This is a genomic window from Melissospora conviva, assembly GCF_049523535.1.
Taxonomy (GTDB): domain Bacteria; phylum Actinomycetota; class Actinomycetes; order Mycobacteriales; family Micromonosporaceae; genus Melissospora; species Melissospora conviva.
On the sequence record NZ_JBLLDT010000001.1, the window covers coordinates 415,622 to 525,081 of the forward strand.

The window sequence follows — 109,460 nt, forward strand, 5'->3', positions numbered from 1 at the left end:
GGTCAGGCGGTCGCGGCGGCGCGGGCCGGTCAGGCGGTCGCGGCGGCGCGGGCCGGTCAGGCGGTCGCGGCGGCGCGGGCCGGTCAGGCGGTCGCGGCGGCGCGGGCGCGCTGACGGCGGCCGTACCAGGCGATCCCGACGACGACGCCGACGCCGACACCGAGGGCGGCGGCGGCCACCGGAACTGCGGGCCGGTCGCGCAGCCGGCGGCCGAGCGGAATGGGGTGGCGGAACTCCAGCACCGGCCAGCCGTTCTCGGTGGCGAGCTTGCGCAGCCCGCGGTCCGGGTTGACCGCCGTCGGGTGGCCGACGCACTCCAGCAGCGGCCGGTCGGTGATCGAGTCGGAGTAGGCGTACGAGTCGGCCAGGTCGTAGCCGCGCGCGGTGGCGAGCTCGGCGACACCCTCGACCTTCGCCGCTCCGGCGGCGTAGAACTCGATCTCCCCGCTGTAGCGGCCCTGGTCGTCCACGGCCATCCGGGTGGCGATGACGCCGGAGACGCCGAGCAGTTCGCCGATGGGGCGGACCATCTCCTCGCCGGAGGCGGAGACGAGCACGACGTCGCGGCCGGCGGCGCGGTGCTCCTCGATGAGGGCGGCCGCCTCGGCGTAGACGTACGGGTTGATCAGCTCGTGCAGTGTCTCGGCGACGATCTGCCGGACCTGCTCCACCGGCCAGCCCTTGCAGAGCGCGGCGAGGTAGTCCCGCGTCTTGGTCATGGTCTGTTCGTCCGTGCCGCCCAGCCGGAACATCAGCTGCGCGTACGCGGACTTGACCACGTCCCGGCGGGTGATCAGGCCATCACGGTAGAACGGCCGACCGAACGCCAAGGCGCTCGACTTGGCGATGACGGTCTTGTCCAGATCGAAAAAAGCGGCGCTTCGGCCCACGGTCGGGAAGTGTAGTCGGCCGATGCCCGGTCGGCGCGCAGCCTGCCCCGTGACGTGCCTTTCGCGGCATTTGGGCAGCTAGATGAGGGCCGGCGCGTCCCAGTGCGGTTACTCTCCGCTGCGGATCTTTCGCAGCTGGTGAAGTTCTGCCTCTCGACTGCCGCCGACAGCTGCGGCATGCTGTGCGTACGACACGGCACTGCCGTGACGCCTCGGTCTCGGCAGCCGCCCGACCCCCTCGTGGCTGCCGGGTGCGGTTCGGTTCACCCCCCCCGGAGCCGAACCCCGGCGACCCCCGTCCCCGTGACGGGGGTCGCTGTCGTTGCCGGCCGCATCGCCCGGCCATAACAGATCGAATCCCGCGTACGGGCGCTGTCCACAGCCCGCCGTCCCGTCCACAGCGGAGCAGATCGCCCCGTCCCCGAACGGCTTACCGGCGGCACGGTCAGGCGGTCACAGGTGCCGATCCCCTTGGAGGCCGCGATGCCGCCCCGTACCTCAGTCGCGCCGGATCCGCCGCTGCCGCTGGTGCTGACCGGTGACGGCGAGCTCCTCGACGAGCTGCTGCGCCTGGCTGCCGCCGGCGGCAGCCAGGTCGAGGTCGCCGCCGACCCGGCCGCCGCCCGGCCCCGCTGGAAAGCCGCCCCACTGGTGATCGTCGGCACCGACCAGGGCCAGGCGTGCCTGCGGGCGCGACTGCCCCGCCGGTCACGGGTCGTCCTGGTCGGGCTCGCCGGCACCGCCGACCCCGGCTGGGATGTCGCGGCGCTGATCGGCGCCGAACACGTCGCGGTCCTGCCCACCGCCGAACCGTGGTTGATCGACCGCTTCGCCGAGACCCTCGTCGAGGACCCCCGGCCCGGCAGCGTCGTGGCGGTGCTCGGCGGCCGGGGCGGGGCCGGCGCCAGCGTGCTCGCCGGCGGCCTCGCGATCACCGCCACCCGCTCGCGGCTGCGCACCCTGCTCGTCGACGGCGATCCCCTCGGCGGCGGTCTCGACCTGGTCCTCGGCTGGGAGCAGCTCGACGGGCTGCGCTGGCCCGCCCTCACCGGCGCGAACGGGCGGATCGACACCTCGTCGCTGGTGGCGGCCCTGCCGGGACACGGCGACCTGGTGATGCTCTCGTGGGATCGGGGCGACCCGCTCGGGCTGCCGGCCGAGGCGATGGCCGCCACCCTGGAGGCCGGCCGCCGAGGCCGGGACCTGGTGGTGGTGGACCTGCCGCGGCAGCTCGACGACGCCGCCCAGATCGCCCTGCAGGCCGCCGACCAGACCTACCTGGTGGTCCCCGCCGAGCTGCGGGCCGTCGCCGCGGCGGCCCGGGTCGCCGCCACCGTCACCCCGCACTGCCCCCGGCTGTCGCTGGTCGTGCGCGGCCCGGCGCCCGGCGGCCTCAAAGCCGCCGAGGTGGCGAAGGCGCTCGACCTGCCGCTGGCCGGGACGCTGCGCCCCGAACCGGGCCTGTGCCGGGCGCTTGAACGCGGCGAAGCCCCCACCGCCGACGGCCGCGGACCACTCGCCACGCTCTGCCGCCGGCTGATCTCCGAGACCCGCGACGCCGTCCTGGCCGGTGCCGCGTGACCGGGCGCGGCGTGCCGGCACGCGGCAGACATGAGCTTGCCGTCCGGGTCCGCGAACGGTTCGCCGCCGAAGGCGCTCCGGTCACCGCCGCGGCCGTCGTCTCCGCGGTACGCGCCGACCCGGCCACCGCGGTACTCGGCGACACCGCGCTGCTGCGCACCGCCGACCGGGTCCGCGACGACCTGCTCGGGGTGGGCCCGCTGGCGCCGCTGCTGACCGATCCCTCTGTCAGCGACGTGCTGGTCAACGGCGCACGGGTCTGGGTCGACCGAGGGGACGGGCTGCGTCAGGTCGCACTCGACCTCGGCGGCCCCGACGACGTACGCCGTCTCGCCCAGCGCCTCGCCGCCGCCAGCGGCCGCCGGCTCGACGACGGCTGCCCGTACGTCGACGCGCAGCTGCCCGACGGCACCCGGCTGCACGCGGTGCTGCCGCCGGTGGCGACCGCCGGTCCCTACCTCTCCCTGCGGACCTTCCGTCAACGTCCCTTCACGCTGGCGGAGCTGGTCGGCTCCGGCATGGTGGCGCCATCGGTGGCGCCGCTGCTGTCGGCGGTGGTGGCGGCCCGGCTGGCCTACCTGGTCACCGGCGGCACCGGCTCGGGCAAGACGACCCTGCTCAACACGCTGCTCGGCCTGGTCCCGCGTACCGAGCGGATCATCCTGGTCGAGGACGCCGCCGAGCTGCGCCCGGCCCACCCGCACGTGCTGGGTCTGCAGGCCCGGACCTCCAACGTGGAGCAGGCCGGCACGATCGGGCTCAGCGACCTGGTCCGGCAGGCGCTGCGGATGCGTCCCGACCGGCTCGTCGTCGGGGAGTGCCGCGGCGCAGAGGTGGTGGATCTGCTCGCCGCCCTGAACACCGGTCACGAGGGCGGCGCGGGCACCCTGCACGCCAACACCCCGGCCGACGTGCCGGCCCGGCTGGAGGCGCTCGGTCTCCTCGGTGGCCTGCCCCGCCCGGCGCTGCACGCCCAGATCACCGCCGCGTTGCAGGTCGTCCTCCAGGTCCGGCGCTCTCCCGCCGGACGACGACTCGAATCGGTCTGCCTGCTGCTGCCGCAGGGCACCGAACGGCTGGTAACCGTCGTTCCCGCCTGGACCCGCGAGCGCGGCGCCGGACCGGCCGCGGGTGCCCTGATCCGGCTGCTCGACCAGCGCGACGTGCCGGTGCCCGACGTCCTGCACGGCGACACCGCACCCCCGCCGGTACCGCCGCCGGCCGGCCACCACACCGAGCCCACACGAGAGCCGGCGCCCGGCCATCACACCGAGTCCGTACGGCAGCCGGCTCCCGGCCACCAGGCCGAGCCCGCGCGGGAGCCGCTGCCCGACCGGTTCGCCGCGCCGGGGCCACGGCACTCCCGGGCCGCGAGGGAGCGCCGGTGACCGGCGGCTGGAGCGCGGCGGCCTGCCTGGCGCTCGCGGCGCTGGCCGTCGGCTGGCCGCGCCGGCTACCGGGCACCCGCCGCCGCCTGCTGATGCGCACCGGCCGTACCGCGCCCACGATCGACCTGCGGGCGGTCGCCGCGCACCTACGGGAGCGGCTGCTGCGACAGCCGCGTCGCAGCGCCGCGCTCGCCGGCCTGGTTGCCGCGCTGGTCGGTCTCCTGCTCTCCGGGTTGGTGGCCGCGGTCGCCGCGGCGGCCTATGGTGCGCTGGCCACCCGGGCGCTGCTCAGCCGCCGGGCCGCAGGGGAGGAGCGCGAACGCCGCCGTCGGCAGCTCGACGATCTCTGTGCCCTCGCCGCGGACCTGCGCGCCGGCCTGCCCGGCACCGGGCCGTTCGCGGAATCCGGGTCGCCGCCCGCCGATCGCCTCGCCGGGTTGACCCGGTCGGCGGTCCGGCTCGCCGAGCGCACCGGCGCGCCCCTGGCCGAGCTGGTCGAGCGGATCGAGGCCGACGCCCGCGCGGCCGACCGGGGCGCGGCGGCGGCAGCGGCCCAGGCTGCCGGAGCCCGCGCCACCGCCGGGCTGCTCGCTGTGCTGCCCGTCGGTGGGATCGCCCTCGGCTACACCATCGGTGCCGACCCGCTGCACGTCCTGCTGCACACCCCGCTCGGGGCTGCCTGCGCCCTCGGAGCGGTCCTGCTGCAACTCGCCGGGCTGGCCTGGACCGCCCGGCTCAGTAGCGCGCGGGCCTGGGCCGGGTGATGGCCTCGCTGCTGGCCGCCGGTTGCCTGCTCGCCGCCGCACTGGTGGCCGGACTCCGGCCCCGCCCCCGTCGCCTGGCCCGGCTGCGCCGAAGCGGCCCACCACCACAGTCGCGCCTGCGACGCGATCCGATCCGGGGCGCGGCGGTCCTCGCCGGGCTGGCGGCGGCGATCACCGTCGGCGGCTGGGCCGCGCCGCTGGCCGGTCTCGCCGTCGCCGTCACCGCCGACCGGGCCCTGCGCCGGCTCGAACCACCGGCGGTACGCCGGCGGCGGCAACGCGAGAGCGCCGACCTTCCGCTCGCCGCGGACCTGCTCGCCGCAGCGCTGCGCGGCGGCACCCCCGTGGACCGGGCCGTGGAGGCCGTCGCCGAGGCGCTCGGCGGCCCGCTGGCCGAGCGGCTCACCCGGGTCGGCCGCACGCTGCGCCTCGGTGGCGACCCACCCGAGGCCTGGGCGCACCTGGCGCCGGTCGAGGGGGCGCAGCGGCTGATCGTCGCCGCGGTCCGCTCCTCGGCCAGCGGTGCGGCCCTCGCCGGCGGGCTGACCCGGCTCGCCGACGACCTGCGGGCCGACCGCGCGCTCGCCGCCGAAGCCTCGGCCCGGCGCGCGGGCGTGCTCATCGTGCTGCCGCTCGGGCTCTGCTTCCTGCCCGCCTTCATTCTCGCCGGCCTCGTGCCGGTGGTCGTCGCCGTCCTCGGCGACGTGCTCTGAGCCGACCCGCTCCGAGCCGCTCCGAACCCGTCCGCCGCCGGGACCGCCTGGCGGCACCGCAGAAAGGAAGAGGTCATGCGCAAACTCCTCGCACACCTGCGCGCCCGGCTCCGTGGAGACGCCGGCATGAACACCGCCGAGTACGCCGTCGGCACCCTGGCCGCCGTCGCGTTCGCCGGCATCCTGCTCAAGGTGCTGACCTCCGGCAGTGTCCAGAAGGCACTGACCTCGGTGATCGACCGGGCGCTCTCGTGAGGCGGCGCCGGCGGGCCGGCCACGACCGGCGATCGGGTATCGCGGCCACCACCGGTGACCGCGGCTCCTTCACCGCCGAACTCGCGGCCGGCCTGCCGGCGCTGATGCTGCTCCTGCTCGCCGGGCTCACCGCCGTCGGCGCGGTCACCACCAAAGCCCAGTGCCAGGACGCCGCCCGCGACGCCGCACTCGCCACCGCCCGAGGCGCGGACGGCACCTCGGCAGGCCGGCGCAACGCGCCCGCCGGTGCAGCGATCACCGTCAACCTAGACGGCGAATACGCGCACGCGACCGTGCGTGCCCCCGTCCGGGTCCTCGGCGCCCGCCTGCCTGCCCTGACCGTCGAGGCCGATGCCACCGCCGCGGTCGAACCGGGCGAACCAGGGGCATCGCCATGACGGCATCACGGGGATCAGGTCAAGGCAGTGATCAGGGCGTATCAACGACCGGGAGGTCACGGCGGCGGCGACTGCGGACGAGGTCGGGCACGGACCGGGGCAGCGCATCGCTGTGGCTGCTGGCCCTCGGGCTGGCACTCTTCGCCGCCTCCGGCGCGGGGGCGGCGGTCGGCGCGGCGCAGGTGGCGAGTCAACGCGCACAGATCGCAGCCGACCTCGGCGCCCTGGCGGGGGCCGCCAGGGCTGTCGAGGGCGCTGAGGCCGCCTGCGCCCGCGCGGCCGAGCTTGCCGCCCGCAACGACGGGCAGATCACCGGATGTGTGCTGGAGGGCTTCACACTCCAGATCACCGTTGAGGTCGCGGCGACCGGCCTGCCCGGCTGGGAACGCAGCGCCAAAGCCTCAGCCCGAGCCGGACCGATACAAGGCTGAGTCGGATCCTCCTGGTCGAGGGTGAAATTTGGCGCTTCAACCCTTCTTGGCAGCGGACACGTCGACGCAGACGATGCCCTTGTTGCCGTCCTGGTCAGCGATCACGGTGAGCGAGGGCGCGTTGCTGTCATCGACGACGGTCCCGCCCGCGGCGAGGGCGGCGGCGATCCGTTGCTCGGCCACCTCGGGCGCCACATAGACCTCGATGTGGAACCGCTGACGCGGGGTCTCGTGCTCGTCGGCGTCCCCGAACCAGAGGTTCGGTACCCGTCCCGTGGCGTCCCTGATCTCGTCGCCGGGAGACCCGCGTCCCTGGGACTCGGCGCTCCCGGTCAAAAGGGCGGCCCACACTGGTGCGATGGTCGCGGAGCGCGCCGTGTCGAGGCCGAGCTCGATGTCGCTGACCGAGGCCGGGTCGGCTGCGACCTTGTGGTCGGCGGCGACCTCGGTGATCCGGCGAGCGAGGTCGACGTCCTGCTGGGTCACCCATGCGACGACATGCTCGGTGCCCTCGTCGTCGCGGAAGACAGCGTCGTCGCTGATCAACTTGAAGTCGACGTATCCGTTGCCGATCGACACGCGCGGGTGGTGTCCGACCGCGTCGCCGGCCTCGCCCACCGCGGCGACGAATCGTGCGCCGGTGCCGAAGTCGTCGACCAGGTAGCGGGCATGCAGTCCCTGGGCCAGCTTGCGCCAATCAGCCAGGTTGGCCTCGGCGATCTGTTCGCCCTTCAGCATGTCCATGGACAGGACTCTATGGCCGATTCGGCCCGCAGCGCCAGCGTAAGGCGGCGGCTCCCCACGCTGGGGAAGCGGAAGTAGTTGGCGATTCAGGCGTCTACGCCGCGATGGCGGGCAGGTCCGGGAGGGGCAGGCTGCCCTGCCCGCCCCCGGACCTATCGCGTCAGCGGCTCTGCAGCGCGTCCAGGCCGACGGCCATCGCCATCACCACGCGCCGGTCCAGACCGGGGTGGTTGATGTTGACGACGTAGCGGTCGCGCAGGCCCCACTTCTTCTCCACCGAGAAGGCGACCTGGCCGTCCAGCACGAAATCGAAGTGGTACGGCAGCCAGGAGAGCGAGTTGACGAAACGGCGCAGCAGCGCGATCGGGAAGCTGCGCTCCTGGCCCGTCATCGGCCCCACGCCGGGCTGCTCGACGATCCACGTCGAACGCAGCAGCGACGCCTTGAAATCCTTGCGGAACAGGCCGATCGGCGCACCGTTGGCGTCGGTCACGTCGTACGTCGCGCCCAGGTCCATGACCTGCCGGGCCTTGAAGCCCAGCACCGGCACCTGCTTGGTGTCATCGGTGTAGAGCGTCACCTGCTCCTTGAAAGCCATCCGCTTCTGCTGCGCGAACGCGAGCATCGGCCCTTCCGAGCCGTCCGGCGCGGCCGCGTGCACCTGGTACTGGTTGACCATCAGGCGGAGCCGCTGACGGATGAGCAACTGCCGCTGTGCCTGCAAGAACTGAAGGTCCATCTGACTTCCCCTGTCGAGCCGACGCGACCAACTCCGGCCGCACGGCGGAGTGTGGCACACCGATGCGATACCGGCAGACCGCACAAACGCGGCCCACACCGCGCTCACCCGCCGGGCTCACCCGCTCGGCACCGTCCACAAACGAACCCGGCCGATCCGGCTCACCCACCCTGACCAGGACGGCACCGCAGGCAGCGCGGCTCAGGACTGCGGGGACGGCTCCGGGGGCAGATTCGCCAGCACCACGTCGAGCACGCGTACGGCATCGTTCTTGGCCAGTGGATTGTTGCCGTTGCCGCACTTGGGCGACTGCACACAGGACGGACAGCCCGCTTCGCAGCCGCAGGCCGAAATCGCCTCCCGGGTGGCCCGCAGCCACTGCGCCGCCACCGCGTACGCCCGCTCGGCGAAACCCGCACCGCCAGGGTGTCCGTCGTAGACGAAGACCGTCGGCGCACCGGTGTCGGGGTGCACGGCGGTGGAGAGCCCGCCGATGTCCCAGCGGTCACAGGTCGCGACCAGCGGCAGCAGGCCGATCGCCGCGTGCTCGGCGGCGTGCAGCGCCCCCGGCACCTCGGCCGGCTCCACCCCGGCCGCCGCCAGCGCCTGCGGTGAGACGGTGAACCAGACCGCCATCGTGCGCAGCTCGCGGGCCGGCAGGTCCAGTGGCCGGGTGTCGATCACCTCGCCGGTGGCGATGCGCCGCCGCTGGTAGGAGACCACCTGGCTGGTGACGTCCACCTCGCCGAGGAACATGCCGACCGGCCCGGCGTCGGTGTAGGAGCGCACCGAGAGCACCGTCAGAGAGGTGACGTCGCGGGCGTGGGTCGACCAGTCCGGTTCGGCCGGGTGCACCAGCGCGCAGCCGTCGGCCAGGTCCAGGGAGTCCACCACGTACGAGACGCCCTGGTGCAGGTGGACCGCGCCGGGATGCACCAGGAAGTGCGCGGAGCCGCCGTCGACCGTGCCGAGCAGCCGCCCGGTGGCCGCCTCGACGACGCAGACCGGGGCGCCGTCCTGGCCGCGCAGATCCACCTCCGGGCGGCGCGGATCACGCCAGTACCAGCCGGTGGGGCGTGCGCGCAGGGCGCCGGCGGCGACCAGTTCGTCGACCGCCGCCCGGGCGCCCGGCCCGAAGAGCTCCAGGTCGGCGGGGGTCAGCGGCGCCTCGGCCGCCGCGCAGGCCAGCTGCGGCCCCAGGACGTACGGGTTGCCCGGGTCCAGGACCGTCGCCTCGACCGGCCGGCCGAAGAGCGCCTCCGGGTGGTGCACCAGATAGGTGTCGAGCGGGTCGTCGCGGGCCACCAGCACCGCCAGCGCCTCCTGCCCCGAACGGCCCGCCCGGCCGGCCTGCTGCCAGAGCGAGGCCCGGGTGCCGGGATAGCCGCAGATCAGCACCGCGTCCAGCCCGACCAGGTCTACGCCGAGCTCCAGCGCGTTGGTCGAGGCCAGCCCGAGCAGCTCCCCGTCGAGCAGCGCCCGTTCCAGCGCCCGTCGCTCCTCGGGCAGGTAGCCGCCCCGGTACGCCGCGACCCGCCGCCCCAGCCCCGGCACCGCCTCGTCCAGTGACCGGCGGGCGCTGGTGGCGACCACCTCGGCGCCGCGGCGGGACCGGACGAACGCCAGGGTGCGTACCCCGGCGGTGATCGAGTCGGCGAGCAGGTCGGCGGTCTCGCGCAGGGCGGAGCGGCGGGTCGGCGTGAGGTCGGCGGGATTGTCGGTGTCGGGCGGCAGCAGCGGCGGTTCCCAGAGCGCGAAGGTCACCCCGCCGCGCGGGGAGGTGTCCTCGGTGACGGCTGCCACCGGATGACCGGTGAGGCGTTCGGCGGTCGCGGCCGGATCGCCGGAGGTCGCCGAGGCGAGCACGAAGACCGGTCCGGTCCGGCGGTGCGGGCCGGACGGCTGGCTGGGCACGCGGGCCGGGCGGGCGTACCGCTCGCACTGGCGGCGCAGCCGCCGCAGCACGTGCGCCACGTGCGAGCCGAATACCCCCCGGTACGTGTGGCACTCGTCGACGATGACGAAGGAGAGCCGGCGCAGGAAGGCGGTCCACTGCGCGTTGCCGGGCAGGATGCCGTGGTGCAGCATGTCCGGGTTGGTGAGCACGAACCGGGAGTGGCGCCGGATCCAGTCCCGTTCGGCGCGGGGGGTGTCCCCGTCGTAGCAGGCGGGGCGGATGCCCTCCAGCTCCAGCTCGGCGAGCGCCCGCGCCTGGTCGGCGGCGAGCGCCTTGGTCGGTGCGAGGTAGAGCACGGTGGCGCGCGGGTCGGCCAGCAGGGTGGCCAGGGCCGGCAGCAGGTAGGCCATCGACTTGCCGGAGGCGGTGCCGGTGGCGATCACCACGTGCCGTCCGGAGAAGGCCAGCTCGGCCGCTTCGGCCTGGTGCTTCCACGGGGCCTCGACGCCGCGCCGGCCCAGGGCGGCGCGCAGCTCGGCGGGCACCCAGCCCGGCCAGTCGGTGGTGATCCCGGCGCGGGCCGGCACCCGTTCGATGTGGGTGATGGGGTCTTCGGAGCTGCGCCGGCGCATCATCGCCAGCAGCCGGTCACCGCTGCCGGCGACCTCCGGCGGATCAGCGCCGGGGCCGCTCGATACGGTGACGGAGGAGCTCACGTACTGCACTCTTGCACTTTCCCTGGGCTATCTGACAGTCGACCTGGGGTATGAGGAGGGTCGCAGCCGAACCCGGCACGGTGTTCGGGTAGGTGGTTAGATGCCCAGAAGCGTTTCCGGGCTGGTGAGGAGAACTGATGGAGCTGTCGCTGGCGACCCGCACGGCCGAGGACCATACGGTGCTTGCTGTCGGTGGCGAGGTGGACGTCTACACCGCGCCCCGCCTGCGGGAACGGCTGATCGAGCTGATCGACGCGGGGGCCCGCAAGGTGATCGTCGACCTCGGTGGGGTCGACTTCCTCGACTCCACGGGTCTGGGTGTGCTGGTGGGGGCGCTCAAGCGGCTCCGTGCGGTCAGCGGCACCTTCGCGCTGGTCTGTGACAAGGAGCCCCTGCTCAAGATCTTCCGGATCACCGCGCTGGACCAGGTCTTCCCGCTGTACCGAAGCGTCGACGAGGCGATCGCCGCCGACTCCGGCTCGGGAGCATGATGCCCACGGTTCGGCTTGCCTTCTCGCCGGCTCCGGTGCACGTGCGTACCGCCCGTCTGGTCGGCGTGGCGGTGGCCCGCCGGGCCGGGGTGGCCGAGGATCTGCTCGACGAGGTGCGCCTGGCCATCGGTGAGGCCTGCACCCGTGCTGTCACCCTGCACCGCCAGTACGGCCTCAGCGACCTGGTCGAGGTGGAGATGACCGACGCGCCCGGCTACGCGGTGCGGGTGATCGACCGGGCGCCGATCGAGGCCGGCCTGGGCCTGACGACGTTGCCGCCGGACGAGCTGGCCGATGAGGCGCTCACCGACGAGGCGCTCACCACCGGCGTGGGTTTCGCGCTGCTCGCCGGTTTCGTCGAGAACCTTCAGGTCCGCCCGGTGGACGAGGGGATCGGCACCGAGGTCCGGATGGACTGGCCGGTCCGCCGCTGAACCGACCGGCCGGCCCGCCGTTGACGCCGCCCGTCCGCTGCCGAAGTGGCCCTGCCGGTCCGCAGCGGACCGGTGGCGTGCCTTGTCTTTGCAGGTCCCGGCCCATGATCGACTCTGCTCTATATCACAATCTTCGCGTTGACGCAGCGACGAGGATCATTGAGGCGCGCCTTCCCGACAGTGTGACCTCCGCCACGTTCTGCCGCTAAAGTACCCGGGGTTATCAGCGAGTTTCGGACCGTGATCATCTTTGTAAAAAGATCACGGCCCGGGGTGACGCTCGCGATCCGCCTTGCTCAGCCGGCCGGTCCCCGTGACCGGCCGGCGCGAACCTCGGTACAGGAGGACATGGAATGCCCGGGACTCTCGCCGCTGACGGCGGTGCACTGTCCCTTACCGGAGCGAACCTGTCGTACGTCATCATCGCCGCGGTCATCGCGTTGGTGGCGCTCGGCTTCGCAGCCGCCTTGACCAGGACGGTACTGGCGGCCGGTAAGGGCACCAAGAAGATGCAGGAGATCTCCGGTGCGGTCCAGGAAGGCGCCTCGGCCTATCTGATGCGCCAGTTCCGGACCCTCGGGATCTTCGTGGTGATCGCCGTGATCGTGCTCTTCCTGCTGCCGGTCCACGAGACCGACAGCAACGAGACACTGGTCAAACTCGGCCGGTCGATCTTCTTCATCGTCGGCGCCGGGTTCAGCGCCTTCATCGGTGGCGCCGGCATGGCCCTGGCCACCCGGGCGAACGTTCGCGTCGCCGCCGCGGCGCGCGAGCGGGAGGGCGGCCGGGAGACCGCCATGAAGATCGCCTTCCGGACCGGCGGCGTGGTCGGGTTCCTCACCGTCGGCCTGGGCCTGTTCGGCGCGGCGCTGGTCGTCATCCTCTTCCGCGGCGACGCCCCCACCGTCCTGGAGGGCTTCGGCTTCGGCGCGGCCCTGCTGGCGATGTTCATGCGGGTCGGCGGCGGGATCTTCACCAAGGCCGCCGACGTCGGCGCCGACCTGGTCGGCAAGGTCGAGAAGGGCATCCCCGAGGACGACCCCCGCAACGCCGCGACCATCGCCGACAACGTCGGCGACAACGTCGGCGACTGCGCCGGCATGGCCGCCGACCTCTTCGAGTCGTACGCCGTGACCCTGGTCGCCGCGCTGATCCTGGGCCGGGCCGCGTTCGGCGAGGACGGGCTGGTCTTCCCGCTCATCGTCTCCGGCATCGGCGTGATCGTGGCGATCGTCGGCGTCTTCATCACCCGGCTGCGGGCCAGTGACCGCAACGGCCTGACCGCCATCAACCGCGCCTTCTACACCTCCGCCGTGCTCTCGGCGGTGCTGGTGGCGATCGCCAGCTGGGCGTACCTGCCGGGCGACTTCGCCGGCTTCACCGATGGACTGACCGGAGTCGACGCCGACCCGCGGCTGGTCGCCATCGGCGCGGTGGTCATCGGCATCGTGCTGGCCGGCGCCATCCAGGCGCTGACCGGGTACTTCACCGAGACCCAGCGCCGCCCCGTGCAGCTGATCGGCAAGAGCTCCGAGACCGGGGCCGCGACCGTGGTCCTGGCCGGCATCAGCGTCGGCCTGGAATCGGCCGTCTACTCGGCGCTGCTGATCGCCGCCGGCGTCTTCGGCGCCTTCCTGCTCGGCGGCGGATCGATCACCCTTTCGCTCTTCGCGGTGGCGCTGGCCGGTGTCGGCCTGCTCACCACCGTCGGCGTGATCGTGGCGATGGACACCTTCGGGCCGATCTCCGACAACGCCCAGGGCATCGCCGAGATGTCCGGTGACATCGACGAGAACGGCGCGCGCATCCTGACCGAGCTCGACGCCGTCGGCAACACCACCAAGGCGATCACCAAGGGCATCGCGATCGCCACGGCGGTGCTCGCCGCGACCGCGCTCTTCGGCTCGTACACCGACACGCTGCGCACCGCGTACGCCAACGCGGGCGTCGGTGACGTCGGCAACGAGATCCTCAACGCGCTCAACGTCGCCGACCCGCGCAACCTGGTCGGCCTGATCATCGGTGCGGCGGTCGTCTTCTTCTTCTCCGGCCTGGCGATCAACGCCGTCTCCCGGTCGGCCGGCGCGGTGGTAATGGAGGTGCGGCGGCAGTTCCGGGAGTTCCCCGGGATCATGGATTACAGCCAGCGCCCGGAGTACGGCAAGGTCGTGGACATCTGCACCCGCGACGCCCAGCGGGAACTGATCACACCCGGTCTGCTCGCCGTCCTGGCGCCCATCGCGGTCGGCTTCGGTCTCGGCCCGGGCGCGCTCGCGGCGTACCTGGCGGGGGCGATCGGCACCGGCACCCTGATGGCGGTCTTCCTCGCCAACTCCGGCGGCGCGTGGGACAACGCCAAGAAGCTCGTCGAGGACGGCGCCCACGGCGGCAAGGGCTCCGAGGCGCACGCGGCCACGGTCATCGGCGACACCGTCGGCGACCCGTTCAAGGACACCGCCGGCCCGGCCATCAACCCGCTGATCAAGGTGATGAACCTGGTGTCGCTGCTGATCGCCCCGGCCGTGGTCGCCGCCTACATCGGCACGGACAGCAACACCGCGATGCGGGTGGCGATCGCGCTCGGTGCGGTAGCGGTGATCGCCGGTGCGGTGATCTTCAGCAAGCGCCGCTCCGAGACGCTCGCCCAGGACAACGATCCGGACGCCGGACCGGGCAGCCGGGAGGGCAGCGCGCAGTCGCTGGTCGTCTGATCCGCGTGCTCACCCCGGCCGGCACGCGACGTGCCGGCCGGGGGAGCCCGCGACGGCGGGATGTCGCTTCCCCGCACAGGCCGTACGCTGCTCGCATGTGTACCCGCCAGTGGGCCGCCGCCCGGAAACTCACGGTGGTCCTGGCCACGCTGGTCCTGCTGATGGCCGGCTGCGGCGCCGACCCCAGCGCCCGGGTCTGGGCGGCGTCGGTCTGCAAGGCGCTGACCCCGTGGCGGACCACCATCGCCACCCTGACCAGCAGCACCGAGCAGCAGATGCGGGCCCAGACCACCCCCGCGCAGGCCCAGGAGAACCTGGTACGCCTCTTCGCCGGCGCCGAGCAGGCCAGTGAGACCGCCCGCAGCCGGGTCGCCGACGCAGGCGTTCCGGACGTGGAGCAGGGCGAGGAGATCTCCGCGGCCTTCGTGGCGGCCCTCGCCGGCATGCGCGACGCGTACGGCAAGGCCCGCCGCACCATCGACGAGCTGGACACCGGCGACGACGAGGCCTTCTACGCGGGCGTCGACACCGCGGTCCAGGTCCTCAACGCCGAGTACGACGCCAGCGGCCTGGACACCGGCGGACTCAACTCCGAGGAGCTCCAGGAGGCCTTCGACGAGGTCCCGGAGTGTCGCTGAGCGCGGCTGATCCCGCGCCGCGGCCGGCCGCCACGCCGGTGCGGCAGCTCTCGCTCTTCGGCGCCGAGGCGGCCGACCCGGCCGTCGGTGACCTCGCCGGGCTGCTCGCCGGGCCGGGCCGGATCACCCGGATGGGCGGCACCGCCCGGATCAGCGTGCCGGTCGCCGACGCCTGGCGGGTGCACGTGCTCGTCGCCGAACTGACCCGGCGGGCGCTGCCGGCGGCCTGGGAGCCCGGGTACACGGTCCGCACCGCCTACACCAGTGTCCTGACGCCGCTCGCCGCCGCGTGGCTGCGGGCCGGTGTGCAGACACCACCGGCCCGGCTGCACCTCGACGGCCGCCGGCTGCGGCTCTGGTTAGCCGCCGCCGGACGTCCCGACGAGGGCGGCTACCTGCTCGGCCTCGACCCGGGCGCCCCGCACTCCTGGCCGCTGGTGGGCGCCGCGCTCGCCGCCGCCGGCCTGCCCGCCACACTCACCGCGCCCGCCACACTCACCGCGCCTACCGAGCCGCCTGCCGAGTCCGGTCCGCCCGTTGCGTTCGCGCCGCTCACCGCGCCCGCCGCGCCGGCGTACCGGATCTCCGGGCGGCGGCGGCTGGCGCGGCTCGCCGAGCTGACCGGCGAGGCGCCGCCGGCCGTGCCCGCAGGGATCTGGCCCGGAAACTGAGGTTGTCGATCCCGGCCGGTTTGAGAAGTGTCCGATCGGAGACAGGTGAGACAGGCTCGGGACGGCGAAAAGCGCCCGCCGCGAGCCTTTGGCATCCATCGATACGCGCAGTGCGCCGCGTACCCGGTGGCTCGCGGTGTACGGTGACGCCGTGCCGGCATGACCACCGGGTGTGGCGTCGGCGCTACCGACGAACGTGTGACGCCGGGCTGATCAACTGCCCGGGAATCCCGGAGTTCGGGCAGCGCGTTACGTTGGAGATCGCAGCGCCGGGGGAGGCGGACGTGGCCCAGTGCCACCGCTCCGACCGCCTCGCCGGCCACCACCGAACCGAGCGGGGAGAGACGTGCCGAGCAACACCAAGAGCACCCGTCTGGTCATCGTCGAGTCACCGGCGAAGGCCAAGACGATCTCGGGGTACCTCGGCCCGGGATACGTCGTCGAGGCCAGCTTCGGGCATGTGCGCGACCTGCCCCGCAAGGCCGACGACGTCCCCGCCAAGTACAAGAAGGAGCCGTGGGCGCGGCTCGGCGTCGACGTCGACAACGGCTTCACGCCGTTCTACGTCATCTCTCCGGACCGCAAGCAGCAGATCAACAAGCTGATCAAGCTGGCCAAGGAGGTGGACGAGGTCTTCCTCGCCACCGATGAGGACCGCGAGGGCGAGGCGATCGCCTGGCACCTGCTGGAGACCCTCAAGCCCAAGGTGCCGGTCCGGCGGATGGTCTTCCACGAGATCACCAAGCCGGCCATCCAGGCGGCGGTCGCCAACCCGCGCGAGATCGACCGGGACCTGGTCGACGCCCAGGAGGCCCGCCGCATCCTCGACCGCCTCTACGGCTACGAGGTCTCCCCGGTGCTGTGGAAGAAGGTCCGCACCGGGCTCTCCGCCGGCCGGGTGCAGTCGGTCGCCACCCGGGTCGTGGTCGAGCGGGAACGGCTGCGGATGGCGTTCCGCAGCGCCGACTACTGGGACATCCAGGCCAGCCTCGCCATCGCCGGCAAGGCCGAGGGGCCGCGCAGCTTCCACGCCACCCTGGTCGCGCTCGGCGGCGACCGGATCGCCACCGGCAAGGACTTCGACCCCAACACCGGACGCGTCAAGCCCGGCGCCTCGGTGGTGCACCTCGATGGTGACGGCGCCCGCGGGCTCGCCGCCCGCCTCGACGGGCAGCCCTTCACCGTCACCCGGGTGGAGGAGAAGCCGTACCGGCGCCGGCCGTACGCGCCGTTCATCACCTCCACGCTCCAGCAGGAGGCGGCCCGCAAGCTGCGCCTCTCCTCGCAGCAGACGATGCGCGTGGCGCAGCGGCTCTACGAGAACGGCTACATCACCTATATGCGTACCGACTCGGTGAACCTCTCCGAGACGGCCATCGCCGCGGCCCGCCGCCAGATCGCCGAGCTCTACGGCGAGCGTTCGGTGCCACCGGAGCCGCGCCGCTACACCGGCAAGGTCAAGAACGCGCAGGAGGCGCACGAGGCGATCCGCCCCGCCGGCGACAACTTCCGCACCCCGGGTGAGGTCGCGAACGAGCTCTCCGGCGAGGAGTTCCGCCTCTACGAGCTGATCTGGCGGCGCACCATCGCCTCGCAGATGACCGACGCGGTCGGTTCCAGCGTCTCGGTGCGCATCCGCGCCGTCTCCACCGCCGGGGAGGAGGCCGACTTCGGCGCCACCGGCAAGACCATCACCGACCCGGGCTTCCTGCGGGCGTACGTGGAGTCCTCGGACGACGAGAACGCCGAGGCCGAGGATGCCGAGCGGCGGCTGCCGAACCTGGTCCGCGACCAGGCGCTGACCGCCGACGAGCTGACCGCCCAGGAGCACAGCACCCAGCCGCCGAGCCGCTACACCGAGGCTTCGCTGGTCAAGACGCTGGAGGAGCTGGGCATCGGCCGCCCCTCCACCTACGCGTCGATCATGCAGACCATCCAGGACCGCGGGTACGTCACCAAGCGCGGCCAGGCCCTGATCCCCTCCTTCCTGGCGTTCGCCGTGGTGGGGCTGATGGAGCGGCACTACCCGCGGCTGATCGACTACAACTTCACCGCCTCGATGGAGAACGAGCTGGACGAGATCGCCTCCGGCGACCACGCCTCGATCGACTTCCTGACGGCCTTCTACTTCGGCGCGTCCACCGGCGCCGGCGACCAGGACATCGCCCGTTCGGGTGGGCTGCGCAAAATGGTCACCGAGAACCTCGGCGACATCGACGCGCGCAGCATCAACTCGATCCCGCTCTTCACCGAGGACGACGGCCGCGAGGTGGTGGTCCGGGTCGGCCGTTACGGCCCGTACCTTCAGCGCGGCGCCGACCACGTCGAGGGCGAGGAGGGCCCGGCGGGTGACCGGGCGCCGATCCCCGAAGGGCTGGCCCCCGACGAGCTGACCCCGGAGAAGGTGCACGAGCTCTTCCTCGGCGGTGGCGGCGAGCGCAAGCTCGGCGAGGACCCGGCGACGGGCGAGCCGATCCTGCTCAAGTCCGGCCGCTACGGCCCGTACGTCGCAAGCGGTGAGCGCAAGTCGTCGCTGCTGCGTTCCCAGTCGCCGGAGACGCTCTCCTTCGAGGAGGCGCTGCGCCTGCTGACCCTGCCCCGGCTGGTCGGCACGGACCCCGACGGCAACGAGATCCTCGCCAACAACGGCCGCTACGGCCCGTACGTCAAGCGTGGCGACGACTTCCGCTCCCTGGAGTCGGAAGAGAAGATGTTCACCGTCTCGCTGGAGGAGGCGCTGGCGCTGCTGGCCGCGCCGAAGACCCGCCAGCGCCGGGCGGCGGCCCCGCCGCTGCGGGAGATGGGCGTCGACCCGCTGACCGAGAAGCCGCTGGTCATCAAGGACGGCCGCTTCGGCCCGTACGTCACCGACGGCGAGACGAACGCGTCGCTGCGCCGCAGCCAGACGCCGGAGGCGCTGACGCTGGAGGAGGCCTCCGAGATGCTCGCCGAGAAGCGGGCGAAGGGGCCGGCCCCGAAGAAGAAGGTCGCCAAGAAGACCGCCGCGAAGAAGACGACGGCGAAGAAGACGACCGCGAAGAAGACCACGGCGAAGAAGACCGCGGCCACCGCCGACTCCGATGCGGACACCCCACCGCGCAAGGCGGCGGCGAAGAAGGCCGCCCCGAAGAAGGCCGCTGCCGCGAAGGCGACCCCCGCCGCGGAGTGATCAGCCAACACCGACGCCGCTGACCGGCCCTCCGCCGGCAGCGGCGTCGCTGTCTGTCCGGACCCGGACCGCGCCACCCGGCCGCCGCTGACGCTGACCGGCGCGGAAACCCTGATCCGGCTCAGGCTCCGAGTACCTGCTCGGTGTAGTCGTTGGCGAAGACCCGCTGCGGGTCGAGGGTGTCGCGGACCCGCAGGAAGTCGTCGAAGCGCGGGTAGACCGCGCTCAGCGACGCCGCGTCGCGGTAGTGCAGTTTGCCCCAGTGCGGCCGTCCTTCGAGTCCGGCGGCGACCTTCTCGAAAGCCCGGAAGTACGGCTCGTACGGCGCCCCGGCGTACTGGTGGATCGCCACGTACGCCGATTCGCGTCCGTGGCCGTGGGAGAGCCAGATGTCGTCGGCGGCGGCGAAGCGCACCTCGACGGGGAAGAGCACCTTGAACGGCAGCCCGTCGATGATGCGCCGCAGCGCGGACAGCGCCTCGCCGAGCGCGGCGCGGGGCAGGGCGTACTCCATTTCCACGAAGCGCACCCGGCGTGCGGTGCAGAAGACCCGGTCGGAGCGGGCGGTGTAGCTGCGCTCGGTCAGCGCCCGGGCGGAGATCCGGCTGATCGACGGCGCCAGCGCGGGTACCTGCCGGCCGAGGCGGCAGGCGCCGGCGAAGACGGTGTTGGAGAGGAAGTCGTCGTCGAGCCAGCCGCGCAGCCGGTGCAGGGGTTTGTCGCTGACCGGTACCCGGTTGTTGGTCTTGACCTGGGCCCGGTCGGTGTAGGGGAACCAGTAGAACTCGAAGTGGTCGTTGCCGGTGATCAGGTCGGAGAGCCCGGCCAGCACCTCGGGCAGCGCGGCGGGGCGTTCGTGGGCGCGCAGCACGAAGGCCTCGTCGCAGCGCAGGGTCACCGCGACGACGACGCCGACGGCACCGAGCCCGACCCGGGCGGCGGCGAAGACCTCGGGGTGTTCGTCGGCCGAGCAGGTGATCACCTCGCCGGTGCCGGTGACCAGGGTGATCGCCTCGACGAAGGTGGCGAGGCAGCCGTACCGGGCGCCGGTGCCGTGGGTGCCGGTGGCGAGTGCGCCGGAGATGGTCTGGGCGTCGATGTCGCCGAGGTTGGGCAGGGCGAGCCCGGCGGTGGCGAGCAGTTCGTTGAGCGCGCGCAGGGTCATGCCCGCGGGCACGGTGACCAGGCGGGCGTCCCGGTCGACGCGGCTCGGGGTGGCCAGCGCGTTCAGTTCCATCCGCAGCTGGTCGGTGCGGGCGATGCCGGTGAAGGAGTGTCCACTGCCGACGGGTTTGACGCGGGTGCCGGCGGCGGCGGCCTCGGTGACGGCGGCGACGACCTGCGGCACGCTGATCGGACGCGACACCGACGAGCGGGCGCGCTGATTGCCGGCCCAGTTCTGCCAGACATTGTCGGTTGTCGTGATTCCGGCCATCCGCGTTCTCCCTCGAATCTGAACAGTATTCATATCAGGATCCGTTGTTGCAGGTAAATACCACAATCGGTGGTTAATCGTTGAGAACGGTGACGGCGCGAACCCGCGACGTGCAGATATGTTGATCCGTCGAAGGGGGTGGCGACCGCATGTCCACATCAACCGCCACGACCGGGCCACTGCGCCGGGTCCCGGTCCAGGGTAGAAGCGTCGCACGGGTCCAGCGCATGTTGGACGCCTGCGCCGAACTCGTGGACGAGGTCGGGTACGAAGGGCTGACCACCACACTGCTCGCCGAGCGCGCCGAAGTCGCGATCGGATCCGTGTACCAGTTCTTTCCGGACAAGCGGGCAATTGTCCAGGCGTTGACGCTGCGCACGATGGAGGCGTATCTCCAGCGGCTCAACGAGCGCTTCGCCGGTGACGATCTGACGAACTGGTGGGACGGGGTCGACGCCGCGATCGACGAGTACATCACCATGCACCGAACGGTCCCCGGTTTTCGTACGCTGCACTTCGGCGACGTGGTGGACCTGTACCTGCTCGACGAGAACCGGGACAACAACGGCGTCATCGCCGACCAGCTCGCCCGGGTCCTGGTCGACCGGTTCGGCATCGCCGACGTGCCGCAGCTGCGGTTCACCCTCGAGATCGCCGTCGAGGCCGCAGACGCGCTCATCCGGCTCGCCTTCCACCGCAAGCCCACCGGCGACGACCGGGTCCTGGCCGAGGCGAAGGCCCTGGTCCGGGAGTACCTGCACCGCCAGGTCGGGATCCTGGCGAACGCAGGCTGACCCGGCGCCGCCGCGACGGCCGGCGGCGTCAGAGAAACACCTTGCCCTCGCCCCGGTAGGTCGGCGCCGTGCCGGCCGTCCGGTCCTCGTCGACCAGGTGCAGCTCGTTGGCGTGCTCGCAGAGCTCGCCGGCCTTGGCATGGCGGAACCAGACCCGGTCGCCGATTCGCAGCGAATCGGCGACCGCGCCGGTCAGCGGGGTCTGCACCTCGCCGGCTCCCTCGGTGCCGAGCAGCTTCAGCCCCGCCGGCAGCCACGGCATCGGCAGCCGGCTCGACTCGGCGGGACCGGAGGCGATCCAGCCGCCGCCGAGGACCGTGGCGATCCCCGGCGCCGGCCGTCGCACCACCGGACAGGCGAAGAAGGCAGCCGGGCTGGGCCGCCAGGCCCGGTAGCCGTCGAAGAGCGTCGGCCCGTAGAGCCCGGACCCGGCTGTCACCTCGGTGACTGCCGGGTCGGCGCTGGTCGCCGCGAGGCTGCCGGTGCCGCCGCCGTTGACGAACTCCAGCTCGGCGTGCTCGCGGACCGCGGCCACCGCCGCCCCGCGCCGGGCCAGCAGTTCCCGGTACGACCGGCGCTGCATCAGCCGCAGCGCCGCCCCGCGCAGCGCCTGCCCCGGCGGCGCGTCACCCAGTCCGGCGATCTGCGCCTCGTACGCCATCACCCCCACCAGCGTGAAACCCGGCCGTCCGGCGATGCGGGCGGCGAGCGCCCCGGCCGCGGCGGCGGTGTGCACCGGCGAGCGGCGGACCCCGACGTGCACCCGGGCGCCCAGCGGCCGCCAGGAGGCGTCCAGGTCCAGGCAGATCCGCAGTGGCGGCCGGTGGGCGGGCGCGACGACCGCGTCGACGAGGTCGAGCTGCGCCGGGTCGTCGACCATCAGGGTGACCGCCGCGGCCAGCCGCGGGTCACCGGCCAGCTCGGCCAGGGCCTGCCGGTCGGCTGTCGGATACGCGACCACGGCGTCGTCGGTCACGCCGCAGCTCACCAGCCAGTTCGCCTCGGCGAGGGTGAAGGCGAGCACACCGGCCCACTGCGGGCGGGCCAGCACCCGGCTGAGCAGCTCCCGGCAGCGCACCGACTTGCTCGCCACGCGTACCGGCTTGCCGCCGGCCAGCTCGCCGAGCGCGGCGGCGTTGGCGTCGAAGGCGGCGAGGTCGACCGCCGCGAAGGGCGGGTCGAGCGTCGCGGTCGCCCGGTCGAGCCGGCCGCGGAGATCATCTCGTGTGGTGGGCACCTGGGTACGCTAACGCCGCGCGCCCTCCCCGGGGAACAGCTGCACCCTCGGCCGACTGCCCGTTGCGTCACCGTCGGCACCCCGTGTCCGTTCCGGCCCGCCCGGGTACGCCAGGCGTGGCCACCGCTGCGCCGGCGCGCTGTGGTCTCGCCGACCCGGGGCGCACGTCGAGGGCCGGGTCACGAGGGCTCGCCGACTAGAGTGGGCACCCGGAATCCCCGGTGACGGGCCGGCACGGAGGTAAGCGCCATCGAGACCAATCAGAGCGAGTCGGCCGGGCAGGTGACCGGCGAGGCCGCCCCCGTCTCCCCGAGCGGATACGCCGCGATCCGGGCAGTGCTGCGCATCCGGCCGTTCCGCCGGCTCTGGCTCGTGCTCAGCGCCGCCTCCTTCGGCGACTGGCTCGGCCTGCTCGCCACGTCGATCTTCGCCGCTTCGCTGGTGGAGGGGAGCACCGCGCAGGGCGCCGCGTTCGGTGGCACCATCGCCATCCGGCTGCTGCCCGCGCTGCTCCTCGGCCCCGTCGCGGGGGTGCTCGCCGACCGCTTCGACCGGCGGCACGCCATGGTCATCTGCGACCTGCTGCGGTTCGTGCTCTTCGCGAGCATCCCCATGGTGGCGATCTTCGGCGCCAGTGGCGCGGTCGCCGTCGCCTGGGCGGCGATCGCGACCTTCCTGATCGAGACGATCACCATGATCTGGATCCCGGCCAAGGAGGCCGCGGTCCCGAACCTGATTCCGCGTTCCCGGCTGGAGACCGCCAACCAGCTCAGCCTGATCACCACGTACGGCATCACGCCGATCGCCGCGGCCGGCGGACTGGCGATCCTCACTGTCGTGGTCGACACCCTCTCCGGCCCGACCCCGTCGACCTGGGCCAACCCGGCGATGCTGGCGCTCTTCCTCAACGCGCTCTCCCGGCTGGCGACCGCCCTGGTCGTCTGGTTCGGGATCAAGGAGATCAGCGGACGGGTGGTCCGCGGCGACCACCAGGAACAGAGCATGGTCCGCCTCTTCGTCGACGGCTGGCGCTTCATCGGCCGTACGCCGCTGGTGCGCGGGCTGGTGCTCGGCATCTTCGGCGCCTTCGCCGCCGGCGGTGTCGTCGTCGGCGTGGCGAAGTTCTTCGCACTCTCCCTCGGCGCCGGCGAGGCCGCCTTCTACATGCTCTTCGGCGCTGTCTTCCTCGGCCTGGCCATCGGTGTCGGCGTCGGACCGGCGCTGGTACGCGAGCTGTCCCGGCGCCGCTGGTTCGGCATGAGCATCGTGCTGGCCGCCGCGTCGGTGATGGGGCTCTCCGCCGCCCCCCACCTGGCGTTGGCGATCTTCGGGGCGATCCTGGTCGGCGCGGGCGCCGGCATGGCCTTCCTGGCCGGCACCACGCTGCTCGGCGGCGAGGTCGCCGACGACGTACGGGGCCGGGTCTTCGCGGTGGTGCAGATCGGCGCCCGGCTGGTGCTGATGCTCGCCATCTCGCTGAGCAGCCTGCTGGTCGGCATCGGCGGCTCCCGGGAGCTGCGCATCGCCGACCTGGGCATCTCGGTCTCCTCCACCCGGCTGCTGCTGCTGGTCGCCGGCGCGGCGGGCATCGTCGCCGGCATCAGCGCCTTCCGGCAGATGGACGACAAGCCGGGCGTGCCGGTGCTGGCCGACCTCTGGGGTTCCATGCGGGGCCGGCCGCTCGCCGCAGCCGAGCCCTTCGCCTCCGCCGGGCTCTTCGTCGTCTTCGAGGGCGGAGTGGGCGCCGGCAAGTCGACCCACGTGCAGGCGCTCGCCGACGCGCTGCGGCAGGACGGCCGCGAGGTCGTCATCACCGGCGACCCCGGCGCGGTCCCCGAGACCGAGGCCGAGGGCATCCTCTCCGAGGTGGCGCCGGCGCCGGTCACCCCGCGCGCCGACGTCCTGCTGCACGCCGCACGCCGCGCCCAGCACGTGGCGACGGTTGTCCGGCCCGCCCTGCGACGCGGCGCGGTGGTGCTCAGCGACTGCTACGTCGACTCGTCGCTGGCGTACGAGCAGGCCGCCCGGCGGCTTCCGGTCGATCAGCTCTCGTGGCTGTCGGCCTGGGCCACCGGTGGTCTCAAGCCGGACCTGGTGGTGCTGCTGGACGTCAACCCGGCCGTGGCGCTGGCCCGGCTGAGCCCGGAGCGCGCCGACGAGGTGGAGGAGTCGCCGGAGTTCGCCGAGCGGCTGCGCTTCGCCTACCTGGATCTGGCCGCCGAGGACCCCGCCCGCTACCTGGTGCTCGACGCCGCGCGTCCGGCCGAGGAGACCTTCGACTCGATCCTGGCCCGCATCGAGCCGATGGTCCGCGACCCCGCCAGCGTCGTACGCCCGGAGCCGGCCCGGCAGCCCGACGTGAGCGTCGAGCCGGAGTTGTCGGACGCGGAGCTGATCGGCGCGGCGAACGGTGAGCCGGAACGGCGGCCCTGATGTCCGAGGTCTTCGCCGATCTCGTCGGCCAGGACGACGCGGTGGAGGTCCTGCGCCGGGCGGCGGAGTCCGCGCGGCGGCTGCTCGCCGCCGGGGACGCTCCGGCCGGCGAGGGGGGCGGAATGACCCACGCCTGGATCTTCACCGGTCCGCCCGGCTCGGGCCGGTCGGTGGCGGCCCGGGCGTTCGCCGCGGCGCTGCAGTGCGCGCGCGGAACGGGCTGCGGTGACTGCCCCGCCTGCCGGACCACCCTCGGCGGCACCCACGCCGATGTCCGGCTGGTCGTCCCCGAAGGGCTCTCGATCAGTGTCGGCGAGATGCGCGCGCTGGTGCTGCGGGCGGCGAGCACCCCGTCGGGCGGACGCTGGCAGGTGGTGATCATCGAGGATGCGGACCGGCTCACCGAGGCGGCCGGCAACGCGCTGCTGAAGGCGATCGAGGAGCCGGCCCCGCGGACGGTCTTCATGCTCTGCACGCCCTCGACCCACCCGGACGACATCTCGGTCACCATCCGCTCCCGCTGCCGGGTGGTGTCGCTGCGGCAGCCCTCCGCCGAGGCGGTGGCGACGGTGCTGACGCGCCGCGACGGCATCGACCCGCAGACGGCGGCCTGGGCGGCGGCCGCCTCCCAGGGACACGTCGGGCGGGCCCGGCGGCTGGCCCGCGACCCGCAGGCGCGCGCCCGCCGGGACGCGGTGCTCGCGCTGCCCCGGAAACTGACCGGTGTCGGCGCGGCCTTCGACGCCGCGGCGGCGCTGATCGAGGCGGCCGAGGCGGAGGCAGCGGCGTCGGTGCTGGAGTCGGACGCGGCCGAGAAGGCGGCGTTGCAGACCGCGCTCGGCGGCGGCGGGACCGGGCGCGGTGCGGCCGGGGCGCTGCGCGGCGCCGCCGGGCAGATCAAGGACCTGGAGAAGCGGCAGAAGTCGCGGGCCACCCGGGCCCAGCGCGACGCCCTGGACCGGGCGCTGGTGGACCTGGCCGCCTTCTACCGTGACGTGCTCGCGTCCGCGATGGGCGCCCCGGTCGCCCCGGTGCACGCCGACACCGCCGAGCTCGCCGCCGGCGCCGCCCGCAAGTGGGGCCCCGAGGGGACGCTGCGGCGGCTGGAGGCGATCCTGGAGTGCCGGACGGCGATCAACGCCAACGTCAAGCCCCGCATCGCTGTCGAGTCGATGATGCTCGCCCTCTGGAAGGGCTGAGCCCGGGAATCGAATGGCCCCGATCGATTCGATCTTGGACCAGGGGTTTTCTTCTCCGCTGCCGGGCCGGTACGGTTCCCGTGCCGACCGAGATGCCGCAGCGCGACGGCGGCGGCACGATACGTGACTGGCGCGCGGGAGGAGCCTGCGATGGGGCGGGGAGAGCTCGACGAAGCCTGGATCGAGGAGGCGATCCGTCGATACCGGCGGATCGAATCGCTCCAGGCCGAGTTCGATCAGGCCGTCTCCACCGTGGAGGTGACCGTCAGTTCGCCCGACGGGCTCGTCGAGGTGGTCGTCACCGCCGACGGCACGATCACCGACGTCCGCTTCTGCCGACCACTGCAGGGGCGCGGCCCCCGGGAGATCGCCGCGTCGGTGCAGGCGGCCGTCACCGCCGCCGCCGACGCCGCCCGCTGGGCACGGGAAAAGCTGCACACCGAAACGTTCGAGACCTATCGGCCGTTGGCAGAGGCATGATGGAGAGTCTGCACCGGCTCGCCGCCCGGCTGGACCGGGCCGCGGCCACCGTCGCCGCCATCTCGTACGCCGTTCCCGGCGCCGACCCGCCGCATCCGGCGTTCGGCGCGGACGCCAACGGCCGTGCGGGTGAACTGGGGCGGGCCCTGCACCGCCAGTGGCGCCAGGCCAGCGACGCCCGGGCCCGCGAGGCCGCCGAGGCCGCCGCCCGGCTCGCCGCCACCGCCGACGCGGTACGCGCCGCCGCCGGGAACTACGCCGACATCGACGAACTGGCCCTGCACCGCCAGCGCCGGGAGACCTGATGGACGAACTCGACCGGCTCGCCGCGCCGGTGCGCGACCTGCTCGGCCGCGTCGACGTGCTGATCGCCGCCGCCGGCGCCCCGGACCACCACCCGCTCTGGCCGGCGCTGCGCCGGATGCGGATGCTCCCCGGGGACGCGTACGCCGCCTTCGCCGCGCTGCGCCCGGAGCCGCTGATCGCCGCCGCAGACGAGGTGCGGCGGTTGACCCGCGGCTACGACCAGGCGGGCCTCGAAATCGCCGACGGCGGCTGGGACGGCGCCGCCGGCAACACCTTCGCGGGCGTACGCACCGCGCTCGCCACCCACCTCGACGGCGGTCCGGAGAGTCTGGTGGGGCGGATGGAGGCAACCGCCGGGTACGCCGGCGCGCTCGCCGACTGGGTGCAGAGCAGCCGCGGCACGCTGGCGCGTACCTGTGTGGAGCTGCTCGGCTCGGCGGAGGCGGTCACCGTCTGCGGCGCCGACCCGGCGGTGGCCGACCGGGGCGTGGCGCTCGCCGCGGCCGAGATCGGCGCACGGGTGCTCGGCGCGCTCAACGTGGCGTACGACGGGGCGGAGACGCTGCTGCGGCAGTGGGGCCCGCACCTGGCCGAGTCGTTCTACCGGCCGCCGGTGGAGATGCCGGTCGACTGGGAAGCGACCACGAGGGTCCAACCGTGAGCCGGCGGCACCCGCCGGCGGTGAGGTGACCAGATGGGGATGCTCTGCGCCGTCAGCTTCAACCGGTACGGCCGGCTCTACTACTTCGACCCCGGTGAGCTGCGCCCCGGCGTCGGCGACCGGGTACTGGTGCCCACCGACGAGGGCCCCGAGGTCGCCGAGTGTGTCTGGGCGGCGCAGTGGGTCACCGAGGAGACCGGCGGGTTCCCACGGCTCGTCGGGCTCGCCGGCGACGAGGACCTGCACCGCGACGAGCGGCGCCGCCGGCGCAAAGCCGACGCGAAGGTGGCGGCGAAGCGGCTGATCCGGGCGCACGAGCTGCCGATGAAGGTCGTCGGCGTCGACCAGGTCCACGCCGCCGCCGGCAGCGACGAGCGGATCACCGTCTACTTCACCGCCCCGCACCGGGTCGACTTCCGGGCCCTGGTACGCGACCTCGGCGCGACCCTGCGCTGCCGGGTGGAGCTGCGCCAGCTCTCCGAACGCGACTCGGCGCGCGTGCAGGGCGGCATCGGCTCCTGCGGACGCGACCTCTGCTGCGCCACCTTCCTCACCGACTTCGAGCCGGTGACCGTACGGATGGCCAAGGACCAGGAGCTGCCACCGAACCCGATGCGGATCTCCGGGGCGTGCGGGCGGCTGATGTGCTGCCTGAAGTACGAGCACCCGCTCTACGCCGGCGCCGCCGAGACGTACCCGCGCAACGGGGAACGCGTGAACACCCCCGACGGGGAGGCGCGGGTCGTGTCCCGGCACCCGCCGAGCGAGACGGTGACGGTGCGCCGCCTGTCCGACGGTGAGGTCAGCCGCTGTTCGCTCGCCGACGTCTGCGGCTCCCGGCGGGCGTACCGCGGCCGGGGCGGCGCGACCGCGGACCCGGAGAGCGCGACGGCGGACCCGGACGTCAGCGCAGGGTGATCGGCGGCTCGGCGAGGCGTACGGGCAGGGGTTGTTCCGGCACCAGCCACGGGTCGGACGGGGCGCCGTCGGGGCGGGCCAGCCAGCGGCGGGAGATCCGGTCCACGGCGATCGGGTAGACCGTCAGCGAGCCGTCGGGGTCGATGCGCAGCCGCAGGAAGCCCTTGGCGTCCTCGATGCCCTGTCCGGCGAAGAGCTCGTTGAGGTTCACCCCGAAGGCGCTGGCGACCAGCAGGTACGCCGCGGCCAGCTCGGCGGAGAGCAGCCCGGCGACCGGGGTGTAGAAGAGCACGGCGACAACCGCCGGCAGCGGCCACACCCAGGAATCCAGGGGCAGTTGCAGCCAGAGCCAGGTGCCGGCCGCGCCGAGCGCCAACTGGGCCGTCCCGTGCGCGACGCCGAGAATCCAGTGCCGGGAGTGCCGTTTGCCGCTCGCGGTCGGCGGCTGCGCGAAGCCGATCGCCGCGGCCAGCATCAGCAGCGCCATCGCCACCAGCGGCACACTGAAGAGCCGCTGCGCGGTGGCGTCGGCCCGGTTCGTCACCGCCCCGGCGGCGGCGAGCATGAAGAGCACCTGCAAGGTGCCGAGCAGCCAGGTGAAGCCCGGGTTGCGCAGCGGCAGCCGCCCGAAGATCCCGAGGCCGTACCGGCGGGAAGTCGCCTTGTCCGGGTAGCGGGCGGCCAGGTCGTACGCCTCGGTGGGGCTGGACCGGCGGGCGAGCGTGTCACGCGGCGGCACCTCGAGTCGCTCCGGGAGCTGGTGGGTGGGGTAGAGGTACGCCCCGCCGCCGCCGAACGTGATCAGCTCCCGCTGCGCGCCGCTGTAGCGGCTGTAGTGGTGCAGATCCCCAGAGATCATCAGCCGCACCTGCGCGCCGGTCGGGGCGAGCACCGTACGGATGAAGTAGTCGATCGAGTCGTACGCCTCGGGGTGGTCGACGGACTTCACCCAGGACGGCTCCGGCACCACGAGGATCACCCGCGACTGCGGGCCGAGACCCGCCGCGACCTGCTCGAAGTAGGTCAGCTGCGGATCGTCGAGGTACGAACCGGACTGGTCGTCGAGCCCCAGCAGCCACCAGTCCGCCGGCAGCGACACCGCGAAGTACGAGCGGGTCTGCCCGGTCCGCCAGCCACCGAAGCTGCGCTCGCGGGTCCGCACGAACATCCGCAGGAAAGCGGTCAGCCCGTCGTACCAGTCGTGGTTGCCGGGGACCGCGAAGAGCGTCGGCTCGCACCCGTCGGGCGGCGGATGCGGCAGCGCCGCCTGGTACGGCCCCTTGCAGCGGTCCTCGTACGCCTGCTGCCCGGCGACCGGATAGACCTGGTCACCCCCCATCACCAGGGTCTGCGCCCGCGGCAGCCGGTGCCCGTCGACCTCCAGCTCCGCCCGCCCCAGCAGATACGCCACCGAGTACGTCGCGTCGAACCCGTCCCCCAGGTCGGCGACATAGTCCAGCCAGAGCCCACCGTCCGGCCCCACCTGCTGCGGTACGTCCGCGCGCAGCGAGTTCTGCAACTCCCGTTTGTCCAGGTACGCCCCGAAGAGCATGGCGAGCAGCGTACGGATCCCGGTGCTGATCAGCAGACCCGGATTGAGCCAGCGCACCGCCTTGCGCGGCGTGAAGCCCAGCTCGTGCGGGCTGGTGTCGCGCGGGCGCGTACGGCGGCGGGGGGTGTCGGTGGCCGGGCGGGGCGGGTCAACGGTCACCGGCCGGAGCATAGCCGTCGATCACCGCGGGCGGGTGGTGGCGCATGCTCGCCGCGGGCCTGTGCCCGGTGCCGGGGCCGGGCGTGGGCGCCGTCCCCGTCGGCGGGATACCCGGGAGCTTGGCGAGGGCGCGGTGTCGTACACTGAGCGGCGTTGCCGCCTTAGCTCAGTCGGCTAGAGCGACGCACTCGTAATGCGTAGGTCGACGGTTCGATTCCGTCAGGCGGCTCGGTACAGAAGCCCAGGTCAACGACCTGGGCTTCACCGTTTTCCGAGATCGACAACGCCGCCGCCGGACGTGCCAGTCCGCAAATAGTCCGCATCCCGCGCCGCTACCGCTTCGTCCAGGAGGTCGGCGACGGAGTCCAGGTCGTCACCGAAGAGGCCCGCGTACACGTCCAGCGTCATCGACGCCGAGGCGTGCCGAGCATCCGCTGTACGGCCTTGACGTTGGCACCCGCCGCCACGGCGAGGCTCGCTGCGGTGTGCCGGAGGTCGTGCGGGGTGAGGCCGGCCTCGACGCACCCGAGTGGCGGTGGGACGCAGTGGGAAGCTTGCTCGTGCTGGGTGCCCTCGGCACGGGTATCGCCTACGTCCTGAACTACCGGATCATCCAGGACGAAGGACCAACCGCCGCGTCGGTCGTCACGTACCTACTGCCGATCGTCGCCGTGATCCTCGGATGGGCCGTCCTGAACGAAGCGGTCACCGTGGCGATCATTGCCGGTGTCGTCCTGGTCCTCAGCGGCATCATCCTCAGCAAGCGAACCAGGCGGGACAGGCGACCGCACGAAGTTGCCGAACAGTCCTCTTAAGAATCAAGGCGGCCCGCATGCGGGCCGCGCCGGACGCGCTCGGCCTGCTGGCGGAGCAAGCGCCGGCATCGGCCGGCGCGCCGGCAGGATTAAGGGCATGCCTCCGGCGGGGGCCAGACGACTCCGAGATGGAGTTGCCGAACGGTTGCGGTTCGTGGGTGGTGGGATGGCAGGCAGGAGACTGTCTGCTGCGCGAGCCCGGCTTACGCTCCATCACCCCGTGACCTTCGCTTGTCCGCATCCTGGATCGCGTGTCGGACGGCCAGGCGGATCACCCAGTAGGAGACGACCAGCGCCAGCAAGGGGGAGAGAACAACCACGATCGAAGCATCCATGATCATGGACGATAGACAGCCATTGCCGCTGCCGCTACAGCCGTTCGTACAGCCAGGACCACCGGCTCACGCCTACGCCACCCGACAACGACGGCCGGGCTGACCAGGTGCGCAGCCACCCGACCAGCCTTCCGCGATCTTCTTCTAATCCCGAGACCGCCAACTTGCCGTGCATCTAGTCCGCATGAGGTCGACGGGCGGTGGGGGAGTGGTGAGAGATGCCGAGAGGCGTTTCCGCTGGTAGAAGCGCACATGCGCAGGTCGCCGGATCGCCCATCTTGATCTCGTAATCGTAGGTCGACGGTTCGATTCCGTCAGGCGGCTCCATGGAAAGAGCTGGCCTGGGGTCACTTGGCGGTGAGCTTGTCGACGTCTGGGGCGTAGACGGTCATCCAGTGCGGGTGTAGCCGGTAGAAGACCACTTCGTTGTCCCAATCGAAGGCGTCGTCGCCGTCGCCGTAGAAGTCCTTCAAGTAGTTGAGCAGGTCTGGCCAGTCCGCGGCAGCCTCACTGTCCTGAGGGTTGAGGATCTCGACCGTACCGTGCGTGAAAACGCCCAAGTCCTCGCCACGCATGTGCGCGACGCTGGCGGCCGGCCGGGCGGCGAGGTGGCGGGCCTTGGCGGCGCTGGGCGCCGTCCCGAAATGCCATCTGCCGTGTAGAAAATGCCCGTCCACGCCGCTGATCCGCGGCTCGCCCTTCGCCGTTACGGTGGAAAGGGCAAGGGTGCACATGCCGGTGAGTACCTGGGTGAGCTGCTCCGCGGTCAGGGTGCGCTCATTGATGATTGAGCGAAGATGCGAGGTGGAGCGGGACAGAGAGGAGTCCAGGAGACTCTGGAGCTCTTTGAGATCTTCCGGCGTTTCGCGCATCGAGGTCCTTGTCTATTCGTAAGGTCGGTTCACGTCCACCACCGACGCCGACCGGTGAAACCATGTTCGATCAAAAACCTGACACCTTGTGTCGTACTTCTTTTCTCAGCAGCGATTAATCACGCGGGGCGTCATCCCATACAAGGCGGCAGCACAGTCGCAGCTCAACGCCCTGGGTCGGGCGGACGGCAGCTACCCTGAGCCGATGATCGAGCAAGATCGGCAACGCGTTCCCATGCCCGTCGTCGCCGCCGCCATGATCGCCACCTTGGCAGTCGTGCTCGCGGCGTCGCTGATATTTGCCAGCATCGAGGGGATCGTTGTCGGGTTGCTGGTCGTTGCTCTCTTCCTGGCGTTGGCTTACGGCCTGTGGCGTGGCAGCAGGCACGCTCTGTTCTGGACCACCGTGATCGTCAACATCATCTTTGTGATCGGTGTCCTCGGGCTCCGGTTTGATCCGTGGGGCGCACTGCCGCAGACCGTTGGCGCGTTACTCGTCTTCGGCCTGGTGCGGTGGCCCGCATCGTCCCGGCGGTGGTTTCGCGACCTGCCGGCGGCAAAGGGTCAAGAGGGCGCCGGGCTGCTCCCGGAAGCGCGCCGGGCGGGATGATGCCCAAGCAGGCTCCGCTGGCGGCCATCAGCCCGGGCGAACATGAAATCCCGTCGGAAGATCGCCCACTCGCCGGTCCAGTCCGCAAGGTCGTGTACCCACCTGTCGGGGTGCTGCCGGGCTTTCGCCGACCACTTCGCGGCGTTGCGTACGGCGAAGTCGTCCAGCACGTCAGGGCCGGTCGCTTCCCACACGGGAAACTGCGACAGCCACTCCTCCGCCTGCCCGCCGGTGTGGCCGCTGCCGATCAGCCACTGGACGAGTAGCGCCAGCTCAACCCACGGGGCCGCCCTCGTCGCCCACGCCCAGTCGACGATCCGTAAACCGTCCGCGGTCACGATCATGTTGGTCGGGTTGAGGTCGCTGTGGACCAGCACCGTGCCGTCCATCGCCGGATGCGACCAGCCAAGTCGGGCCGCTGGGGTGAACCACGGCTCGCCCAGGGCAGAGGTCTCCTGAAGCCCTTTCAGTGCCGCCGTCAACAGGTCGAGGTCGGCCGCGCCGGGTGAGAGGTCGGGGTGGGGGCCGTTCAGCAGTTCGGCCCCCATCACCAGCCAGCCGGTTGTCTCGAAATGCCACCGGACCACGGGCGCGGTGTCGGTGACCTTGGCCGCAGCAAGCGTTGCCGCCAGCTCGTAGCGCAGTGACTGGGCACCCGTGGACGCGGCCTTCACGAAAGCCGCGGCGTCGGGCCCGGTGACTGTCGCGGCGATCTCCGCGTGGTTACCGGACGGTGCCGGTACTACGGCGAAAGGTCGGCCGACGCGGTCCGCGATTCCGTCGACCACGGCGTCCGGCAGGGCAGTCCAGTCACTCCGCATCGGCACACCTCTCCTGTCACTCCCTGCCAGGCTGCGGCGGGTTCGGCGGCTGCTGCGGCGAGTGTGGCGCCGGTGATATCCATGGGGCCGATGTCCTCGGCCTGGTCGGCGGTCGGCCAGTGGGAACTCATCGTCTCCCAGATTTTGCGCCCGTACAGCGCGGTGCCTGTCGCCCCCGTCCAGCGAGGCTGGACAGTCATCGACTGCCCGAGCAGGACATTCGCTCTCAGGGGGCGGCGAAGCTATCGCGCTGCCGGTATCGTCCGCGGTCACGCTCTTGAAATTTACGGAAGCGGGTACCGGTGTCGTCCGAGGTCTTGTTCTTCTCCGGGGCTGCGGTTGTGCTGTTGGCGGTTGCCGTGATGCTTGGCCGGATGCTGGCCAAGCGGCGTCGTTGGAGACTTCTGCCCCTGGTGGTAACCCTTGCCGCGTCGGTGCTGGTGCTGACGGTGATCACGGGTCCGCTCGGCGTACGGTCGCTGGCGGTTCTGCTTGCCGCTTCGCTCTGGGGGGCCGTCCTGCTGGCCACCGTCTTCCTGGTACGGCGCTCCCACTCACGCCTTGCCATCATGGTCGGCGGGATAGGCGCAGTCATCGCGATGCAAGCGGCGATGGTCGCGTTCGTGGTGACGAGGTTCAGCGCGACGGAGGCCCCCCGGGAGTACGCGCTGCTGTGGCTGCCCGCCGCAATGACTGGCGCGGTAAGGAATCTGGGCGAGCCGGGCAGCGGAGTCGAAACACCGCTGTGGGTTCGAATCTCCCAGGACGCCGGCCCGTTGCCGTTGTCGGTGGTCTTGTTGTCGGGTTTTGCCGTGGCCTATGCGGCACGTCGGCGCTCCGTCGCCCGCGCTGCCGGCGTTCAGGGCTGACCTGAGGTTCCGGGCCACCGGCAGGTGAGCGGTCCGCATCCTTCGCCATCTGGTCCGGCTTCGCAGCGCCTCCGCCGGCGTGCGGGATGGGTGGTAGCTGTTACCGGTGGTCGGTTCGTTCCTCGCCGGTCGTGTCGGCGAGGGACGTCGGTTTGATCACTCTCAGTGGTGGGAGCCGCGGTCGATGATTGCTGCCTCGATGCGCAGCCCTATCCCGGTCAGGACGAGGAAGCCCGCGAACAGATGCGGTCCCATATGGTCGGAGTCCGACATCATGGAGAGCAGGGATATCAGGACGCCGGCGGTCAGTAGCACGGTGCCGGACAGACGCCGGTTGCCCACCTGTTTCGCTTGGAGTTGATCCACGGCGGAACCGTACCAACGCCGTGACCAGCAAACCACCCCTCGCGTACCGCCCCTGGCCAGCGCAGCAAGTCCGGGTTGGACCGGCTGCAACTGTCTTCGCATTGATGCAGGTTGACCTCTCCGTGGCGCAGGTGTGAGGGTGGCCGGATGGGGACTGTCATCCGCAACATCACGTTCGACTGCGCTGACCCGTACGAGTTGGCGCACTTCTGGGCCAGGGTTTTCGACTGCGTGGTCGACCCGCAGTTCACGCCGGAGGACGAGGAAGTGGCGATCGACCCGCCGGGCAACACGATGTGGTTCCAGCGGGTGCCGGAGCCAAAGAGCGTCAAGAACCGGGTGCACGTCTGCCTGCAGCCTGAGGTGCTGCGTGATCAGGAGATCGAGCGGATTCGCGCCCTGGGTGCGTCCGTCGTCGAAGATCGGCGCAACCCGGATGGCACTGGCTGGATGGTGCTGGCCGACCCGGAGGGCAACGAGTTCTGCGTGCTGCGCAGCGCCGCCGAACGCCAGGCAATCGAATAGCACTCTTGTGATGCGGAGTCGGGCTGCCCGGTCGATGCTGCCGATTCAGTCATTCATCTCGGCTAGCCGGCAGCGGCCGGGTCGTGGGCGTCCATGAACTCGGTCAGGCAGGCGGAGATCCGTTCGGGCTGCTCGAACGGCAGGGAATGCGTGCCCTCACAAGCCTCGATCTGGATGTCGGGGACGTGTGCCCGGGCGTAGTCCACGGCTGCCTCCGCGTTGGTCACCGTGCTCTGCCGGGCCATCGCGGAGCCTGCCACCGCTGCCAGGCCCAGCACGCCGGCGGTCAAGGCCCACCGGCGGAGCAAGCGCCTGCGTACGTTTGTGCGGTCCGGCTCGCCCTCGCTCATGGTTGCCCCGATCCGCTCACTCACTTCCCGACCGGCCAAAGGTGTGCTTCGAGAGTAATCGCGGTCAATGCCGGACGCGCCGGCGAAACGACGGGCCAGGAGGACGGCACGTTGAGGATGTTCTCGTCAAGCCGTTCGTGATCGAGTCGCCTCCTGGCGCCACGGGTCTTTGCTGGTAGGGCCCACGATCGCGGGCACGTCGCCCGCACCGGGCAGCCTGTCGTGCGGGAGCCGCGGTTGGTCGGCTACTGATGGCCGACGTCGGCACCTGGCCTGGTTTCGCTCGCGGCGACCGCAGAGTCGGTGCCCGAGCCGCCCGTACGCCGCAGCCTCACGTACGCGATCACGCCGACCACCAGGAGGGCCAGCCAGAACGGCATCAGCAGCGGCGCGAGTTCCTGCCAGATGGGCCACACCGTCTCGGTGAGCCCGGCGAGGCGCATGCCCTGCCAGGTGAGGGCGACGCCCGGCAGCAGGCCGACCGTCACCAGCGCGCGCACCAGCACCGGTACGGGCCGGCGCCACCGCCCCACCAGGCCGAACAGTGCCGCACCGGCGGCGGCGCCCAGGAGGGTGCCAATGAGCGTGGCGGCGAGGAACTTGTCCGGTGCGGCCGACATGATGTTCAGCCTCGACCCGCTCGCCTCGTGGGTGAGCGTGGCGACCACGCCGTCCGACTCGGCTCGCCGGCCGTCGCACGTATCGTCCGTTAGGACGTCGAGGTCCTGCCAGCCGAGCGACGTGGCGTTGCGCTGGAACTCGTCAGAGAGCGCGCACTCCGGGCCGTTGCCGTACTGGAAGGTGACACGCGCCGATCCGTAATCGTCCGGGGCCAGGAAGACGCCGTACCGGTAGGCGCGCGCGACCACCACGCTGCCGGTCGGCTCGGCCCCGGGGAACAGCTCCGCCGCCATGGCCTGCGCCCGGTCTTCGCTGAGCGGTACGGCGCCGCGACCGCCATACCAGGAGCCGAGGCTCAGGCCGGCCGTGCCAAAGAGCAGCGCGCCGAGCAGCAGCACCGCAATGCTCCGCAGCCGATTGCGCACCGCGCCTCCCTCGTCATGTTGCAGCAGCGTAACCGTCAAGATCTGAATCCGGTGCCCCCAGTACGCACATGTTCTGCGACGACAGCAGGTGGAGGATGCGCTCCTCAAGCCGATCGCGATCGAGTCGGCGTGTCGGCGTCGGCCCGCCCAGCCACGGGTTCGTCAGCGGCATGCATCGTCCTCGATCATGCGCGCACCCTATCCAGGCGCGCGGCTGCCACGTACGGTCGGGCCATGTTGGAGTCGCAGCGGGAGGCCGTGCCGGGCAACGACGGTGGCGAGCTCGATACCGCTCTCGCGTTCCTGACCTTCGCGCGATCCTGCGTGCTGAAGAAGGTTGCCGGTCTGGGTGAGGAGCAGTTGCGGCGGCGGCTGGTCGTCTCCGACACCACGCTGCTTGGGCTGGTGCAGCACCTGACCGACGCGGAGCGGTACTGGTTCGGCTACACCTTCGCCGGCGACGCGCGCTACGCGGATCTCGACTTCGACATGGTGGTCGCGCCGGAGCGGTCAGCCGAGGAGGTCATCGCCGACTACCGGGCGGCGATCGCCGAGAGCGACGCCCATCTCCTTGCCGCCGCCGGCCCCGACGCGCTCACCGCCCAGCCGGTCGCCGACGAGCCGCGTACGTTGCGCTGGGTGCTCGCCCACATGACCGGCGAGACCGTCCGGCATGCCGGTCACGCCGACATCCTGCGGGAACTGGTCGACGGCGCCACCGGCCGGTGAACCGCCCTCATTGACAGCCACGGCTCTCCGGCCCTCGATGCCGGACACTAGTTGACAAGTCTGCGCCCGCTCTTCGCCCAGCGCCGGGCGGGCGTCCAGGAGCGGCTGGCGCACCTGGAGCGGATGCGTGCCGAATCCATCGCCGACGATCGGGGGGCACGGCTGCGGCTCTCCACGCTCGACAACGGCGTCGCGCACCTGCGTACCGAACTCGCCTGGCTCGACGCTGTCGAAAAGGAGTTCACGTGAGCGCCTTCGCCGAGGTGCATCCACCCGCGACTACCCCGGCGGGTGGTCCGCTGGTGCTGCTGCACGGCGGCAACGTCGCGAACTGGATGTGGGAGCCGCAGCTGCCCGCCTTCGCGGACCGGCTGGTGCTCACCCCCGATATGCCGGGCTTCGGCGAGCGTACGGGTGAGGGGTGGCGGGGCCTCGACGCGATGGCCGACGACGTGGTGGCGCGGGTGACCGACCACGGGGTCGACGGTCCCTTCGATCTCGCCGGGCTTTCGCTGGGTGCCCTGGTGGCGCTGCGGGTGCTGGCGCGCCACCCCGACCGGGTGCGCTCGGCGTTCGTCACCGGAGCGCCGGTCGAACCCGCAGGTGCCGGGGTGCGTCTGATCTGCCGGCTGCAACTGGCCTTCTGGCAGGCGCCCTGGTTCTGGCGGGCGCAAGCCGCAGCGTTCGGAATCCCGCAGGACTCACGCTCGCGTTACATCGCGCACGGGCTCTCCGTACGCGCCGAAACCGCGTCCGCGATGAATGCGGAGGTGCTCGCGGGTGGGATTCCGGCGAACCTGAACCGCTACCGCGGCCCGCTGCTCGTGATCGCCGGGGAGAAGGACCAAGCGCTGGTGCGCAACTCCCTGCGGCTCATCGCGTCCGCCGCACCGCAGGCGCAACTGCGGCTCGCGCCGGGCCTGCATCACATCTGGAGTGCCGAGGATCCCGACCTGTTCAACGAGGTCCTGCGCTCCTGGCTGCACGGGACAACGGATCCGCGCCTGCTGCGGCTCGCCGGCGCCTGAACGCAGTCGGCCCCGATGGAGCCGGCGGCTCACAGCGTCAGCTTGTAGCCGATGTGGGTGGGTTCGAAGCCGAGGGACTCGTAGAACCGATGCGCGTCGGCGCGGGTGCGGTCGGTGGTGAGCTGCACCAGCCCGCAACCGCAGCGGCGGGCCTCGTCGATCGCCCAGCGGAACAGCTCCGTACCGAGTCCGCTGCCCCGCTCGGAGCCGGCGACCCGTACGGCCTCGACCAGCGCGCGGATGGTGGCGCGGCGGGACAGGCCGGGCAGGATCGTCAGTTGCAGGGTGCCGACGACGCGGCCGTTGCGTTCGGCGACGACGAGCTTCTGGTGCGGGTCGGCGTCGATCACGGCGAACGCCGCCAGGTACGGCGCCAGGTCGTCCGGGGACTCCCGGGTCGCGCCGAGCACGTCGTCGGCGAGCATCGCCACGATCGCGGAAACGTCGCCCGCGGTGGCCGGTCGGATCGTCAGGTCTGACATTCGTACCTCCCCGGACACCCTGCCATGACGACTTCTGGCCGGGGCGCACCCGTTTTCACAGAGATAGTCGAACCGATTGACTTTCGATAGGTTCCTCCTGATAGTCGATATATGTTGACTGAGCGTCGAGCGGTAGCCGCTCTCCGTGTCTTTCTCGTGGTGCTCTTCGGCGTACTGGTGGTGCTCCAGACCATGTCGCTGCCGGGGCAGTTCGCGCACATGGCCAAGGAGTCGCCGGAGCAGGCGTACCTGCGGTGGCCGGCGACGGCCGTGGCGGTTTTCCTGGTGCTCTGCGTCCAGGTGGTGATCGTCTCCACCTGGAAGCTGCTCACCCGGGTCCGCCAGGACAGCATCTTCAGCGAGGAGTCGCTGCGCTGGGTGGACGTGATCGTCTGGGCGATCGGCGCCGCCTGGCTGGTGCTGCTCGGCGTCTTTCTCTACGTCGGCTTCACCGCAGGCGACCCCGGTCTGCCGCTGCTGCTCTTCCTGCTGGTCGTCGGGGTGAGCGTGCTCGGGCTGCTGATGGTGGTCATGCGCGCGCTGCTGCGGCAGGCCACCACGCTGCGTACCGACATGGAAGCGGTGATCTGATGCCGATCGTCGTCCGCATCGACGTGCAGCTGGCCAAGCGCAAGATGAGCGTCGGCGAGTTCGCCGAACGGGTCGGCCTCACCCCGGCCAACGTCGCCGTCCTCAAGAACGGCCGCGCCAAGGCCGTCCGCTTCAGCACCCTGGAGGCGATGTGCCGGGTCCTCGACTGCCAACCCGGCGACCTCCTCGAATACGTCGAGGAATGAAGGAGCCTCCGACGGCATGTGCATGTCGGCGTGCGCCGAAACGCCGTCAGCGCTCCCGCCATTGTGGCCATTCGGGGAGGCTCTCCGAGGTGAGCGCGTCGAGCACGATCTGCTCCACCTCGGCGGGCGTCAGTGGAGCGTCACCCGCTGCCGGCATGCCATCTGGCGTCGGCATGCCGAGCGGAGTGCCCGCGTACGTGAACCGGGTCGGCTCGAAGACCATGACACCAGTCGGGGGAGTTCCGGCGCTCATCACGCAGACCGATCCCCAAGGTCGGTTGACGGTCACCGACTGACGACCTTCCTGGTGCATCTCGCGAATCCACCGCCTGACCGTTTCGCGGTCGTACACGGTGGTGGTGTCTTTGGTGGTGACCGTACGGCGAAGCCACCCCTGACGTCTGCGCACCGTGCGCTCCGCGAAGTCGACCGGCTCCGGGTTGTACTCGTCCACTTCTTCTCCCCACGACGGTCTGCTGGGCAAGAACCTAGGCGGACCACGCAACTCTGGCCGGCTCCGTAGAGCGTCCTTCGGCGATGAACTGGGTCATGGCGCTCGCGCGTACCGAACCTTGGCGTCGTCGGACGGGATGAGTGCCTACCGGTGGCTGCTGTGCTGTGTCGGCTTTGCGGCCTCCACCGGTCGGGTCCTGGCGTTCGTCGCCTGCACCACCCCGGCCGCGAGGAGCAGCACAGCGGCGGTGAGGCAGAGCAGCCGTACGACGGTGGCCCACGGCAGGTCGTGGCCCGGCAGGAACGGGGTCACGACGTACCCGATGAGTCCCACGGTGCCGACGACGGACCAGAACACCGCGGGGCGGGTGGGGACCGCCGGTGGGGCGCCGTGCCAGGCGCGCAGGAGCCGGCGTCGCCCGATCACCAGGGCGACCGTGAGCGTCGCCAGCGCGCCGACGGCACTGCTGGGAATGTCGGACACCGTCCACCAGGGGACGGCGTGGATCCGGTCCCAGTCGACGCCGAAAACGGTGCGCAACCACCCGTTGGTGTGGGTGAGGAAATCCCAGCCGAGGTGGCTGGCGGCCCCGAGCAGCGCGGACCCTCCGGTGACGTACCAGCGGTGGCGCACGGTGCCGAGCACCCCGTAATCGCGTAGCGCGAGCGGACCGAGGTGGGGCAGGTGAGCGGCGACGGTGGCGACCGTGCCGCGGATCAGCCACGCGCCGAACAGGGCCACCGGCAGACACCACCACAGCAGCGCGGGGAGGTTGTGACTGTTCCAGTCCGGGCCGACCCCGAGGAAGATGTAGCGGATGTCCGGGGCGACCGTCCCGGTCGTCAGCGCGACACCGTCGAACCATCGCGGACGCCAGAGCTTGAGGGGAAGTACGACCCCTGCGTGCGAGGGAAAGGTGGCCGGCATCAGCACGCTCCTGTGCTTTTCACGTGTTCTCCCCACGCCGGTCCACCGGACAAGCACCTAGGTTGAGGTAACAAGCCCCCAAGGTCAACCAGGTACACCAGTTCGTCGGATTCGGCACGGGCCCCAGTCAGTACAGTTGAGGTATCGGCGCGTCATCCGTCGGATCAGGCGTCAACCCCGGGAGGGGTCATGGCCGTTATCGAGATCGACAAGCTGGTCAAGACGTTCGGCGCCTTCCGGGCGCTCGACGGGCTCGACCTGCGGGTGGAGGCCGGTCAGGTGCACGGCTTCCTCGGCCCGAACGGCTCGGGGAAGTCCACCACCATCCGGATCCTGCTCGGCCTGCTGCGCCGCGACTCAGGCGACGTGCGGGTCTTCGGCGCCGACCCGTGGCGCGACGCCGTACGCCTGCACCGGCGGCTCGCGTACGTGCCGGGGGACGTCAACCTCTGGCCGAACCTCACCGGCGGGGAGTCGATCGACCTGCTCGGCCGGTTGCGTGGCGGCCTCAACCCGCGCCGCCGCGACGAGCTGCTGGAGCTCTTCGGTCTCGATCCGACCCGCCAGTTCCGCACCTACTCCAAGGGCAACCGGCAGAAGGTCGCCGTGGTCGCCGCCTTCGCCTCCGATGTCGAGCTCTACATCCTCGACGAGCCGACCTCCGGCTTCGACCCGCTAGTCAAGGCCGCGTTCGAGGAGGAGGTGCGGCGGATCAGGGCCGCGGGCGGCACGGTGCTCCTCTCCAGCCACGTGCTCGCCGAGGTCGAGGCGCTCTGCGACCGGGTCAGCATCATCCGCGACGGGCACACCGTCGTCACCGGCAGCCTCACCGAGCTGCGCCACCTCACCCGTACGACGATCGGGGTCGAGACCGCCCGACCGCTGACCGGGCTGGAGGCGCTGCCCGGTGTACACGCCGTACGGGAGGTCGAGGGGCGGACCCGCCTGGAGGTCGAACCGGACCACTTCGACGCGCTGCTCGCGCACCTGGCCGGGTTCGGCGTCCACGCGCTGACCAGCGCACCCCCCACCCTGGAGGAGCTGTTCCTGCGCTACTACGGCAACCAGGTCGGCTCGCGCGACCGGGACGGCTCCGGCCCGAGTGGCCTGGACGGCTCAGCCGACGCGGTGGAACTGCGATGAACGCCTTCGCCGGCACCGGGATGCTGACCCGGATCGTGCTGCGCCGTGACCGCGTCCGGCTCGGGCTCTGGCTGCTCGGTGTGCCGCTGCTCGGGTACGCGCTGGCCGTCAGCGTCTTCGGCATCTACCCCGACGAGGCGGCCCGGCGCGGGTACGCCGTGACGTCGGCGTCGAGCCTGGTGGCCCGGGCCTTCAACGGCCCGATCGGCGGAGCCGAGATGGGCGCGGTGGTGGTCGCCGAGACGTACGCGACGGCGGCGGTGATCGTCGCCCTGCTGAGCACCTTCGCGGTCGTACGCCACACCCGCCAGAACGAGGAAACCGGCAGGGCGGAGCTGCTCGGTTCCTCAGTGGTCGGCCGGTACGCGCTGCTCACCTCCGCGCTGCTGGTCGTCGTCGGGGTGAACGTCGTGGCCACGGTGCTGCTCGCGGTCGCCCTGATCGCCACCGGCCTGCCGGTCACCGGCTGCATCGCCGCCGCGGCGGCGATCGGCGGGGTCGGGCTCGCCTTCACCGCAGTGGCGGCCGTAACCGCCCAGCTCACCGTCACCTCCCGTGGCGCCAACGCGCTCGCCGCCGCCGCCGTCGGGATCGCCTTCCTCGTCCGCGCCGCCGGGGACGTCTTCGGCGACGCCTCCCCGGACGGCACCCGGCTGGAGAGCGCCTGGCCGTCCTGGGTATCCCCGCTCGGCTGGGGAAACCAGGTACGGGCCTTCGCCGGCGAACGGTGGTGGACCCTCGCCCTGCCGGTGGTGCTGCTGGTCGTCGCGGCGGGATGCGCGTACGCGCTGGCACAGCGGCGGGACGTCGGCGCGGGGCTGATTGCCAGCCGGCGCGGACCGGGCCAGGCCGCCGGCTGGCTGCGCGGCCCGGCCGGGCTGGCCTGGCGGATGCAGCGCGGCACCCTGCTCGGCTGGACGGTCGGGACGGCCGTGTTCGGTTTCTGCCTGGGCGTGGCCGCCGACGAGTTCCAGGCCATGATCTCCGACAACCCGGCCGCCGCCGACGTCATCGCCGCGATGGGCGGCGGTGGCCGGCTGGTCGACACCTACCTCGCCGCCGTGCTGGGGCTCTTCGCGCTGGCCTTCGGGGCGTACGTGGTGCAGGCCCTGCTGCGGATCCGCGCCGACGAGTCCGAGGGCGTCCTCGAAGCGGTGCTCGCCACCGCGGTCGGTCGCAGCCGCTGGCTCGGCACCCACCTCGCCGCCGCGGCGCTCGGGGCGCTGGCGCTGCTGCTGGTCGCCGGGGCCACCACCGGCCTCGGCTACGGGGTTGTCGCCGGGGACATACCGGGTCGGGTGCTCGCCCTGGCCGGGGCCGCCACGGTCTGGCTTCCGGCGCTGCTCGTGGTGGCCGGGGTGGTGATCGCGCTCTTCGGGCTGCTGCCGCGCTGGTCGGTCGGGCTGTCCTGGGCGGCGCTGCTGACGTTCCTGCTGCTCGGGCAGATCGGCACCCTACTGGAACTGCCGCAGCTCGCGCTCGACGTCTCGCCTTTCACCCACGTCCCGGCGGTGCCCGCCGCCGATGCGGACCTGGTGCCGCTGATCTTCCTGCTGGCGGTGGCGGGACTGCTGCTCTCTGCCGGCGCGGCGGCCTTCCGCCACCGCGACGTGCCGAACTGACCGTACGGCCGCAGCCTTCAGCCTTCCCGCCACTGCGGCCACCCGGGCAGGTGATCCGCGGTGAGTGCCTCGATCATGAGTTGCTCCACCTGGGCCGGGGTCAGCGGGGCGACATCCGGCACGACCATGCCCGCCGGGCTGCCCGCGTAGAGCAGCCGCGTACCGCTCTCCACCATGACGCCCGCCGGTGGGCGTCCCATGCTGATCGCGAAGACCGATCCCCAGGGCCGGTTGACGGTGACCGTCTGACTCGTTCCCTCGTGCATGTGCCGTATCCAGCGGGCGACCGTCTCGTGGTCGTCCAGACTGATGATGTCGTGGGTCATGACGGTCCTGCGGAGGATGCCCCGGCGCCGGCTCGCCACCCGTTGCGCGATGTGCTGCGCTGCCGGCCCGGTCTCCGGAACCGGGGCGCCGAAGGCGCCGAAGCGGTCGCTCATCTCCCCACCCTGCCAGAACCTGATCACCGTTGAAAAGGTCGCGCAGGCCGTCATCGGGCGTCGGCGAACGCCTCGATGCGGTCGAGGTCCGCAGGTTGCAGGCCGCGGTTCGGTCTGGGGGGCGATCAGCAGCGCGCGTCCGTCGCGGGTCAGTTCGTCGCGGAGCGGGCCGGGCTCCGGCAGTACCTCGTCGTCGGTCCAGATCAGCCTGCGGCCCTCGGCCAGTACGGCGCGGGCCGCGGCGAGCTTCAGCGGCCTGCAGGCCGGCCCGCGCGGCATGGGGTTCGCCGAGATCGCCCGCCCCAGCGGGGGCAGCCGCCACAGGCCGTTGCGACCGGCTTGCACCAGTTGTGGGCCGGCGGGCCTCCGGAGCCGACCATGCCCACTACGCTGGCCGGGATCAGCCGCCGGGGGAAGGGCCACACATGATCGTCAAGCGCTCGGCCGGGTGCCGCCGGTGAGTCGCGCCGGTCACCGGGCACGGCTCCTGGCCGGTGTACGCCGACGGCGCCGTCCCCTGATCATTCTGGGCGTCGTGGCGCTCCTGCTCAGCAGCATTCCCTGGCTCTGGACGACGACCTCCGCCCGCGGTCACCTCTACGACGAGGCCGCCGCCCCCAGCGCCGACGTCGTCATCGTCCTCGGCACCCGGGTCGGCAAGGACGGCCGGCCCTCCGTACGGCTCGCGGGCCGGCTGGAGACGGCTGCCGCGCTGGTCAACAGCGGCCGGGCGCGGGTGGTGCTGGTCTCCGGGGACGGCGGCGGGCGTTCCGGCGACGAGATCGCGGCGATGACCGCGTACCTGACCGGGGAACTGGGGGTCGATCCGCGACGGGTGGTGGCCGACCCGTACGGGCTCGACACCTACGACACCTGCGCGCGGGCCCGGGACGTCTACGGCGTGACCCGGGCGCTGATCGTGACGCAGTCCTACCACCTGGCGCGGGCGGTGACGCTCTGCCGCCACCTCGGCGTCGACACCGACGGCGTACGCGCCCGCTGCGACGACTGCAGTGCCCTGCTGCTGACCCACCAGAGCCTGCGCGACTACCTGGCCAGCGGTAAGGCCGCCTGGGACGCGCTGCGCCGCCGGCCCCCGGAGGTGGTCTCGCCGGCGAGCCCGGCGGTACACGACGCCCTCAACGAAAGCTGATCGCAAGAACCCCTCGTGCACCTGGCCGGCGTCGAATCTTTTCGACTCCAGGCGGCTGACACTCAGGAGCAGCGATGACCCCACCATCCGACCGCCTCGTCGAAATCATTGATCGGACCGAGGCTCTCCTTTTCAGCTTCGACGGCCCGATCTGCCGCCTCTTCACGGACAGCTCCGCGCCGCGTGTCACGGCGCACGTTCGTCAACTGATCGCCGACCAGGGCGTCGAGGTTCCGGACGATCTGCGCGACCAGGACGACCCGGTGGAACTCTTCCGGGCAGTCGCCGCTCACGCCCCCCAGATCGCCGATTCGGTCGGTACGGCCCTTGCTGAGGCGGAGGTGCAGCGGGCGCAGATTGCCGAGACCACCCTCGGCCTCTTCGATGTTGTCCGCGAGTGTCAGGCGAGCGGGCGCACCCTCGCGATCGTCAGCAACACCTCCAGCGCGGCGATCGGCACCTACCTGGCACGCCGTGATCGCACCCGGCACTTCGCCGCCGTGATCGGCCGGGATGAACGGCCGGAGTTGTCGAAACCGAGCCCGGTGCCGGTCGTACGGGCGTTGCGGTCGCTGGATGTCGGACCCGGTGCTGCTGTTCTGGTCGGTGATTCCCCGGCCGACGTCGAAGCCGCCCACGCCGCCGGCATCGCCTGTATCGGATTCGCCGACGAGCCTGGCAGCGCCGAACGACTGCTCGCTGCCGGCGCCGACGCGATCGTCACTGACCTGACCGATTTCGCGAAGGTCCTCTCGGCCACCCGCAAACCCCGAACCCGGTTGCGGTGGATCAAGTGGGACGACGATCGGCTCATCGTCGTGCCGGCGTCCGTTCTCACCAGGTGGGGCGGAATGTCGGCGCATGCGGGTGGGGGGCCAGAGTGGCGCAGCCGGGGCGACTACGGGCGAGCCTGCCAGGTCGACGGCGTCGGGGTTTTGGAGGTCGGTGACGGGCAGGCGCTCGTCCTCGGCGACGAGCCCGTGTCGATGACGTTTCTGCCGGATCAGCGGCTCTTCGTCGGGTGGGGAGGGGGTTCGGAGGACGACGCCATCCGGCTCATCCCCGAAGCCGTCGCGGCAGCAGACTGGGAGGACGCGGGCACGTGGACGACCAGCGGCCCGGCCTGGATGTTCAACTGTGCCTTCGCGGGCGAGGAAATGGAGCAGGACGCGCACCTCGCCGTCGAGTTGGCGGCCGGCACCTACCTGATCCGTACCGCCTATGTCGAGACCGGAAAGAGAGAAGACCTGACGCTGGTGCACCTGGTCGAACGGCCACCGGCGACACCGAAAACCCCTGTCCCGACCTGCGGTTGACGGCTACCTTGGCGGCATCGACGCCAGCTGAGGAGCCCGTACGTGGATCTGCCGCGCATCTTCACCATCCGCGAGTCGCGTCACCGCATCCACAACCCGATCGACGAGCCGAAGCTCGACCTGCTCGGCCGGGTGATTCCGCTGGATGCCGGCACCAGCCTCCTCGACCTGGCCTGCGGCAGCGGTGAGATGCTCTGCCGCTGGGCCCGCGACCACGGCGTCATCGGCACCGGGGTGGACCTCAGCAGCGTCTTCACCGCCTCCGCCCGGGACCGCGCCGCCGAGTTCGGGGTGACCGACCGGGTCACCTTCGTGCAGGCCGACGCCGCCGGGTACGTCGCCGACACCCCCGTCGACATCACCGCCTGCATCGGCGCCACCTGGATCGGCGGCGGCCTCGACGGCACCATCGAACTACTCGAGCGCAGCCTGCGCCCCGGCGGCCTGCTGCTGGTCGGCGAACCCTTCTGGCGCAGGGACCCGCCCGACCAGGAGACGATCGAGGCCTGCCACGCGACGACGAAAGCTGACTTCCGCGACCTGCCCGGCCTGGTCGCCCACTTCGGGGAGCTGGGCTGGGACCTGGTGCAGATGGTCCTCGCCGACCAGGACAGCTGGGACCGGTACGTCGCCGCCCAGTGGTTCAACATCCGCGAATGGCTCGACGTCAACCCCGGCGACGAGATGGCCGGCCAGATGCGCGACGAGCTGCACACCGCCCCGGTGACGTATGTCCGCTACGAGCGGGAGTACCTGGGCTGGGGAGTCTTCGTCCTGAAGAAGCGCTGACCCGCGTCTCGATCCGGTCTTTTTCGCGTGACGGATCGACCAGTCCTGTTGACCCGGCCGAGGCGTCTTCGCTTCCGTGTCTTTAGTGACCGACGACGGGATCGGAGCGCGGCGATGCAACCTCCCACGTACCCGGTGATGCCGGCGCCCGCACCGGCGCCGCCGCCGGATCGGAAACCCGGGTGGGGTACGGCCGTGGTACTGGGCGTCGCCGTCGCCGTCGTCGTCGCGCTGGTCGCGGCGGTCCTGGTCACCTGGCGCGCGGTGGCGCCGGTGAAGGAGCCCGTGCAGGAGCCCGCCGCGATCCCGGCGACCAGGAGCGCTGAGGTCTTCGTCGACCTCCCGTCGGAGCTCAGCCCACCGGCCCGGGTGGTGGATCTGCCGGCCGACCGCGGTGTGGGCTGGGGCGCCCTGATCTACCACCGGGATGTCACTTCCGGCGTCGACCTCGATGCGGGCACGTCCGAGGAGGTCGACGTCTTCCTGGTGACCGGCTCGGGCGAGCAGTTCCGGGTGGGGCGCACCAGCGCGGGCGGGGAGTCGCTCGACCTGTCGCTTTCGCCGGACGGGCGCTGGCTGGCCAGCAGACCGGACGGCCAGTGGCGGGTACGCGACCTCTCCGGCACGGCCGAGCACGGGTTGCCTGCCGGCGCCGAGTTCGTGTTCTGGTCCACCCACGCCGGGTCGTTGCTGCTGATGCAGAAGCAGTCGGGCAGCCACAGCTACGCGGTCATGACGCTGCCGGACGGCGTGGTGCGGCCGCTCGGTGTCCCGGTGCGCCAACTCGTGCTTCCGGTCGCCCTCGTCGACGGACGCGAGCTGGCGCTGGTGGAGTCGGCGCCGTACACCGGCGGGGAGCCGTCGCCGGCGTTCACCCTCGCTCTCCTCGACGTGGTGACCGGCGGCATGCGGTCTCTGCGCCTGTTCGCCGAAGGCGAGTTGCGCTCCGGTGAGGTGCCGGGCCCCGTCGTGCCGCTCATTCAGGCGGGCGGCGACCCCGCCACCATCTGGATCCAGGTCGGCCGCCCGGAAGGGCTGGCTCTGCAGCCGCCCCTGTCGATCCTGGGAGTCGAGGTGGGGTCGGGCGCTCGCACCGGCCGAATCGAGCTGCCGCTGTCGGAGGGAAGCTTCCTGACGGTGCTCGTCGACGGTGTCGTCCTGAAGGGACAGAGCGACGGTGGCACGGAGCTGAAGGTGCTCGACTTGAGGACCGGTACGCGCCGCACCGTGACCACCATCCAGGGCACGGTCGTCCTGGTCGTCCCCGGGACCCGCTACTGACCGCCGGGACGTCGTCGCGCTCCACAGTGGCTGCGCCGGGCCCCGGAATCGGCCATGATGCCCCCATGTCCACCGAAGACATCTATCTGGCCGGTGAGCCCTCGGCCGGGACACGCGGCGAGGATCCGGCCGGCTGGCTCGTCGCCGTACAGGAGCGGTCGTTCCGCCGGGCCTCGGCGGCGACGGTGGCCGCCTATCCGGCGGCGGCCCGGATGACCGGTGCCGAGCTGGTGGCGTACCTCTCCTCCGGGCGGCACGCGGTGCTCGCCACCACCCGGCCGGACGGCCGCCCACATGCGGTCCCCTCCGGCCTCCTCCTCCACGACCGGGCGGTGTGGCTGCCGCTCGGCGGTGGCGCCGTACGCAGGAGGAACGTGGCCGCGAATCCGTGGGCGTCGGTGGTGATGGCCGAGGGGACCGGCGCCGCTCACCGCCTGGTGATCTGCGAAGGCCCCGCCGGGCTGGTGGAGCGGCCCGACGAAGGGCTCCTGGCGGCGGCACGGCGTCAGCCCCGCGACATGTCCTGGGCGACCTGGTGGATCCGCATGACCCCGGAGAAGGTCTTCAGTTACGACGGCGGGAAGGACGGGTGACCGGCGAGGTTTCCGGTCGCCATCCGACGTGCCTGGCGGGGTGAAAAGGTCAGGCGTGCTGGGCGATCTGGATGAGGTTGCCGCAGGTGTCGTCGAGCACCGCCGTGGTCACCGGGCCCATTTCGATCGGTTCCTGGGTGAAGCGTACGCCGAGCGCGCTGAGCCGCTCGTGCTCCTTGCGTACGTCGGCGACGGCGAAGGAGGTGCACGGGATCCCGTCGGCGACCAGGGCGGTCTTGAACGGCTGCACGGCTGGGTGGCCGTCGGGCTCGAGGAGCAGCTCCACGCCGTCGGGGTCGTCGGGGGAGGCCACGGTGATCCAGCGCGGGCCGTCCGGGGCGAGCGGCATGTCGTTCTTCTTCACGAAGCCGAGCACGTCGGTGTAGAAGGCCAGGGCCTTGGCCTGGTCGTCGACGAAGACGCTGGTCAGGATGATCTTCATTGTTCCTCCTGGGTTCCGGGTTTGAGCCATCGGTCGGTGAGGTGCTCAAGGGGTGCGGTGTTCAGGTGGTGGAACTTGTAGCGGCCGTCGCGCCGGCTCTGGACCAGGCCGGCGTTTTCGAGGAGCTCCAGGTGCTGGGAGATCGCCTGGCGGGACGAGTGGAGCTGGTGCTTCATGATCAGCCGGTTGCAGAGCTCGAAGAGGGTCTGGCCGTCGTGGTCGGCCAGCTCGTCGAGGATCGCGCGCCGGGTCGGATCGGCGAGCGCCTTGAAGACGTCTGCCACCGCCGCAGTATAGGCAAGTAAACTCTTGCCTATCAATCCCGCCGCGCCCGGGACAACCGCATCGCGGGGGTGAATCGGACTCCGTCGGCGGGGACGCCTTCCTGCTCCTGGCCGTCGGCGTCGCGGTAGTGCCAGGTGAAGCGCAGGCCACGGGCGGTACTGATGTCGGGACCGTCCATGAGCTGAAAGTGCAGGTGCGGCTCGGTGGAGTTGCCCGAGTTGCCGCACTCGGCCAGCGGCTGCCCGGCCGTCACCCGGTCGCCGACTGTCACCTTCAGCGAGTCGCGTCGCAGGTGGGCGAAGACGGCGTGCACGCCGTCGCCGAGATCGAGGACGAGGTGGTTGCCGAGCAGGTGCCGGGGCAGGCCGAGGGAGCGTACGAAGCCCTCCGCCACCAGGTAGAGCACCCCGGGCAGCGACGTACGGGAGAGGTGATCGCGCGCTCCGTCATGGACGGCCACGACCCGCGCGTCGGCCGGCGCGCGCAGCGGCGCCCCGAACGCGGGGTACGCCTCCGGGCGGCGAGCCGGTGGCCAGAACCAGACGGGTTCGGGTGCGCCGGGACCGACAAGGTCGATCGCGTACGTCTGCGCGAGGCGGTGGGTGTGGCTCGGCACCTTGGTAGCGGGCCCGTTGAGGGCTTTCCAGGAACCCTGCGCGGGTACGTCCACCGCCACCGGCGGCCGCTCCTCGCGGGGTGGGCGCTGCGCCCGGGTGCCGAGTTGCAGCAGCAGGACGCTGGTGACCACCAGGGCGACGCCGACGAACCAGAGCGGTCCGAGGCCGCGCCAGTTGACAAGGATGCAGGCAGCGCCCGCGACGAGCAGCGCTCCGTGGTACCGGGCAAGGGACTTGACCATGAATCGCCTCCTGAGAGTATCGACGGCGACGGATCAGGGCCGGTAGAGGCGCTCCAGGTACGCCGGGCCGTAGTGCCGCTCCAGGTCGGCCAGGGGTATGTCGGCGGCGTCGGTGAGTTTGGCGAGCTGCGCCCGTGACGGCAGAACGTCCGGCTGCCAGGTCTGCGGATCCCAGAGCTGCGAACGCATGAACGCCTTCGCGCAGTGGCTGAAGATCTCGTCGATCTCCACCACGAGCGCGAACTGCGGCCGGTGTCCCTTGACGACCATCTCCTCGAAGAAGGGCGCGTCGCGGACCAGCCGGGCCCGGCCGTTGATCCGCAGCGTGTCGGTGCGCCCCGGAATCAGATAGATCAGCCCGACGTGCGGGTTGTCGAGGATGTTGTGGAATCCGTCGGCGCGACGGTTGCCGGGGCGCTCCGGGATGGCGATGGTGCGCTCGTCGAGCACCACGGTGAAACCCGCCGGGTCGCCCTTCGGGGAGACGTCGCAGTTGCCGTCGGCGTCAGCGGTGGCGACCAGGCAGAACGGCGAGGCGGCCAGCCACTGCCGGTCCACCTCGTGCAGCGTACGGCGGGCCTTGTTCGCCACCCGTGGGGTCGGCGGGCCGAGCAGCGCGCGCAACTCGTCGTGGGAGGTGATCGTCGTCGGCTCGTCCACCACGGTCACGGTCGGTCCCCTTCGATTGGCCGGCCTCGATTCTAGGCAGCAATCCGGCCGTCTCATCGTCGACAATGACGCATCTCTCCCGCCCGGGCCGGTGTCCCGCCCCGGTGTCCCGTGCGGTGCCGGTCCCGCCTCCGGCCGCCGTGACCAGGGCCGACGCCCGTGAGCAGGGTGAACGGTACGCTGACGGGCGCCGCAGGACCTCGGAGGAAAACAGCATGAGCCAGTCCCGGATCATCCCGCCCTCACCGGACGTACGCGCGCAGGCCGCCGCCCGGCTGGCGGCGCTCGCCACCCCGCCCGGTGCGCTGGGGCGCCTCGGTGAGGTCGGGGTCTGGCTCGCCGCAACCCAGGGGCAGGTGCCGCCGGCGCCGGTGGAGCGGATCCGGCTGGTCATCTTCGCCGGGGACCACGGGGTAGCCGCGCACGGCGTCTCGGCGTTCCCGCCGGCCATCACCGGCGCGATGGTCCGGACCTTCCTGGCCGGCAAGGCCGGGGTCTCGGCGCTCGCCGCCACGCACGGCGTCACCGTACGGGTCCTCGACCTCGGCGTCGACGAGGACTTCACCGACCTCCCCGCCGATGTCCGCGCTGCCCTGACCGCGCACAAGGTGCGGCGCTCCAGCGGCGCGATCCACCTGACCGACGCGCTAACCGCCGAGGAGACCGCCGCGGCGCTCGCCGTCGGCGAGACCGTCGCCCGCGAGGAGATCGCCGCCGGGGCGCAGCTGCTGATCAGCGGCGACATGGGCATCGGCAACACCACCCCGGCCGCCGCGCTGGTCGCCGCCGGGCTCGGCCTGCCCGCCGCCGAGGTCGTCGGCCGGGGCACCGGCGTCGACGACGCCGGGCTGGCCCACAAGACGGCGGTGATCGACGCCGCGCTCTCCCGCGCCGGGGCCCGCACCGACGACCCGGTGCAGACGCTCGCCGCACTCGGCAGCGCCGACCTGGCCGCCACCACCGGCTACCTGCTCACCGCGGCGCGGGCCGGCGTGCCGGTGCTGCTCGACGGCCTGATGAGCGTCGCCTGCGCGCTCACCGCCGACCGGATCGCCCCCGGTGCCGCCGCCTGGTACGCCGCCGGGCACCGCTCCACCGAACCCGCCCAGTCGATGGCGCTGGCGAAGCTCGGCCTCGAACCACTGCTCGACCTGGGTCTGCGCCTCGGCGAGGGCAGCGGCGCGGTCGCCGCCGTGCCGGTGCTGCGCAGCGCGGGGGCGCTCCTGCGCGACGTCGCTCTCCTCGCCGACCTCGGCGCCTGACGGCGGTGCTGCCGGACCCGTGGCGGCTCGCGGCCGGCACGCTCACCGCGATCCCAGTCCCCCCGCCGGGCCGCGTCGACCGTAGGGTCGCACGCCGGGCGATGCTCCTCGCGCCGCTGGCGGTGCTGCCGCTGGGGGCGCTCGTCGCGGCCGTCGGGATCGCCGGGTATTACCTGACGCTGCCGCCGGCCGTGGTGGCGGTGCTGGCGATCGGCGCGCTCGCGGCCGGCAGCCGGGCCTTCCACCTCGACGGCCTCTCCGACACCGTCGACGGGCTGACCGCCTCCTACGACCGGGAACGCTCGCTGGCGGTGATGAAGACCGGCACCGCCGGCCCCGCCGGGGTGGTCGCGCTGATCGTGGTGCTCGGCCTCCAGGCAACCGCCCTGACCGCGCTCTTCGATTCGGTACGCGGCGTCGTCCTCGCCGCCGCGGCGGTCTGCGTCTCCCGCTGCGCGCTGGCGCTCTGCTGCGCCCGCGGCCTGCGCCCCGCCCGTCCCGACGGCCTGGGTGTGACGTACGCGCAGACAGTGCCCCGCATCGCCGCCGCCGCGCTCTGGATGGCCGCCGCGGTACTGCTCGCGGCGCTCGGCTGGTGGGCGGGGCTTGACTGGTGGCGGGGAGCGCTCGCCGTGGGCTGCGCCGTGCTGGTGCTGCTTGCGCTGCTGGCCCGCACCAATCGTCGCTTCGGCGGTGTGACCGGGGACGTCTTCGGCGCCGCGGTGGAGATCGCGCTGGCCACGCTCCTCATCGCGCTCGTCTGACCGGCCGCGGCGCGCGTCAGAGCACGAGGACGCGGCCGGCGATAACCAGGTGCACCTCGTCGCAGGCGCCGGCCAGCCGCTGGTTGACAGTGCCGAGCAGGTCCCGGAAGAGCCGCCCCGACCGGTGCGCGGGGACCACCCCGAGCCCGACCTCGTTGGTCACCAGGACAACGTCGGGCACCTGCGCCAGGGCGGTGACCGCCGCGTCCAGCAGGTCGTCGACGACGGCGCCGACCTCGTCGGCGGGACGCTCCCAGAGGCCGCGCTCGTCGAGCACTCCGGTCAGCCAGGTCCCCAGACAGTCGACCAGCACCGGGCCGCCGGCCGCCGCGAAGACGGCCGGCAGATCACGGGTCTCCAGAGTCGTCCAACTCGCCGGGCGGCGGTCGCGGTGCGCGGCCAGCCGCAGCGCCCAGTCCGGGTCGGGATCCTCGGCGGCGCTCGGGCCGGCCGCGACGTAGGTGACCTGCTCCCGCCCGGCGAGCAGCGATTCGGCATGCCGGGACTTGCCCGACCGCACCCCACCGGTGACCAGCACCCTCACGACACCCTCCCCACGCGGGCGGTGTGCCGGCGGGTCGTGGGCAGCGCAGCGGTGTGCCGGCACATCGCGGGCAGCGCGGCGGCCATCAGTTCAGCTTCCAGCTGTGGCGTACGTGGCAGTCGTCGTTGTCCCACCACTGCAGGTCGACCCGCTCGGCGCGGCACCGCGCGGGGACGAGACCGCCGACGGCCGCGCGTACGGTCACGGGGTCGACGGTGGGCGAGCGGCGGTCCAGGGTGAGGTGCGGGACGGGCTGGGGGAACGCGCCGCCGTAGGGCGGGCACTGCGGGAAGGCCGCCACCAGCCGTGCGGTCAGCTGAGCGAAGGGCTCCACCGGCTCCGGCCGCAGATAGATCAACCCGTCGGGGAACTCGCCGAACTCCGCGAGCGTGAAGTCGAACGCCGGGACCGCGTCGAGGACCTGCGCGACCCGCTCCAGTTCCGCCTCGGTGGGCGCCGGCAGCCACGGCCCGAGCAGGGTGATGTGGGAGTTGACGAACGCCGGATCAGCCGAGAGGAACGACGCGTCGTAGAAGGCGGTCCGCTCGCGTACGAAAGGGTCGAGGGCGGGCACCGGCACGACCAGCACACTGTGCCCCATCAGCCGACCTCGGCCATCGCGCTGCCCACCGGTTTCCGTGCCCTGCATGTCGCCGTCAGCCTACGGCAGGGCTGGTGCCCCGCCGCAGGCCGCGCCGGGTTCAGCGGGTGCCGACGGCCAGTTCGGTGTTCACCTGGCGCACCTGCGCCGGCAGCGTGAACAGGTCGATGAGCACGCCGATCAGCAGGCCGCCGAAGGTGAAGAGGTAGAGCAGCCCGCGGCCGGTCTTGCCCAGGTAGAACTGGTGGACACCGAGGACGCCGAGAAAGAGCCAGAGCAGGTAGGCGACGCCGGTCGACTTCTGGTTCGCGGGAATCGGCTGCGACACGTCGTACTCCTGGGGGTGTGCGGCGGCGGTGGGGCCGCCGTCTTCGTTGCTGGTGCCGGCCTGGGGTGGCCGTCCAGCAGGACGGTAGCGAACGCGATCAACAACACGGCCGGCCGCCGACGGGCACGGGGAGCGGCCGGCACCCGGCGGCACGGAGCGGCCGGCGCCCCGGCGGCACTTTTGCGGAATACGCCCCTTCGGTGGCAGCTGCGGTGTTTGCCGGGCAGGGCAATGGGTACGGCGCTGCCAGTTGAACCGGCCGGCGCGCTGACGCCGCAGGTCAGGCGGCGAGAACCGGCGATGGGAGATCGCGATGGAGAGTCGAGTCAAACTGCTGGGCCACCCCGTGCATCCGATGCTGGTGATGTTCCCCGTGGCGCTGCTCATCACCGGCACCGCCTTCGACCTGGTCGACGCCTTCGGCGGTTCGGCGGTCTTCGGCGAGATCGCCTTCTGGAACATCACCATCGGCATCATCGTCGGCCTGGTCGCCGCCGCGGTCGGCTCGTTGGATCTCGCGTCGATCCCGCGGCGTACCCGGGCCAAGCGGGTCGGCCTGCTGCACGCCTCGATCAACGTCGCGGTGCTGCTGCTCTTCGCCGCGGTCTGGGCGCTGCGCGTCGCCGAGGATGGCTACAGCGCGGGCGGGGCGCTCGTCGCCATCGAGGTGGTGGCGCTCGCGGGCCTCGGGGTCAGCGGCTGGCTCGGCGGTGAACTCGTCGACCGGCTCGGCGTCGGCGTGGACAACAACGCCAACGTCGACGCGCCGAGTTCCCTGCGCGGGCCGGTGCCGGCGGCCACCGAACGCGAAGGGCGGCCGCTGGACCGCGACCGCGGCCGGCGCACCGGCGGGGCAGCGGGGAACATCGCCGTCTCCGGTGACCCGGCGGCCGACCGGGAGATGCACCGCCCCGACGTCGCCACCCCCGACGGACACGACCGGCCCCGCGCCGGCGAAGCCCACCCCGACATCGTCACCGGCGACGGTTGGGCGCGGCGCCGTGACCGCGCCCGGGAGGCGGCCGCCGACGGCGGTGACGGGCACCAGCCGACCGGCGACGGGCAGCGCAGTGCGGCCGGGGATGACCGGCGCACCGACAGCGCAGACGAGGTACGGCGTGGCGCGACCGGCATCGCCGGGCACCGCCGCGGCGGCGGCGACGGCACCCGCAACCCCCGCCGGGACTGAGGACCGCACGCATGCCGGAGGCGACCAGAACGGCCGGCGAGCGGCAGACCAGAACGGCCGGCGAGCGGCAGCCGGGGGTGGCCGGGGCTGTCGGCGAACGGCTGCCCGGGGTCGGCCGGATCGCCGTGCTGCGCGCCAACGCCCTCGGTGACTTCGTCTTCGCGTTGCCCGCGCTGGCGGCCCTGCGCGCCGCCTACCCGGACGCCGAACTGGTGCTGCTCGCCGCCCCCTGGCACGCGAAGCTACTGGCCGGCCGGCCGTCCCCGGTGGACCGGGTGCTGGTGATCCCGCCCGCGCAGGGCATCCGCGCCCCCGACCCCGGCGAACCGCAGCCCGCACCCGAGGCGATGCGGCGCTTCGTCGAGGAGACCCGCGCCGAAGGTTTCGACCTGGCGATCCAGTTGCACGGCGGCGGGAAGAACTCCAACCCGATCGTGACCGCCCTCGGGGCGCGGCTGACCGCCGGGCTGCGCGCCGAGGACGCCCCGCCGCTGGACCGCTGGCTGCGTTACGTCTACTACCAGCCGGAGGTATTCCGCTATCTGGAGGTCGCCGGGCTCGTCGGCGCCGCCCCCACCACCGTCCTGCCGTCGCTGACGGTCACCGACGCCGACCGGGCACAGGCGACCGAGGTGCTCGGTGCGCCGACCCGGCCCCGGGTGGCGCTGCACCCGGGGGCGACGGACACCCGGCGGCGCTGGCCGGCCGGGAACTTCGCCGCCGTCGCCCGGGCGCTCGCCGCCGACGGCTTCGAGGTGCTGGTCACCGGCACCCCCGCCGAAGCCGAGACCGTCGACCGGGTGATCGACGCCGCCGCCGGCGCGGCCCGGCCGGTCGTCGGCACGCTCGACCTGGGCGGGCTGATCGGCGCGTACGACCAGTGCGAGCTGGTGATCTCCAACGACACCGGGCCGCTGCACGTGGCAGCCGCGGTCGGCACCCCCACGGTCGGCGTCTACTGGATCGGCAACCTGCTCAACGGGGCGACGCCGTTGCGCGGCGCACACCGCCCGATCGCCTCCTGGACGGTGCACTGCCCGGTCTGCGGCATCGACTGCACCCGCGGCATCTACCCGGCGCGCCCCGGCGACGGCGAGTGCTCCCACCGGGACTCGTTCGTCGGCGACGTACCGGTGGCGGAGGTGCTGGAGGCGGCGCGGGAGCTGCTGCGGCCGCCGTCCTGAGCGGTGAGCAGCACCTCGTACACCTCCACTTCCCGCTCGGTGACCGTCGTCGGCGACTCCAGGTGGTACGCGCCGCTGGGCAGCACCCCGGCACCGCCGTAGCGCTCCAGCACGGCGAGCTGGGCGGCGACGTCCTCGCCCTGGTGCCGGGGCTGCACCCGCCGCCAGAAGTCGAAGCCGCCGCAGTCGAGCAGCCGCTGCCGGTCGTAGAGGACACACCCCCCGACCCAGGCGACCTTGTACGCCTGCCACGCCTCCGCCGGCAGTCCCAGGCCGGCGGTGATGTGCAGCAGGTTCGCGGCCGGATGGATCAGCGAACGGTCCCACTGCGGCGTGCCGGGGCGGACCCGTTCCGGCGTCGGCGGCCCGTCCCACGGCTCGTAGTGGCGGTGGGTCTGCGGGCGTACGTCGTCGACGTAGGAGAGGCCGTGCACGGCGTTGCCGACGAAGCCGCAGTCGAGTGAGTCCAGGGCGGTCAGCAGCCGGCGCAGTGTGCCCGGCTCCAGCCAGACGTCGTCGTCGAGGCAGAGCACCCGGCGGGCCGCGGAGTGGTCCAGCAGCCAGGCCCGGTGCTCGGCGAGCCCACGGCGCGGCAGGTGCCGGGTGAGCAGGACTGGATGCCCGCGGTGGCGCAGCGCGCGGACCATCGTGGCGGCCACCGGGTGGGCCCAGGACGCGGCGGCGTCGGACTGGTCGCTGACCACCACCCCGAAGTCACCAGCGGCCTCCTGCGCGGCCAGCCCGGAAAGGGTCACGGCAAGTTCGGTGGGACGGTTGCGGGTCGGGATGAGCACGTCGAGCTCACGGCCGGTGCGGAACTGCCCGGCCTCGCCCGGATCCAGCGGCCGGTTCACGGTTCCCGGACTCGGTGGTCACGCCCGGCCGCGTCCGCGGGTGCGGTGCCGGCGACGGGATCGGCCGCAACAGGATCGGCCGTGGCGGGATCGGCCGTGGCGGACGCACGGTCCGGGGCCGGGCCGCGGTCGGGGGCCGGGCCGCGGTCGTGGGCGCGGATCCGGTCGATGATCGCCGAGGTGGAGCGGTCCGGGACGTACCCGAGGGTGTGGACCTCGCCGCCGAGGCGGCGCACCAGCGGCGCCTCCGGCACCATCTCCGGCGGGTAGTCGCCGCCCTTGACGTAGACGTCGGGCCGGACCGCCTCGATCAGCGCCGACGGCGAGTCCTCCTCGAAGACCACCACATGGTCCACACAGGAGAGCGCGGCGAGGACCGCCACCCGGTCCTGCACCGGGTTGACCGGCCGGTCCGGGCCCTTGAGCCGCCGTACGCTGTCGTCGGCGTTGACCGCCACCACCAGCACGTCGCCGAGGTGTGCGGCCTGCTCCAGGTAGCGCACGTGCCCCGGGTGCAGCACGTCGAAGCAGCCGTTGGTGAAGACCACCGAGCGGCCCGCGTCCCGGTGCCGTCCGATCAGGTCGAGCAGCTCCGCGGCCTCGGCGACGATGTCGCCGCGTGTGGCCGGCTCCTCGCCGCCCAGGGCCGCCAGCAGGTCGTCGCGGTGGCAGACGCAGGTGCCGGTGGCGGTGACGGTGCTGGTGGCGGCGAGCTGGGCGAGCTGCGCGGCCGTCGGCAGCGGCGCCTGCGCGGTCAGCGCCAGCGTCATCGCCGCCAGGTAGGCGTCACCGGCGCCGACGGCGTGGCTGGCCGGCACCGGCGTGCTGTGGCTGCGCCGCTGCGCCCCGTCGGCACCGCCGACGATCGCGCCGTCGGTGTCCAGGGTGATCGCCACGACCGCGGCGCCGGTGCGTTCCCGCAGCTCCGCGAGGCGGGCGCCGGCCAGCACCGCGCGGTCCGTGCCGGCGCCGGGGGCGGTGCTGACGGTCAGCCCGGCCCCGGTGACGCTGCGCCCGTCGCTGGTCAGCTCCACCCGGTCCGCGCCGGCCGCCGGCTCACCACCGGTGGGCGCCGCGCCCGGATCGTCGGCCGGCGTCGCGACACCGGTCGGGTCGGCCGCGGTGGAGAGCAGCCGGGTCGCCTCGGCGAAGCTCGGTGTCACCACCGTCGGCGCCAGTCCCCGCCAGAGCGCCAGGTCGTGGGCGTCCAGCGCCACGACGCCGAACCGGTCGCGGTGGCGCACCAGCCAGTCCCGTACGGGACCGGGGAGCGCGCCCAGGCCGTAGTCGCAGACGACCAGGGGCGGTGGCGTGCCGTCACCGGCCCGGCGCAGCTCCTCGGTCGTCTCGGCGAGGGTGCCGAGCAGTTCCTCGACGGCCTCGCCGGTGAGCGGATCGTCGGCGCCGCCGGAGTCCTCGCGGAGCAGAATCTGCCCGGCGGCGAGGATCCGCCGCTTCACCGCCGTGTGCCGGCCCGGCAGGCTCACCGTCCGGTCCTGCACGCCGGCGCGTCCCAGACAGTCGTGCAGTTCGTCGGCGGGGGCGTCCGCGCCGACCGGGGAGACCAGGGTCGCCGCACCGCCGAGGGCGGCCAGGTTCACCGCCGTGTTCGCCGCGCCGCCGGCCGCGCAGCTGCGCCGCCGCAGGGTCAGCACCGGCGCGGGCGCCTCCCGGCAGAGCCGGTCCGGGTCGGCGAAACGCCACTCGTCGAGCATCGCGTCCCCGAGCACCAGCACCGGACGTCCGGCCCAGCTGTGGACCACCGACGCGAGCCGCCGTCGATCCGCTCCCGCTGCCGTCATGCGGCGCGGATCCCCCTGTCGGTCCTGCTCAAACCTGCCGCGTACGGCTCCGCGCGGCGTTTGGTGGGGCCGGCTGCGGGAAGCAGGAAGAGGAGCTTTCCCGGGAGAACCGGGGCAACCACCCCCACAGGAAAGGAAACGATGACCATGACGAAGAGTCTGCAAGGCAAGCGGATCGCGTTCCTCGCCACCGACGGGGTCGAGGAGGTGGAGCTCACCGAACCCGCCAAGGCCGTCCGCGCAGCCGGCGGTGAGGTGGACCTGGTGGCGTTGCGGCCGGGCAGCATCCAGGCCTTCAACCACCTCGACAAGAGCAGCACGTACGACGTGGACGTCACCGTCGGCGACGCCGACCCGCAGCGCTACGACGGGCTGGTGCTCCCCGGTGGCGTCGCCAACCCCGACGAGCTGCGCGGTGATCCGGCCGCGGTCCGGTTCGTGCGCTCGTTCTTCGACGCGGGCAAGCCGGTCGGCGTGATCTGCCACGGCCCCTGGACGCTGATCGAGGCCGGGGTGGTGCAGGGACGGACCATCACCTCCTGGCCGAGCCTGCGCACCGACCTGACCAACGCTGGGGCGAACTGGATCGACGCCGAGGTGCACGTCGACAACGGGCTGGTCAGCAGCCGCAAGCCGGACGACATCCCGGCCTTCAACGCCAAGATCGTGGAGGAGTTCGCCGAGGGCGTGCACCGCGGGCAGCGCGAGCAGCAGCGCACGCCGGTCAGCGCCCAGCAGTAGGCAGCAACCGGCCCGCGTCGAAAGGCCGGGCCGTCGCCGTCAACTCGACGCCGCCGGGACTGGTGCCCGGCGGCGTCGGCGGTTGCGGCCAATACCGCCAAAGCTCAGCGGCGGGCGGCGGCCCAGGCCGAGCATGGCGGGGTGGAGGCAACCTTTCCCGCACTGAGCCGGCGTCAACTCTGGCTGCTGATGGCCGGTCTCATCACCGGCATGCTGCTCGCCGCGCTCGACCAGACCATCGTCGGCACCGCGCTGCCCACCATCGTCGGTGAGCTCGGCGGCATCAACCACTACTCGTGGGTGGTCACGGCGTACCTGCTCGCCTCGACCGCCTCGACGCCGCTCTACGGCAAGATGGCCGACCTGGTCGGGCGGCGGCCGGTCTTCCTCTTCTCGATCGGGGTCTTCCTCGCCGGCTCGCTGCTGGCCGGAATGGCGCAGGACATGACCCAGCTCATCGCCACCCGCGGCCTGCAGGGGCTCGGCGCGGGCGGGCTGATGACCCTCGCCTTCACGATCATCTCCGATGTGGTCTCCCCCCGGGAACGCGGCCGCTACCAGGGGGTATTCGGCGCGGTCTTCGGTGTCTCCGCGGTCGCCGGGCCACTGGTCGGCGGCTACTTCGCCGAGACCAACTGGCGCTGGATCTTCTATGTGAACGTGCCGCTGGGCATCGCCGCGATCGTGGTCTGCTACCACGTGCTGCGGCTCGTGCCGTTCCAGCGCCGCCCGCACCAGCTCGACTGGCTCGGGGCGTTGCTGCTGGTGGCCGGGGTCAGCACGCTGCTGCTCGCGCTGAGCTGGGGCGGATCCGAGTACGCCTGGGGCTCACCGGTGATCGTCGGGCTCTTCGCCGCCGGCGTGCTGCTCGGCGCGCTCTTCCTGCTCCAGGAGTCGCGTACGGGTGAACCGATCCTGCCGCTGCGGCTCTTCCGTGGGCGCACTTTCGCCCTGGCCAACATCGCCGGCTTCGTCCTCGGCCTGGTGATGTTCGGGTCGATCATCTACATCCCGCTCTACCTGCAGATCGTCAAGGGGGCCTCGCCGACCCGCAGCGGCTTCCTGCTGCTGCCGATGATGTTCGGGGTGATCGTCACCTCGGTGCTCACCGGCCGGGCGATGAGCCGGATCGGCCGGTACAAGTGGTTTCCGGTGGCGGGCACGGCGATCCTCACCGTCGGGTTGCTGCTGCTGACCCGGCTGCAGGTCCAGACCTCGCTCTGGCTGGCCTTCGGCTATCTGACGGTGCTCGGCATCGGGCTGGGGCTCTGCATGCAGTCGCTGGTGCTCGCCGTGCAGAACGCCATCACCGCCCGGAACATGGGCGCCGGCACCGCCGCGGCCACCTTCTTCCGGTCCCTCGGCGGGGCGTTCGGGGTGGCGATTCTCGGCGCGGTGCTCACGGCCCGGCTCACCGACGGACTCGCCGCGCGGCTGCCCGCGGTCATCGCCCAGCTGCCGCCGGAGCAGGCGGCGGCGGTCGCCGCCAGCGGCGGAGCCGGGATCTCGGTCAACGAACCTGCGGTGATCGTCGGACTCCCCGCGCCGCTGCGCGACGCCATCCGGGGTGCCTTCGTCGACGCCCTGCACAACGTCTTCCTCGCCACCGCCGCGGTCGCCGTGGTCGCCGTCCTGGTCACCCTCGCCCTGCCCGACCGCAGGCTGCGCGGCCCGGGCCCGCAGCTGCCCGCCGACGACGCGGAGGCCGCCGCCCTCCAGGCCCGTACCGAGGGGAGCGCCTGATGCCTGCCCGCCGCCCGATGAGCGGGCGGCGCGGGCTCACTTCAGGACGACGTTGCCGGACTTCTCGAAGGCGGCCAGGTCGGCCAGGGTTTCGATCACCGAGGGGGAGAGCGGGGCCGGGAACTCGTCCGGGGCGCAGAAGCGGGCGTCGGTGGTCTCGTCGGTGACGGTCGCCAGCGTCCCCGACCAGCGGTCGACCCGGAACGCGACGCTGAAGAGCTGGTACGTGTGGCCGTACATGTTGGTGTGGGTACGTTCCGGGCCGGTGTACATGGCCACGGGGGTGACCGCCTCGGCGTGCAGGCCGGTCTCCTCCCGTACCTCCCGGATCACGCAGTCGGAGATCGACTCGCCCAGCTCCATCGCGCCCGCCGGCAGCGCCCAGTGCCCGTTGTCGGAGCGCTGGATCAGCAGCAACCGGCCCGCCTCGTCGCGGACCACGCCCCGTGCGCCGACGAAGAGCAGTACGCGGTCCCCGGCGAGTGCCCGCAGTTGACCGACGTAGGACTCTTCCCAGGAAATGCTCACCGCACCACCTTAGGAGTGCCGGGGCGCCGGCGGGTGGGCTCTGCTGACCGGGGCGGCGCAGAAATCCTCTCCGCAAGCCGCCGCATCAGGTGTATGCGTTTGTATACTTTGCCCATGATGGTCGACCCGTACCGGTTCTCCTGCGCCAGCTACGAGGCGCTCGATCGGGCCGGTGTGGGCTGGCAGGCCGCCCTGCACGTGCTCACCGCGGCCCGGCCGCGGATCGTCCGCCACGTCGGTGCGGTGCTGCACATCGTCGGCGCGGTGCCGGACGGGCGGCTGCTGGCGGTGGCGCTCATCGAGGAGGCCGACGACGAGTACGTCGTGGCCGGGGCGCGGTGGCTCGACGAGGACGAGGCGCAGCCACTGCACAAGCTGATGGAGAGGGACGGACGATGAGTCGAGCAGATGACATCAAGGCGGCCCAGGAGTCGCTCAACAGCCAGGACTGGTCCGGCGCGGTGGTCGACAACACCCCGCCGGCGACGAAGGTGACGATGTCCGCCCGGTATTCGAGCGACATCGCCCAGCGGGTGCTGGAGGACGCGCAGGCGCGCGGTCTCAAGCCGGGCGCGATCCTGCGGGAGATCGTGGAGGCCCACTACGCCGCGCTCGACGCCGCCGGCGACGAGCCGATCACCGTACGGCCCGCCGACGTCGTACGCGCGCTGACCCAGGTTGCCCGGCGAAAGAGTCCCGCCGCTGCGTAGGGGGTTGCCCGACATCCTTCGGCATCGACGCTCGTCGCGCCGGGGGTTCCCCTGGTGTGACCTGGGCCACTAGGTTGGCGACATGCGCAGCACGATGATGGACACTCCGCTGCTGATCTCCCGCCTGCTGGAGCACGGGGCCACCGTGCACGGCAGCGCCGAGGTCGTCACCGCCGGCGGCGCCGAGCCCCGCCGCACGACGTACGCGCAGGTGGGGCGGGATGCCGCCCGGCTGGCGCACGCCCTGCGCGACCTCGGGGTCACCGGCGACCAGCGGGTGGCGACCTTCATGTGGAACAACGCCGAGCACCTCGTCGCCTACTTCGCGGTGCCCGGCATGGGCGCGGTGCTGCACACCCTGAACATCCGGCTCTTCCCCGACCAGCTCACCTACATCGCCAACCACGCCGAGGACCACGTGGTGCTGGTCGACCACACCCTGCTGCCGCTGCTGGCGAAGGTGCTGCCGCAGCTGACGACCGTGCGGCACGTCGTGGTCAACGGCCCCGCCGACCTGGCCGCGCTGCGGCACTCCGCCGGTGACCGGGTCACCGTGCACGCCTGGGACGAACTGCTCGCCGGCCGGCCCGAGACGTACGACTGGCCGGAACTCGACGAGCGCGACGCCGCAGCCCTCTGCTACACCTCGGGAACGACCGGCAACCCGAAGGGCGTGGCCTACTCGCACCGTTCGCTCTGGCTGCACGCGCTGCAGGTCTGCATGCCGGAGGGCTTCGGGCTCGGCGCCACCGATCGGACGCTCGCGGTGGTGCCGATGTTCCACGCCATGTCCTGGGGGCTGCCGTACGCGTCGTTCATGGCCGGCTCCTCGCTGATCATGCCGGACCGGTTCCTGCAGGCCGAGCCGCTGGCCGCGATGATCGCGGGCGAGCGGGCGACGATCGCCGGGGCGGTGCCGACGATCTGGACGGACCTGCTCACCTACCTGGACGCCCATCCCACGGACACCTCCTCGCTGCGGGAGGTGATCGTCGGCGGCTCGGCCTGCCCGCCGGCGCTGATGCACGCCTTCCTGGAGCGGCACGACATCCGCGTCATCCACGCCTGGGGGATGACGGAGACCTCGCCGCTGGGTTCGGTCGCCCGGCCACCGGCCGGCGTCGACGGCGAGCAGGAGTGGCGCTACCGCTACACGCAAGGGCGGGTGCCGGCCGGGGTGGCGGCCCGCATCGTCGGCGCGAGCGGCGAGGTGCTCCCCGCCGACGGCGCCTCCGTGGGGGAGCTGGAGGTCCGCGGGCCGTGGGTCACCGGGCGCTACCTCGGCGAGGAGACGCCCGGGGAGGAGAAGTTCCGCGACGGCTGGCTACGCACCGGCGACGTCGGCGCCCTCTCCGCCGACGGCTTCATCACCCTCACCGACCGGGCCAAGGACGTCATCAAGTCCGGCGGGGAGTGGATCTCCTCGGTGGAGCTGGAGAACGCGCTGATGGCCCACCCGGCGGTGCTGGAGGCCTGCGTGGTCGGGGTGCCCGACGAACGCTGGGGTGAGCGCCCGCTGGCGACGGTGGTCCTCCAGGAGGGGGCGAGCGCCACCCCGGCGCAGCTGCACGAGTTCCTCGCCGGGACGCTGGCGCGCTGGCAGCTGCCGGAGCGCTGGGCGTTCATCGAGGCGGTGCCGAAGACCAGCGTCGGCAAGTTCGACAAGAAGGTCGTCCGTCAGCGCTACGCCGAGGGCGACCTGCGCGCCGAGCAGCTGACCTGACCGCGACCGTCAGCCGGGGCCGCCGGTCCAGCCGGGGCCGCCGGGCGCGGCCCCACGGCTGTCAGCTGTCGCTGGTGGTGATCAGGACCTTGCCGGTGACGCCGTCCTGCACCGCCTGCTGCGCCTCGGCGGCCCGCTCCAGCGGGTAGCGGTGCAGCGGCAGACCCGCCTCCGGACCGACCCGCAGCCCGCCCTGCGCCGCGGCCGCGCCGACGTCGTCGATCGCCCGCGCCTTCGCCAGGCCCGGCGTGTTGTACGTGAAGACGAACTGCCAGCGGGCGTTGCGCACCATCATCGGCCGGATCGGCACCGTCAGCACGTCGCCGCCGGTGTCGGCGTAGACGGCGACCGTGCCGTCCTGCCCGATCAGCTGCGCGTCCAGCCCGGCGTTCTGCGCCGCCGCCACCTCCACGATCACGTCCACCCCGTCCGGCGCGATCTTGCGGACCTCGCCGGCCACGTCCTGCTCGCGGTAGTTGATCACCATGCCGGCGCCGGCGTCCGCCGCCAGCCGCGCCTTCTCCGGGCTGCTCACCGTCGCCATCACCCGGGCGCCCGACCAGGCCGCGAGCTGGATCGCCGCGTTGCCGACCGCGCCCGCCCCGCCATGCACCAGCACCGTGCGGCCGGCCAGCGCCCCCGGACGCAGCTGATCCGGCATGGTCTCGCCGACGGTGAGGCAGCGGTGCGCGGTCAGGAACGGGATGCCCAGGCTCGCCCCCAGCTCGAACGGTGCGGAGCCGAGCCGTACGGCCTGGCGCACCGGCACGACCGTGTACTCCGCGGCGGTACCCCAGGGACGCTGCCAGGCGGCGTCCCAGAGCCAGACCGGTTCGCCGACCAGCGCCTGGTCGACCCCGGCGCCGACCGCCTCGATCACCCCGGCGCCGTCCTGCCCCGGGGTCTGCCAGCCGGCCGGCAGCGGCCAGCTCTGCCGGGCCTTCCAGTCGGACGGGTTGACACCGGAGACCGCCAGGCGCACCAGCACCTCACCGGGGCCGGCCTCGGGAACCGGACGCTCCACCAGGCGCAGCACGGAGGCGTCCCCGCTGCGCTCGTAGACGATCGCCCTCATCTGCGTCTCCTCGCCGTCGGCGCTGTCGAGCCTTCCCCCACAGCTTGCCGGATCATCGCGCACGGACGCGGAGATTCCCGGGTCGGGCGCGGGGAGCTTCCCGTCAGGCGGCCGGGCCGGTGGCGAGTCGCTGCTGCGGCAGGTCGGGGAGCACCAGCGGGAACTCGGTCGGCAGGACAGTACGCGCGGCGCGGCCGATCGGGTCCAGCAGCTCGTCGATCCGCTCCACGTCGGCGGCGTCGAGCCCCCGCCACGGGTGTGCGGCGGCCCGGTCGGTGGCGTCCTCGATCGCCTGGAACTCGGCGCGGCCGCGGTCGGTGGGGGTCCCGTCGGCGGTGAGCCAGCCGCGCGCGATGGCCCGTTCCCGGCCGGCCGCCCACTCCTCGTCGGTCCAGCCGCGTGCGGGCTGGAGGAATTCGCGGCGCTGGTCGAGGGCGGCCCGCCAGGCGAGCACCTCCACCGGGTGGACCCCGGCGGCGACCAGTGCCGCCACGTGTCCGTCGCCGCGCTGTTCGCGCAGGGTGGTGGCGGCCTGCCAGAGCCGGGCCAGCGGTGACTCGTTGCGCGGCAGTGCGGCGTTCGCCGACCCGAGCACCCGCCCGGCCAGCTCCAACCGGTCCACCGCTGCCTCCAGCACGTCGGCCGCCTCGGCGATCCGGTCCTGGGGCTGGTCGTACGTCAGCTCGGCCAGCGCCTGCACGGCGCCGATGAGCCGGGCCCGCAGCACCTCCTGCGGGGTCGCCATCTCCCAGACGTGCGGCAGCGCCCGGGTCACCATCTGCGGGGCGAAACCGAAGAAGGCGGCGATCACCGGGGCGGCGTCGACCGCGCCCAGTGGCGCTGCCCGGCTCGCGAAGTAGCCCCGCCAGTAGCCGCGCAGCCCTGCCGCCCGGAAGGAGTCCAGGGCGCGGGGGTGGAAGTAGCAGACCGCGTGGATGGGCTCGAAGTGCGCCCACATCAGGCGGGCGATACGGCCGGAGTCGTCGTTCACGCGCACCATCCAGAGCTCGGGGGCCAACCCGGTCCGGCAGCGGGCGACGTACGCCCGCTGCGGACCGTCACCGGGTGATCACCCTACCGGTGATGCCAGGTTTCGGGTAACCCGTCTGCCCTGTTCAGCTCGCCGGCTGGGCGTCGAGCACGTCCACCACGAAGCGCAGGTCGCCGGGGATACCGCCGCCGCTGCTCTCGTACGCCATTGCGTAGGGGATGTCGAGCTGCACCCGGCTGCCGACGGTGGCCCCGACCAGGCCCTTGTCCCAGCCCTCGATGACCTGACCGGCGCCCACGGTGAAGTCGAAGGGCTCCGAACCGTTCCAGGAGGCGTCGAACTCCTCGCCACCGGCGTAGGTGACGCCGACGTAGTTGACGACGATGTGGTCGCCGGCGGCGACCTCGGCGCCGGTGCCGGTGATCAAGGTGGTCACCTTCAGGTCGTCGAGCTTGCCCTCGCCCCCGGTCGGCGCCGGACGCACGGCCAGCGCCGGATCGGCGCCTTCCGGCAGCGGCACCCAGGACTGCGCGCTCGCCGGTGCGTCCGCAGCGGGGCTCTCGTCCTCGCCGCCGGAGGTGTTCCAGAGCAGCACCGCAGCGGCAACGAGCAGTACGAGGACGACCGCCCCGCTCGTGAGCGCGGCGACCCGCTGCTGGCGGTGCTTCTTCTGGGCGGCGAGCCACGCCTGGCGCTTGGCGGCCTTCGCGGCGGCCCGCTTCTCGATCTTGGTCATCGGCCGCTGCTTCGGCGACCGGTTCCGCACCTGCTCGCTCACTGTCGTCGACTCCTGTGAAGTATCGGCCGGCGGGCAGCCGGCCCTCGGGGGGACCTCGGCAGAGATTACGTCGGCCGACTATGCGCCCGCTGAGAGCAAGCTTGGAGCATCGGCGGGCCGGATTCCAGGCCGCTCAGGCCGATTTGCGAGTGGTCTTCTTCGCTGCCGGCTTCTTTGCGGCGGGTTTCTTCGGGGCGGGCTTGGCGGTGGTGTCGCTCTTCGTGCTTCCCGGGCCGGCCGCCTTCTTCGCCGCGGCCTTGCCGCTCTTCTTCGCCGCGGGCTCGCCGGCCTTCTTGGCTGCCGTCTTCGTGTCCTTCTCAGCGGCTTTGGTGGCTTTCTTGGCCGGGGCTTTCGCCGCCTTCGCTGCCTTGGCCGATCTCGCCGACGAGATCGGGGTCGGCTCCCCGCCTCCGCCGACGCGACCCTCTCCGCCGCCACCGCCTGAGCGGCCACCCCCGCCGGCGGCGGTCTCGCCGCGGGCGGTGCGGGCCCGGTCGACCGAGGCGCGCAGCGCGGCCATCAGGTCCACCGCCGCGGCCGGAGCCTCCTCGGCCTCCTCCGGTGCGACGATCTCCCGCCCCTCGACCTTGGCGTCGATGACCTCCTGCAGCGCGGCCCGGTAGTCGTCGGTGTAGGCGTCCGGCTCGAACTGCCCGGTCATCGAGTCGATCAGCGAGCTCGCCATCGCCAGCTCCGGTGCGCGTACCGAGATGTCCTCGTCGAGGAAGCCGAAGTCGGGCTGGCGGATCTCGTCGGGCCAGAGCATGGTGTTGAGCACCAGGACGCCTTCGCGGACCCGCAGGGTGGCGAGCTGTTCGCGCTGGCGCAGCGCCACCTTGACGATCGCCACCCGCTCCGAGTCGTTGAGGGCGTCACGCAGCAGGACGTACGGCTTGGTGGCGGTCCCCTCGGGCTCGAGGTAGTAGGCCTTGTTGTAGAGGATCGGGTCGACCTGCTCGGCGGGGACGAACTCGAGCACGTCGATGGCGTGCGAGGTGGTCAGCGGCAGGTCGGCGAAGTCCTCGTCGGTGAGGATCACCATTTCGCCGCCGCCGATGTCGTAGCCCTTGGCGATGTCGTCGTAGCTGACTTCTTCGCCGCAGATCTGACAGGTGCGCTTGTAGCGGATCCGGCCGCCGTCGTCCCGGTGCACCTGGTGAAAGCGAATGTCTTTCTCTTCCGTGGCGGAGTAGAGCTTCACGCCAATGGAAACGAGGCCGAACGACACGGCACCCTTCCAGATCGTGCGCATTTCCCCCGCTCCCTCCACCGGCTCTGAACAGGATGTCATCCCATCGAAGCCGACGCGAGGTGTTCGGCGTCGATCTATAGTCGAGCAATGTCCGGCACGCCGCTTCGGCCGATGCTCGCCGTGGCCGCCGGACTGCCGGAGGGGCCCCAGTGGGCGTACGAATTCAAGTGGGACGGTATTCGCGCGCTCGCCGATATCCGCGGCGGACGGCAGCGTCTTTACGCCCGTTCCGGCACGGAGATAACGGTCGCCTACCCGGAATTGGCGCCGCTGGCGCAGCAGGTCGGTGACGCGCTGCTCGACGGTGAGGTGGTGCGGCTCGGGGAGAGCGGGCAGCCGTCGTTCACCGCGTTGGCCGAGCGGATGCACGTGCGCAACCCCCACCGCGCCGCGCAACTCGCGGCGTCGGTGCCGGTGACGTACATGATTTTCGACGTGATGCGGCTCGACGGCGCCGACCTGACCGGACGGCCGTACCGGTCGCGGCGGGAGGCGCTCGAAGCGCTGGGGCTCGGCGGCGCGCGGTGGGCGGTGCCGCCGGTCTTCGCCGACGGAGTCGCCACCTACGAGGCGGCGGGGGAGAACGGCCTGGAGGGGGTCGTCGCCAAGCGGTGGGAGTCGCTTTACCGGCCGGGGGTGCGTTCGCCGGACTGGGTGAAGGTCAAGCTGGAGGTCACCGGGGACTTCGTGGTGGGCGGCTGGCGTCCGGGCGCGCGTCGCATCGGCGGGCTGCTGGTGGGCGTACCGGGGCCCCGGGGGTTGATTTTCCGGGGTCGCGTCGGCGGGGGCATCGGCGCGGCGATCGAGCGGCAGCTCCTGGCCGAGCTGGAGCCGCGTCGGACGCCGGAGTCACCGTTCGCCGAAGGTCTGCCCCGGGAGGATGCGCGCGGGGCGATCTGGGTAAGGCCGCAGGTGGTGGTGGAGGTGAAGTACAGCCAGCGCACCCCGGACGGGCGGCTGCGTTTTCCCCGGCTGTTGCGGTTGCGCCCCGACAAACCACCGGAGGAGGTCTCCGATGCCGGCTGAGAAGATCCGCGTCGAGGTGCAGGGGCGTTCGCTGGACCTCTCCAACCTGGACAAGGTGCTCTTCCCGGAGGCGGGCTTCACCAAGGGCGAGGTGATCGACTACTACACCCGGATCGCCCCGGTGCTCCTGCCGCACCTGCGCGACCGCGCCCTGACCCGGATCCGCTTCCCCAACGGCGTCGACGACAAGTCGTTCTTCGAGAAGAACGCCCCCGCCGCGACCCCCGACTGGGTACGCGTGGAAACTCTCCCCGCGCCGGGCTCGTCCAAGGCCCGGGAAACCGTGGATTATGTGGTCGCCGACGACCTGCCGACACTGGTCTGGCTGGCGAACCTGGCGGCGCTGGAGCTGCACACCCCGCAGTGGCGCGTCGGCGCGGAGCCGGACCTGATGGTGGTCGACCTGGACCCGGGCGCCCCGGCGGCGCTGCCGCAGTGCGCGCAGGTGGCGCTGCTGATGCGCGACCGGCTCGCCGCCGACGGACTCGACAGCTTCCCGAAGACCTCCGGCAAGAAGGGCATGCAGTTGTGCTGCCCGATCGCCGGAAAGCAGTCCGCCGACGTGGTCAGCGACTACGCTCACCGGATCGCCGCCGAGCTGGAGCGGGAGTCGCCGAAGACGATCGTGTCGAAGATGGCCAAGAAGCTGCGCCCCGGCAAGGTCTTCATCGACTGGAGCCAGAACAACGCCGCCAAGACCACGGTCGCGCCCTACTCGCTGCGGGCCCAGGCGCTGCCATCGGTCTCCACCCCGCTGACCTGGGACGAGGTCACCGATTTCGCCTCGGGCTCCGTGCGCCGGTTCAGCCCCGCCGAGGTCCTGGAGCGCGTCGACACGTACGGCGACCTGCTCGCCCCGCTGCTCAAGGGTGGCCCGAAGCTGCCGGTCTGAGCACTGCCTGCGCCGGCTTCTTCGGTGTGTCGTCTCGCTGGAAGCCATGTGCGGAAAGTTCGGCACATCATCGGCGTAGGTTCCACTACACCGCTGATGTGGCGGCATCCTCGGTCCGTGTTCTCCACATTGCTGTCCACAGGGTTTTCCACAGGGTGAGGCTGGGGGTGGTGAGGGGCGGCGGACAGGTCGAGCATCGGTGGGGTGGATGGGGGAAAGCTCGCCAGACGGCTCGGGTTGCTGCTGCGGCTGGAACGGCAGCGGCTCAGCCTGAGCCAGGCGGCGGTCGCGCAGCGGGCAGGTGTCGCACAGCAGGCGGTGTCGCGATTCGAGTCCGGCGGCACGGCCGCCACCTGTGCGGTGGTGGAGCGGCTCTTCGAGGCGATCGGGTGCCAGTTGCGGTTGGAGACCGAGCCCATCGACGCCGACCTGGACGGTGCGATGGAGCGCGCCGTAGATGACCGGGAAAGGGCTGCCGTATCTGCTTGACGGTCAGTTGGCGGCGGCGCTGCAGGGGGTTCCGGTCCGGCCGCGCTGTCTCGAGCTGGCTGTTGCCGAGGCGGACCTGGACCGACTCGCGGAGTGGGTTCTGGCGGCACCGAACTGGCTGCGCTGGTCCGAGCGGTGGCACGACTTCAGCAACCACGACATCGACCCCCGGCGCCCCGGCGAGCTGCGCTGGGGCACGCCGAGTGGAGAGATCCGTTTCCGGCTGTTACCGGTGCTCCCCGTCGGCCTGCGAATGTCACACAGCGGCCGGCGGGTGCGGGTGCGTCCCCTCCTCGAGCTGGGAGGCGATGATCCACAACTCGCAAGGATCATCGCCCGGGCCCGCGCCCGCACCGCAGTTGGATGATCCCCGCCCATAGCGCGGCGGGGGACCATCTGTCATGGAGTTGGCTACAGCATTGATGGTGTGCCGACCACACGCATGATGTTCCAGACTCTTTGAGAGTCACTTCCAGGGACGCCACGCTGTGCGGCGCCACCGGCAAGGCCGAGCCATGCGTCGACTCGGCCTTGCCGGGCGGGACGCAGCCCGACACGTGGGTCAGGTGATCGAGAGTGGGAACCAGCCGGCCCAACCGCTGGAGGAGTCCCACCAGGTGCTGTAGACGAGGCTGTCGGAGCCGACCGTGAAGAGGTCGATGTGATCGGCGTACCGCTGGATGGCCGCGACCTGGCCGCCGGGCTTGCCGACGCCGCCGGAGACGTTGAACCAGCCGGCCCAGCCGGTGGTGTCGTGCCACCAGGTGCTGTAGATGCGGTTGTCGGTGCCGATGGTGAACAGGTCCAGGTGGTTGGAGAAGCGGGCGATCGCCGTCACCGGGGAACCCGCCGAGGCGACGCCGCCGGAAACCTGGAACCAGTCCGCCCAGCCGCCGCGCAGGTTCCACCAGGTGGAGATGATCCGGCCGTCGGCGGCGGTGGTGAAGAGGTCGAGCTGGTCGGGGTGGCGGGCCACCACCGTTACGGTCGAGTCGGGGCGGCAGGTGGTCCGGCGGCCGATCGCGAACCAGGGCGACCAGCCGGAGCGTTCGTCCCACCAGCAGGACCAGACCCGGTTGTCGGTGCCGACGGTGAAGAGGTCCAGGTGCGAGCGGTACCGGGCGATCGCCGTCACGGTCGCCCCGTTCGCGGCGACGCCGCCGGAGACGTGGAACCAGTTGGCCCAGCCGGTGCGGACGTTCCACCAGGTCGCCATGGTCCGCCCGCGGGCGTCCGTGGTGAACAGGTCCAGGTGGTCGTCGTACCGGGACACCACGTTGACCGTCGAGCCGGGCCGGCAGACCAGGTCGCCGATGCGGAACCACGACGACCAGCCGGACGCCGCATCCCACCAGCAGGACCAGACCCGGTTGTCGGTGCCGACGGTGAACAGATCCAGATGCCCGGCGTACCGGGAAATCGATGTGACCGGCGAACCGGCGCCACCGGGTGAGGCGTAACCACCGGAGACGTGGAACCAGCCGGCCCAGCCGCTGCCCGGAGACCACCAGTCGCTCATGGTCCGCCCGTTGCTCGCCACCGCGAAAACGTCCAGGTGCTCCGGGTAACGGGCCACCACGCTGATCGGCGTACGGGCCCGCGCGGGCAGGGTCGAGAGCGGACCGATCCGGTTCCAGATCACCTGCCGGCAGACCCGGCAGAACGGTACGCCCAGCGCCTGCATCTTGCAGGAGTGCTCCGGCCGGTACGCCCCGCAGTGGTAGTAGTGCGCCCCCTCGAAGAGCCCCACCGTGCCGGCCGGGACCGGGCTGGGCCGGTTGTCGACCGTGGCGCAGTCCGGGTTGCTCATGGTCGGCAGCGCCGTCGCGGCCGCCACCGCCCAGCCCCACTTCAGGGAGGCACGGTTGGTGTTGACGGTGACGTTCGGCTCGCCCGGCTCGGTAGCGGGGTGATGGTCGTGGCCCGTCTCGTCGCCGCCCGCGTAATAGGCGTACTCGTCGGCCAGCCCGAACGCGGTGTGGCCCAGCTCGTGGATGGCGATCTCCGTCGCGCCACCGGCCAGCGAGTACGTGCCGACCGAGCCGCCGGCACCGCCGTACACCGTGGAGTTCACCACCACGATCGCCACCGTGAACTGCGGCACCTGCGCCGCCGCGACCTGCAGTGCAGTGGTGGCGTTGACCAGCAGCAGCCGGCGGATGCCGTTGCCGCCGAAGGTTGCGTCGAAATACGTACGGACGCTCGCGCCCGTGCCGCCCGCCGAGGCCGGATCGTCGGCGCCGCTGTCGGTGGAGGCCACGTTCACCCGGATCACGTTGATCGCCGGTGCCAGCTCGTCGAAGGGCGGAGTTGCCCGCAGCGCCGCCACGAAGTCGTCGGCCGCGGTGTTGAAAGCCGGCTGCTGCGCGTTGGTGAACCCCTCGGCGAGCAGCACGATGTTGAAGGCACGATCCCGGGGAGCCGCGCCGAAGACCTGAGTGTTGCCAAGCACGGTGCCGTCCGCAGTGGTCATGACCGGGACCTCCCGTCGTCCCGGTCCAGCGGGAAGCTGGCGATCTCGATGACGGCCGGCCCCGCGCCGACCCGCCACTCCGCGCCGGTCTCCCCGGCCTGCGGCCTTTCCCCGGTCCATGGCCGCTCGGCGGCCGCGCCGGCCGGCGGCTCCTCGGTGGCACGCGGGGCGGCACCCGGCACCCGGATCAGGCTCACGTGGTCGGCCTCCGGCGGCGCCGGTACGACCACGGTGAACGCGCCCTTCGCCTCCGGCAGTGTGACCCGCACGATCGGCGCCCCCGGCTCCTCCGGGAAGACCTCCGCGCTGGCCGTCATCGCCTCCGGCAGCCGTACGCGACTCAACGTCTCGTTGGCGGCGCCGCGCACCTCCACGTAATGGCCGGGCCGGTGCTCGCCGGCCAGGTCGAACCCGGTCACGGCGACGTTCACGCTCTGTTGACTTACGAGTCGGACGGCATCACCTTCGTACTCGAAGATCATGCGCACCGCCGGCGGTCCGGACGATGCCTCTGAGCTGCTCATTTGAGCCTCCTCGCGGGTTGGTGTGGTGCGAACGGTCCGCTCCGCACTCTCACGCGACAATCGATTTCCCGACACTTTCCGTAGTCAGTCACGCAGAGTCCGCTCACCAAGACCGGTTTGGTGCGGGTGTCCGGACGGTGCGAAGGCCGACGCCGACGCCAGCAGTCACGCGCCCGGCATGCTGGCCGCCGCGGCGGGAGGGTTGTCCGGGGACAGGCCAAGGGCTTGCGAAGACGCTCACACCATCAGCGAACAACACCACGGCCGGGCAGGGCCCGGACGGCGGGCTCGTCGGGCGGTGGAGTGAGCGGGTGCTCAGTCGACCGTGGGCAGTTTCGGGCCGAGGACGTCGTCGGCGTCGACGATGGTGTACGCGTACCCCTGCTCGGCGAGGAAGCGCTGGCGGTGGGCGGCGTACTCGGTGTCGATGGTGTCGCGGGAGACCACCGTGTAGAAGTGGGCCTGGCGCTGGTCGGCCTTCGGGCGCAGCACCCGGCCGAGGCGCTGGGCCTCCTCCTGGCGGGAGCCGAAGGTGCCCGACACCTGGATCGCCACCGCCGCCTCCGGCAGGTCGATGGAGAAGTTGCCGACCTTGGAGATGACCAGGGTGCGGACCTCGCCGGAGCGGAACGCGTCGAAGAGCCGCTCGCGGGCCTTGTTGGTGGTCGAACCCTGCACGATCGGCACGTCCAGGTACTCGCCCAGCTCGTGCAGCTGGTCGAGGAAACCGCCGATCACCAGCACCTGATCGTCGGGGTGCCGGTCGATCAGGGCCTTCACCACCGGCAGCTTCGTGCGCGCGGTCGCCGAGAGCCGGTAACGCTCCTCAGGCTCGGCCGTCGCGTACGCCATCCGCTCCGCGTCGGTGAGGGTCACGCGCACCTCGACACACTCGGCCGGGGCGATCCAGCCCTGCGCCTCGATGTCCTTCCACGGCGCGTCGTACCGCTTCGGGCCGATCAGCGAGAAGACGTCGCCCTCGCGGCCGTCCTCGCGTACCAGGGTGGCGGTCAGGCCGAGGCGGCGGCGGGCCTGCAGGTCCGCGGTGAAGCGGAAGATCGGCGCGGGCAGCAGGTGTACCTCGTCGTAGATGACCAGGCCCCAGTCCCGCGCGCCGAAAAGGTCCAGGTGGGTGAACGCGCCGCCGCGCCGCGCGGTCAGCACCTGGTACGTGGCGATGGTGACCGGGCGGATCTCCTTGCGCTCACCGGAGTACTCGCCGATCTCGTCCTCGGTCAGCGAGGTGCGCGCCACCAGTTCACGCTTCCACTGCCGGCCGGCGACGGTGTTCGTGACCAGGATCAGCGTCGTCGCCTTCGCCTGCGCCATCGCCGCCGCGCCGACCATCGTCTTGCCCGCCCCGCACGGCAGCACCACCACGCCCGAGCCGCCCGCCCAGAACGAATCAGCGGCCTCCCGCTGGTACGACCGCAGCGTCCACGGCTTGCCGCCGTTCTTGCCCGCCTCGGCCAGCTCGATCGGGTGTGCCTCACCGTCGACGTACCCGGCCAGGTCCTCCGCCGGCCAGCCCAGCTTCAGCAGTGCCTGCTTGAGCCGGCCCCGCTCCGAGGCGTGCACCGCGATCGTGTCGTCGTCGATCTTGCCGCCGAGCATTCCGGCGAGCTTCTTGCTCTTGGCGACCTCGATCAGCACCATCCGGTCCAGGCCGCGCAGGACCAGCCCGTGCACCGGATCGTTGGCCAGCTGCAGCCGGCCGTACCGGTCCATCGTCTCGGCGATGTCCACCAGCAGCGCGTGCGGCACCGGATAGCGGGAGAACTTGATCAGCGCGTCGACGACGCCCTCGGCGTCGTGCCCGGCCGCCCGGGCGTTCCACAACCCCAACGGCGTCAACCGGTACGTGTGCACGTGCTCCGGCGAGCGCTCCAGCTCCGCGAACGGGGCGATCGCCATCCGGCACGCCTGCGCCTGCGGGTGATCCACCTCCAGCAGCAGGGTCTTGTCCGACTGCACGATCAACGGCCCATCGTTCACGCCGGCCTCCCTCTCCAACTGCACACCACGACAACACTGCACACCACGACAACACTGCACACCGCGACAACACTGCACACCGCGACAACACTGCGCACCACGACAACACTGCACACCACGACAACACTGCGCACGGACGACCAACCAGTGTTGCACGCCCGGCGCCCGCCACTGGCCCGGTGCGGCTACCGGCAATCCCGGCGCAGTGACGTTCGCGGATGCGCCGCGGGGCTGACCTGGCCGTTCTGTGGCATCGTGTAGGTCTGACGCGGAACGGGGGGCGATCTTGGCCGAACGGGACACGACGATCACCGAGCTGCCGGAGCCCCGGCGACCGGCGCCGGTCGAGGCCGTCACGCCCACAGCCACCCCGCACCACCCCGGCCCAACCCGAACCAGCTCACCCCGAACCAGCTCGCCCCACGCCGGCTCGTCCCACGTCGGCTCACCTCATGCCGCGGGGGCGGAGCCGGAGGTCTCCGGGCTGACCGTGCTGGCGTACGGCATCGGTGGTCTCGGGCTCGCTGGCCGGTTCCTGCATCTCTGGCTGGTGCAGCAGAAAGGGCTCGTCGTGTCGGCCGGCGAGGTGCTCGGCATCACCTTCGCCGTGCTCCTCGGTGTCTCCGTGATCGGCACCGTCCGCCGCGCCCAGCGCCGGTGACCGCGCTACACCCCGGTCACCGGTCCGGGACGGCGGTGGTGATCCGGCTCAGGGCGAAGGTGTGCAGCATCTCGGTGCGCTCGTCCTCGGCGCGCAGGTAGCCCGCCCCGATCGAGACCGGCCGGACCAGCCGGGACGCGGTCGCGCCGTGCGCGTCGACGTACCCGACCCAGACCAGGGCCTTGTCGCGGATCGCCTGCTGGAGCACGGCGAGCGCCTCGGAATGGTTCGTCGGGGCACCGGCGGGCAGATCCGTGTCCCCGGTGCGCTTCGGGGTGATCTTTTCCTTCGCCCGGCGGGCGGCCTGGGTGACCGCGTCGCCGCGGCGGATCTGCTCCACCGCGCCGAGCAGCCGCGGTCTGCTCAGCCGCGGTGCGGCCAGCGGGTCGACGACCCGGCCAGCCACCGGGCCGCGCGCCGGTGCCCGGCGGGCCTTCGGCCGGACCAGCACCGCTGCCCCGCCGGCGTCCTCCTGCACGGGCGCATACCCGGCCTCGCGCAGCCCGGTCAGCATCCGGTGCAGCTGCAGGGGAGTCACCAGCACCGTCGGCGCCAGCCGGCGCAGCGCCAGCGACTCCAGTCGCCGGTCGGCGAGGACCTCGGTCAGCAGCGCCTCGTCGTCGCTGCGCACGTACGCCCCGGCCGAACCGACCCGCAGCCCACCGTGGCGGCGGGCCATGTCGTCGATGAGGTACGTCAGCCCCTGCGGGATCGGGGTGCGGGACCGGCGGGCGAAGAGCTCGTGCAGGTCCTGGGCGGTGTACCCGGTGTCCAGCGCCCGCCGCACACTCGCCGTCGTCACCCGGTGCACGCTCGCCCCGCCGGCGGACTCCCGTTCGGCGATGGTCTCCAACTCGGCGGCGAGGTCCGGCTCCGGCGGCCCGGGCACCACCACGCTCAGGTCGGCCTGGATCAGGAAGTGGTCGACCGGCGCGGGCAGGAGCGCGTCCAGCGCCTGTAGCGACCCGGCCTCGCCCTCGTCGAAGAAGCCGCGGCCGAGCGGGTCCTCCCGCGGCTCGGTGTCGGCGGCAGCGACCTCCTCGGCCAGCAGCAGCCGCCCGTACGAGGTCAGCGCCCCCAGGCCGGTCAGTCCCAGCGTCGCCGCCTCGGCCAGCACCTCCCGGTGCATCGCCGCACGGTGCCGGCTGCGGCGCGGGGCCGCCCACTCCACCCGGCGCAGCACCTCCTCCGCGCTCGCAGCGCCGCCAGGCTCCAACTCGGCCAGCACCGTCAACACGGTACGGCGGGCCGACGGCGCCCCGGCGCGCTCCACCTCCGGCGACAGCGGAGTGATCAGCCGGTCCCGCTCATCCCGGCGGCCGACCAGTCCCGCCTGGCGGGGCATGACGAGCCACGCCCGGATGAGCTGGTCCCAGCGGCGGGCCATCGACAGGCCCCGCCACAGCTCGTAACCCGCGGTCGGCATCACCTGCAGTTCCGGGCCGCCGCGGGTGACCATCGCCTGGTGCAGTTCGACCTCGGCGACGAGCCCGGCCGCCTGGCAGATCTCCAGCAGCAGCGCGGCGGCGCCCTCGTCCAGGCCGGTGTCGCGGGCCAGCCGCCGCAGGTCGCGGATGCCGATCCCGCCGGAGCGCAGCACCGCGGGCGGGTCGGTGGCGAGGTTCTCCAGCACCGCCTCGGCGTGCCGTACCGCCTCCATCACCTGGCCGGCGCCGGCGGAGTCGACCACCTTCGGTTCCCGGGCGGGCGAGAGCACCGGCGGCGGGGCCGGCTCGAGCGGCCCGAGGGGCCCGGTGTCGCGGCGCAGCAGCAGCCCCAGCTCGCGGGGAAGTTCCACCAGCGTGCCGCCGTTCTCGCCGGCGCCGATCGCGACGAGCAGGCCGTGGTCGACGAGCCAGCGCACCGGGGAACCGGTGGGGCTGCCGCCGTTGGTCAGGTCGGCGGGCAGGTCCGCCTCGGAGCCGGCGGGGACCGCGCGCAGGGCGGCGGTGGGCAGGGTGCCGACCGGCGGCCCGGCGGCGAGCCGGTCCAGGATCGCCCGCGCCGAGGGTGCCGCGGCGAGCAGGGTACGGCGCAGCCGGGGCGCGTCGGCGCAGAGCGCACCGGCGGTGGCGTCCAGGTCGGCGGCGGGCCGCCCCAGCCCCGCCGGGTACGGGCCGCAGACCTCGTCGGCGCCGGGAGCCACCCGCAGCTCGCCGTCGGGGCCGGGCACCAGCAGCAGGGCCCGCAGCCGCTCCAGCGCCGCCCGCACCGTCGCCGATTCGATCCGGTACGGCTTGCCGGTGGCGATCTCCAGCACCGCCCGGACCGAGGTGGTGTGGGTGCGCGGGTCCCGGGTGAGCCGGACCGCGTCGAGCACCAGCAGGTGGAACTGGTCGAGCCGGTCCAGGGCGCGCGCCACCGAGGCGCGGGACTGGGCGCGCAGCGCGAGCGCGGCGAAGTCGGCGGGGACCGGTACGACCAGGTCCGGCCGCAGCCGCAGCAGGTCGGCCAGCGACTCGTCGGGCAGCGTTCGGAGGTGGTCCGCGAGTGAGGTGCTCATCGTCTTTCCACGCTATCCGGCCCGGGCGCGTTCCGGCCCCGGGTGTCCGGGTCGGATCCGTCCGGCGGACTGGGATGATCTCGTACGATTCCCGGCGCCGGGGCCCGGTTCGATCCGGTTAGCCTGGGGATGCCAGCAGCCTCCACAGGGCTGACGACAACGCGGTCTTCGAACGAAGCAGAGGTTCTCACGTGCCTACCGGGCGAGTGAAGTGGTACGACGCGGCCAAGGGATACGGGTTCGTCACCAGCGACGAGGGCGGGGATGTCTTCCTGCCCAAGGGCGCGTTGCCGGCCGGGGTGGCCGAGGTGAAGGCCGGCCAGCGGGTCGACTTCGGCGTGGTGGACAGCCGTCGTGGCGCGCAGGCGCTGGGGGTGAAGCTGCTCGAGGCGCCCCCGTCGGTCGCCGCCGCCCGCCGCCGCCCCGCCGAGGAGCTCGTGCCGACGGTCGAAGACCTGATCAAGGTGCTGGAGAACGTGCGACCGCTGCTGGAGAAGGGCCGCTACCCCGACCGCAAGAAGGGGCAGATGATCGCTCAGGCGTTCCGCAAGATCGCCGAGGAGTTCGAGAGCTGAGGGGTCAGCCCGGCCGCCGCAGCCCGGCCCAGTAGCGCCTCCACCGCCGCGTACCCCTCGTCACCGAGCGCGGCGGTGAAGTCGTTGACGTAGAGGCCGATGTGGCGGTCGACCACCTCCAGCTCCATCTCCTGCGCGTGCGCCAGGACGTACTCGCGGCTCGCCGCCGGGTCGGCCCAGGCCTGCCGGACCGACTCACGGACCCATTCGGTCGCGGCGGCCGGGTCGACCGTGCCGCGGCGGGCCAGGATCGCGCCGAGCGGGATTGGCAGCCCGGTGTCGCGTTCCCACCACTCGCCGAGGTCGACCAGGGAGGTCAGCCCGTACCGCTGGTAGGTGAAGCGCGCCTCGTGGATGACCAGTCCGGCGTCGTACCGGCCGGCTGCCACCGCGGGCATGATCTCGTGGAACGGCACCACCTCGATGCGCGCCGGCGGCCGTTTCGCCGACCAGAGCCGGAAGAGCAGGTACGCGGTGGTCCGGTCGCCGGGGACGGCCACGGTCGCGCCGCTGAGGTCCTCGCGGTCGCCGCGGCCCAGCAGCAGCGGGCCGCAACCCCGGCCGAGCGCCCCGCCGCAGGGCAGCAGGTGGTACTTGTCCAGCAGCCAGGGCAGCGCCGCGTAGCTGACCTTCACCAGGTCGAAGGCGCCCCGCTCGGCGGCGGTGTTGGTCACGTCGACATCGGCGTAGGTGACCTCCACCGGTGGTGCGCCGGGCACCCGGCCGTGCACCAGCGCGTCGAAGACGAAGGTGTCGTTGGGACAGGGCGAGATCGCGAGGGAGAGCGCCACGGCAATACCGTAACCCCGCCGCGAGGACCGCCTCAGCGCAGTGCCGCCGCGGCGGCGGGCTCAGCGCAGTGCCGACGCGGCGGTGGTGAGGGCGGCGAGCGCCTCGGTGAGCCGCCACGCGCCGCGGTCGCGCGGCCCGATCGGGTTGGAGACGGTCCGCAGTTCGGCGAAGGGGACCCCGGCGAGCCGGGCGGCGACGGCCACGCCGTACCCCTCCATCGCCTCGGCGAGGGCGGCCGGGTGCCGCTCGGCGAGCCGTTGGGCGGAATCAGCGGTGCCGGTGACGGTGCTGACGGTGAGCACCTCGCCGAGGCGGGCGCCGGGCAGGGCCGCCCGCAGCGCGGCGAGCAGAGCCGGGTCGGCGTCGACCGCGATGTCACCGCCGAGCGCCTCGGCGGACATGCCCAGTTCGGTGACGGGCAGGAAACCCTGCGGGGACTCCGCGCCCAGGTCGGCGACGACGCTGCGGAGCGCGAGGACGGTCTCGGCGACCGCGGCCCGGCCGGTGAAGCCACCGGCGACCCCGGCGCTCACCACCGCCCGGTACGGCCGGCCGTCCGCCTCGGCCCGGGTCAGCAGCCGGGCGGTCGCGGCGGCGGCGAGGGCCGGTCCGACGCCGACGGCGGCGACGGTCACCTGGTCGCCGGTCAGCCCGGCCCGGACAGCCGCCGCCTCGGCGGGCACAGCGGTGATCACCAGCAGTTGGCTCATCAGATGGATTCTGGCTTGTCCTGCCCGGGCGGGACGGCACCGGGTCGCGCACCGCCCACCGGTGAGGGCCGGTAGATGTGGAAGGCCGGCTCGTCGTCGTCGAGCGCGGATTGCCCGGTTGTGGCGGGGGAGACCGGCGCCGCGGCGCGGGCGGCGTCGACGTCCCGGTCCTGGTCCGCGCTGGTGTCGCGGTCGCGGTCCGGGCTGGTGTCGTGGTCCCGGGTCGCGCTGGTGTCTCGGGCTGCGGCGGCCTCGCGCTCGCTCTCCGCGGCCTCGCGTTCCTGCTCCGCCCACTCCTCGTCGGTCAGCGCCGAGCCGCGCAGGGTCTGCCCGCGCAGCGTCACGGTGACCATCACGCAGCGGATCGCCGCCAGCGCGGCCACGCCGGCCGCCACCCCGACCCCGACGCGCCCGCTGACCGGGAGCAGTCCGAGTGCCCCGCCGGCGACGAAGGCGAGCATCAGCACCGTCTCGGAGTGGGCGAAAGAACTGGCCCGCAGGCGTTCCGGCAGCCGTTCGGCGATCGAGGCGTCCACGGCGAGCTTCGCCAGCCCGCTGACCAGGGCGGTGACCAGACAGAACGCGGCGACCGCCGGCAGCGAGAAGCGCACGGTGGCGAGCGCGCCGAGCAGCGTCGCCAGGATCATGCCGCCGGCCTGCAGGGCGGTGGGGCGGCGGATGCGCAGCCGGGTGCCGACGGCGGTGGCGAGGAAGGTCCCGGCGCCCAGGCCCGCGCCGACCACGCCGAGCGCGGCCTGCGCGCCGATGTCCCGCCCCGCCACCACCGGGGCGAGGTCACCGGCCTTCACGGCGAAGGCGAGAAAGAGCAGCAGGAAGCCGTAGCTGCCACGGGCCACGGCCGCGCCGACGAGGGTGGCGATCACCAGCCGTCCCTGCGGCCGGCCGCGGCCCAGCGGGCGCTCGCCACCGCGGCGCAGCAGGCTGCGCAGCGGATGGGGCACCGACTCCGGCGGGTCCGAGTCGGCACGGGGCGGCAGCCGCAGGGCGATCACCATGCCGACCACGAAGACCACCGCGGCGACGCGTACCGGCCATTGGGGGCCGAACCAGAACGCGGCCAGGCCGATCGGCGCGACGAGCGCTCCCGCGACGGTGCCGTAGAGGCTGGCGCGGGCGTTGACCTGGGAGAGCCCCAGCCCTTCGGGGAGCAGCCGGGGCACGGCCGCCGAGCGGGCCACCCCGTACGCGCGGGAGAGCGCCAGCACCCCGAAGGCCGCCGGATAGAGCCAGAGGTTGTCGAGGTTGCCGGAGATCGCCCAGGCCAGGAAGGCCCGGCCGAGCATGGTGACGGCCAGCGCGTACCGGCGGCCGTGGCGGAACCGGTCCAGCAGCGGCCCCACCACCGGCGCCAGCAGCGCGAAGGGCACCATCGTCACCAGCAGGTAGAGGGCGACCTTGCTGCGGGCCTCGCCGAGCGGGACGCTGAAGAAGATCGTGCTCGCCAGGCCGATGGCGATCAGGGTGTCGCCGGCGCAGGAGAGCGCGTGCAGATCGAAGAGGCGGACCATCCCGGCGTCGCCGCCGGCACCCCGGGTCCGGGCCTGCCCGGCGCCCCGGGTGACCCACCGGCCACTGCGGAGCGTGCCGCGCAGGAAGAGCCGCCCGGCCCGCAGACCGGTGCCGACGGTGCGTCCCAGCCATGATCGTCGGGACCCGGAGGAAGGCGCCATGGGGCTATCCTCACCCATCCGCACCACCTGTCGCGCCCTTCGACGCCAACACGTGTGGGAGTGCGTGGCGGCTGCGGATCGGCATAGGGAACAATGAACCGGTGACCAGGACTGCCGTTCGCGCCGCCCGTCTCGATCAGGTCTGTGCCGCCGCTGTCGAGGTGGCGCGCGCCGGCATCGGCGACGTCGACCCCGGCGACGTCGGCGAATACCTGCAGCCCGTCGCCGAAGGCGACCGTCTCGTCACCCATCTCTTCGAGTGCCGGATGGCCGGCTACCGGGGCTGGCGCTGGGGTGTGACCGTCACCCGGGTGCCCCGCAGCCGCGCCGTCACCGTCTGCGAGACGGTCCTGCTGCCCGGCCCCGACGCCCTGCTCGCCCCCGGCTGGGTGCCGTGGCACGAGCGGCTCAAGCCCGGTGACCTGGGCCCCGGCGACCTGCTCCCCACCCACGCCGAGGACGAGCGACTCGTCCCCGGGTACGTCCTCTCCGACGACCCGGCGGTCGAGGAGGTCTCCTGGGAGCTCGGGCTGGGCCGGCCGCGGGTCCTCTCCCGGGAGGGGCGCGCCGAAGCCGCCCAGCGCTGGTACGACGGGGACCACGGCCCCCACGCGGCGATCTCGGCAGCCGCTCCCGCCGCCGCCCGCTGCGGCACCTGCGGCTTCTATCTGCCCCTGGCCGGGGCGATGCGGCGGGCCTTCGGTGTCTGTGCGAACTTCTACGCCCCCGACGATGGCCGGGCCGTCAGCGCAGATCACGGCTGCGGCGCGCACTCCGAGGCGCTCGTCGAGTCGGCCGACACCGGCGCGGACGAGCTGCCGACGATCTACGACGACAGTGAGATCGAGTCCGTCCCGGTCAACCCGGCAGCCGGTTCGGTCCACACCGACGAGCCCGCCGAGCCGTACGGCCACTCCTGACCGGCCGCGCGGGCCGTACGGGGCTCTCTTCTGACCGGCCCCACACCGCCGGGCGGCTCGAAGATCGGCGGCGTCGGGCGGACTGGTTGGTCAATCAGCGGCGGCGTAATGAGAATCACGGCGACCCGCTAGGCCATTTCACACAGCGTTGACATTCCTGTTACTTGCCGTCGCCGGACCGGCGTGGAGACTTGAGCGAGTGGGTCTTCCCGAACCGAGATCGTGGTGGTCAGGATGCGCGGCGTCGGCGCCGGTTTGCGTCATGGCGCAGCATGACCGCCAGGCCCGGGAAACCGATCAGGAAGCCGGCAAGGCAGATCCAGAGCCAGTTCTCGTGACCCTGCGCGACCAGCCAGTCGCGCGAGGCGAACAGGACGAGACCGGCGATCGCCCACAGCACGAGCCCGGCGACGGCGAAGGGCACCATCGGTGGGTCGAGCGGCTCCGGCCGCGGCGCTTGCTCTTTCTGCACAGCGTGATGTTACTCGACCTTGCTTTTGCTGCCGGGTGTTGATCTGTAAGTATGCGCCGTCAACCCCCTGATCACTGCGAGGATCCGATGAGCCTAGCGCCGCCCGAGGCGGGCACCGACGCCCCCGAAGCTCCCACCCCCAAGAACAGTTTTGACCGCTTCTTCGAGATCACCAAGCGCGGCTCGACGATGAGCCGGGAAGTCCGCGGCGGTCTCGCCACCTTCTTCACGATGGCCTACATCGTGGTGCTGAACCCGCTCATCCTCGGCAGCGGTGTCGACGGTGACGGCGTCTCGCTCTCCATCCCCGCCATCGCTGCCGCGACCGCCCTGATCGCCGGTCTGATGACGATCCTGATGGGCGTCGTCGGCCGGTTCCCGCTCGCGCTCGCCGCGGGTCTCGGCGTCAACGCGATGGTCGCCTACGAGATCGCGCCGAACATGACCTGGGCCGACGCGATGGGCCTGATCGTCATCGAGGGTGTGCTGATCACCATCCTGGTGCTCACCGGCCTGCGTACGGCGGTCTTCAAGTCCGTCCCGACGCAGCTCAAGACCGCCATCGGCGTCGGTATCGGTCTCTTCCTCGCCCTGATCGGCCTCGCTGACGCCGGCTTCGTCAAGGCCGGCGCGGGCACGGTCACCACGCTGAGCGACACCGGCAGCATCGCCACCTGGCCGCTGCTGGTCTTCGTGCTCGGCCTGATCCTCACCGTGATCCTGGTCGCCCGCAAGGTCAAGGGCGCGATCCTGATCGGCATCTTCTCCACCACCGTGCTGGCGATCATCGTCGAGGCGATCGCCAAGGTCGGCTCCGGCGCGGAGAACCCGGGCGGCTGGGCGCTGAACGTGCCGAAGCTGCCCGCGCTGGGCGAGGTCGTCGGCATGCCCGACCTGTCGCTGCTGGGCAACTTCAACGTGCTCAACTCGTGGAGCCGGGCCGGCTGGCTGGTCGTGCTGATGTTCGTCTTCACGCTGCTGATCACCGACTTCTTCGACACGATGGGGACGATGGTCGCCGTCGGTCAGGAAGGCGGCATGCTCGACGAGAACGGCACGCCGCCGCGGAGCAAGGAGATCCTGCTCGTCGACTCGATCGCGGCCGCCGCCGGTGGCATGGGTGGCGTCTCCAGCAACACCTCGTTCATCGAGAGCGCGGCCGGTGTCGGTGAGGGCGCCCGGACCGGTGTGGCGAACCTGGTCACCGGTTTCCTCTTCCTGCTGGCGATGTTCCTCGCCCCGTTGACCGCGATCGTGCCCTTCGAGGCCGCCTCGACGGCGCTGGTGGTCGTCGGCTTCCTGATGATGCTCGGCGTGAAGTCGATCGACTGGGACGACTACGAGATCGGCATCCCGGCGTTCCTGACGATCATCATCATGCCGTTCACCTACTCGATCTCGAACGGCATCGGCGTCGGCATCATCAGCTACGTGGCGATCAAGATGGCCAAGGGCAAGTTCCGGGACGTGCACGCGCTGCTCTACGGCGTCGCGGTGCTCTTCTGCCTCTACTTCGCCCGCGGGCCGATCGAGAGCCTCTTCAGCTGACGAACTCCCGGGGTCGACGGCCGCCACGGCCGCTCTGATCCGTACGGCCGAGACGGGCCGGGACCAGCGCACGCTGGACCCGGCCCGTTCTTCTTTCGCACCGCAGGGCCGGGTGAGCGTGGTCATATCCCATGTCGTTAGCCATGCTTATTAGTTAGGCTGGACGACGTGACGGAACGGACGACCGCGGTCGAGCAGGTGACGTCCGCGCAGCTGGCGAGCCGGGTGCGCAGCGCGCTCACCCGCCTCAGCCGGCGGATCCGGCAGGCCCGTCCGGTCGGCGACCTGACCATGACGCAGCTGTCGGCACTGACCAGCCTCCAGCTGGCCGGCGCGCTGACGCCGCGCGAACTTGCCGACACGGAACGGGTCCGACCGCCCACGATGACCAGGATCATCGCGAAGCTGGAGGAGCGCGGCCTCGTCGGCCGCTCGCCCCATCCGACCGACGGCCGGCAGGTCATCCTCGCCCCGACACCGGGGGCGGAGGAGGTCCTCGACCGGTTCCAGCGCGCACGCGACAACTGGCTCGCCGAACGCCTCGCCGAGCTCACCGCCGCCGAGCGCGAGACGCTGCGGGACGCCGCGGAGATCCTGCACCGGGTGGTCGACGCCGACCGACGGTGACTCCGACCGGGTCCGTCACGTCGCCCGAGACGACCGTACGACCCGAGGAGGCGCACCCCGAGGTGCAGGCAAAGTTCAAGACCATCTTCCAGTCCCTGACGGTTCGCAACTACCGACTCTTCGCCACCGGACAGCTGATCAAGATGATCGGCGTCTGGATGATGTTCATCGCGCAGGACTGGCTGGTACTCGAACTCACCGACAACTCCGCGAGCGCGCTCGGTATCGTCACCGCCCTGCAGTTCACCCCGGTGCTGCTGCTCAGCCTCTTCTCCGGACGGCTCGCCGACCGGTACGACAAGCGGATCCTGCTGCTGATCGCGAACATCTTCTGGACCGTCCTGGCCATCGGCATGAGCGTGCTGGTCGTCACCGACCTGGTCCAGCTCTGGCACGTCTTCGGCTTCGCGGTGCTGCTCGGTGTCGCCAACGCCGTCGAGACCCCGGTCCGGCAGTCGTTCGTCTCCGAGATGGTCGGCACGTCGCTGCTGCCCAACGCGCTCTCGCTCAACTCGGCCACCTTCAACACCGCCCGCATCGTCGGGCCGGCGCTGGCCGGTGTCGCGATCGCGCTCTTCGGCCTCGGCCCGGTCTTCGTGGTCAGTGCGGTCAGTTCGATCGCGCCGCTGCTGAACCTGGTGCGGATGCGCCCGGCGGAGCTGTACCGGGCCGAGCAGGTCGCCGGGGCCGAGAAGGACGCGGCGAAGATCATGGATGGCCTGCGCTACGTCTGGCGCCGGGGCGACCTGCTGCTGCCGATGGCGCTGATGCTGGTGGTCGGGATGACGCTGTTCAACTTCCAGATCACCCTCGCCGCGCTGGCCAAGACCGTCTTCAACACCGGTGCGGCGTCCTTCGGTCTCTTCACCACCTCGCTCGCCACCGGCTCACTGATCGGCGCACTGGCCAGCGGCAGCCGTCGTGGCCGCCCCTCAGCCTGGATCGTGCTCGGCTCCGCGGTCGCCTGCTCCTCCTTCGCCATCCTGGCCGGGCTCGCGCCGGCGTACTGGCTGGTGGTGGCGCTGCTCCTGCCGACCGGATTCTTCATGATCTACTTCGCGCAGGCGGCCAACCAACGGGTCCAGCTCGGTGTCGACGCCGCCTTCCGCGGCCGGGTCATGTCGCTCTGGGTGCTGGTCTTCGTCGGCACCAACCCGGTGGGCGCCCCGGTCGTCGGCTGGGTCGCCGAGCACTTCGGCGCCGGCTCGGCCATCTGGGGCGGCGGACTGGTCTCGCTGCTCACCGCCGCCGCCGCCCTGGCCTGGCAACTGCACCGCACCGGATCGCGGCTGCGGCTGCGGCTGGTGCCGCGTCCCCGCTTCTACGTCGTCCCATCCGGGGGCTGACCCGCCGGCGGGGGCATCGTCGGCCGGCAACGCCGCGTTGCAGCTGCCCCGCGGGGGCCGGTTTATCCAGTGGGATGGATGTTCCCGCGGCGTCGGCCAAACCGGTAGCGGCGCCCTGCGGCGGCATCTAGCGTCGGATCCGTGGACTTCCTGCAAGGGCTGGGGCTGGCCCTCGCGCTGCTCACGCTGGCGTGCCTGCCGGCGGTGCTCGTGCTGATCGTCTGCGCCGACGAGCTGACCGACCGGATCGTCTGCGGCTACGGGGCCTGGCGGAAGCGGCGCGCCGAACGGCGTACGATCGCCCGCCTGGACCGGGCCATCGAGGTGGAGTCCTTCGCCCGGGACCTTGACCTGCGCGAGTTCGACCGCCCGGACCGGCGCTGCATCGAGCAGATCGCCGCGGACCTGTGGCGGCTCGGCGGGCAGCGCCTGGGCACCGGCCGCTCGGCGGTCTGGCAGAGCGCGGTGCTGCGCGCCTACGATGACCGGCTCAAACTCGCCAGCCACTGCCTCGGGGTGGCCGAGCATCTCGACGATCTGAGCGGAGTCGACCTGGTGATCGAACGGATCCGTGTCGAGGGGGAGCTCCAGGCGGCCGGCCTCGCGCTGCCCGCGGCCCGCGGCGAACAGCACCCCCGCTACCGGTGAGACTCTTCGTCGCGCTCTACCCGCCGCCGCCGGTACGCGAACACCTGACGGCGCAGGTGTCCCGGCTCGTCGTCGGCACCGCCACGGCAGCCGGGCTCAACGTGCGGCTCGCGGACCCGGAGAACCTGCACCTCACCCTGGCCTTCCTCGGCGAGGTCGACGACGCCCGGCAGCCCGACGTGGAGGCGGCGCTGGCGCAGGCCGTAGCCGACCGCCGCCGCTGGGCACCGAGTATCCCGATGGTCCAGGTCGGCGGCGGTGGACGGTTCGGCCGCGGGCCCGCCACGGTGCTCTGGGCCGGGCTGCGTGGCGACGTGGAAGGGCTGAACGTGCTCAGCCGGCTGGTCCGCGTCCAGCTGCGCCAGGGCAGGCTGCCCTTCGACGACAAGCCGTTCCGGCCGCACCTGACAATCGCCCGCCCCGGTGACCGGATCGACGCCGAAGGGCTCGCCGCCGACCAGGCGGCACTCGACAACTACGAGGGACCGCTCTGGCCGGTCACCACGATGTCACTGGTGAGCAGCCGGCTCGGTCCGCACCCCCGCCACGACCGGCTGGCCAGCTGGTCGCTCTGACCCGAGGTCGCGGGAAGGTCAGGAGGACTCGCGGGCCGCCGGGCCGCTGCCGAAGAGGACGTCGTCCCAGCTGGGCAGCCGCTTGCGCGGACGCCCTTCGGTCTCGGGGCTCTCGCCGGCGGGTGGTGCCGTACGGCGGGGCCGCAGCACCGCCAGCGACGGCACGGCGGGGATCTCCTTCGGCTGATCGGCGTCCTCGTCGAAGGCGGAACCCTGGCCGCCGCCGAGCAGCGCCGCGGCGCCGCCCATCGCCGGACGCGGCCGGGGCGTCTCCTGGCCGGCGGCGGCGGTGGCGTCGAGGCTGCGCCCGCTGCTGGACAGCGGCCGGTCGAGGGAGGCGAGCAGGGCGTCGCGGCCGGCGCGGATCGGGTCGCGGCCGGCGCGTACCGGATCGCGACCGGGACGCGGCTGGTCGGAGGCGGCGGTGGGCAGCCCGTGTCCACTGCGGCCCGATTCCCCGCGCGACGGGGCCGGCAGGGTGTGGCCGTGCCGCTCCGGGCCGGGCTCCTGGCCGAGCAGCGGCGCGGGGCGCTCGGCGCAGAGGTACTGCGCCATGTCGTCGTGCGGGGTGACGACCTGCCGGCTCTTGTCGAGGTCCCAGACCGCCTGCGCGGTGGCCTTGCCCGACGGCCAGGTGGCGATGATGCGCCAGGTCCCGTCGTCGCGGCGGTACGCGTCCCAGGAGATCTTCTCGGTGTCGATGCCGTGCTGACCGAGACGGTTGTCGACCACCTCGGCGAGCGGCGCGCCCTTCTCGGAGGTCTTCAGGCGGGTCCGGCGGGCGTGCTGGGCGAGCATCGCCCGCTCCTGCAGGACCGGGCCGGCGTAGCGCAGCACCCGGTCGACCGGCACACCGGCGATGCGGGCCACGTCGTCGGCCGACTCGCCGGAGCGGATCCGGGCCTGGATGTCGCGGGGCGAGAGTGACGGGGCGGGATCGCTCGCCGACGCGGGCACCTGGACCGGGTGGCTGCCCGGTTCGGAGTGCATCGCCGTGGAGATCCGCTCGTCGATGGGGAGGGCGAGGAGCCGTCCCACCTCGTCGGCGAGAACCAGCGCCTGGCCGTCCTCGGAGAGGGCGACGAAGCGTACTGGGCGCATGTCGTTGCCTCCGTCCCGCGTCGCTGGCCGCACGCCGCGAGTCGGGTCACCCGGGCGCCTTCTGCGAACACGGTACGCCCATCGGCCGTCCGGCGCGTGGATGCCACGCCCGCATTTCCGGGGTTGAGCTGGGTTGATCGATCACATCGGCCGGTCCCGCGGCACTGCCCCGGGACCGGCCGGCGCGCGTCTGCTACAGCTGTGTGATCACGTGGTCGATGCTCGCGGTGAGCGCCTCGACGTCGGCGGGGTCGATCGCCGGGTAGAGGGCGACCCGCAACTGGTTGCGGCCGAGCTTGCGGTACGGCTCGGTGTCCAGGATGCCGTTGGCGCGCAGCGCCTTGGCGATCGCGGTGGCGTCGACATCCTCGGCGAAGTCGATGGTGGCGACCACGTTGGAGCGCAGCCCCGGGTCGGTCACGAACGGCGTCGCCACATCGGAGCGCTCGGCCCAGCCGTAGATGATGCCGGCGCTCTCGGCGGTGCGCTTGGCGGCCCAGGCGAGCCCGCCCTGGGAGTTCATCCAGTCGGTCTGCTCGGCGGCCAGGAAGATGGTCGCCAGCGCCGGAGTGTTGTAGGTCTGCTCCAGCCGGGAGTTGTCGATGGCGGTGACCAGGTCGAGGAAGCCCGGGATGTAGCGGCCGGACTCCTTGATCTCGGTGGCCCGGGCCAGCGCGGCCGGGGACATCAGGGCCAGCCAGAGGCCGCCGTCGGAGGCGAAGCACTTCTGCGGGGCGAAGTAGTAGACGTCGCTCTCGGCCACGTCGACGTCCAGGCCGCCGGCGGCGGAGGTGGCGTCGACCAGCAGCAGCGCGCCGGGGTCGGCGCCGGCGACCCGCTTGACCGGGACCGCGACACCGGTGGAGGTCTCGTTCTGCGGCAGGGCGTAGGCGTCCACACCGGCCTCGGCGATCAGCGCGGGGGCGCTGCCGGGCTCGGCCTTGCGGATCGTCGGCTCACCGAGGAAGGGGGCCTGCGCGACCGACTTGGCGAACTTGGCGCCGAACTCGCCGAAGCTGGCGAACTGCGCCCGGTCGCGGATCAGGCCGAAGGTCGCGACCTCCCAGAAGGCCGTGGTGCCACCGTTGCCGAGCACCACCTCGTACCCCTCGGGCAGGGAGAAGAACTCGGCGAGGCCGCGGCGCAGCCGGGCGACCTGGTCGCGCACGGTCTTCTGCCGGTGCGAGGTGCCGAGGAAGTCGCTCGCGACGTCGGCGAGCGCGGAGACCGCCGCCGGCTGGATCTTCGAGGGGCCACAGCCGAATCGGCCGTCGACCGGCTTGAGCTCGTCGGGAATCCGGATTGTCGTTGGGTCAGCCACGGTACGAAGATCCTTCCGGGTGGTCCGTGCGGCACGGCGGGCGAAGATCGAGACAGCGTCGCCGTGGCCCCCAGTTTCGCACCCGCAGCACCCCGCGGGGTTGTCGGAGGCCACCGGATCGGTGAGTCCTCGCACACATCCGCCGCCACGCTCGCGAACGCACGAGCCCCCGCCCGGTGAAGCCGGACGGGGGGTCGGTGCTGCGGTGGAGGCCCTACTGGCCGTGCGGGATGGCCTCCCAGCCCTCGACCTCCTGCGGCTTGCGGGTCGCCGGGCCGACGTAGCGCGCCGACGGGCGGATCAGCCGCTGCAGGCGCTTCTGCTCCATGATGTGGGCGCTCCAGCCGCCCATCCGGGCGCAGGTGAACATCGAGGTGAACATGTGCGCCGGCACCTCGGCGAAGTCGAGCACCACGGCCGACCAGAACTCGACGTTGGTGGCGAGCACCCGGTCGGGCTTGCGGGCGTGCAGCTCCGCCAGCGCCGCCTTCTCCAGCGCCTCGGCGATCTCGTACCGCGGGGCGCCCAGTTCCTTGGCGGTGCGCCGCAGCACGCGCGCCCGCGGGTCCTCGGCCCGGTAGACCCGGTGACCGAAGCCCATCAGCCGCTCGCCGCGGTCCAGCACGCCCTTGACGTACCCCTCGGCGTCGCCGCTGCGCTCGACCGCCTCGATCATGTGCAGCACCCGCGACGGCGCGCCGCCGTGCAGCGGGCCGGAGAGGGCGCCGATGCCCGACGAGATGCAGGCCGCGGCGTCCGCGCCGGTGGAGGCGACCACGCGGGTGGTGAAGGTGGAGGCGTTCATGCCGTGCTCGGCGGCGGAGATGAAGTACGCGTCGACTGCCTTGACGTGCCGCGGGTCCGGCTCACCGCGCCAGCGCTTCATGAAGCGCTCCACGATCGTGGAGGCCTTGTCGATCTCCTTCTGCGGCACGGCCGGCAGCCCGAGGCCGCGGGCCGACTGGGCGACGAAGGAGAGCGCCGTCACCGAGACCCGGGCGAGGTCGGCGCGGGCCTGCTCGTCGCTGATGTCCAGCAGCTGCTCCAGCCCCCAGTACGGCGCCAGCATCGCCACCGCCGACTGCACGTCCACCCGGATGTCACCGGAGTGCACCGGTACCGGGAACGGCTCCGCCGGCGGCAGACCCGGGCCGAAACGGCCGTCGACCAGCAGCGCCCAGACGTTGCCGAAGGAGACCTGGCCGATCAGGTCCTCGATGTCCACGCCGCGATAGCGCAGCGAACCGCCTTCCTTGTCGGGCTCGGCGATCTGAGTCTCGAAGGCGATGACGCCTTCCAGTCCCGGCTTGAAATCGGCCATCTCGTCTTCTCCTGGGTCTCGGTCAGTCCGCGCACCGGCGCCACGGTTCTGGTAGGCCGGGCACCGCAGGCGACCATCAGGGATGTGTATTCGTCACATCTTGCCTGTTGGGTGACGGATGGCGCGACCCACCATCAATGTGCCGTCGGCGACAACCCCTGCGCGTGCGCGGCGACAACCCTGCGCGTGCGCGGCGACGGGCCCCTGCGCTTGCGGTGCGGCGGTCGCGGCGCACACTGGCACGGTTACCGGCAGGGTGCGACGAGGAGCTGTGCGGTGGAGGATGTGACGGCCCCGGCCGGAATGCGCCGGGACTACCCCGGCGACCGGCCTTTCTCCGAGACGGAGCTGGCCCCGGACTGGGTGAGCCAGTTCCGGCTCTGGTTCGCCGACGCGGTCGCGTACGGGCTGCCGGAGCCGAACGCCATGGTCTTCTCCACCGCCGACCCGGCCGGCCGGCCGAGCAGCCGTACGGTGCTGCTCAAGGGGTACGACGCGCGCGGCTTCGTCTGCTACACCAACTACCACTCCCGCAAGGGCGCCGAGGCGCTGAGCAACCCGTACGCCGCCCTGGTCTTTCCGTGGTTCGCGATGCACCGGCAGGTGGTGGTGACCGGGAACGTGGCGCCGGTGGACCGGGCCGAGACCGAGGCGTACTTCGCCGCCCGGCCGCGGGATTCGCAGCTCGGCGCGTGGGCGAGCGCCCAGTCGCAGGTGGTGCCCGACCGCGCGGCACTGGACGAGAGCTTCGTGGCGGCCGGTGAACGCTTCGGCGCGGGCGAGGTGCCGGCGCCGCCGCACTGGGGTGGGCTGCGGATCGCGCCGCAGACGGTGGAGTTCTGGCAGGGCCGGTCGAGCCGGCTGCACGACCGGCTGCGGTTCCGCCGCGCCGACGGTGGCGCCTGGGTCGTCGAGCGGCTCGCGCCGTGACGAAGACGCCCCGCCGCCCGGGCCGGGCCTGGGCCATCGACGTGCGGCCGCTGCGGGTGCCGGCGTACCGGCGGCTCTGGCTCGGCACCAGCATCTCGATGTTCGGGTTCCACTTCACCGCGGTGGCGGTGCCGGTGGAGCTCTACGCGCTGACCCGGGACTCGTTCTGGGTCGGGATGCTCGGCATCGCCGGCTTCGTGCCGCTGCTGATCTTCGGCCTCTGGGGCGGTGCGATCGCCGACGCGCTCGACCGGCGGCGGCTGCTGCTGGTCAGCTCCGCACTGGCCTGGCTGGCGACGTGTGGCTTCTTCGTCCAGGCGGTGCTGCAGCTGCGCAGTCCGTGGCTGCTGCTGGTGCTGACGGCGCTGCAGTCGGCGGCTTTCGCGGTGAGTTCGCCGACCCGGACCGCGGTCGTGCCCCGGCTGGTCCCGACCTCGCTGGTGCCGGCGGCGAACACCCTGAACTTCACCTCCATCCAGGCCGCGATGGTCCTCGGCCCGCTCACCGTCGGCGTGATCTTCGCCGCGCTGCCGCACGAGACGGCCCTGGCTGTCGCGTACGGGGTCGACGCCCTGCTCTTCGCGGTGTCGCTCTGGGCGGTGTACCGACTGCCGTCGATGCCACGGGTGGGCGCCGACGAGGAGGCGCCGCGGCGGGTGGCGGGGCTGCGTGGCGTCGCCGACGGGCTGCGCTACCTGGCCGCCGCGCCGGTGCTGCTGCTCTCCTTCGCCATCGACCTGATCGCCATGGTGCTCGCCATGCCGCGGGCGCTCTTCCCGGAGATCGCCGAGGGGCGCTTCGGCGGCGGCACCGCGATCGGCTGGCTCTACGCCGCGATCTCGATCGGTTCGGTGCTCGGCGGCCTCACCTCGGGCTGGATCGGCCGGATCAGGCGGCAGGGGCTCGGACTGACGATCGCGGTGGTCGCCTGGGGGCTGGCCGTCGCGGCGGCCGGCCTGGCCGGCTCGCTCTGGCTGATGGTGCTGCTGCTCGCGGTGGCCGGCGCCGCCGACCTGGTCAGCGCGGTGCTGCGCCAGTCGATCCTGCTCGTCTACGCGCCGGACCGGATGCGGGGCCGGCTGCAGGGCGTGAACTCGGTCGTCATCGCCGGCGGCCCGCGCCTGGGCGACCTGCGGGCCGGCGCGATGGGCGCGATGTACGGCGGCATGATCGCCTGGGTGGCCGGCGGTCTGCTCGCCGCGGTGCTCGCCATGCTGCTGGTGGCGTTCTTCCCGGTGCTGCTGCGCTACCGCAGCCCCGACGCCGACGCCGACGCAGAAGGCGGAGCCGATACCGATGCCAGGGCCGACGCCGGAGCCGATCCGGTTGCCGGGGGTGATCCGGCGGCCGGGGTTCCGGGCGTGCAGACCGGTCCGGCCGCGGCCGGCAAGGGGTCGGCGGTGACGCCGTGACCACCGGTACGGGGTGGTAACCGATATGGTCGCGGGCATGCAGACCGCCACGCAGCCCGGCTTCTCCGGCGAACAGTGGACGATCGCGGCCGACGGGCACGAGGCGATCGTCGTCGAGGTCGGCGGCGGGATCCGCGAGTACGCCTCGCACGGTGTCGCGCACCTCGACGGGTACGGCCCGCACGAGGTCTGCCCCAGCTCCGCCGGGCAGGTCCTGGCCCCCTGGCCGAACCGGATCCGCGACGGGCGGTACCCCTTCGCCGGCCGCTCGCACCAGCTCGGACTGACCGAGGCGGCCCGGCGCAACGCGATGCACGGGCTGGTCCGCTGGGTGCGCTGGCGCCTGGTGGAGCGCACCGCCGAGGCGGTCACTGTGGAGCACGACCTGGTGCCGCAGCCCGGCTACCCGTGGCCGCTGCGGTTGCGGACGACCTGGACGGTCGGGGCCGACGGGCTGCGCGCCGTGCACGAGGCGACGAACGTCGGCACCCAGGAGTGCCCCTTCGGGCTGGCTACCCACCCGTACCTGCGGTTGCCGCAGGTGACGGTGGACGATGTGGAGCTGCGGGTGCCGGCCCGCAGCCAACTGCTGACCGACGCGCGCAACCTGCCGGTGGCCCTGCGCCGGGTCGACGGCGGCGAGCACGACTTCAGCCAGGCCCGCCGCATCGGCGCCGCCCAGCTGGACATGACCTTCGGTGACCTGATCCCCGACGACGACGGCTTCTCCCGGGTGACGCTGGCCGGCGGTGACCGGCGGTTGACCGTCTGGGCGGGGCCCGAGTTCCGCTGGTGGCAGATCTTCACCGGCGACACCCTCGGCCCCGTCCGGCAGCGCCGCTCGGTGGCGGTGGAGCCGATGACCTGCCCGCCGGACGCCTTCCGGTCCGGGCGCGACCTGGTCGTGCTGGCACCGGGCCAGACCTGGCGGGGCAGCTGGGGAATCAACCCCTCCTGACGGCGGGAGCCGGGGAGGACAGGACGGGGGAAGCACAGGTGGAGTTCGCGGAGGTGCTCCGGCGACGCCGGATGGTGCGCAACTACGACCCGGACCGGCCGGTGCCGCCCGAGGTGGTGCGCCGGATCCTGGAGCACGCGATCCGGGCGCCCTCGGCCGGGTTCTCGCAGGGCTGGGGGTTCCTGGTGCTGGAGGAGCAGGCCGACCGGGACCGCTTCTGGGCCGCCGCGAGCCCGCCCGGCGGGACCGGCCGCGGCCGGTGGCTCGCCGGCATGCGCAAGGCGCCGCTGATCGTGGTGCCGCACGCCAACCGTTCGGCCTACCTCGACCGGTACGCCGAGCCGGACAAGGGCTGGGCCGACAAGGACGCCGACCGGTGGCCGGTGCCGTACTGGCACATCGACACCGGGTTCGCGGCGCTGCTGATGCTGCTCACGGCGGTCGACGAAGGGCTCGGTGCGTGCTTCTTCGGCATTCCGGCCGAGCGCACCCAGGCGTACCGGGAGGCGTTCGGGGTGCCGACGGAGTACATGCCGATCGGGGCGCTGACGGTCGGCTACCCGGCCGCGGATCACCGCTCGGCGTCGCTCAAGCGGGGACGGCGACCCGTGGAGCAGGTGGTACGGCGGGGCCGGTGGAGCTGACCATGGCGGTACGACGCCGGCCGGTGTCCGACGGGGACACCGCGCCGAGGCGTAACCATGCGATGTCGTCAGCGCTGGCTAGGCTGGCACGGTCATCGGCGCCCGGAACTTGTACGCCGGTGGGCTCGGCACGCCGCGGCGCGGACACTGCCGGCGGCGCGGAGCGGGATGGGAGCGAGTTGTTGTGATCTTCAAAGCGGTCCGGGACGGACGTCCGTACCCGCCACACAATTTCACGCTCAAGCAGTGGGCGGAGATACCGCCGCGCCCGCTGCGGCTGGACCAGCTGGTCACCACGAAGCGGGAGCTGGCGCTCGACCGGCTGCTGGCCGAGGACTCCACCTTCTACGGCGATCTCTTCCCGCATGTCGTGCAGTGGCAGGGCGTCCTCTACCTCGAGGACGGGCTGCACCGGGCGCTGCGGGCGGCGCTGCAGCAGCGCAACCAGATCCACGCCCGTGTCCTGGTGCTCGACGGCGCCGGCGGCTGACCGGGCCGGGCGACCGGCTGGGCCCGGTGGTCGGCTGGGCGGCCCGGCGTCCGGCTGGGCGGAGCGACCGTGCGAGCGGAGCGACCGGACGGGCGGGACGGGGGACCGGTTACAGTGACGGCCATGAGCTCCGCGGCCTCGCTTGACCTGCTGGACATCGACCACTGCCTCAGCGCGGAGGAGCGTCAGATCCGCGCAGTGGTCCGGCAACTGGTGGACCAGCGGGTCCGCCCCGAGGTGGCCGGCTGGTACGAGCAGGGCCGGGTCCCGGTGCGCGAGCTCGCCGCCGAGTTCGGCAAACTGGGGCTGCTCGGGATGCACCTGACCGGTTACGGCTGCGCCGGGGCCTCCGCGGTGGCGTACGGACTGGCCTGCCTGGAACTGGAGGCCGGTGACTCGGGGCTGCGCTCGCTCGTGTCGGTGCAGGGCTCGCTGGCGATGTACGCCATCTGGCGCTACGGCAGCGAGGAGCAGAAGCAGCAGTGGCTGCCGCCCATGGCCGCCGGGGAGGCGATTGGCTGCTTCGGCCTGACCGAACCTGATCACGGCTCCGATCCGGCGTCGATGGCGACCCGGGCCCGGCGTGACGGCAGTGACTGGGTGCTGCACGGCAGCAAGATGTGGATCACCAACGCGCCGGTCGCGGACGTCGCAGTCATCTGGGCGCGGACCGACGAGGGGGTGCGCGGCTTCGTGGTGCCGATGGACACCCCCGGGGTGAGCGCGCCGGAGATCACCCGCAAGATGTCGCTGCGGGCCTCGGTGACCGGCGAGATCGTCCTGGACGACGTGCGGCTGCCGGCCTCGGCGCAGCTGCCCGGGGCAACCGGCCTCAGGGCCCCGCTGAGCTGCCTGACCGAAGCGCGCTACGGCATCGTCTGGGGCGCGCTGGGCGCGGCCCGCGACTGCCTGGAGACCGCGCTGGCGTACGCGATCGGCCGGGAACAGTTCGGCCGGCCCCTGGCGGGCTTCCAGCTCACCCAGGCCAAGCTCGCCGACATGGTGGTGGAGCTGCAGAAGGGCCAGCTGCTGGCGCTGCATCTGGGGCGGACGGCGGAGCGCGGCGCGCTCCGCCCGGAACAGGTCAGCGTCGGCAAGCTCAACAATGTCCGGGAGGCGCTGGCGATCGCCCGGCAGTGCCGCACGATCATGGGCGCGAACGGTATCTCCGGGGAGTATCCGGTGATGCGCCACGCCAACAACCTGGAGAGCGTGCTCACCTACGAGGGCACCGCCGAGATCCATCAGCTCGTCATCGGGCAGCGTCTCACCGGGATCTCCGCCTTCGCCTGAGCGGGCCGGCGGAGCCGGGCGACGGGGGTACGCGAGACACCTTCGCGGACTCCGGTCGCGGCTGTCGCACCGGGGGCTTACCGTCTGACGCAAGACACTTGGGTCTGGACAGGACGGTGAGGGCGATGTCGCAAAATGACGATGTCACGCAGCCCGGAGATTCCCCCGCTGCCGGTGGTGACGCCGACCCCGGCAGCACCAGAGCCGGCAGCACTGACGCCGGCAGCATTGACGGCGGCCGTGCCGCCGACCCCGGCAGCACCGTGGCAGGCGGCACTGACGCCGCCGGCGCCGATGTCGCGTCGGCCGAGGCCGGCAGTTCGGGCGTACGGGGATATCTCGTGGTGGCCGGGCTGCTCGCGATCGCGCTGCTGGCGGTCGTCGGGCTGCGTCAGGCCGACCTCTGGCCGAGCTGGCGCAACCCCTTCGCGCAGCAGGAGACCGACCGCAGCCAGCCGGTGCTGCTGGAGTCGATCCAGGACCTGAGCCGGTACGTCGCCGCCGAGGGGAACTTCCAGGTCGTCATCGACCTGCAGTCCGACCGGGAGTACGTGCCGGAGTTCCTGCTCAACGAGCGGACCCTCTTCGTCGGAGCGGGCAGCGTCGAGGCGTACGTCGACTTCGCCCAGATCGCCGAGGGCGCGATCGTGGAGTCCGCCGACGGCAGGACGGTCGAGATCAGGTTGCCGGCCCCGCAGCTCGGCGAGGCGAACCTGGACATGGAGAAGAGCTACGTCTTCGCCGAGAAGCGCGGGCTGCTCAACCGTCTCGGCGACGTCTTCGACAACGACCCCAACCGCCAGCAGCGGGTCTATCAGCTGGCCGAGGAGCGGATCACCGCCGCGGCCCGGGAGACCGGGCTGACGCTGCGGGCCGAGGAGAACACCCGCAAGATGCTGGAGGGGCTGCTCCGCTCGCTCGGCTACGAGCAGATCACCATCACGTACGCCGCCCCGTAGGCCGCGGCCGCCGCCGGGCCGGATCACCGGCCCGGCGCAGCGGCCGCACGGCGTCACCGGTCAGGCGTGGTTCTCGTTCGGCATCAGGATCCAGAGCACCAGGTAGACGATCACCTGGGTGCCCGGTAGCAGCAACGAGGCCACGAAGAGCAGGCGGACTAGGCCGACAGAGAGGCCGAAGCGCTGGGCGAGGCCGGCGCAGACGCCGGCGAGCATGCGACCGTTCCGGGGGCGGGACAGCGTGCGTTTCATGATCATCTCCACTCTGCGGCGGGTGCCGCATCGATACCTCAACGGTAGGTGGCGCCGGGGTGCGCGCCCTCCGCCTGCGGAGGGATTCCGGTGTCGTGGACCCGTAGGTACATACCCCGAAGACGGCCTGGGACGCCGATCCGCCGGCCTCCGGGTCACGCCGCACGCCCGGCCCCGGCCCACAACGGCGCGGGCGGCGTATTCGCGCGGGTCCTGCGTACTTGCCGGACGGGACAGGCATCGATCAGTAGGGTCGGCGATGACGCGGACTGACTGGAGGCGGTGATGACGTCCGGCGTGCTCTCCCTCTGGACGCGACGCGACTCGCTGCGCATCCTCGTCAAGCGGGACCTGGCGGTGAAATACCAGCAGTCGGTGCTCGGCTATCTCTGGTCGCTGATCGAGCCACTGGCCATGGGCGGCATCTACTACTTCGTCTTCGGCGTGCTCTACTCCCGCGACACCAACCGGCACCTCGGTGAGGCGGCCGGGTCGTACCCGCTCTTTCTGATCACCGGCATCTTCGCCTGGATGTGGACCAACGCGGCGATCAGCGAGGCGGCGAAAGCCCTCACCAGCCAGGCCCGGCTGATCACCACACTGAACGTGCCGCGGGAGATCTTTCCGGTCGGGCGGGTGGCGGCCCGCTTCGCCGAGTACGTCGCCGGCCTGCCGGTGCTGGCGGCCATCGCCCTGGCGTACGCCCTCGGCGGCAAGATCAGCCCCGGCTGGTCGCTGCTGGTGCTGCCGCTGGCGATCACCCTGCAGGCGATGCTGCTGATCGGCCTGTCACTGCTGCTGTCGGCGCTGAACGTGCTGATGCGCGACATCGAGCGCTTCATCCGCCTGCTGACCCGGCTGCTCTTCTACGCCACCCCGATCATCTATCCGTACAGCCTGGTGCGGGAGTCCTCGGCGCCCGGCTGGCTGAAGTTCGCCTACGAGCTCAACCCGCTCGTCGGCATCTTCCAGCTGCACCACTCGATCTGGTATCCGGACGAGTTCCCCGACACCCGGCTGCTGCTGATCACGGTGCTGGGCAGCGTCGGCGCCCTGCTGCTCGGCTGGTGGGTATTCCGTCGGCTGGAGCCGGCCGTACTGAAGGAGCTGTAGTGCCGGAGGCGATCATCAGCGCGGAGCGGCTCGGCATCCGTTTCGTGCGCAACCGGCGGCGGCAGCTGCGGCTGCGGGAGATGTTTATCCACCGCGGCGGGCGCACGGTGCGCCCCACCCAGTTCTGGCCGCTGCGGGATCTGAGCTTCGAGGTCTTCCCCGGGGACACGGTCGGGGTGATCGGGCGCAACGGCACCGGCAAGAGCACCCTGCTGCGGTTGATCGCCAAGGTGCTGATTCCCGACGAGGGCCGCATCCGCGTACGGGCCGACGTGGCGCCGCTGCTGGAGCTCTCGGCGGGTTTCTCCAACGATCTGACCGGACGGGAGAACCTGCATCTGGTCGGTGCGCTGCACGGACTCGGCACGCGGCAGCTGCGCCGTGACTTCGACGAGATCGTCGCGTTCGCGGGGGAGCAGGTCGAGCGGGCCATCGACACCCCCGTGCGGCATTATTCCTCCGGAATGAAAGTCCGGCTCGGCTTCGCGATCATCTCCCGGCTGCCGCACCCGATCCTGTTGATGGACGAGGTGACGGCGGTGGGGGACGCGGAGTTCCGGGCCAAGTGCTACACGACGATTGACCGACTGCTCGCGGAGGGGCGCACCCTGGTGCTGGTGTCACACAACGAGAACGACCTGACCCGGTTCTGCAAACGGGGCCTCTTCCTGGACGCCGGCCGGCTGCGGGTCGACGGCACCGTGCAGGAGGCGCTCGACGCCTACCAGGCGGTGCCCCGGTGACCCTTGCCGTCGTGATCGCCGGCGATGCCCGGGACGACCGGTTGCCGGCGGAGCGCATCGCCGGGCAGTGGCGCCAGGCCGGCGCCGCGGAGGTCCGCGTCGTCGCCGACCTCGCGGAGCTGGCGGAACTGGCCGCGGCGGCGGAGCGGCCGCTGGTGGTCAGCGGCGCGGACCTGGTCGCGCACACCGCGGTCCTGCGGCATCTGCTCACCGCCCCGATGGGGCCGACCGGCGCGCTGGTGCTGACCGATGCGCCCGCCGCGGGTCAGGCCGTCGTCCGGGAGGAGCGCGGGCAGGTGGTCCGCGCGGGCGCGGTGGCCGACGCCGAGGCGACCGGGGTCTTCGGTGGCGCGCTGAAGGTCGGCGTGGCCGACCTGCCGGCGCTGGCCCGCGCGGCCGCCGAAGCCGGGCACGCCCACCGGCCCGGCCACGCCCAGCAGGCGGGCCAGTCCAACTGGCCCGACCCGGCCGGCCGGGAGCCGGTTGACGAGCTTCTCGTCCGGTTCGCCGCGGCTGGCGCCCCGATCTTCGCCCAGCGGGTACGGCTGCTCGTCGCGCACCGGGTCACCGACGCGGCACAGCTCGCCGCCGCCGAGGCCGAGGTGGCGGCCGTCGACTCCGACCGGGCCGAGCTGCGCCTGTCGGTCAAGGAACGCGACGACCTCTTCACCACGTACTGCGTCAGCACCTGGTCGCCGCAGGTGGCCAAGCTGGCGGCCCGGATCGGGCTGGGGCCGACCGCGGTGACGATGATCTCGGTGTTCTTCGCGGTGGCCGCGGCCGGGCTCTTCGCCGTCTCCGGCGCGCTGACCAGCGGGGCACGCCTGGCGCTGGTCGCCGGTGGCGTGCTGCTCTACCTCGGTTTCGTGCTCGACTGCGTCGACGGGCAACTGGCCCGCTACACCCGCAACTTCAGCGCCTGGGGCGGCTGGCTGGACACGATGGCCGACCGGGCGAAGGAGTACCTGGTCTACGCCGGGCTCGGAATCGGGGTGGAGCTGGCCGGGCTCGGGCCGGGCTGGGCGCTGGCCATCGCGGCGATGACGCTGCAGACGGTGCGGCACATGACCGACACCTGGTACGGGGTGCTGCACGACGAGGCGGCACGACGTCCCGCCCCGGACGCCGCCACCGGTGGGCTCGGCGGCCGGCTCAGTCAGGCCTCCAACCGCGTGCAGGCCGACACCGGCTCGGCGATGTACTGGATCAAGCGGACTGTCGTCTTCCCGATCGGCGAGCGCTGGGCCTTGATCGCGGTGACGGCGGCGCTGTTCAATCCGCTGGTCAGCCTGGTGGCGGTGCTGGCCTGGGGTGCGCTGGCCTTCGCGTACACGATGGGGCTGCGGACGCTGCGGGCCCGGTCGATGCGGGTCGCGGTGATGTCCACCGTGGATGCCCGGCTGCACCGCGACGACGGTCCGCTGCTGCGCCGGCTGCCCGGGTTCGGCGCTCCGCTGCCGGTTGCCGTGCTCGCCGCGCTGGCGGCTGGAGGGCTGCTGCTGTCGGCGCTGACCGGGGCCGGGGCGACGGCGGTGGCGGTCGGGTCGGTGCTGGTGCTGCTGCTGGTGCTCGCCGCCGCGGCCGCCGGGGGGCGCCCGCATACCGGCGCGCTGGACTGGCTGGTGCCGGCGGCGCTGCGTGCCGCGGAGTATCTGCTGGTGATTGCGGTGGGGGTGGCCGGGGACGTGCCCGCGCCGTTGATTTTCGCCCTGCTCTTCGTGCTCGCCCTGCGGCACTACGACCTGACGGCGCGGCTGGAGAAGCGGCAGGCGGCGCCGCCGTTGCACGACGCCGGGCTCGGCGGGGACGGCCGGGCGATCCTGCTGGTTGCCGCGCTCTTGGCCGGAATCACCACCTACGCCGTTGCTACACTCTCCGTGTATTTGCTGTCACTCTTTGTGGTCAGCGTGATTCTGACGTGGGCCGTTTCCCCGCGCCGCGCGCCACGTCCGCAGGCCGCCGCCGCTGACAGCGTCAAGGGGGTGCAGACACCCGGCTGACCCGAGGGGACGGAAGAGATGACGCTGATCAGCTTCGTCGTCCCCGCCTACCGGGTGCAGGGTTACCTGCGCGAATGCCTCGACTCCATCTGCGGTCAGCCCGGCGCCGATATCGAGGTCATCGGCGTCGACGACTGCTCACCGGACAGCAGCGGCGAGATCCTCGCCGAGTACGCCCGGCGCGATTCGCGCGTACGGGTCGTCTCGCTGCCCGCCAACAGCGGCCTCGGCGCGGCCCGCAACGCCGGGCTCGCCGAGGCCCGCGGCGAGTACGTCTGGTTCGTCGACGGCGACGACTGGCTCGCCGAAGGATGCCTGCGGCCGGTGGCCGAGCGGCTCGCGGCGGTCCGTCCCGACGTGCTGATCGTCGACCACGTCCGGGTCGACTGGCGGGGCGCCGCCGGCCGCAGCGCCATGTCCGAGGTGCTCACCGACAGCCCCGGAACGCGGGTCTTCGCACTGCGCGAACGCCCCGAGGTGATCCGCCTGCTGCACACCGCCTGGAACAAGGTCGTGCGCCGCGACATTCTCACCGACCTCGGCATCGGCTTCGCCGACGGCTGGTACGAGGACGTCTCCTTCACCTACCCGCTGCTGATGTCCGCCGAGCGCATCAGCGTGCTGGACCGGGTCTGCGTCAACTACCGGCAGCGGCTCAGCGGCGCGATCACCGGCACCCCCAGCGCCCGGCACTTCGAGATCTTCGAGCACTGGCAGCGGGTGCACGACCACCTCGAGGGACTCGGGGCCGCCGGCGAGCCGCTGCGGCCGTACCTCTTCGAGCGGATGATCTGGCACTACCTGATCGTGCTCGGCAACGGCCGGCGCGTGCCGGCGGCGCTGCGGCGCGCCTTCTTCGAGCGGATCGTCGCCGACTACCGGCGCCGGCTGCCGCCCGGCGGCTACCCGGTCGCCTCCCGCGCCGACCAGCTCAAGCACAGGCTGGTCGCCGCCGGTCAGTGGCACACCTTCGCCGCCCTGCGGGTCGCCGGCCGCGCCGGCCGCGGCCTGCCCCGGACCCGCGAGATCGCCCGGCGCGGCCGGACCCTGCTGCTGCGCGAGTACTACCGCGCCCAGCTCCGGCTCCCGATCGAGCCGGACCTGGCGATCTTCAGCGCCTACTGGTACCGCGGTTACGCCTGCAACCCGGCCGCCATCCACGCCAAGCTGCGCGAACTCGCCCCCGGCGTCCGCGGCCTCTGGGTCGTCCGCCGCGACCTCGCCGGCGGGCTGCCCGGCGACGTCGACCACGTAGTGGCCGGCACCCCCGCCTACTACCGGGCGCTGGCCCGCGCCCGCTGGCTGGTGAACAACGTGAACTTCCCGGACTGGGTGGTGAAGCGGGCCGGCAGCGTGCACGTGCAGACCCACCACGGCAGTCCCGTCAAGGTGATGGGGCTGGACCAGCAGCGCTACCCGGCCGGCGCCCCCGGGATGAACTTCGACCGGATGCTGCGGCGGGTGCAGCGCTGGGACTACAGCATCAGCTCCAACACCTTCTCCAGCCAGATGTGGGAGCGGGCCTACCCCGGCCACTACGCCCACCTCGAGGTCGGCTACCCGCGCAACGACCGCCTGGTCAACGCCACCGCCGCCGACGTCGCCGCCGCGCGGCGGCGGGTCGGCGCCGCGCCCGGCGACCGGGTGGTGCTCTACCTGCCCACCCACCGCGAGTACCACCGCGGCTACCGCCCGCCGTTCGACCCGCGCCGGCTGCTCGCCGCGATCGGCCCGCGGGCGCGGCTGCTGATCCGCGGGCACTACCTCGAAGAAGCCGACCTCCTCGCCGCGGCGCCCCGCACGCCCGGGCTGCGTGACGTCGGGGCGCACCCGGACGTCGTCGAGCTCTACCTCGCCGCCGACGTGCTGGTCACCGACTACTCCTCCGCGATGTTCGACTACGCCCTGCTCGACCGGCCGATCGTCGTCTACGCCCCCGACTGGGAGATCTACCGGCTGGCACGCGGGGTCTACTTCGACCTGCTGGCCGAACCGCCGGGCGCGGTGGCGATCACCTTCGACGACCTGGTGGCACTCTTCGCGCGGGACGAAATCGACAGCCCGGCGGCGGCCGCCGCCCGCCAGGAGTTCCGCCGCCGGTTCTGCCACCTCGACGACGGCCGCGCCGCCGAACGGGTGGTACGCCAGGTCTTCCTCACCGAACCGGCCTGAGGTGTGCACATCGGCGGGGAGCCCGGCATGTCAACCCGATCACCGATAGATTCGACCCATGCTCGGCCTTCCCGCACGAATAACCGCCTGCCTCTTCGACCTGGACGGCGTTCTCACCCAGACGGCGCAGGTGCACCGGGTCGCCTGGGCACAGACCTTCGACTCGTACCTGCGTGATCAGGCCGTGGCTGGCGGGGGCGAGTTCCTCGCCTTCGACCCGGCCTCGGACTACAACCGGTACGTCGACGGGCGCCCCCGCGCCGACGGGGTCCGCACCTTCCTGGCCTCCCGCGGCATCGTGCTTCCCGACGGGGAGCCGGACGACCCGCCGACGGCCGAGACCGTCAACGGGCTGGGCAACCGCAAGAACGTGGTGCTGCTGCAGCGGCTGCGTACCGACGGGGTGGAGGTATTTCCCGGCTCGGTCGACTACCTGCGCGCCGTCGCCCGCGCCGGACTGCCCCGGGCTGTCGTCTCGGCCAGCGCCAACGCCGAAGAGGTACTCGCCGCGGCCGGTCTGACCGAGCTGCTCGACGCCCGCGTCGACGGGGTCGTCGCCCGGGCCGAAGGGCTGCGCGGCAAGCCGTACCCGGACACCTTCCTGGCCGGGGCGGCCCGGCTCGGCGTCCCGCCCGGGCAGGCCGCCGTCTTCGAGGACGCCATCGCCGGCGTCGAAGCCGGCCGGGCCGGCGGATTCGGCTACGTGGTCGGAGTCGACCGGGTGGGCCAGGGACCGGAGCTGCTCGCGGCCGGCGCCGACATCGTCGTGGCCGACCTGGCTGAGCTGATGGAACAGGAGACCGCGGCATGATCCGTGAACGGGCTTTTCCAGTCGACCCCTGGTGCATCCGGGAGACCCGGCTCGACCTGGACGTGCTGGCCCAGTCCGAGTCGATCTTCGCCCTCTCGAACGGTCACGTCGGGCTCCGCGGCAACCTCGACGAGGGGGAGCCGCACGGCCTGCCCGGCACCTACCTCAACTCCTTCTACGAGCTGCGGCCGCTGCCGTACGCGGAGGCCGGCTACGGCTTCCCCGAGTCCGGCCAGACGATCGTCAACGTCACCAACGGCAAGCTGATCCGGCTGCTCGTCGACGACGAACCGCTGGACGTGCGCTACGGCGAGCTGCTGGAGCACGAACGTCAGCTCGACCTCCGTGACGGGCTGCTCAAACGGCAGCTGCACTGGCGCTCTCCGGCCGGTCGGGACGTACGGGTGCGCACCACCCGGCTCGTCTCCTTCACCCAGCGTTCGGTCGCCGCGATCCACTACGAGGTGGAGGCGGTCGACGACGTCGTCCGCATCACGCTCCAGTCCGAGCTGGTCGCCAACGAGGCGCTGCCGCCACAGAGCCGCGACCCGCGGGTGGCCGCGGTGCTGGAGTCGCCCCTGCAGGCCGAGGAGCGGCTGCTCAAGGAGAGCGGCGGCCTGCTGATGCACCAGACCAAGGTCAGCGGACTGCGGGTCGCCGCCGCGATGGACCACCAGGTCGAGGGCCCGGACCGCACCACAATCGCCACCGAGGGGTACGAGGACTGGCTGCGCACCACCGTCGGCTGTGTGCTCAAACCCGGCGAGAAGCTCACCGTGATCAAGTACTTTGCGTACGGCTGGTCCAGCCGGCGCTCGCTGCCGGCGCTGCGCGACCAGGTCGACGCCGCGCTGGACGCCGCGCTGCTCACCGGCTGGGACGGGCTGCTGCGTGAGCAGCGGGAGTACCTGGACGAGTTCTGGGAGACCTCCGACGTGCACGTCGACGGCGACCCCGAGGTGCAGCAGGCGGTCCGCTTCGGGCTCTTCCACGTGCTCCAGGCCGGTATCCGCGCCGAACGCCGGCCGATCGCCGCCAAGGGGCTCACCGGGCCCGGCTACGACGGGCACTCCTTCTGGGACACCGAGACGTTCGTGCTGCCGGTGCTGACCTACACCCGGCCCGCGGCGGTGGCCGACGCGCTCTACTGGCGCTACTCCACCCTTGACTCGGCCCGCGACCGGGCCCGCACGCTCAACCACGCCGGCGCGGCCTTCCCGTGGCGGACGATCAACGGCCAGGAGTCCTCGGCGTACTGGCCGGCCGGCACCGCCTCGTTCCACATCGCCGCCGACATCGCCGACGCCGTACGGCGCTACGTCCAGGCGACCGGTGACGAGCAGTTCGAGCGGGAGGTCGGGCTGGAGCTGCTGGTGGAGACGGCCCGGCTCTGGATCTCGCTGGGCCATCACGACCGGCACGGGGTGTTCCACATCGACGGGGTGACCGGCCCCGACGAGTACACCGCGGTCAAGAACGACAACGTCTACACGAATCTGATGGCGCAGCGGAACCTGCTCGTCGCCGCCGACGCGGCCACCCGCCACCAGACCTACGCCGAGCAGCTCGGGGTCACCGACCACGAGACCGCCACCTGGCGGGACGCGGCGATGGACATGAACGTCCCCTTCGACGACGAGCTGAGCGTGCACCAGCAGGTTGAGGGCTACACCCGCCTGCAGGAGTGGGACTTCAAGAACACCCCGCAGGAGAAGTACCCGCTGCTGCTGCACTTCCCCTATTTCGACCTCTACCGCCGGCAGGCGATCAAGCAGGCCGATCTGGTGCTGGCGATGCACTGGCGGGGCGATGCCTTCGACGCCGACCAGAAGCTGCGCAACTTCCTCTACTACGAGCGGCGGACGGTGCGCGACTCGTCCCTGTCGGCGTGCACCCAGGCCGTCATCGCCGCCGAGGTGGGCTTCCTGGAGCTGGCGCACGACTATCTGCGCGAGGCCGCGCTGATGGACCTGCACGACCTG

109 protein-coding genes, 1 tRNA gene and 5 pseudogenes (1 of these 115 cut by a window edge) are annotated in these 109,460 nt (G+C 72.3%); 71 read left to right on the forward strand and 44 right to left on the reverse strand.

What is annotated here, in order from left to right; genetic code table 11:
• Positions 1-83: 83 nt before the first annotated feature.
• The gene (locus ACK8GG_RS02055) at positions 84-890 is read right to left on the reverse strand and encodes an HAD family hydrolase (protein ID WP_440355388.1); all 807 of its coding nucleotides are present in this window, start codon (positions 888-890) and stop codon (positions 84-86) included.
• A gap of 531 nt (positions 891-1,421) precedes the next feature.
• Here ACK8GG_RS02055 and ssd point away from each other — a divergent pair.
• From ssd to ACK8GG_RS02090, 7 genes and pseudogenes are all read left to right on the forward strand, one after another.
• Positions 1,422-2,471 (forward strand): septum site-determining protein Ssd, encoded by a 1,050-nt coding sequence (ssd, locus tag ACK8GG_RS02060; RefSeq protein ID WP_440355676.1) that lies wholly within the window; start codon positions 1,422-1,424, stop codon positions 2,469-2,471.
• Positions 2,468-3,661: pseudogene (locus ACK8GG_RS02065) on the forward strand (TadA family conjugal transfer-associated ATPase); the annotation flags it as partial. The gene ssd and the pseudogene ACK8GG_RS02065, both read left to right, overlap by 4 nt.
• Positions 3,662-3,855: 194 nt before the next feature.
• The gene (locus ACK8GG_RS02070; RefSeq protein ID WP_440355389.1) at positions 3,856-4,623 is read left to right on the forward strand and encodes a type II secretion system F family protein; all 768 of its coding nucleotides are present in this window, start codon (positions 3,856-3,858) and stop codon (positions 4,621-4,623) included.
• Positions 4,623-5,336 carry a type II secretion system F family protein gene (locus ACK8GG_RS02075; protein ID WP_440354301.1) on the forward strand — a complete coding sequence of 238 codons (714 nt, stop codon included), beginning with the start codon at positions 4,623-4,625 and terminating at the stop codon, positions 5,334-5,336. The genes ACK8GG_RS02070 and ACK8GG_RS02075 overlap by 1 nt, the downstream gene beginning before the upstream one ends.
• A gap of 75 nt (positions 5,337-5,411) precedes the next feature.
• Positions 5,412-5,591 carry a DUF4244 domain-containing protein gene (locus ACK8GG_RS02080; RefSeq protein WP_440348537.1) on the forward strand — a complete coding sequence of 60 codons (180 nt, stop codon included), beginning with the start codon at positions 5,412-5,414 and terminating at the stop codon, positions 5,589-5,591.
• A complete protein-coding gene (locus ACK8GG_RS02085) occupies positions 5,588-5,989 on the forward strand; it encodes a TadE family type IV pilus minor pilin (protein ID WP_440355390.1) in 402 nt (133 codons plus the stop codon). The genes ACK8GG_RS02080 and ACK8GG_RS02085 overlap by 4 nt, the downstream gene beginning before the upstream one ends.
• Positions 5,986-6,420, forward strand: a complete 435-nt coding sequence (locus ACK8GG_RS02090; protein WP_440355391.1) for an Rv3654c family TadE-like protein — start codon at positions 5,986-5,988, stop codon at positions 6,418-6,420. The genes ACK8GG_RS02085 and ACK8GG_RS02090 overlap by 4 nt, the downstream gene beginning before the upstream one ends.
• A 36-nt stretch (positions 6,421-6,456) precedes the next feature.
• On the opposite strand, the gene ACK8GG_RS02095 is transcribed toward ACK8GG_RS02090, so the two are convergent.
• From ACK8GG_RS02095 to ACK8GG_RS02105, 3 genes are all read right to left on the reverse strand, one after another.
• Positions 6,457-7,164 carry a 4a-hydroxytetrahydrobiopterin dehydratase gene (locus ACK8GG_RS02095; RefSeq protein WP_440355392.1) on the reverse strand — a complete coding sequence of 236 codons (708 nt, stop codon included), beginning with the start codon at positions 7,162-7,164 and terminating at the stop codon, positions 6,457-6,459.
• 160 nt (positions 7,165-7,324) lie between these two features.
• Entirely contained in the window at positions 7,325-7,903 is a 579-nt protein-coding gene (locus ACK8GG_RS02100; RefSeq protein WP_440348533.1) for an LURP-one-related family protein, read from the reverse strand.
• Between the two features lie 201 nt (positions 7,904-8,104).
• Positions 8,105-10,525, reverse strand: coding sequence for a DEAD/DEAH box helicase (locus ACK8GG_RS02105; protein ID WP_440355393.1), 2,421 nt, complete (start codon positions 10,523-10,525; stop codon positions 8,105-8,107).
• Between the two features lie 128 nt (positions 10,526-10,653).
• On the opposite strand from ACK8GG_RS02105, the gene ACK8GG_RS02110 reads away from it, so the two are divergent.
• From ACK8GG_RS02110 to topA, 6 genes are all read left to right on the forward strand, one after another.
• Positions 10,654-11,007, forward strand: coding sequence for an STAS domain-containing protein (locus ACK8GG_RS02110; protein ID WP_440348531.1), 354 nt, complete (start codon positions 10,654-10,656; stop codon positions 11,005-11,007).
• Positions 11,004-11,441, forward strand: a complete 438-nt coding sequence (locus ACK8GG_RS02115; protein ID WP_440348530.1) for an ATP-binding protein — start codon at positions 11,004-11,006, stop codon at positions 11,439-11,441. Before ACK8GG_RS02110 ends, ACK8GG_RS02115 begins: the two co-directional genes overlap by 4 nt.
• Positions 11,442-11,794: 353 nt before the next feature.
• Positions 11,795-14,152 (forward strand): sodium-translocating pyrophosphatase, encoded by a 2,358-nt coding sequence (locus ACK8GG_RS02120; RefSeq protein ID WP_440348529.1) that lies wholly within the window; start codon positions 11,795-11,797, stop codon positions 14,150-14,152.
• Between the two features lie 95 nt (positions 14,153-14,247).
• Positions 14,248-14,790, forward strand: a complete 543-nt coding sequence (locus ACK8GG_RS02125) for a hypothetical protein (protein ID WP_440348528.1) — start codon at positions 14,248-14,250, stop codon at positions 14,788-14,790.
• Positions 14,781-15,461, forward strand: a complete 681-nt coding sequence (locus ACK8GG_RS02130) for a hypothetical protein (protein WP_440355394.1) — start codon at positions 14,781-14,783, stop codon at positions 15,459-15,461. Before ACK8GG_RS02125 ends, ACK8GG_RS02130 begins: the two co-directional genes overlap by 10 nt.
• A 346-nt stretch (positions 15,462-15,807) precedes the next feature.
• Positions 15,808-18,630, forward strand: a complete 2,823-nt coding sequence (gene topA / locus ACK8GG_RS02135; RefSeq protein WP_440355395.1) for a type I DNA topoisomerase — start codon at positions 15,808-15,810, stop codon at positions 18,628-18,630.
• Between the two features lie 121 nt (positions 18,631-18,751).
• Here the strand turns inward: topA and ACK8GG_RS02140 are convergent, their stop codons facing one another.
• Positions 18,752-20,065, reverse strand: coding sequence for a D-arabinono-1,4-lactone oxidase (locus ACK8GG_RS02140; RefSeq protein ID WP_440355396.1), 1,314 nt, complete (start codon positions 20,063-20,065; stop codon positions 18,752-18,754).
• 227 nt (positions 20,066-20,292) lie between these two features.
• On the opposite strand from ACK8GG_RS02140, the gene ACK8GG_RS02145 reads away from it, so the two are divergent.
• Entirely contained in the window at positions 20,293-20,859 is a 567-nt protein-coding gene (locus ACK8GG_RS02145) for a TetR/AcrR family transcriptional regulator (RefSeq protein WP_440349206.1), read from the forward strand.
• Between the two features lie 28 nt (positions 20,860-20,887).
• Here the strand turns inward: ACK8GG_RS02145 and ACK8GG_RS02150 are convergent, their stop codons facing one another.
• On the reverse strand, positions 20,888-22,096 hold the full coding sequence (locus ACK8GG_RS02150) for an amino acid deaminase/aldolase (RefSeq protein ID WP_440355397.1): 1,209 nt from the start codon (positions 22,094-22,096) through the stop codon (positions 20,888-20,890).
• 372 nt (positions 22,097-22,468) lie between these two features.
• Here ACK8GG_RS02150 and tmk point away from each other — a divergent pair, with 372 nt between their 5' ends.
• The 6 genes from tmk (at position 22,469) to ACK8GG_RS02180 (ending at position 28,093) form a co-directional block, all read left to right on the forward strand.
• Positions 22,469-24,529, forward strand: a complete 2,061-nt coding sequence (gene tmk, locus ACK8GG_RS02155) for a dTMP kinase (RefSeq protein WP_440355677.1) — start codon at positions 22,469-22,471, stop codon at positions 24,527-24,529.
• Positions 24,529-25,728 (forward strand): DNA polymerase III subunit delta', encoded by a 1,200-nt coding sequence (locus ACK8GG_RS02160; protein WP_440354292.1) that lies wholly within the window; start codon positions 24,529-24,531, stop codon positions 25,726-25,728. Before tmk ends, ACK8GG_RS02160 begins: the two co-directional genes overlap by 1 nt.
• A 150-nt stretch (positions 25,729-25,878) precedes the next feature.
• Entirely contained in the window at positions 25,879-26,208 is a 330-nt protein-coding gene (locus ACK8GG_RS02165) for a YbaB/EbfC family nucleoid-associated protein (protein ID WP_440354291.1), read from the forward strand.
• On the forward strand, positions 26,205-26,513 hold the full coding sequence (locus tag ACK8GG_RS02170) for a hypothetical protein (protein ID WP_440355398.1): 309 nt from the start codon (positions 26,205-26,207) through the stop codon (positions 26,511-26,513). The genes ACK8GG_RS02165 and ACK8GG_RS02170 overlap by 4 nt, the downstream gene beginning before the upstream one ends.
• Positions 26,513-27,175, forward strand: a complete 663-nt coding sequence (locus ACK8GG_RS02175; protein WP_440355399.1) for a hypothetical protein — start codon at positions 26,513-26,515, stop codon at positions 27,173-27,175. Before ACK8GG_RS02170 ends, ACK8GG_RS02175 begins: the two co-directional genes overlap by 1 nt.
• A 33-nt stretch (positions 27,176-27,208) precedes the next feature.
• On the forward strand, positions 27,209-28,093 hold the full coding sequence (locus ACK8GG_RS02180) for a PSP1 domain-containing protein (RefSeq protein WP_440355400.1): 885 nt from the start codon (positions 27,209-27,211) through the stop codon (positions 28,091-28,093).
• On the opposite strand, the gene ACK8GG_RS02185 is transcribed toward ACK8GG_RS02180, so the two are convergent.
• Positions 28,080-29,804, reverse strand: coding sequence for a metallophosphoesterase family protein (locus tag ACK8GG_RS02185; RefSeq protein WP_440355401.1), 1,725 nt, complete (start codon positions 29,802-29,804; stop codon positions 28,080-28,082). The two genes, ACK8GG_RS02180 and ACK8GG_RS02185, sit on opposite strands and share 14 nt — an antisense overlap.
• 155 nt (positions 29,805-29,959) lie before the next feature.
• Here ACK8GG_RS02185 and ACK8GG_RS02190 point away from each other — a divergent pair.
• Positions 29,960-30,033, forward strand: a tRNA-Thr gene (locus ACK8GG_RS02190).
• 32 nt (positions 30,034-30,065) lie between these two features.
• Here the strand turns inward: ACK8GG_RS02190 and ACK8GG_RS02195 are convergent.
• Positions 30,066-30,212: a hypothetical protein gene (locus ACK8GG_RS02195; RefSeq protein ID WP_440354287.1), complete on the reverse strand. Its 147-nt coding sequence runs from the start codon at positions 30,210-30,212 to the stop codon at positions 30,066-30,068.
• Positions 30,213-30,289: 77 nt separating this feature from the next.
• Here ACK8GG_RS02195 and ACK8GG_RS02200 point away from each other — a divergent pair, with 77 nt between their 5' ends.
• Positions 30,290-30,619, forward strand: a complete 330-nt coding sequence (locus tag ACK8GG_RS02200; RefSeq protein WP_440355402.1) for a DMT family transporter — start codon at positions 30,290-30,292, stop codon at positions 30,617-30,619.
• A 682-nt stretch (positions 30,620-31,301) separates the two neighbouring features.
• On the opposite strand, the gene ACK8GG_RS02205 is transcribed toward ACK8GG_RS02200, so the two are convergent.
• The gene (locus ACK8GG_RS02205; RefSeq protein ID WP_440355403.1) at positions 31,302-31,826 is read right to left on the reverse strand and encodes a pyridoxamine 5'-phosphate oxidase family protein; all 525 of its coding nucleotides are present in this window, start codon (positions 31,824-31,826) and stop codon (positions 31,302-31,304) included.
• 205 nt (positions 31,827-32,031) lie between these two features.
• Here ACK8GG_RS02205 and ACK8GG_RS02210 point away from each other — a divergent pair, with 205 nt between their 5' ends.
• The gene (locus tag ACK8GG_RS02210; protein WP_440355404.1) at positions 32,032-32,436 is read left to right on the forward strand and encodes a hypothetical protein; all 405 of its coding nucleotides are present in this window, start codon (positions 32,032-32,034) and stop codon (positions 32,434-32,436) included.
• Here ACK8GG_RS02210 and ACK8GG_RS02215 read toward each other — a convergent pair.
• Positions 32,391-33,257: a phosphotransferase gene (locus ACK8GG_RS02215; RefSeq protein ID WP_440355405.1), complete on the reverse strand. Its 867-nt coding sequence runs from the start codon at positions 33,255-33,257 to the stop codon at positions 32,391-32,393. The two genes, ACK8GG_RS02210 and ACK8GG_RS02215, sit on opposite strands and share 46 nt — an antisense overlap.
• 302 nt (positions 33,258-33,559) lie before the next feature.
• Between ACK8GG_RS02215 and ACK8GG_RS02220 the strand changes: the two genes are divergently transcribed.
• Entirely contained in the window at positions 33,560-34,126 is a 567-nt protein-coding gene (locus ACK8GG_RS02220; RefSeq protein WP_440355406.1) for a hypothetical protein, read from the forward strand.
• A 162-nt stretch (positions 34,127-34,288) separates the two neighbouring features.
• Here the strand turns inward: ACK8GG_RS02220 and ACK8GG_RS02225 are convergent, their stop codons facing one another.
• A complete protein-coding gene (locus tag ACK8GG_RS02225) occupies positions 34,289-34,492 on the reverse strand; it encodes a hypothetical protein (RefSeq protein ID WP_440355407.1) in 204 nt (67 codons plus the stop codon).
• A 147-nt stretch (positions 34,493-34,639) separates the two neighbouring features.
• Between ACK8GG_RS02225 and ACK8GG_RS02230 the strand changes: the two genes are divergently transcribed.
• Complete coding sequence (locus ACK8GG_RS02230) at positions 34,640-35,017, forward strand: VOC family protein (RefSeq protein ID WP_440354280.1); 378 nt, start codon at positions 34,640-34,642, stop codon at positions 35,015-35,017.
• A gap of 62 nt (positions 35,018-35,079) precedes the next feature.
• Here ACK8GG_RS02230 and ACK8GG_RS02235 read toward each other — a convergent pair whose 3' ends face one another.
• The 3 genes and pseudogenes from ACK8GG_RS02235 to ACK8GG_RS02245 form a co-directional block, all read right to left on the reverse strand.
• Positions 35,080-35,307, reverse strand: a complete 228-nt coding sequence (locus ACK8GG_RS02235) for a hypothetical protein (RefSeq protein WP_440355408.1) — start codon at positions 35,305-35,307, stop codon at positions 35,080-35,082.
• A 305-nt stretch (positions 35,308-35,612) separates the two neighbouring features.
• Entirely contained in the window at positions 35,613-36,452 is an 840-nt protein-coding gene (locus ACK8GG_RS02240) for a hypothetical protein (RefSeq protein WP_440354278.1), read from the reverse strand.
• Position 36,453: 1 nt separating this feature from the next.
• Positions 36,454-36,585 (reverse strand): annotated as a pseudogene (locus tag ACK8GG_RS02245) (pyridoxamine 5'-phosphate oxidase family protein); the annotation flags it as partial.
• Between the two features lie 62 nt (positions 36,586-36,647).
• On the opposite strand from ACK8GG_RS02245, the gene ACK8GG_RS02250 reads away from it, so the two are divergent.
• Genes ACK8GG_RS02250 through ACK8GG_RS02260 form a run of 3 tightly spaced genes read left to right on the forward strand, consistent with a single transcriptional unit; the run spans position 36,648 to position 38,170 of the window.
• Complete coding sequence (locus ACK8GG_RS02250; RefSeq protein ID WP_440354277.1) at positions 36,648-37,142, forward strand: DinB family protein; 495 nt, start codon at positions 36,648-36,650, stop codon at positions 37,140-37,142.
• Positions 37,143-37,193: 51 nt separating this feature from the next.
• Positions 37,194-37,391: a hypothetical protein gene (locus ACK8GG_RS02255; RefSeq protein ID WP_440355409.1), complete on the forward strand. Its 198-nt coding sequence runs from the start codon at positions 37,194-37,196 to the stop codon at positions 37,389-37,391.
• Positions 37,388-38,170 carry an alpha/beta fold hydrolase gene (locus ACK8GG_RS02260; RefSeq protein ID WP_440355410.1) on the forward strand — a complete coding sequence of 261 codons (783 nt, stop codon included), beginning with the start codon at positions 37,388-37,390 and terminating at the stop codon, positions 38,168-38,170. Before ACK8GG_RS02255 ends, ACK8GG_RS02260 begins: the two co-directional genes overlap by 4 nt.
• 29 nt (positions 38,171-38,199) lie before the next feature.
• Here the strand turns inward: ACK8GG_RS02260 and ACK8GG_RS02265 are convergent, their stop codons facing one another.
• Positions 38,200-38,652, reverse strand: a complete 453-nt coding sequence (locus ACK8GG_RS02265) for a GNAT family N-acetyltransferase (protein ID WP_440355411.1) — start codon at positions 38,650-38,652, stop codon at positions 38,200-38,202.
• Positions 38,653-38,763: 111 nt separating this feature from the next.
• Here ACK8GG_RS02265 and ACK8GG_RS02270 point away from each other — a divergent pair, with 111 nt between their 5' ends.
• Together ACK8GG_RS02270 and ACK8GG_RS02275 are read left to right on the forward strand one after the other, a co-directional pair.
• A complete protein-coding gene (locus ACK8GG_RS02270; protein WP_440355412.1) occupies positions 38,764-39,243 on the forward strand; it encodes a DUF2975 domain-containing protein in 480 nt (159 codons plus the stop codon).
• On the forward strand, positions 39,243-39,449 hold the full coding sequence (locus tag ACK8GG_RS02275; RefSeq protein ID WP_396702712.1) for a helix-turn-helix domain-containing protein: 207 nt from the start codon (positions 39,243-39,245) through the stop codon (positions 39,447-39,449). The genes ACK8GG_RS02270 and ACK8GG_RS02275 overlap by 1 nt, the downstream gene beginning before the upstream one ends.
• A 46-nt stretch (positions 39,450-39,495) precedes the next feature.
• Here ACK8GG_RS02275 and ACK8GG_RS02280 read toward each other — a convergent pair whose 3' ends face one another.
• Positions 39,496-39,903 (reverse strand): hypothetical protein, encoded by a 408-nt coding sequence (locus tag ACK8GG_RS02280; protein ID WP_440354270.1) that lies wholly within the window; start codon positions 39,901-39,903, stop codon positions 39,496-39,498.
• Positions 39,904-40,047: 144 nt separating this feature from the next.
• Positions 40,048-40,830 (reverse strand): DUF4184 family protein, encoded by a 783-nt coding sequence (locus tag ACK8GG_RS02285; protein ID WP_440355413.1) that lies wholly within the window; start codon positions 40,828-40,830, stop codon positions 40,048-40,050.
• Positions 40,831-41,019: 189 nt separating this feature from the next.
• Between ACK8GG_RS02285 and ACK8GG_RS02290 the strand changes: the two genes are divergently transcribed.
• Both ACK8GG_RS02290 and ACK8GG_RS02295 read left to right on the forward strand, forming a co-directional pair.
• Positions 41,020-41,973, forward strand: coding sequence for an ABC transporter ATP-binding protein (locus ACK8GG_RS02290; protein WP_440354268.1), 954 nt, complete (start codon positions 41,020-41,022; stop codon positions 41,971-41,973).
• Positions 41,970-43,595 carry an ABC transporter permease gene (locus ACK8GG_RS02295; RefSeq protein WP_440348498.1) on the forward strand — a complete coding sequence of 542 codons (1,626 nt, stop codon included), beginning with the start codon at positions 41,970-41,972 and terminating at the stop codon, positions 43,593-43,595. Before ACK8GG_RS02290 ends, ACK8GG_RS02295 begins: the two co-directional genes overlap by 4 nt.
• A 17-nt stretch (positions 43,596-43,612) precedes the next feature.
• Here the strand turns inward: ACK8GG_RS02295 and ACK8GG_RS02300 are convergent, their stop codons facing one another.
• Positions 43,613-44,035: a hypothetical protein gene (locus ACK8GG_RS02300; RefSeq protein ID WP_440348497.1), complete on the reverse strand. Its 423-nt coding sequence runs from the start codon at positions 44,033-44,035 to the stop codon at positions 43,613-43,615.
• Between the two features lie 457 nt (positions 44,036-44,492).
• On the opposite strand from ACK8GG_RS02300, the gene ACK8GG_RS02305 reads away from it, so the two are divergent.
• From ACK8GG_RS02305 to ACK8GG_RS02325, 5 genes are all read left to right on the forward strand, one after another.
• Positions 44,493-45,188 (forward strand): SanA/YdcF family protein, encoded by a 696-nt coding sequence (locus tag ACK8GG_RS02305; RefSeq protein ID WP_440348496.1) that lies wholly within the window; start codon positions 44,493-44,495, stop codon positions 45,186-45,188.
• 74 nt (positions 45,189-45,262) lie between these two features.
• Complete coding sequence (locus ACK8GG_RS02310) at positions 45,263-46,504, forward strand: Imm21 family immunity protein (protein WP_440348495.1); 1,242 nt, start codon at positions 45,263-45,265, stop codon at positions 46,502-46,504.
• A 42-nt stretch (positions 46,505-46,546) separates the two neighbouring features.
• Positions 46,547-47,293 carry an SAM-dependent methyltransferase gene (locus ACK8GG_RS02315; protein WP_440355414.1) on the forward strand — a complete coding sequence of 249 codons (747 nt, stop codon included), beginning with the start codon at positions 46,547-46,549 and terminating at the stop codon, positions 47,291-47,293.
• A gap of 114 nt (positions 47,294-47,407) precedes the next feature.
• The gene (locus ACK8GG_RS02320) at positions 47,408-48,574 is read left to right on the forward strand and encodes a hypothetical protein (RefSeq protein WP_440355415.1); all 1,167 of its coding nucleotides are present in this window, start codon (positions 47,408-47,410) and stop codon (positions 48,572-48,574) included.
• A 65-nt stretch (positions 48,575-48,639) separates the two neighbouring features.
• Entirely contained in the window at positions 48,640-49,167 is a 528-nt protein-coding gene (locus ACK8GG_RS02325) for a pyridoxamine 5'-phosphate oxidase family protein (protein WP_440348492.1), read from the forward strand.
• Positions 49,168-49,216: 49 nt separating this feature from the next.
• Here the strand turns inward: ACK8GG_RS02325 and ACK8GG_RS02330 are convergent, their stop codons facing one another.
• Genes ACK8GG_RS02330 through ACK8GG_RS02345 form a run of 4 tightly spaced genes read right to left on the reverse strand, consistent with a single transcriptional unit; the run spans position 49,217 to position 51,413 of the window.
• A complete protein-coding gene (locus tag ACK8GG_RS02330) occupies positions 49,217-49,609 on the reverse strand; it encodes a VOC family protein (RefSeq protein WP_440348491.1) in 393 nt (130 codons plus the stop codon).
• Entirely contained in the window at positions 49,606-49,893 is a 288-nt protein-coding gene (locus tag ACK8GG_RS02335; RefSeq protein ID WP_440355416.1) for an ArsR/SmtB family transcription factor, read from the reverse strand. The genes ACK8GG_RS02330 and ACK8GG_RS02335 overlap by 4 nt, the downstream gene beginning before the upstream one ends.
• A gap of 32 nt (positions 49,894-49,925) precedes the next feature.
• On the reverse strand, positions 49,926-50,753 hold the full coding sequence (locus ACK8GG_RS02340) for a peptidoglycan DD-metalloendopeptidase family protein (protein ID WP_440348489.1): 828 nt from the start codon (positions 50,751-50,753) through the stop codon (positions 49,926-49,928).
• Between the two features lie 33 nt (positions 50,754-50,786).
• Entirely contained in the window at positions 50,787-51,413 is a 627-nt protein-coding gene (locus ACK8GG_RS02345; RefSeq protein ID WP_440355678.1) for a pyridoxamine 5'-phosphate oxidase family protein, read from the reverse strand.
• A 224-nt stretch (positions 51,414-51,637) separates the two neighbouring features.
• On the opposite strand from ACK8GG_RS02345, the gene cobT reads away from it, so the two are divergent.
• On the forward strand, positions 51,638-52,684 hold the full coding sequence (gene cobT, locus ACK8GG_RS02350; protein ID WP_440355417.1) for a nicotinate-nucleotide--dimethylbenzimidazole phosphoribosyltransferase: 1,047 nt from the start codon (positions 51,638-51,640) through the stop codon (positions 52,682-52,684).
• A 5-nt stretch (positions 52,685-52,689) separates the two neighbouring features.
• Positions 52,690-53,448: an adenosylcobinamide-GDP ribazoletransferase gene (locus ACK8GG_RS02355; protein ID WP_440355418.1), complete on the forward strand. Its 759-nt coding sequence runs from the start codon at positions 52,690-52,692 to the stop codon at positions 53,446-53,448.
• A 16-nt stretch (positions 53,449-53,464) separates the two neighbouring features.
• Here the strand turns inward: ACK8GG_RS02355 and ACK8GG_RS02360 are convergent, their stop codons facing one another.
• The 3 genes from ACK8GG_RS02360 to ACK8GG_RS02370 all read right to left on the reverse strand — a co-directional run bounded on the left by ACK8GG_RS02360 (position 53,465) and on the right by ACK8GG_RS02370 (position 54,921).
• Positions 53,465-53,992 carry a bifunctional adenosylcobinamide kinase/adenosylcobinamide-phosphate guanylyltransferase gene (locus ACK8GG_RS02360; RefSeq protein WP_440354258.1) on the reverse strand — a complete coding sequence of 176 codons (528 nt, stop codon included), beginning with the start codon at positions 53,990-53,992 and terminating at the stop codon, positions 53,465-53,467.
• A gap of 85 nt (positions 53,993-54,077) precedes the next feature.
• The gene (locus tag ACK8GG_RS02365; protein WP_440348484.1) at positions 54,078-54,593 is read right to left on the reverse strand and encodes a 2'-5' RNA ligase family protein; all 516 of its coding nucleotides are present in this window, start codon (positions 54,591-54,593) and stop codon (positions 54,078-54,080) included.
• Between the two features lie 100 nt (positions 54,594-54,693).
• A complete protein-coding gene (locus tag ACK8GG_RS02370; RefSeq protein WP_440348483.1) occupies positions 54,694-54,921 on the reverse strand; it encodes a TM2 domain-containing protein in 228 nt (75 codons plus the stop codon).
• A gap of 313 nt (positions 54,922-55,234) precedes the next feature.
• On the opposite strand from ACK8GG_RS02370, the pseudogene ACK8GG_RS02375 reads away from it, so the two are divergent.
• Together ACK8GG_RS02375 and ACK8GG_RS02380 are read left to right on the forward strand one after the other, a co-directional pair.
• Positions 55,235-55,702: pseudogene (locus ACK8GG_RS02375) on the forward strand (DUF2231 domain-containing protein); the annotation flags it as partial.
• Positions 55,703-56,121: 419 nt separating this feature from the next.
• Positions 56,122-57,294 carry a glycosyltransferase family 9 protein gene (locus ACK8GG_RS02380; RefSeq protein WP_440355419.1) on the forward strand — a complete coding sequence of 391 codons (1,173 nt, stop codon included), beginning with the start codon at positions 56,122-56,124 and terminating at the stop codon, positions 57,292-57,294.
• Positions 57,295-57,299: 5 nt separating this feature from the next.
• Here ACK8GG_RS02380 and ACK8GG_RS02385 read toward each other — a convergent pair.
• Positions 57,300-58,148: pseudogene (locus ACK8GG_RS02385) on the reverse strand (glycosyltransferase family A protein); the annotation flags it as partial.
• Positions 58,145-59,950: a D-glycero-beta-D-manno-heptose 1-phosphate adenylyltransferase gene (gene rfaE2, locus ACK8GG_RS02390; protein WP_440355420.1), complete on the reverse strand. Its 1,806-nt coding sequence runs from the start codon at positions 59,948-59,950 to the stop codon at positions 58,145-58,147. The gene rfaE2 and the pseudogene ACK8GG_RS02385, both read right to left, overlap by 4 nt.
• A gap of 147 nt (positions 59,951-60,097) precedes the next feature.
• Here rfaE2 and ACK8GG_RS02395 point away from each other — a divergent pair, with 147 nt between their 5' ends.
• Positions 60,098-60,691: a type 1 glutamine amidotransferase domain-containing protein gene (locus ACK8GG_RS02395; protein WP_440348480.1), complete on the forward strand. Its 594-nt coding sequence runs from the start codon at positions 60,098-60,100 to the stop codon at positions 60,689-60,691.
• A 141-nt stretch (positions 60,692-60,832) separates the two neighbouring features.
• Positions 60,833-62,434: an MDR family MFS transporter gene (locus ACK8GG_RS02400; protein ID WP_440355421.1), complete on the forward strand. Its 1,602-nt coding sequence runs from the start codon at positions 60,833-60,835 to the stop codon at positions 62,432-62,434.
• Between the two features lie 36 nt (positions 62,435-62,470).
• On the opposite strand, the gene ACK8GG_RS02405 is transcribed toward ACK8GG_RS02400, so the two are convergent.
• Positions 62,471-62,962, reverse strand: coding sequence for an NUDIX domain-containing protein (locus ACK8GG_RS02405; protein WP_440348478.1), 492 nt, complete (start codon positions 62,960-62,962; stop codon positions 62,471-62,473).
• A 114-nt stretch (positions 62,963-63,076) separates the two neighbouring features.
• On the opposite strand from ACK8GG_RS02405, the gene ACK8GG_RS02410 reads away from it, so the two are divergent.
• The 3 genes from ACK8GG_RS02410 to ACK8GG_RS02420 all read left to right on the forward strand — a co-directional run bounded on the left by ACK8GG_RS02410 (position 63,077) and on the right by ACK8GG_RS02420 (position 65,395).
• Entirely contained in the window at positions 63,077-63,361 is a 285-nt protein-coding gene (locus ACK8GG_RS02410) for a hypothetical protein (protein ID WP_440355422.1), read from the forward strand.
• On the forward strand, positions 63,358-63,672 hold the full coding sequence (locus ACK8GG_RS02415) for a hypothetical protein (RefSeq protein ID WP_440348476.1): 315 nt from the start codon (positions 63,358-63,360) through the stop codon (positions 63,670-63,672). The genes ACK8GG_RS02410 and ACK8GG_RS02415 overlap by 4 nt, the downstream gene beginning before the upstream one ends.
• Before the next feature lie 82 nt (positions 63,673-63,754).
• Positions 63,755-65,395 carry a fatty acid--CoA ligase gene (locus tag ACK8GG_RS02420; RefSeq protein ID WP_440355423.1) on the forward strand — a complete coding sequence of 547 codons (1,641 nt, stop codon included), beginning with the start codon at positions 63,755-63,757 and terminating at the stop codon, positions 65,393-65,395.
• A 61-nt stretch (positions 65,396-65,456) separates the two neighbouring features.
• Here the strand turns inward: ACK8GG_RS02420 and ACK8GG_RS02425 are convergent, their stop codons facing one another.
• From ACK8GG_RS02425 to ku, 4 genes are all read right to left on the reverse strand, one after another.
• The gene (locus ACK8GG_RS02425) at positions 65,457-66,470 is read right to left on the reverse strand and encodes an NADPH:quinone reductase (protein ID WP_440355424.1); all 1,014 of its coding nucleotides are present in this window, start codon (positions 66,468-66,470) and stop codon (positions 65,457-65,459) included.
• Between the two features lie 103 nt (positions 66,471-66,573).
• Entirely contained in the window at positions 66,574-67,461 is an 888-nt protein-coding gene (locus tag ACK8GG_RS02430) for an SCO6745 family protein (RefSeq protein WP_440348473.1), read from the reverse strand.
• A gap of 124 nt (positions 67,462-67,585) precedes the next feature.
• Positions 67,586-68,197, reverse strand: a complete 612-nt coding sequence (locus ACK8GG_RS02435; RefSeq protein WP_440355425.1) for an FKBP-type peptidyl-prolyl cis-trans isomerase — start codon at positions 68,195-68,197, stop codon at positions 67,586-67,588.
• 175 nt (positions 68,198-68,372) lie between these two features.
• Positions 68,373-69,491 carry a non-homologous end joining protein Ku gene (gene ku / locus ACK8GG_RS02440; protein WP_440355426.1) on the reverse strand — a complete coding sequence of 373 codons (1,119 nt, stop codon included), beginning with the start codon at positions 69,489-69,491 and terminating at the stop codon, positions 68,373-68,375.
• A gap of 87 nt (positions 69,492-69,578) precedes the next feature.
• Here ku and ligD (ACK8GG_RS02445) point away from each other — a divergent pair, with 87 nt between their 5' ends.
• From ligD (ACK8GG_RS02445) to ACK8GG_RS02460, 4 genes are all read left to right on the forward strand, one after another.
• A complete protein-coding gene (ligD, locus tag ACK8GG_RS02445; RefSeq protein ID WP_440348470.1) occupies positions 69,579-70,517 on the forward strand; it encodes a non-homologous end-joining DNA ligase in 939 nt (312 codons plus the stop codon).
• Positions 70,507-71,409, forward strand: coding sequence for a non-homologous end-joining DNA ligase (gene ligD / locus ACK8GG_RS02450; protein WP_440355427.1), 903 nt, complete (start codon positions 70,507-70,509; stop codon positions 71,407-71,409). Before ligD (ACK8GG_RS02445) ends, ligD (ACK8GG_RS02450) begins: the two co-directional genes overlap by 11 nt.
• A 204-nt stretch (positions 71,410-71,613) precedes the next feature.
• Positions 71,614-71,898: a helix-turn-helix domain-containing protein gene (locus tag ACK8GG_RS02455; RefSeq protein WP_440355428.1), complete on the forward strand. Its 285-nt coding sequence runs from the start codon at positions 71,614-71,616 to the stop codon at positions 71,896-71,898.
• A complete protein-coding gene (locus ACK8GG_RS02460; RefSeq protein ID WP_440354246.1) occupies positions 71,867-72,265 on the forward strand; it encodes a hypothetical protein in 399 nt (132 codons plus the stop codon). Before ACK8GG_RS02455 ends, ACK8GG_RS02460 begins: the two co-directional genes overlap by 32 nt.
• A 195-nt stretch (positions 72,266-72,460) precedes the next feature.
• Here the strand turns inward: ACK8GG_RS02460 and ACK8GG_RS02465 are convergent, their stop codons facing one another.
• The 3 genes from ACK8GG_RS02465 to ACK8GG_RS02475 form a co-directional block, all read right to left on the reverse strand.
• Positions 72,461-74,371 (reverse strand): M64 family metallopeptidase, encoded by a 1,911-nt coding sequence (locus tag ACK8GG_RS02465; RefSeq protein WP_440355429.1) that lies wholly within the window; start codon positions 74,369-74,371, stop codon positions 72,461-72,463.
• On the reverse strand, positions 74,368-74,895 hold the full coding sequence (locus tag ACK8GG_RS02470; protein WP_440354244.1) for a hypothetical protein: 528 nt from the start codon (positions 74,893-74,895) through the stop codon (positions 74,368-74,370). The genes ACK8GG_RS02465 and ACK8GG_RS02470 overlap by 4 nt, the downstream gene beginning before the upstream one ends.
• Positions 74,896-75,210: 315 nt before the next feature.
• Positions 75,211-76,890, reverse strand: coding sequence for a DNA repair helicase XPB (locus tag ACK8GG_RS02475; protein ID WP_440348465.1), 1,680 nt, complete (start codon positions 76,888-76,890; stop codon positions 75,211-75,213).
• Between the two features lie 286 nt (positions 76,891-77,176).
• On the opposite strand from ACK8GG_RS02475, the gene ACK8GG_RS02480 reads away from it, so the two are divergent.
• Positions 77,177-77,551 (forward strand): hypothetical protein, encoded by a 375-nt coding sequence (locus ACK8GG_RS02480; RefSeq protein ID WP_440355430.1) that lies wholly within the window; start codon positions 77,177-77,179, stop codon positions 77,549-77,551.
• Between the two features lie 16 nt (positions 77,552-77,567).
• On the opposite strand, the gene ACK8GG_RS02485 is transcribed toward ACK8GG_RS02480, so the two are convergent.
• Positions 77,568-80,054 carry a helicase-associated domain-containing protein gene (locus ACK8GG_RS02485; protein ID WP_440355431.1) on the reverse strand — a complete coding sequence of 829 codons (2,487 nt, stop codon included), beginning with the start codon at positions 80,052-80,054 and terminating at the stop codon, positions 77,568-77,570.
• A gap of 191 nt (positions 80,055-80,245) precedes the next feature.
• Here ACK8GG_RS02485 and ACK8GG_RS02490 point away from each other — a divergent pair, with 191 nt between their 5' ends.
• Positions 80,246-80,629 carry a cold-shock protein gene (locus ACK8GG_RS02490; protein WP_440354241.1) on the forward strand — a complete coding sequence of 128 codons (384 nt, stop codon included), beginning with the start codon at positions 80,246-80,248 and terminating at the stop codon, positions 80,627-80,629.
• Here the strand turns inward: ACK8GG_RS02490 and ACK8GG_RS02495 are convergent.
• The 3 genes from ACK8GG_RS02495 to ACK8GG_RS02505 are packed head-to-tail and all read right to left on the reverse strand — an operon-like array spanning position 80,590 to position 83,822.
• The gene (locus tag ACK8GG_RS02495) at positions 80,590-81,420 is read right to left on the reverse strand and encodes a 1,4-dihydroxy-6-naphtoate synthase (protein ID WP_440354240.1); all 831 of its coding nucleotides are present in this window, start codon (positions 81,418-81,420) and stop codon (positions 80,590-80,592) included. The genes ACK8GG_RS02490 and ACK8GG_RS02495 overlap by 40 nt on opposite strands.
• Positions 81,421-81,480: 60 nt before the next feature.
• Complete coding sequence (locus tag ACK8GG_RS02500; protein WP_440355432.1) at positions 81,481-82,131, reverse strand: futalosine hydrolase; 651 nt, start codon at positions 82,129-82,131, stop codon at positions 81,481-81,483.
• Positions 82,131-83,822 (reverse strand): MFS transporter, encoded by a 1,692-nt coding sequence (locus ACK8GG_RS02505; RefSeq protein ID WP_440355433.1) that lies wholly within the window; start codon positions 83,820-83,822, stop codon positions 82,131-82,133. Before ACK8GG_RS02505 ends, ACK8GG_RS02500 begins: the two co-directional genes overlap by 1 nt.
• An 83-nt stretch (positions 83,823-83,905) precedes the next feature.
• Here ACK8GG_RS02505 and ACK8GG_RS02510 point away from each other — a divergent pair, with 83 nt between their 5' ends.
• Positions 83,906-84,742 (forward strand): DUF3027 domain-containing protein, encoded by an 837-nt coding sequence (locus ACK8GG_RS02510; RefSeq protein ID WP_440349204.1) that lies wholly within the window; start codon positions 83,906-83,908, stop codon positions 84,740-84,742.
• Positions 84,743-84,971: 229 nt separating this feature from the next.
• On the opposite strand, the gene ACK8GG_RS02515 is transcribed toward ACK8GG_RS02510, so the two are convergent.
• The gene (locus tag ACK8GG_RS02515) at positions 84,972-85,214 is read right to left on the reverse strand and encodes a DUF2530 domain-containing protein (RefSeq protein WP_440348459.1); all 243 of its coding nucleotides are present in this window, start codon (positions 85,212-85,214) and stop codon (positions 84,972-84,974) included.
• An 87-nt stretch (positions 85,215-85,301) separates the two neighbouring features.
• Between ACK8GG_RS02515 and ACK8GG_RS02520 the strand changes: the two genes are divergently transcribed.
• The 5 genes from ACK8GG_RS02520 to thpR all read left to right on the forward strand — a co-directional run bounded on the left by ACK8GG_RS02520 (position 85,302) and on the right by thpR (position 89,958).
• On the forward strand, positions 85,302-86,762 hold the full coding sequence (locus tag ACK8GG_RS02520; RefSeq protein ID WP_440348458.1) for an NCS2 family permease: 1,461 nt from the start codon (positions 85,302-85,304) through the stop codon (positions 86,760-86,762).
• Positions 86,763-86,930: 168 nt separating this feature from the next.
• A complete protein-coding gene (locus ACK8GG_RS02525; protein ID WP_440354237.1) occupies positions 86,931-87,389 on the forward strand; it encodes a MarR family winged helix-turn-helix transcriptional regulator in 459 nt (152 codons plus the stop codon).
• Positions 87,390-87,451: 62 nt separating this feature from the next.
• Positions 87,452-88,735, forward strand: a complete 1,284-nt coding sequence (locus ACK8GG_RS02530) for an MFS transporter (RefSeq protein ID WP_440354236.1) — start codon at positions 87,452-87,454, stop codon at positions 88,733-88,735.
• A 141-nt stretch (positions 88,736-88,876) separates the two neighbouring features.
• The gene (locus ACK8GG_RS02535) at positions 88,877-89,383 is read left to right on the forward strand and encodes a hypothetical protein (RefSeq protein WP_440355434.1); all 507 of its coding nucleotides are present in this window, start codon (positions 88,877-88,879) and stop codon (positions 89,381-89,383) included.
• Entirely contained in the window at positions 89,380-89,958 is a 579-nt protein-coding gene (gene thpR, locus ACK8GG_RS02540; RefSeq protein WP_440355435.1) for an RNA 2',3'-cyclic phosphodiesterase, read from the forward strand. Before ACK8GG_RS02535 ends, thpR begins: the two co-directional genes overlap by 4 nt.
• 18 nt (positions 89,959-89,976) lie before the next feature.
• Here thpR and sepH read toward each other — a convergent pair whose 3' ends face one another.
• The 3 genes from sepH to ACK8GG_RS02555 all read right to left on the reverse strand — a co-directional run bounded on the left by sepH (position 89,977) and on the right by ACK8GG_RS02555 (position 93,701).
• Positions 89,977-91,059, reverse strand: a complete 1,083-nt coding sequence (gene sepH, locus ACK8GG_RS02545) for a septation protein SepH (protein ID WP_440348453.1) — start codon at positions 91,057-91,059, stop codon at positions 89,977-89,979.
• A gap of 193 nt (positions 91,060-91,252) precedes the next feature.
• Positions 91,253-92,380: a phosphoserine transaminase gene (gene serC, locus ACK8GG_RS02550; RefSeq protein WP_440354232.1), complete on the reverse strand. Its 1,128-nt coding sequence runs from the start codon at positions 92,378-92,380 to the stop codon at positions 91,253-91,255.
• A gap of 214 nt (positions 92,381-92,594) precedes the next feature.
• Complete coding sequence (locus ACK8GG_RS02555) at positions 92,595-93,701, reverse strand: citrate synthase 2 (protein ID WP_440348451.1); 1,107 nt, start codon at positions 93,699-93,701, stop codon at positions 92,595-92,597.
• Positions 93,702-94,004: 303 nt separating this feature from the next.
• Between ACK8GG_RS02555 and pdxH the strand changes: the two genes are divergently transcribed.
• The 7 genes and pseudogenes from pdxH (at position 94,005) to ACK8GG_RS02590 (ending at position 100,387) form a co-directional block, all read left to right on the forward strand.
• Entirely contained in the window at positions 94,005-94,631 is a 627-nt protein-coding gene (pdxH, locus tag ACK8GG_RS02560) for a pyridoxamine 5'-phosphate oxidase (RefSeq protein ID WP_440355679.1), read from the forward strand.
• Positions 94,628-95,887: pseudogene (locus ACK8GG_RS02565) on the forward strand (MFS transporter); the annotation flags it as partial. The gene pdxH and the pseudogene ACK8GG_RS02565, both read left to right, overlap by 4 nt.
• Positions 95,888-96,080: 193 nt before the next feature.
• The gene (locus ACK8GG_RS02570; protein WP_440355436.1) at positions 96,081-97,001 is read left to right on the forward strand and encodes an aldose 1-epimerase family protein; all 921 of its coding nucleotides are present in this window, start codon (positions 96,081-96,083) and stop codon (positions 96,999-97,001) included.
• Positions 97,002-97,039: 38 nt separating this feature from the next.
• The gene (locus ACK8GG_RS02575) at positions 97,040-97,645 is read left to right on the forward strand and encodes a nitroreductase family protein (RefSeq protein WP_440348448.1); all 606 of its coding nucleotides are present in this window, start codon (positions 97,040-97,042) and stop codon (positions 97,643-97,645) included.
• A gap of 184 nt (positions 97,646-97,829) precedes the next feature.
• Complete coding sequence (locus ACK8GG_RS02580) at positions 97,830-98,135, forward strand: type II toxin-antitoxin system VapB family antitoxin (protein WP_440348447.1); 306 nt, start codon at positions 97,830-97,832, stop codon at positions 98,133-98,135.
• A 123-nt stretch (positions 98,136-98,258) separates the two neighbouring features.
• Positions 98,259-99,428 carry an acyl-CoA dehydrogenase family protein gene (locus ACK8GG_RS02585; RefSeq protein WP_440354230.1) on the forward strand — a complete coding sequence of 390 codons (1,170 nt, stop codon included), beginning with the start codon at positions 98,259-98,261 and terminating at the stop codon, positions 99,426-99,428.
• Between the two features lie 125 nt (positions 99,429-99,553).
• Positions 99,554-100,387 carry a DUF4230 domain-containing protein gene (locus ACK8GG_RS02590; RefSeq protein WP_440348445.1) on the forward strand — a complete coding sequence of 278 codons (834 nt, stop codon included), beginning with the start codon at positions 99,554-99,556 and terminating at the stop codon, positions 100,385-100,387.
• Between the two features lie 60 nt (positions 100,388-100,447).
• Here the strand turns inward: ACK8GG_RS02590 and ACK8GG_RS02595 are convergent, their stop codons facing one another.
• Positions 100,448-100,639 carry a PspC domain-containing protein gene (locus ACK8GG_RS02595; protein ID WP_440348444.1) on the reverse strand — a complete coding sequence of 64 codons (192 nt, stop codon included), beginning with the start codon at positions 100,637-100,639 and terminating at the stop codon, positions 100,448-100,450.
• Between the two features lie 285 nt (positions 100,640-100,924).
• On the opposite strand from ACK8GG_RS02595, the gene ACK8GG_RS02600 reads away from it, so the two are divergent.
• The 6 genes in view from ACK8GG_RS02600 to ACK8GG_RS02625 are tightly spaced (at most 58 nt apart) and all read left to right on the forward strand, a layout consistent with a single transcriptional unit that may run on beyond the window.
• Entirely contained in the window at positions 100,925-101,752 is an 828-nt protein-coding gene (locus tag ACK8GG_RS02600; protein ID WP_440348443.1) for an ABC transporter permease, read from the forward strand.
• Positions 101,752-102,495: an ABC transporter ATP-binding protein gene (locus tag ACK8GG_RS02605; RefSeq protein ID WP_440348442.1), complete on the forward strand. Its 744-nt coding sequence runs from the start codon at positions 101,752-101,754 to the stop codon at positions 102,493-102,495. Before ACK8GG_RS02600 ends, ACK8GG_RS02605 begins: the two co-directional genes overlap by 1 nt.
• Positions 102,492-104,495: a DUF5941 domain-containing protein gene (locus ACK8GG_RS02610; RefSeq protein ID WP_440355437.1), complete on the forward strand. Its 2,004-nt coding sequence runs from the start codon at positions 102,492-102,494 to the stop codon at positions 104,493-104,495. Before ACK8GG_RS02605 ends, ACK8GG_RS02610 begins: the two co-directional genes overlap by 4 nt.
• 18 nt (positions 104,496-104,513) lie before the next feature.
• Positions 104,514-106,667: a bifunctional glycosyltransferase/CDP-glycerol:glycerophosphate glycerophosphotransferase gene (locus tag ACK8GG_RS02615; protein ID WP_440348440.1), complete on the forward strand. Its 2,154-nt coding sequence runs from the start codon at positions 104,514-104,516 to the stop codon at positions 106,665-106,667.
• Between the two features lie 58 nt (positions 106,668-106,725).
• On the forward strand, positions 106,726-107,478 hold the full coding sequence (locus tag ACK8GG_RS02620) for an HAD family hydrolase (protein WP_440354225.1): 753 nt from the start codon (positions 106,726-106,728) through the stop codon (positions 107,476-107,478).
• Positions 107,475-109,460: the 5' portion of a glycoside hydrolase family 65 protein gene (locus tag ACK8GG_RS02625; RefSeq protein WP_440354224.1), read on the forward strand. It continues 387 nt past the right edge of the window; only the first 1,986 of its 2,373 coding nucleotides appear in the window; it begins with the start codon at positions 107,475-107,477; its stop codon lies beyond the right edge, outside the window. The genes ACK8GG_RS02620 and ACK8GG_RS02625 overlap by 4 nt, the downstream gene beginning before the upstream one ends.

Coding starts and splice junctions, on each gene's coding strand:
- ACK8GG_RS02075 (WP_440354301.1), top strand. CDS start 4,623: ATGGCCTCGCTGCTGGCCGCCGGTTGCCTGCTCGCCGCCGCACTGGTG.
- ACK8GG_RS02080 (WP_440348537.1), top strand. CDS start 5,412: ATGCGCAAACTCCTCGCACACCTGCGCGCCCGGCTCCGTGGAGACGCC.
- ACK8GG_RS02090 (WP_440355391.1), top strand. CDS start 5,986: ATGACGGCATCACGGGGATCAGGTCAAGGCAGTGATCAGGGCGTATCA.
- ACK8GG_RS02095 (WP_440355392.1), bottom strand. CDS start 7,164: ATGGACATGCTGAAGGGCGAACAGATCGCCGAGGCCAACCTGGCTGAT.
- ACK8GG_RS02100 (WP_440348533.1), bottom strand. CDS start 7,903: ATGGACCTTCAGTTCTTGCAGGCACAGCGGCAGTTGCTCATCCGTCAG.
- ACK8GG_RS02110 (WP_440348531.1), top strand. CDS start 10,654: ATGGAGCTGTCGCTGGCGACCCGCACGGCCGAGGACCATACGGTGCTT.
- ACK8GG_RS02115 (WP_440348530.1), top strand. CDS start 11,004: ATGATGCCCACGGTTCGGCTTGCCTTCTCGCCGGCTCCGGTGCACGTG.
- ACK8GG_RS02120 (WP_440348529.1), top strand. CDS start 11,795: ATGCCCGGGACTCTCGCCGCTGACGGCGGTGCACTGTCCCTTACCGGA.
- ACK8GG_RS02125 (WP_440348528.1), top strand. CDS start 14,248: ATGTGTACCCGCCAGTGGGCCGCCGCCCGGAAACTCACGGTGGTCCTG.
- ACK8GG_RS02140 (WP_440355396.1), bottom strand. CDS start 20,065: ATGGCCGGAATCACGACAACCGACAATGTCTGGCAGAACTGGGCCGGC.
- ACK8GG_RS02145 (WP_440349206.1), top strand. CDS start 20,293: ATGTTGGACGCCTGCGCCGAACTCGTGGACGAGGTCGGGTACGAAGGG.
- ACK8GG_RS02160 (WP_440354292.1), top strand. CDS start 24,529: ATGTCCGAGGTCTTCGCCGATCTCGTCGGCCAGGACGACGCGGTGGAG.
- ACK8GG_RS02165 (WP_440354291.1), top strand. CDS start 25,879: ATGGGGCGGGGAGAGCTCGACGAAGCCTGGATCGAGGAGGCGATCCGT.
- ACK8GG_RS02170 (WP_440355398.1), top strand. CDS start 26,205: ATGATGGAGAGTCTGCACCGGCTCGCCGCCCGGCTGGACCGGGCCGCG.
- ACK8GG_RS02175 (WP_440355399.1), top strand. CDS start 26,513: ATGGACGAACTCGACCGGCTCGCCGCGCCGGTGCGCGACCTGCTCGGC.
- ACK8GG_RS02180 (WP_440355400.1), top strand. CDS start 27,209: ATGGGGATGCTCTGCGCCGTCAGCTTCAACCGGTACGGCCGGCTCTAC.
- ACK8GG_RS02195 (WP_440354287.1), bottom strand. CDS start 30,212: ATGACGCTGGACGTGTACGCGGGCCTCTTCGGTGACGACCTGGACTCC.
- ACK8GG_RS02205 (WP_440355403.1), bottom strand. CDS start 31,826: ATGCGCGAAACGCCGGAAGATCTCAAAGAGCTCCAGAGTCTCCTGGAC.
- ACK8GG_RS02210 (WP_440355404.1), top strand. CDS start 32,032: ATGATCGAGCAAGATCGGCAACGCGTTCCCATGCCCGTCGTCGCCGCC.
- ACK8GG_RS02215 (WP_440355405.1), bottom strand. CDS start 33,257: ATGCGGAGTGACTGGACTGCCCTGCCGGACGCCGTGGTCGACGGAATC.
- ACK8GG_RS02230 (WP_440354280.1), top strand. CDS start 34,640: ATGGGGACTGTCATCCGCAACATCACGTTCGACTGCGCTGACCCGTAC.
- ACK8GG_RS02250 (WP_440354277.1), top strand. CDS start 36,648: ATGTTGGAGTCGCAGCGGGAGGCCGTGCCGGGCAACGACGGTGGCGAG.
- ACK8GG_RS02265 (WP_440355411.1), bottom strand. CDS start 38,652: ATGTCAGACCTGACGATCCGACCGGCCACCGCGGGCGACGTTTCCGCG.
- ACK8GG_RS02270 (WP_440355412.1), top strand. CDS start 38,764: ATGTTGACTGAGCGTCGAGCGGTAGCCGCTCTCCGTGTCTTTCTCGTG.
- ACK8GG_RS02275 (WP_396702712.1), top strand. CDS start 39,243: ATGCCGATCGTCGTCCGCATCGACGTGCAGCTGGCCAAGCGCAAGATG.
- ACK8GG_RS02285 (WP_440355413.1), bottom strand. CDS start 40,830: ATGCCGGCCACCTTTCCCTCGCACGCAGGGGTCGTACTTCCCCTCAAG.
- ACK8GG_RS02290 (WP_440354268.1), top strand. CDS start 41,020: ATGGCCGTTATCGAGATCGACAAGCTGGTCAAGACGTTCGGCGCCTTC.
- ACK8GG_RS02295 (WP_440348498.1), top strand. CDS start 41,970: ATGAACGCCTTCGCCGGCACCGGGATGCTGACCCGGATCGTGCTGCGC.
- ACK8GG_RS02300 (WP_440348497.1), bottom strand. CDS start 44,035: ATGAGCGACCGCTTCGGCGCCTTCGGCGCCCCGGTTCCGGAGACCGGG.
- ACK8GG_RS02310 (WP_440348495.1), top strand. CDS start 45,263: ATGACCCCACCATCCGACCGCCTCGTCGAAATCATTGATCGGACCGAG.
- ACK8GG_RS02320 (WP_440355415.1), top strand. CDS start 47,408: ATGCAACCTCCCACGTACCCGGTGATGCCGGCGCCCGCACCGGCGCCG.
- ACK8GG_RS02325 (WP_440348492.1), top strand. CDS start 48,640: ATGTCCACCGAAGACATCTATCTGGCCGGTGAGCCCTCGGCCGGGACA.
- ACK8GG_RS02330 (WP_440348491.1), bottom strand. CDS start 49,609: ATGAAGATCATCCTGACCAGCGTCTTCGTCGACGACCAGGCCAAGGCC.
- ACK8GG_RS02340 (WP_440348489.1), bottom strand. CDS start 50,753: ATGGTCAAGTCCCTTGCCCGGTACCACGGAGCGCTGCTCGTCGCGGGC.
- cobT (WP_440355417.1), top strand. CDS start 51,638: ATGAGCCAGTCCCGGATCATCCCGCCCTCACCGGACGTACGCGCGCAG.
- ACK8GG_RS02365 (WP_440348484.1), bottom strand. CDS start 54,593: ATGGGGCACAGTGTGCTGGTCGTGCCGGTGCCCGCCCTCGACCCTTTC.
- ACK8GG_RS02380 (WP_440355419.1), top strand. CDS start 56,122: ATGCCGGAGGCGACCAGAACGGCCGGCGAGCGGCAGACCAGAACGGCC.
- rfaE2 (WP_440355420.1), bottom strand. CDS start 59,950: ATGACGGCAGCGGGAGCGGATCGACGGCGGCTCGCGTCGGTGGTCCAC.
- ACK8GG_RS02395 (WP_440348480.1), top strand. CDS start 60,098: ATGACGAAGAGTCTGCAAGGCAAGCGGATCGCGTTCCTCGCCACCGAC.
- ACK8GG_RS02410 (WP_440355422.1), top strand. CDS start 63,077: ATGATGGTCGACCCGTACCGGTTCTCCTGCGCCAGCTACGAGGCGCTC.
- ACK8GG_RS02415 (WP_440348476.1), top strand. CDS start 63,358: ATGAGTCGAGCAGATGACATCAAGGCGGCCCAGGAGTCGCTCAACAGC.
- ACK8GG_RS02420 (WP_440355423.1), top strand. CDS start 63,755: ATGCGCAGCACGATGATGGACACTCCGCTGCTGATCTCCCGCCTGCTG.
- ACK8GG_RS02425 (WP_440355424.1), bottom strand. CDS start 66,470: ATGAGGGCGATCGTCTACGAGCGCAGCGGGGACGCCTCCGTGCTGCGC.
- ACK8GG_RS02435 (WP_440355425.1), bottom strand. CDS start 68,197: ATGACCAAGATCGAGAAGCGGGCCGCCGCGAAGGCCGCCAAGCGCCAG.
- ku (WP_440355426.1), bottom strand. CDS start 69,491: ATGCGCACGATCTGGAAGGGTGCCGTGTCGTTCGGCCTCGTTTCCATT.
- ligD (WP_440348470.1), top strand. CDS start 69,579: ATGTCCGGCACGCCGCTTCGGCCGATGCTCGCCGTGGCCGCCGGACTG.
- ligD (WP_440355427.1), top strand. CDS start 70,507: ATGCCGGCTGAGAAGATCCGCGTCGAGGTGCAGGGGCGTTCGCTGGAC.
- ACK8GG_RS02460 (WP_440354246.1), top strand. CDS start 71,867: ATGACCGGGAAAGGGCTGCCGTATCTGCTTGACGGTCAGTTGGCGGCG.
- ACK8GG_RS02465 (WP_440355429.1), bottom strand. CDS start 74,371: ATGACCACTGCGGACGGCACCGTGCTTGGCAACACTCAGGTCTTCGGC.
- ACK8GG_RS02470 (WP_440354244.1), bottom strand. CDS start 74,895: ATGAGCAGCTCAGAGGCATCGTCCGGACCGCCGGCGGTGCGCATGATC.
- ACK8GG_RS02485 (WP_440355431.1), bottom strand. CDS start 80,054: ATGAGCACCTCACTCGCGGACCACCTCCGAACGCTGCCCGACGAGTCG.
- ACK8GG_RS02500 (WP_440355432.1), bottom strand. CDS start 82,131: ATGAGCCAACTGCTGGTGATCACCGCTGTGCCCGCCGAGGCGGCGGCT.
- ACK8GG_RS02505 (WP_440355433.1), bottom strand. CDS start 83,822: ATGGCGCCTTCCTCCGGGTCCCGACGATCATGGCTGGGACGCACCGTC.
- ACK8GG_RS02520 (WP_440348458.1), top strand. CDS start 85,302: ATGAGCCTAGCGCCGCCCGAGGCGGGCACCGACGCCCCCGAAGCTCCC.
- sepH (WP_440348453.1), bottom strand. CDS start 91,059: ATGCGCCCAGTACGCTTCGTCGCCCTCTCCGAGGACGGCCAGGCGCTG.
- ACK8GG_RS02555 (WP_440348451.1), bottom strand. CDS start 93,701: ATGGCCGATTTCAAGCCGGGACTGGAAGGCGTCATCGCCTTCGAGACT.
- pdxH (WP_440355679.1), top strand. CDS start 94,005: ATGCGCCGGGACTACCCCGGCGACCGGCCTTTCTCCGAGACGGAGCTG.
- ACK8GG_RS02570 (WP_440355436.1), top strand. CDS start 96,081: ATGCAGACCGCCACGCAGCCCGGCTTCTCCGGCGAACAGTGGACGATC.
- ACK8GG_RS02585 (WP_440354230.1), top strand. CDS start 98,259: ATGAGCTCCGCGGCCTCGCTTGACCTGCTGGACATCGACCACTGCCTC.
- ACK8GG_RS02590 (WP_440348445.1), top strand. CDS start 99,554: ATGTCGCAAAATGACGATGTCACGCAGCCCGGAGATTCCCCCGCTGCC.
- ACK8GG_RS02595 (WP_440348444.1), bottom strand. CDS start 100,639: ATGAAACGCACGCTGTCCCGCCCCCGGAACGGTCGCATGCTCGCCGGC.
- ACK8GG_RS02600 (WP_440348443.1), top strand. CDS start 100,925: ATGACGTCCGGCGTGCTCTCCCTCTGGACGCGACGCGACTCGCTGCGC.
- ACK8GG_RS02615 (WP_440348440.1), top strand. CDS start 104,514: ATGACGCTGATCAGCTTCGTCGTCCCCGCCTACCGGGTGCAGGGTTAC.
- ACK8GG_RS02620 (WP_440354225.1), top strand. CDS start 106,726: ATGCTCGGCCTTCCCGCACGAATAACCGCCTGCCTCTTCGACCTGGAC.